Raw genomic sequence first — 97,802 nt, forward strand, 5'->3', positions numbered from 1 at the left:
GGCTGTCCTGTCCGCTTCACCGCCATCGATACCTCCAAGGCTTTGCCCTAGGGAATCACAACTGGCGGATTACGCAACAGGCCCCTTGTGGGAGAAGGTGGCGCGAAGCGCCGGATGAGGGGTCTCTCTCCTCTCGAGACCTTGGAGAGAGACCCCTCACCCAAGCGAGCCTGTGTCTACTGGCGTCGCTGCCCTCTCCCACAAGGGGCGAGGGCACATCAATGTGCGTCTCGCTCGTCGCGAATGCGAAGCAAGTGTCGTAGGGTGGGCAAAGGCGCACTTGCGCCGTGCCCACCATCCATCCAGCACTGCGACAGAAGTCGTGGGCACGCTTCGCTTTGCCCACCCTACGATACTGTTGGATATGGAGAGACCTTCACCCACCTGACGGGGTGCTCCGCCGCTACCGCCGCCCGTCCTTCTTCATCTTCGTGAACCGCACGCTCTGGCCGTCCGGCATCCGCACCGCCTTGAACCCGGCAGCAAGACAGGCTTCGCGTTGCGGCATCTGGATGTCGGGGCTGCGCAGGCTGTCCCACCATGAGGCACGATTGGCGGCGCGCGGCAGGGCCGCGCCGATGATCTCTTCGATCTGTTCGAAGCTCAGGACGAATTCGGCCTGCTTCTGCCGCAGCAGATAGTCGCGCAACGAGTCGTAGTCGTTCACATCCGTCCTCTTGTCCGAAACCGGGTCTGCTCGCAGGAGATCTGCCCAAAACCGTGAGCGGCGTAAACCGATTCTTAACTCACTACGGCAGCGCTGTTCCACCTTAAACACTACTCAAGATTTCGGGCGCATCCACTAGGGGATCGGGAGCAAACGATGCTGTCTGGATGGCGCGAAGTCATGGCCCGCCGGCCGTGGCAGATTTCGGCGAAGCTGCTGATCATCTCGTCCGTGGTGACGGTGATCGGCTTTTCCGCCATTTGCGTCAACGTCATGCTCGACATGCGCCGGGGCGAGGAGGCGCTCGCCCGCCAGACGCTGGAGAACCTCGCGACCACCATCCAGTCCGACGTCAGCCGCAACGTCGAGATCTACGACCTGTCGCTGAAGGCGGTCGCCAGCAACATGCTGCTGCCCGAGCTCGCGACCGTGTCGAAGCCGATCCGTCACCTGATCCTGTTCGATCATGCGACGACGGCGAGGCATTTCGGCGCCATCCAGGTGTTCGACGCCGAGGGCAGGCTTGCCATCGACGCCTCCACCCTCGATCCCCTCCCCGAGAACCGGAGCGAGGAGGAGTATTTCAGGGTTCATCGCGACAATCCCGAGGCCGGGCTCTTCATCAGCCGCCCGATGCTATTCCGCGGCGCCTACGCGATCGTGCTGAGCCGTCGCATCAGCGATACCGATGGCGGGTTCCTCGGCGTCGTCGCCGGCTCGATCCGCTTCAGCTATTTCCACGAATTGTTCGAGCGGCTCAACCTCGATCCCGAAGACACCATCACCGTGCTCAGGCGCGACCGCACCATCATGATGCGTCGGCCGTTCGATCTCGACATCATCGGTACGAACCTGAACGACCGGCGGGCCTGGAAGCCCGACAATCTCCCGATCGGCGCCTCCTATTCGGGAAAGGGCCCGGTCGATCCGACGCCGCGGCTCTATGTCCGCAGCGCCGACAACGGGCCGCTGTTCGTGGTGGCGGGCAAGCCGCTGGCCGCGGTCTTCGCGCTCTGGCAGAAGGAGGCGTATCGCATCGGCGCCGTGGTGCTGGCGCTCGCGCTGTTCGTGCTGGGATCGACGCTGGTGCTCGCGCGCGAGATCGGCCGCCGTGCCGAGGCCGAGCGCAAGCTTGAAGAGATGGCGACGACGGACGCGCTCACCGGCCTGAAGAACCGCCGCAAGTTCGATACCGTCATCGACGTCGAATGGCGGCGCGCGATGCGGCAGAAGGCGCCGGTCGCTCTCTTGATGATCGATGCCGATCACTTCAAGGCCTACAACGACACGTTCGGCCATCAGGCCGGCGACCAGGTGCTGGTCGGCATCGCCATCTGCATTTCCGATTCGGTGAGCCGCGCGGGCGACTGCCCCGCGCGCTATGGCGGCGAGGAGTTCGCGGTGCTGCTGCCGAATACTTCAGCCATCGACGCCTTCAAGGTCGCCGAGGCGATCCGCACCAAGGTGCAGGGCTGGTCCGACGAGCAGGTGACCTTGACGGTGTCCTGCGGCGTCGCCAGCCTCGTTCCCACCGCCGGGATGGACTGGCCGGTCCTGGTCGCCGCCGCCGACAAGGCGCTCTATGCGGCGAAGGCGGGCGGACGCAATCAGTCGGTGGTTGCGAGCTTGCCGAAGCTGTCGCTGGTGGCGTGAGGGGTTCGCTCGTCGTCATTGCGAGCGAAGCAATCCACCACACCATTGGTGTCGTCCCTGCGAACGCAGGGACCCATAACCACAGGAAGTTGTTTGGCGAAGACTCGTCGTTCGGTACTGCTACCGAACACGACCGATGGATCACGCGGTATGGGTCCCCGCGTTCGCGGGGACGACGGCGGAGCTTGTGGCGACTACTGCCCCAGATACTTCTTCATCTCCGCGATCAGCCCGTCACGCAGCTCCGGGCGCTTCAGGCCGTAGGCGATGTTGGCGCGGAGGAAGCCGGGCTTGGAGCCGCAATCATGGCGCTCGCCCTCGAACTCGACGCCGTAGAATTTCTGCGATTTGGCGAGCCCGATCATGGCGTCGGTGAGCTGGATCTCGCCGCCGGCGCCGCGCTCCTGCGTCTCGAGGATCTTGAAGATCTCAGGCTGCAGGATGTAGCGGCCGGTGATCGAGAGATTGGAGGGCGCGGTGCCCTTGGCCGGCTTCTCGACCATGCCGTCGACCTCGAACATCTTGCCGCTGCGCTTGCCGACGCCGCAGATGCCGTATTGATGGGTGAGATGGTCGGGCACCGCCTCGACCGCGACCAGGTTGGATTTCTCGCCGAGCGTGGACGCCGTCTCGATCATCTGCTTGAGGCAACCGGGCGAGTTGAGCACGAGCTCGTCGGGCAGCACGACGGCGAACGGCTCGTTGCCGACGATGTCGCGCGCGCACCAGACCGCGTGGCCGAGGCCGAGCGGCGCCTGCTGGCGGGTGAAGCTGACGGCGCCGGCTTCGGGCTGGTTCTGCGCCAAAATCTCCTGCTCGGCCTTCTTGCCGCGCTGGCTGAGCGTCGCGTCGAGCTCGAACATCCGGTCGAAGTGATCTTCGATGACGTTCTTGTTGCGGCCGGTGACGAAGATGAAGTGCTCGATGCCGGCCTCCCTCGCCTCGTCATAGACGTACTGGATCAGCGGCTTGTCGACGATGGTCAGCATTTCCTTCGGCATCGCCTTGGTGGCGGGCAGGACACGGGTGCCGAGGCCGGCGACGGGGAATACGGCTTTGCGAATTTTCATGTGATTGTTCGAATACCTGGGGGCACATGGGAACGAGGCTGGGAACGGAGCAATGGCATCTTGCTAGCCTGTTTGCAGCCGCCAACAAAGGCGGATGTGGGGCCTCATCCGCGCAGAGTTAAGAAAAAGGCCGTCACCAAAATTTCACCTTTGTTAAGCTATTGGCAACCGTAACCGGGCCTCCTGATGGCAGATTCTTGGAAGGCCGATGGGTGGGACATGACGCGATTGGTGGCTAGGCAGGCAAGACGGGCGGGATCCGTGACCGGCGCGGCGATGATCGCGGCCGTCCTGCTGCTGCCCGTCAGCGCACACGCCCAGGCGCAGAACGGCCTGTCCAACCTGTTCGGCGGCATCTTCTCCGGCCCCAATGCTGCGCCCTCGCAAGCCCCGCCGGGACCCGGCGGCGCCTTGCCCTGGAGCGGCGAGGACGGGGCTTCCGGCCATCCGCTGATGACGGCCGCGGCGATCCGCGAGGCCGCCGGCAATTTCAGCAATTGCGTTGCCGCGATGTGGCCCGATGCCGCACGGCGCAACATCACCCAGGAAAACTTCCAGCGCTTCACGGCCGGGCTCTCACCCGATCTGCGCATCATGGACCTGATGGACTCGCAGCCGGAGTTCACAAAATCAATCTGGGACTATCTCGATATCCTGGTGAACGACAACCGCCTCGCCAAGGGCCGCGAGATCCTCGCCAAATACAAGGCGCAGTTCGACGCCACCGAAAAGGCCACTGGCGTCGACCGCTACATCATCGCCTCGATCTGGGGCATCGAGTCCAATTACTCGACGCAGATGGGCGACCGCAGCGTGCTGCAATCGACCGCGACGCTCGCCTGCATCGGCCGGCGCCAGGCCTATTTCAAGGACGAGTTCCTCTCCGCGCTGGAGATCCTCAACCGCGGCGACCTCAGGCCGGAGCAGATGCGCGGCTCCTGGGCCGGCGCGTTCGGCCCGACCCAGTTCATGCCGACTGCGTTCAAGCGCTTTGCCGTCGACGGCGATGGCGACGGACGGCGCGACGTCGTCGACAATCCGACCGACCTGATTGCATCGACCGCCAACAACCTCAAGAAAGACGGCTGGCAGGCCGGCCAGACCTGGGGCTTCGAGGTCGTGGTGCCGCAAGGGTTCAACTACATGCTGGCCGACCGCGCCAAGGCGATGACGATCGCGCAATGGGAGAAGCTCGGGCTGAAGCGGGCGACGGGCCAGCCGTTCCCGCATCCGGCGGAGAAAGCCTATCTGCTGGCGCCGGCCGGCGCGCAGGGGCCCGGCTTCCTGATGCTGCAGAATTACCGCGTCATCATGAAATACAACCCGGCCGAGGCCTATGCGCTGGCGATCGGCCATTTCGCCGACCGCCTGCGCGGGGGGCAGCCCTTCGTGCAGCCCTGGCCGCGGCAGGAACGGGAGCTGTCGCGCACCGAGCGACTGGAGCTGCAGCAGCTGCTGGCGCAGCGCGGCTTCTACAAGGGCACCCCGGACGGCCAGTTCGGCGGCCAGACCCGGGAAGCCCTGCGCAATTTCCAGGCCTCGATCGGGGTGCCCGCGGACGGATTTGCCTCCTCGGACGCACTGGAACGGCTGCGCGGGCGGTGAAATCGCGCCGAAAGTAACCCTGAACAGGGATTTTGGCAGGCAGCCTTGACGGAGGCGGCTGTTCCCCGGTGTATGGGCGCAAGAATCTGCAACGGAATTTGCCCGTTTGGCGCCTGATTCCGTTATTATATTGAGCTACCTCCGATCCCCATTGCGCTGGCCCGAGATCGCATGTCGAAGCCGAAGTCCCTGTTCAAGGCGCTGACCGAGACCGGCCCGTTGATCGCGCTGGGGACGGCGCTTGCGATTCTGGTCTCGGTCGCAGGGCCTGCCTCGGCGCAGTTCTTCAACTTCCCCGGCTTCGGCGGCCCGCCGCAGCGTTCGGCTCCGCCACCACAACGGGGCGGTGGCGGAGGCGGCGGCTGGTTCGGCGGCGACTTCTTCGCGCCGTTCCAGCAGCAACAGCCGCAGGCGCCGCGCCAGGATTTTTCGCGCGCGCCGGCGCCAGCCAAGCGCGACACCATCCCTGAGAAGAACGTGCTGGTGGTCGGCGACGCCATGGCCGACTGGCTCGCCTATGGCCTGGAAGACGCCTACACCGAGCAGCCCGACATGGGCGTGATCCGCAAGCACAAGACCACGTCCGGCCTGATCAAGTACCAGCCGCGCGGCGAGCCCGCGGATTGGACGACTGCTGCAAGGGGCATCCTCGAGACCGAGAAGCCCGACGTGATCGTCGTCATGCTGGGCCTCAACGACCGCAGCGCGATCCGCGAGCCCGTCGCCGAAAAGACGGACAAGGCCGCCGCAGACAAGGACAAGAAGAACGACAAGGGCGCGCGCGCCAAACAGCCAGCGAAGCCGGGGGACGCCAAGCCCGGCAACGACACCGCCGCCAAGCCCGACGACAAGCCTGCCGATGCCGATCTGCCGCAGGACGACGCCGACAACGCCGACGCGCCGGCGGCGGCGCCCGAAAGGACGGCCCGCAATCCGAACGGCCTCTACGAATTCCGTGACGACCGCTGGGTCGAGCTCTACGGCAAGAAGATCGAGGAGCTCGCCAGCGTCCTCAAGGCCAAGGGTGTGCCGGTGCTGTGGGTCGGCCTTCCCGCCATCCGCGGGCAGAAAGGCACGGCGGACATGCTGTTCCTGGATTCGCTCTATCGCGAAGGCGCGGCCAAGGCCGGCATTACCTATGTCGACGTCTGGGACGGGTTTGTCGACGAGGCCGGCCGCTTCCTCCAGAAGGGTCCTGACTTCGAAGGCCAGATCCGTCAGCTCCGCAGCTCTGACGGCGTCTTCTTCACAAAGCCCGGCGCGCGCAAGCTCGCGCATTATGTCGAGCGCGAAATCACGCGTCTGCTGGCAGGACGCTCCGGCCCGATCGCACTGCCGAGCGAGCCGGCGACGCCCGACACCAGCGCCGAGCCCGGCAAGCCCGCACCGCGGCCGCTGGCGGGGCCGATCGTGCCGCTGGTTGCAGCCTCGATCTCGACCGATCAGTTGCTGGGCGGCCCGGGCTCGCGTCCCGCCGCCGTCGATGCGCTGGCTGCGAAGACAATGGTGAAGGGCGAGCCGCTGGCGGCTCCGGCCGGCCGCGCCGACGATTATGCCTGGCCGCGCCGCGAAGTCGGCCGCGAGCAGGCCAAGGGCGATACGCCGATGGCCGCAACGACGCCCGACGGCGGCGTCGCCAATCCCGCCGCGCCGGGAGCCGCCGCCGCGATCGCCCCGCCGAAACTTGCGCCGAAGAAGCCGCCGGTCCCACCGCAGCAACCGGCACAGGCTACGCCCTCATTCCGCGATTTCTTCGGCTTCGGCTCTCCGCAGCCACCGCCGCCGCGTCAACTGGCGCCGGCGCCCGGGCCGCGGAATCCGAATCCCAATCCCGGGATCCCGCGTCCGCCGGGTAACGTCGGCCGCTCGGCCGAGATGTTCCGGTAAGGTAAGGTCTCGTGTCGCGGATGCGACGCGGCGCCTCTTGGTGAGGAGGCGCAGAGCCGGGACCCAATTCGTGCGGCATTCACAAAAGATGGGCCCCGGCTTAGCGATGCAGCGTTTCCGGACGATGCTACGCATCGCCTAGGCTGCATCGCGTCCGGGGCACGAGTGATAGGCGTTCGGCGACTAGCCTTAATAGCGCCAGCGCGACGGCGGCGGACGGCGTGCGGGACGCGACATCAGAAGCGCGAGCGCGAAACCGATGCCGCCGGCGACCAGCAGCGCGCCGAGCGGATTGTCCTGCACCTTCTTCGACAATGCTTGCGTGCCATCGCGAAGAGTTTCGCCGCTGTTGTCGTAGGCGTCCTTGGCGTAGTCGGCCGCCGTCTCGCCGGCCTCGCGTACGGCATCCTTGGCCTGGCCGTAGAGATTCTGCACCGTGCCCGCGGCTTCCCGCGCCTTGCCCGACGCCTGCGTCTTCGCATCGCCTGCCATGTCTCCGATCGCGCCTTCCGCGCGTCCGGCATATTCCTTGGCCGATCCAACAATCCGATCCGTGTCCATGATGATCCTCCTCGGTGGTCAGCCGAAGTAACCGATCAGGCGCGGCCCAGTTCCAAGTGTTTGCGAAAGTGTAGCTCCTACGAAAGTGTGTAGCCCGGATCGAGCGCAGCGTAATCCGGGCTACGGGGCAGCTAAAGGATGAGCCCGCCATCGACGACCAGCGTCTGTCCGACGATATAGGACGACAGCGGCGAAGCCAGGAACAGAGCCGCGCCCGCCATGTCGGCCGGCGTGCCCAGGCGCCGCAGCGGAATGCGTGACAATGCACCTTCGAGCCGCTTGGGATTGTCGGTCGTCACCTTCGTCATCTTGGTGTCGACGAGCCCCGGCGCGATACCGTTGACGCGGATGCCGTCCTCGGCCCAGGCCTCGCCCAGTGTCCGCGTCAATCCGACCGCACCGGTCTTCGAGGCGTTATAGGCGGGATTGCCCATGGTGGAATGATAGGCCGCGGTCGAGGACACCATGATCAGCGACCCCTTCGAATCCCGCAACATGGAATGAAATCGCGTCGCACAGGCCATCAGGCTCATCAAATTGACCTCGACCACCTTGCGGAAACCGCTCATCTCGAACTCGCCGCGGCGATAGAGCACCGCGCCTTGCGCCAGCACGAGCACGTCGAGCCGATCGAAGGACGGCTTGAACGCTTCGATCGCAGTGGGGTTGCTGACGTCGAGCTGCGCGTAAGACAGGCCCGTGAGATCAGAACCTTCCTCGATCGAATAATCCTTTGGCTGCGCACGCGTGCCGCAGACCGCGACATGCGCGCCCCTCGTGCGAAACGCTTGCGCGATGCCGTTGCCGATACCGCTGGAACCGCCGACCACCAGCACCTGCCTGCCTGAGAAATCGAGCTCGTTCGCCATCGCGGCCTCCCCTTTTGTCTTGCTTGTTTGACCTGTCTGCGGATCGATGCCAGCCTTGTCAATCATAACAAGAACAAGCAGGGCGCGAGGAAACAGCATGTCCGAGTTCAAACGGCTCAGCCGGTCCGTGAAGGGCCTGACCGTTCTCGTCACCGGCGCGGCCAGCGGCATGGGACGCGCCACCGCGCAATTGTTCGCCGCGGAGGGCGCGAACGTTGCCGTCACCGACTATGACGAGCAAGGCGCGCTCGCCGTCGCGGAGCAGATCGCGGCGAACGGCGGTTCGGCAAAAGCCTGGAAGCTCGACGTTGCCGATGGCACCGAGATCAGGCGCGTGGTGAATGATGTCGCGGCACATTTCGGCGGGCTCGATATCGTCGTCAACAATGCCGGCATCTCCGTACGCGTCGCGATCGACGACGAGGCCTATGAGGACGCCTGGGCAAAGGGCATCGCCGTGATGCTGACGGCGCATCCGCGCATCATCCGCGCCGCACTGCCTTACCTGCGCAAATCGAAGAGCCCGCGCATCGTCAACATCGCCTCGACCGAGGCGCTCGGCGCCACCGCATTGCACAGCCCCTATTCGGCGGCGAAGGGCGGCGTGGCGAGCCTCACCCGCTCGCTCGCCGTCGAGCTCGGCCGCGAGGGCATCACCGTCAATTGCATCTGCCCGGGTCCGATCCGCACTGGGATCACCGACCGGATCTCGGAGGAGCACAAGACGATCTATGCCAAGCGTCGCACCGCGCTTGGCCGTTACGGCGATCCGGAAGAGGTCGCGCATATGACGCTGAGCCTGTGCCTGCCGGCGGCATCCTTCCTCACCGGCGCGGTGATCCCGGTCGACGGCGGGTTGATGGCACGGAATGCGTGAGAGCCATGCGCGCCGAGCGTTGACAACGGCGAGTGCGGGAGTAGCTTTTTCGCCGACAGAGCGGGACCAACCGCTCGCACATGCGGGAGAGAACGCCATGACGATCGCCATCCGGCAGCTTCAGAAGCACTTTGCCGGCGAGGTTTCCGGCCTCGATTTGCGAAAGCCCCTCACCGAGGTCGAGGCGCGCGAGGTCGAGGCCGCCATGGACAAATACGCCGTGCTGGTTTTCCACGACCAGGACATCACCGACGAGCAACAGATGGCTTTTGCGCTGAACTTTGGTCAGCGTGAGGATGCGCGTGGTGGCAACATTACCAAGGCCAGCGAACACCGCCTCAACTCGGGCTTGAACGATGTTTCGAATCTCGGCAAGGACGGCAAGCCGCTGCCGAAGGACAGCCGCGCCAATCTGTTCAACCTCGGCAATTGCCTGTGGCACTCCGACAGCTCGTTCCGGCCTATCCCTGCAAAATTCTCGCTGTTGTCGGCGCGCGTGGTGAACCCCAAGGGCGGCAACACCGAATTCGCCGACATGCGCGCCGCCTATGATGCGCTCGACGACGACACCAAGGCGGAGATCGACGATCTCGTCTGCGAGCACTCGCTGATGTATTCGCGGGGATCGCTCGGCTTCACCGAATACACCGAGGATGAGAAGGAGATGTTCAAGCCGGTGCTGCAAAGGCTGGTGCGGACGCATCCCGTGCATCGCCGCAAGTCGCTGTATCTGTCATCCCATGCCGGCAAGATCGTCGGCATGAGCGTGCCGGAGGGACGCCTCCTGCTGCGCGATCTCAACGAGCACGCCACGCAGCCTGAATTCGTCTACGTCCACAAATGGAAGCTGCATGACCTCGTGATGTGGGACAACCGCCAGACCATGCACCGCGTCCGCCGCTACGACCAGTCGCAGCCTCGCGACATGCGCCGCGCAACGGTGGCGGGGACGGAGCCGACGGTGCAGCAGCAGGCGGCGGAGTAGCGCGGCAATCTCCGCTGTCGTCCCGGACGAGCGAAGCGAAGATCCGGGACCCATAACCACAAAACGTGGTTTGAAGACTCGGAGTGACCGGCCTGCCTTAAACATCACCCTGGGAGTATGGGTCCCGGATCTACGCGCGCTTGAGGCGCGCTTGTCCGGGACGACAGCGGAGGATGACGCACCACCGCGGAGTATGTCGCGGTAGCGACTAAAGCACCTACGCGTGTCCCGCCTCGTTCGAGAGCATGCCGGGATCGATGCCGATCTTGCGCAAAGCGCGTCCATATTTGTCGTCGACGTCGTCACCGAAGATCAGATCCGCATCCGCATCGCAATGCAGCCAGCCGTTGCTCTGGATCTCGGTCTCGAGCTGGCCGGGTGCCCAGCCGGCATAGCCGAGCGCGAGAATGGCGTGCTTGGGGCCGGAACCGTTGGCGATCGCGCGCAGGATGTCGACGGTCGCGGTGAGGCAGACGCCCTCGTCGATCCGCAGCGTCGCGTTCTCGATGTAGAAGTCGCTGGAATGCAGCACGAAGCCTCGCCCGGTATCGACCGGACCGCCGCGCAGCACCTTCATGCTTTCGGCATTCTCGGGCAGCTTGATGTGCTCGCCCTTCTTGATGATGCCGAGCTGCTCCAAGAGCTCGGGGAAATCGATGCTGCCGGCCGGGTGGTTTACGATGATGCCCATCGCTCCCTCCGCCGAATGGGCGCAGAGATAGATCACTGAGCGTTCGAAGCGGGAATCGCCCATCACGGGCATCGCGATCAAGAGCCGGCCGTCGAGATAACCGGCCGAATTAGGGAGCACGGGTCCCGCGCTGCGGGTGCTTTCGCCCGTCCTCTTGCCTGTGGGAGCCATCGGTTAAGCACTCCGGTTTCAATTCCTATCCTGATGTCGGGCCGGGCTGCTGTCAAATCAAGGCTTGCAGAGACGCGATTCAGGTGCATCCATCACAAGCAATTCAATGGTTTGCCTCAGGGCGACCCTGTAAAGACGTGCTATGCTCACAAGAGTTCCCCTGCGCGCGGCGATTGGCGTCGCGACAACCCTTTTTGCGTCGTCGCTGGCCATCGTAGCCCGTGCCGACGACGCTTCGCCGTGGCAGCGCGACGGACATTCCGCGGTGCGGCTACTGGCGGGATCGCGCAGCGGCGCCGTCCTGCTCGGCGGTATCGCCATCCAGCTCCAGCAGGGGTGGAAGACCTATTGGCGCTCTCCCGGCGATTCCGGCGTCCCGCCGCGGTTCGATTTTTCCAAATCCGACAATGTCGAGGCGGTGACGGTGATGTGGCCTGCGCCGCTGAAATTCGACGACGGCGCCGGCGGCCATTCGATCGGCTATCACAACCAGATCGTGCTCCCCCTGCGCATCGTCGCCAAGGCGGCCGACAAACCCGTGACCCTGCGCGCGGAGATCAATTACGCGGTGTGCGAAAAACTCTGCATTCCGGTCGAGGCCAGTGCCGAGCTCGGCTTCAACAGCGTGGCCTCGACCGAGGATGCCAATCTGCGTGCGGCACTCGATACCGTGCCCAAGCCCGCCAATATCGGCGATCCCAATCCCCTCACCATCCGCGACGTCAAGCGCGACGGACCCAAGAATGTGGTGGTCGACGTGGTGACGCCGGACCCGCGCAACGTCAATCTGTTCGTGGAAGGTCCGACGCCCGACTGGGCGCTGCCAATTCCGGCGCCGGTCAAGGACAGCCCGGCTGGCGTGAAGCGTTTTTCGTTCGAGCTCGACGGCTTGCCGCCGGGCGCCAAGCCCGATGGCGCAGCGCTGAAATTCACGCTGGTCGGCCCGGAGAAGTCGTACGAGTTCAATACGAATTTGGAGTGAGTGCCGGTTAGCTCGTCCGGGACGACACCGAGTATGGAACGCCACCCAACCGAATCTTAACGAATGGTTGCTAAGCCCCAGGGCCACCGCAGCAAGCCTGCGGCATGCGGAAGACCGGGGACTTTTCGTGGCCGTGATGGATGCAGAACCCGCAACGACCGGACCGGCCGGGCTGATCGCGCGGCTGCGGGCCAGGCTGACGGGCGGCTCGAGCGAGGCATCGCTGACGCGGCGGCTGGCCGGCACCATCTTCATCATCCGCGTCATCAGTGCAGGCCTTGCCTATGTCTCACAGGTGCTGCTCGCACGTTGGATGGGAACGTCCGACTACGGCATCTACGTCTATGTCTGGACCTGGGTGCTGCTGCTCGGCAGCATGATGGATTTCGGCATCTCGGCCTCGGCGCAGAAGATCATTCCAGAGTATCGCGCCAGCGGCGAGCAGGCGTTGCTGCGCGGCTTTCTCTCCGGCAGCCGCTGGCTGACCTTTGCGGTGTCCGCGCTGGTCTCGCTCGCCCTCGCCGGCGTCGTCAGGCTGCTGTCGCCCTGGATCGACCCGGCCGAGGAGCTGCCGCTCTATATCGGCTGCATGACGCTGCCCGCTTTCGTCGTCGCCAACACCCAGGACGGCATCGCGCGCTCGCATGACTGGATGCAGCTCGGCCTGATGCCGCAATTCATCATCCGCCAGGGGCTGATCATCGGAATTACGGCTATCGCCTTTCTGCTCGGCTATCATCTCGGCGCCGTCGCCGCGATGGTTGCGAGCGCCGGTGCAGTGTGGATCGCGATGACCGGGCAGATGGTGTTGCTGAACCGCAAGCTCGCCGGCCATGTCGCGCCCGGCCCCAAGACCTATGACATCGGCGGCTGGCTCGCCGTCTCGCTGCCGATCCTGCTGGTCGAAAGCTTCTACCTGCTCTTGTCCTATACCGACGTGCTGGTGCTGCAGCAATTTCGCCCCTCCGACGAGGTCGGCGTCTACTTCGCGGTGGTGAAGACGCTGGCGCTGGTCTCGTTCATCCACTACGCGATGTCGGCGACGACGGCGCACCGCTTCGCCGAATACAACGCAAGCGGCGACAAGGCACGCCTGTCGGCCTATGTGACACATGCGATCAACTGGACGTTCTGGCCGTCGCTGGCGGCGACCATCGTGCTGCTCGCGCTCGGCAAGCCGCTACTCTGGCTGTTCGGGCCGCAATTCGTGGTCGGCTACGACATCATGTTCGTCGCGGCGATCGGGCTCGTGGTGCGCTCTGCGATCGGACCGGTCGAGCGGCTGCTCAACATGCTCGGCCAGCAGAAGATCTGTGCGCTCGCTTATGCATCGGCCTTCGTGATGAACCTCATGCTCTGCGTTGCACTGGTGCCGCGCTACGGCGGCCACGGCGCCGCGGCCGCGACCTCGATCTCGCTTACCTTCGAGACGGTGCTGCTGTTCTGGATCGTGCGGCAGCGGCTGGGGCTGCACGTGCTGGCGTTTGGTAAATAGGTACTACAGAGCGCCGCCATTGCTCGCTCCCCTTGGGGAACGAGTGTTTCGCGGCGCGCCTGGGAACAACCGGAAATACCTCTCCATTTCCGACGCGCAGTACAATTTTTCTTATTCTGCCCAAGCGGTTGCGCCCCAGGGAAAGTTTATTCTACGTCGTATTGCCCAACCGACGAGATCAACCTAAGATTCTCCAGACATGATCGATCCACTCTACGTCGCCTCCGGTTTCGGCGTCGGCCTGCTCGTCGGGATGACCGGCGTGGGCGGCGGTTCCTTGATGACGCCGCTGCTGATCCTGCTGTTCGGTGTTCATCCCTCCACCGCGGTCGGCACCGATCTGCTCTATGCCGCCGCCACCAAGGCCGGCGGCAGCGTGGTGCATGGCTGGTCGCGCAGCGTGCACTGGCCCGCGGTGCTGCGGCTCGCCTGCGGCAGCATTCCGGCGAGCGCAGTGACGCTGCTGGTGCTGTGGAAGCTCGACCTCAGAAGCGATTCCGAGCGCAGCCTGGTCAATCTGGTGCTGTGCTTCGCGCTGCTGCTCACCGCGACCTCGCTGATCTTCCGCAAATCCATCATGGAGCGTTATCGCGGCCGGCTCGAGCAGGTCGACGAGCGCACCACCGCGATTGCCACCGTTGTCACCGGCATCGTGCTCGGCGTGCTGGTGTCGATTTCGTCGGTGGGCGCCGGTGCGGTCGGCGTGACCGTGCTGCTGCTGCTCTACCCTCGCCTGCCCATGGCAACCATCGTCGGCTCCGACATCGCCCATGCGGTGCCGCTGACGCTGGTCGCCGGCATCGGGCACTGGGCGCTCGGCGACGTGGATTGGGCGCTGATGGGCGTGCTGCTGATGGGCTCGCTGCCCGGCATCATCGTCGGCAGTTACAGCGCGACGCGGGTGCCCGAGACGGTGCTGCGGCTGACGCTTGCCAGCGTGCTTTTCGTGGTCGCCGGCAAGATCATGTTTGCGGAATTGAACCTGTCGTCGGCGTTCGTGACGGCGCTGGCCTGGACGCATTGAGCGGGACGCGGCCGCCTGGTTCTCAGTCTCGTAGGGTGGGCAAAGGCGCAGTTGCGCCGTGCCCACCATTCAGAGGTGGTGGGCACGCTTTCGCTTTGCCCACCCTACGGCTTCTACGGCTCCTCGTTCCGAAGACCCCTACTCCGCCGTCCAGCCGCCGTCGATCGAGAGATTGGTGCCGGTGATCTGGGCGGCATCATCGCCGCACAGGAACAGCGCCAATGCCGCGACCTGCTCGGACGTCACGAACTCCTTGGTCGGCTGCGCATCGAGCAGGACGTCGTTGATGACCTGCTCACGCGTGAGATTGCGTGCCTTCATCGTGTCGGGGATCTGCCGCTCCACCAGCGGGGTCCAGACGTAGCCGGGGCTGATGCAGTTGCAGGTGATCTTGTGGGTCGCGACCTCCAGCGCCACGGTCTTGGTGAGACCGGCGATGCCGTGCTTGGCCGAGACGTAGGCCGACTTGAAGGGCGAGGCGACCAGGGAATGCGCGGAGGCCGTGTTGATGATGCGGCCCCAGCCCTTCTTCTTCATGCCTGGCACCGCTGCGCGGATGGCATGAAATGCCGAGGACAGGTTGATGGCGATGATCTGGTCCCACTTCTCGAGCGGGAACTCCTCGATCGGCGAGACAAACTGGATGCCGGCATTGTTGACGAGGATGTCGACCGAACCAAAAGTCTTCTCGCCGAGCGCGATCATGCCGGCGATCTCGGCCGGCTTGGTCATGTCGGCGGGCGAATAGATCGCCTTCACCTTGAAGTCCTGTTCGATCTTGGCGCGCTCCTTCTCGATATCCTCCGGGGAGCCGAAGCCGTTGATGACGACATTGGCGCCGGCGGCGGCGAAGGCACGTGCGTAGGCGAGCCCGATGCCGCTGGTGGATCCGGTCACGACGGCATTCTTGCCTGACAGACTACCCATAATCATTCGCTCCTTTTTGGCGGGGGTGCGGTGACGTCCCCCGTGAGATCGTAGGTCACCATGGTCTCGCCGGACTGCGGCCGCTCGAGCCAGTCCTTGTGGCGCATCGACAGATGCACGTCGCGCACGCCGCCTTCCCAATGCTCGACCATGGCGACGTGCGAGAAGTCGTAATCCTTGGACGAGGATTCGTAGTTCTTGCTGCGGTAGATCAGATGCACCACCGTGACCGTGCTCTCGCGCGACACCTTCGCCAGGAATTCGACGGACGGGTCGTTCTTCAGATAATCCGGCAATTTTCCGATCAGGTCGCGCACCGCCCTGCGGGCGTTGTGGATCTGCTTGTTCTTGTCGGTGTTCATCCGCGTGCGGCTGGAATAGCGGATGTCCTTCTCGCGCTCGGCGGCCTCCAGCAGCGAGGTCGGCAGATCGCCGCGCGCGGAAAACAGGTCGACCTGGAAGATCAGCATGTCGCGATCGACCTCGGCATCGAGCACGTAGTCGAGCGGCGTGTTGGAGGCGATACCGCCGTCCCAATAATGCTCGCCCTCGATCATCACGGAGGGAAAGCCGGGCGGCAGCGCACCGGAGGCCATGATGTGCTCGGGGCCGATGGTCTTGCCGAGCTTCCTGAACTGGTAATTGTCGAAATATTTGAAGTTGCCGGAGGTGACGCCGACCGCGCCGACCGACAGGCGCGTCTTCAAATCGTTGATGCGGTCGAAATCGACCAGACGCTCCAGCGTCTTCTTCAGCGGCGCGGTGTCGTAATAGCTCTCGGCCTGCGGGCTGCCGGGCGGCCAGAGCGGCGCCGGTGGAATCCGCGGCGTGAAGAAGCCGGGCACGCCGAAGGTCGCAATCAGCGCGGCACTGGTCGAATTGAACAGCTCGCGGCTGTGGTCGCTCTTGCCGATCGGTTTCCACGGCACCGGCGCGGAGACCATCTCCCAGAATTCCTTAAGGCGCTTGACGCGCGTCGGGCCCTCGTTGCCGGCGATGATGGCGGCGTTGACCGCACCGATCGAGATGCCGGCGACCCATTCCGGCTCGAAACCGTGGCCGCACAGCGCCTGATAGGCGCCGGCCTGATAGGAGCCAAGCGCGCCGCCGCCCTGAAGGACAAGGACGCGCTGCGCATTCGCGGGGATGCTGGCGGATTCCGGTCTATGATCGGTCATGGATGAACAATAGCAAAAGGCGAGCCACCGTGGCGCCCCTCCGCCGCGGCGTCAATGCATCCCGGATCAAGTCTGGCTTATCGGGGCTCGGTCGAGGCCAGGATCATGGTCCAGAACACCTTGTACTTGGTGCCCGGAGCATAGCTCGCCGCGATGCCCAGTTTTGTGACACCGCCCTTGAGCATGTTGGCGCGGTGGGGTGGCGAGTCGCGCCAGCCGGAAAACGCTTCCGCCAGCGTATGATAGCCGGCCGAGACGTTCTCGACGGCAACGGTGGCGGGATAGCCGCCGGTGGCCAGGCGCTTGGCCAGCGGCGCACGGACGTCGTGATCCATCTTGTTGGCGGCGGCCATGGCCTGGGACTGGGATTCGGCGAGCCGCATCAGATCGGGATCGATGACAACGGTGCCGAGGGCGTTGTTCTGGCGGTATTGCGAGATCATGATCGCGGCCGCCTGCGCATCGAGCTTGGAGCCCGGGACCGCCATATCGGCGTACATCGACGGCTGCTGGACCGGTGCCTCGTTGCCGGCACAGCCGGCAAGCAGCAAAGTGATGAGAATTGCGGCCGCAGCGCGCATGTAGGAGCCCCCGAATGAGGGGCCGTTGTTGCATACCAACCGTGGCTGAAAGGTGAATTTTGAAGAAAATCTGCTCGGTGTCATTCCGGGGCAGTGCGCGGCACTAAACTATGGTGCGCAATTGCGCACCTGAGGTCTGGTCCTTCGGACCATCCCGGAATGACGGGAATTTCTACCCCGCAAATATCCGGTAACGGCGCGGCTCGAGGCCGATGGTGTCCCCGGCGCGCAGTTCCTTGTCGCGGGGGGCGTCGATCTCGATGGTTTCGCCGCCTGACAATGCGACCTCGGCGCGCTGCACCGGACCGAAATTGCGGACGTGCTGAACCGCGCCCTCGAAGGCGCCGCTGCCGGGGGGCCCGACCAGCATGTCGTGTCGCCGCACGAACAGTTTTGACGCGCCAGGCGCAAGCCCGTCCGCCGCGAGCCGAAGCGGCCGGTCGCCGAGCCGGATCACCCCAGCTTCGACCTGGACCGGCAGCTCGATGGATTCACCGATGAAGCCGTGGACGAACGCGCTTGCCGGGCTTTCATAGACGTCATCGGGCGAACCGATCTGCTCGATCCTGCCCTTGTCCATGACGACGACGCGGTTGGCGACTTCGAGCGCTTCCTCCTGGTCGTGGGTGACGAAGATCGAGGTGACGTTGATCTCATGATGCAGCGAGCGCAGCCATCGGCGCAGCTCTTTCCGCACCTTGGCGTCTAGCGCGCCGAAGGGCTCGTCGAGCAGCAGGATTCGCGGCTCGATCGCGAGCGCGCGGGCGAGCGCAATGCGCTGGCGCTGGCCGCCGGAAAGCTGGCTCGGATAACGATCGGCGAGCCAGTCGAGCTGCACGAGATCGAGCAGCTCTTTCACCCGGGCACGGATCGCGGCCTCGTCCTTGCGGACCGCACGCGGCTGCACGCGCAGGCCGAAGGCGACGTTCTCGAACACGGTCATGTGGCGGAACAGCGCGTAGTGCTGGAATACGAAACCGACATGCCGCTCGCGCGCGCCCTGCGCCAGCGCGTCCTCGCCATTGAAGGTGACCTCGCCGGAATCAGGCCAGTCGAGGCCTGCGATGATCCGGAGCAAGGTGGTCTTGCCGGAGCCTGATGGACCGAGCAGCGCCAGCAATTCTCCATTGTCGACCTTGAGGTCGACGCCGTCGAGGGCGGCAAAACTGCCGAACTTCTTGACGAGATTTTTGACTTCAATGGTCACTGGCGTCGTGTCCTTCGTCGAGGTGACGTTCGAGAACCGTCTTTGCGATCAGCGTGATCAGCGCCAGCATCGCCAGCAGCGAGGCAATCGCGAAAGCGGCGACGAACTGGTATTCGTTGTAGAGGATCTCGACCAGCAGCGGCATCGTGTTGGTCTCGCCGCGGATATGGCCGGAGACGACGGAGACCGCGCCGAACTCACCCATCGCGCGCGCATTGCAGAGCAGGACGCCGTAGAGCACGCCCCATTTGATGTTGGGCAACGTGACGCGGAAGAAGGTCTGCAAGCCGGAGGCGCCGAGCGAAACCGCAGCCTCCTCCTCCTGCGTGCCCTGCTCCTGCATCAGGGGGATCAGCGCGCGCGCGACGAACGGGAAGGTCACGAAGGTGGTGGCGAGCGCGATGCCGGGCACGGCGAACAGGATCTGGATGTCGTGATCCCTAAGCCAGCTGCCGAAATAGCCCTGTGCGCCGAACAGCAGCACGAAGACAAGGCCGGAGATCACCGGGCTCACCGAGAACGGCAAATCGATCAGCGTGACCAGGAAGGTCTTGCCCGGGAAATCGAATTTTGCAATCGCCCAGGCGGCGACGAGACCGAAGACAAGGTTGAGGCCGACCGAGATCGCCGCGACGATCAACGTCAGCTTGATCGCAGCCAGCGCCTCCGGCTCGGCGAGCGCGGAGAGATAGGCGAGGATTCCCTTCGAGAACGCCTGCACGAACACCACCACCAGCGGCAGCACGACGAAGACGGAAAGAAAGATGATCGCCAGCGCGATGATGGTGATGCGCACCGCGCGCGGCTCGGTGCGGAGATTGTCTTGCGCCGCCGCCGCATGTGCCCGTGCCCTCGCACGTGCCTTGGCGTCGGGAGCCGAGAGCGACACGGAGTCTGCGATCTGCATCGTCATCGCATCCTCCTCAGCGCGCCGGAATCCGGCTCCGCGCCCAGCGCTGGAGCCGGTTGACGGCGAAAATGATGACGAAGGAGACGACGAGCATGACCACCGCGATGGCGGTCGCGTCGGCGTAGCGGAATTCGGACAGCCGGATCACGATCAAGAGCGGCGCGATCTCGGAGACATTCGGCAGATTGCCGGCAATGAAGATCACCGAGCCGTATTCACCGACCGCGCGGGCAAAGGCGAGCGCGAGTCCGGTGAGCAGCGCCGGCGCCAGCGAAGGCAGGATCACGCGGATGATGGTCTGCCAGCGGCTGGCGCCCAGGCTTCCCGCGGCTTCCTCGATCTCGGGGTCGAGATCCTGCAGCACCGGCTGCACCGTGCGCACCACGAAGGGAATGCCGATGAAGATCATGGCGACGAAGATGCCGACCGGCGTGAAGGCCACCTTGATGCCGAGCGCCGCGAGCGGTGCCCCGAGCCAGCCCTTCTCGGCGAACAGCGCAGTCAGCGCGACGCCGGCGACCGCCGTCGGCAGCGCGAAGGGCACGTCGACGATGGCGTCGAACAGCCGCCGGCCGGGGAAGCGGTAGCGCACCAGCGCCCAGACGATGATGCTGCCCATGACGAGGTTGACGCAGGCCGCCGCGAACGCAAGGCCGAAGGAAACCCTGAGGGCATTCAGGGTGCGGCGGCTGGAGAGGATGCTCCAGAATTGCTCGGGGCTGAGCTCGAGCGATTTCAGGAACAGCCCGGCGAGCGGAATCAGGATGATGATCGACAGCCAGGAAAGCGTCAGTCCCATGGTGAGACCGAAGCCCGGCAATGTCCGGCGTCGTGCTGCGAGTGCGCTCACCAGGCCCCCTGCTAAAGCCCATTAAGACAGCGCCAGATCAGTTCTTATAGATCTGGTCAAAGATGCCGCCGTCGGCAAAATGTTCCTTCTGCGCCTTGGTCCAACCACCGAAAACGTCGTCGATCGTGAATAGTTCGACCTTTGCGAAGGCATTTTCGTATTTTTTGGCAATGTCGGCATCGCGCGGGCGGTAGAAGTTGCGCGCGGCGATCTCCTGCCCCTCCCTGGTGTACCAGTACTGGAGGTAGGCATCGGCGGCGTTGCGGGTGCCTTTTTTATCGGCAACCTTGTCGACGATCGCGACCGGCGGCTCGGCGAGGATGGATTGCGGCGGCGCCACGATCTCGAATTTCTCCCGGCCGAATTCCTTCAGGGCGAGAAACGCCTCGTTCTCCCAGGCCAGCAGCACGTCGCCGACGCCGCGCTCGACGAAGGTCACGGTGGCGCCGCGCGCGCCGGTATCGAGCACCGGCACCTGCTGGTAGAGCTTCCCGATGAAGTCCTTGGCCTTGTCGGCGGAGCCGGATTTCTTCTGCGCAAAGCCCCAGGCCGCCAGATAATTCCAGCGCGCGCCGCCCGACGTCTTCGGGTTCGGCGTGATCACGGCAACGCCCGGCTTGATCAGATCGTCCCAATCCTTGATCGCCTTGGGATTACCCTTGCGCACCAGGAACACGATGGTGGAGGTGTAGGGTGACGCATTCTGCGGCAACCGCTTCTGCCAGTCCGTCGCCGTGAGGCCCTTGCCGGCGATCGCGTCGATGTCGTAGGCGAGCGCGAGCGTCACCACATCGGCCTGCAATCCGTCGATCACCGCGCGCGCCTGCGAACCGCTACCACCATGCGACTGCTTGACCTCGACGCTCTTGCCGGTTTCCTTCTGATAGGCGTTCGCGAACGCCTTGTTGAATTCGGCATAAAGCTCGCGCGTCGGATCATACGACACGTTGAGCAGATTGATGTCGGCAGCGAGAGCCGCGCTTGCCACAAAAACCGTCGCGAGAAGTCCTGCAGCGAGCGGAACGATACGGCGCATCATGTCCATCTCCATTCACTTCGACGACATCGGTGTCAGCGAAGGCAGGCGAAACTCGCGGCGAAACGCGCTTAAGTCAACGAAACCGGATTTTCTTGTTCGCAGCGTGGCAGCGTGGCTGTGCTACGAAGTCTTCATCGTGTGGATGCCGCATTCTGTCTTGGCCCGGCCGCGCCAGCGACCAGCACGTTCATCCTCACCCTCGGCCGTTCTGCTCGTGCAAGGCATACACCCAACCGACAGGAAACCGGAGGCGGCGAGTGGATGACGCGGCAATTTGGCGCGGACGAAGATGGCCTCCAGTTCCTCGCGCGAGACGTTGGCGAAGGGGTTGAACTTCAACCGCTCGCCATCGTCTTCAACCACCGGAATGTCGGCGCGCGCATTGCCCTGGAAGCGCTTGCGGCCGTTGAGCCAGGCCGAGAACGGCTTCAATGCCCGCGCCAGCGGCTCGACTTTACGAATGCGGCAGCAGGCGTCGGGATCGGAGAACCAGAGATCGCGATCGGGATCGTCACGCGACAATGTTTCTTCGGCCGGCTTGATCGAGCGGACGTCCTTCAGGCCAAGCGTCGCGATCAGCGTATCGCGATAGGCCAGCGTCTCCTCGAACAGCCAGCCGGTATCGAGGAAGACCACGGGAATCGCGGGGTCGACGTCCGCCATGACCTTCAGCAGCGTCGCCGATTCCGTGCCGAACGACGACACCAGCGCGAGCTTTTCGCGCCCGACCGTCTTCAGCGCCGCGGCGACGATCTCCGCGGGCGAGGCATCGCGCAACGCGCGATCGAGTTCGTCCGCAGACGGCAGCGCAGAGGCGGACGTCGGCGAAACCTGAGGCGCGATCGCGTTCACGTGCCGACGCCCTCGGAATGGCGCAGCTGCATGCGCCGGTGCAAGGCCGTGATGCGGCCATCGCCGGTCGGCTGGTAGAACACCGAATAGCGCTTGGCGGTCTGCATGAAGGCTTCCGCGTCGGCCTGCTTCTTGACGTCGAAGGAATCGAAGCCGGCCCGCAGCATGAACACGAACTGGTCGCGCAGCACCTGGCCGGTGGCGCGCAATTCGCCGCGGTAATTGTAGCGCTCGCGCAGCAGGCGGGCCTGGCTGTAGGCGCGGCCGTCGCGGAAGGTCGGGAACACCAGCGCGACGACGGCGATCTTGCCGAGATAGGGGACCAGTTCGGCGATGTCGCGGTTGTTCGGCCAGATCACGCCGACCTTGCCGGCGCGTTTGAGCAGCGCGTCGGCCTCGCCGATGAAGCGCTCGGCCGGCACCAGGATGTCGCCGCCCTCGGGCAGCGGCGTGTCGACGGCCAGCTTGACGAAACTGTCGCCCGTGATCTTTCCGCCGTTAACGAGTGGCATAAACGCGCTCCTTGAAGGGTTCGACGCCGAGGCGTTTCACGGTGTCCATGAACAGCTCTTCGGGCCGCTCGCGCAGCGCCAGATAGGCTTCCACGATGTCCTCGACGACGTCGGCGACCTCGTCGAACTTGACGCCCGGTCCGATCAGGTTCCCGAGCGCAGCGTTTTCGTCGGCACGGCCGCCAATGGTGATCTGGTAGACCTCCTCGCCGTTCTTCTCGACGCCGAGAATGCCGATATGGCCGACATGGTGATGGCCGCAGGCGTTGATGCAGCCTGAGATGTTGATGTGGAGCCGGCCGATCAGGTTGGCGAGCTCGTGGTTGGCGAAGCGCCGCGTCAGCTCCTGCGCGATCGGGATCGAGCGCGCATTCGCCAGCGAGCAATAGTCGAGACCCGGGCAGGCGATGATGTCGGTGATCAGATTGACGTTCGGCGTCGCGAGGCCAAGCTTGTCGAGCGCCTTCCATAGCGCCGGCAGGTCACGCTTGGCGACGTGCGGCAGCGCCAGGTTCTGCTCGTGGCCGACGCGGATTTCGCCGAAGGAATATCTGTCGGCGAGATCGGCCAGCGCATCCATCTGCTCCGCCGTGGCATCGCCCGGAGGCGCGCCGATCGGCTTCAGCGAAATCGTGACGATGGCATAGCCCTGGTTCTTGTGCGGAGAGACCGAGTTCTTGCGCCACGCTTCGAAGTCGGGATCGGCCGCCGCCTGCCGAAGCTCGTCCGGCATGTGCGGCAGCTTTTCGTAAGGAGGATAGGAGAAGCGCGAACGGATGTCCTCGATCACCTCGTCGTCGATCTGGAGCGAGGAGTTGCGGATGTGCTGCCACTCCTCCTCGACCTCGCGGGAGAACTTCTCGATGCCGAGCTCATGGACCAAGATCTTGATGCGCGCCTTGTAGATGTTGTCGCGACGGCCATACTGATTGTAGACGCGCAGGATCGCCTCGATATAGCTCAGGATATCGCGGCCGTGCACGAAGTGCTTGATGGTCTTGGCGATGAACGGCGTGCGGCCGAGACCGCCGCCGACCAGCACCTCGAAGCCGGTCTCGCCCTTCTCGTTCTTGATCAGGCGGAGGCCGATGTCGTGGATCTTGATCGCGGCGCGGTCGTGGTCCGACGCGGTGATCGCGATCTTGAACTTGCGCGGCAGGAACGAGAATTCGGGATGCAGCGTGGTGTGCTGGCGGATCAGCTCCGACCAGATGCGGGGATCCTCGATCTCACCCGGCGCGACGCCGGCCCACTGGTCCGAGGTGACGTTGCGCATGTTGTTGCCGGAGGTCTGCATCGCATGGATGCCGACCTTGGCGAGATCTTCCAGCGCGTCCGGCAATTCGGCGAGCTTGATCCAGTTGAACTGGATGTTCTGCCGCGTGGTGAAATGGCCATAGCCGCGGTCATATTTGCGCGCGACATGGGCGAGCGCCCGCAGCTGGTTCGTCGCCAGCGTGCCATAGGGGATCGCGACGCGGAACATATAGGCGTGCAGTTGCAGATAGACGCCGTTCTGCAGGCGCAGAATCTTGAACTCGTCCTCGGTGAGCTCGCCGGAGAGGCGCCGCTTCACCTGGTCGCGGAACTCCGAGACGCGCTCGTTGACGAGCGTGCGATCGATTTCGTCGTAAGCATACATAAGAAAGCGCCTTAAACCTGGGCCGACTGTCCGATGGTCACACCGGTGCGGCGGATCTGTTCGCGCAGATTGCCGGGTTCGATCTTGCCATCCGCGCCGACCTGCACCGGGGCGATATAGGGACCGATCGCGCCGACGTCATCGGCGACGGACTCCGCAAGCAACGCCTTGGCCTCGTCGGAGTTGCGCACGATCGCAGCTTCCGACAGGTCCGCAGACCAGCTCTTGGCGGCGGTGCGATAAACCACGATGCCGTCCCAGGTCCGGTTGGCGGTCACGATCGAGGGGCCGGCGATCTTGATCTTCTTCTGTTCAAGCGGCGAGGTCATTCGGCTGCATCCAATAGGTCAGAGATGATTTGCTTTGGGGTTTCGCGGCGAAGGGAACCGGCATGCCGGACCACCTCGCCGATGATGAGAATGGCGGGACCGCCGCTGACCCGCCGCACCAGCTCGGGAAGGTCGCGCAGCGTGCCGATCGCGCCTTGCGCATCGGGACGGCTCACGCGCGCGAACACGCCGACCGGCGTCTCCGGCGAACGGCGGGCGGCGAACAGGCCGGCGCGCACTGCGGGCGCGGCGGTCATGCCCATGTAGACCACGACGGTCATTTTGGTGTCGGTCAGCGTCGACCAGTCCACGACTTCCGCATCGCGCGCCTTGTGCGCGGTGAGGAAGGTGATGCGGGTCGCTTCATGACGATAAGTGAGCGGCACCTCGAAATCGGCGGCGCCGCCGAGCCCCGCGGTGATGCCGGGGATGATCGAATAGGCGACACCTGCCGCGCGCAGCGCTTCGACCTCTTCGCCGCCACGGCCGAACACGAAGGGATCGCCGCCCTTCAGCCGCACCACCCGCTGGCCGGCTTGCGCCGCTTCGATCATGCGCTTGTTGATGGCGTCCTGGCCGATGCCGGGCTTGCCGACGCGGCGGCCGACCGGAACGCGCGTGGTGTCGCGGCGGATGCGGTCGAGAATTTCGCCCGAGACCAGCTCGTCATGGAAGACGATGTCCGCGTCCTGCAATGCGCGCAGCGCCTTGATGGTGAGAAGATCGGGATCGCCGGGACCGGCGCCGACCAGCGCGACCGAGCCTTCCGGCTTGTCGGCACGCGCGAATTCGGAGGGATCGGCAATTGCTTTGAGCGCAGCATCCGCCTCGCTCCTACGGCCGCCGAGCACGGCGGCGCCGATCGGGCCGTCGATGACGTGCTCCCAGAACCGGCGGCGCAGCGAAAACTCGGTGATGCGCTCGTTGATGGACTTGCGAAAGCCGCCGATGAACTCGGCGAGCTCGCCGATACGCGCCGGCAGCAGCGCCTCGATCTTCTCCCGCACGCGCCGTGCCACGACGGGCGAAGTGCCGCCGGTACCGACCGCGACCACGACATCGCCGCGATCGACGATCGCGGGAAAGATGAAGCTGGAATGTTCGAGATCGTCCATGACGTTGACGGGCAGGCCGAGCGCCTTGGCGCGAACCGACATCGCCACGCCGACATCACCCGCGCCTGCGCAGACGACGGCGATGACTCCCGAGAGATCGGCAGTGAGCGGATCGCCCGACGCGATCTCGATACGCGCCGCATCCCCGGAGTTCAGGCCCAGCTCATGATTGCCGTCGATCGCATGCACGCGGACGCGCGCACCGGCGGCAGAGAGCACGCGCAGCTTGGCACGCAAAAGCTCACCCGCACCGATGAGGATCACCGGACCGGCCTTGAGATCGAGAAACACCGGCAAGAACCGCATGCGATACTCGCTTCCCCCACATCCGGGGTTGACTGGAATTATTTTCTATATATGTGTCGTTTCGAGCGCGCAAAGAGAAAATTTTTTCTTCTCTTCCGCACCGCAACTATAGAATTTTCGCCTCCAAACGCAAAGTGGCAGAGATGCATCTTCTCAAGGACGATTCCGCAGCGAGCGGACTGAGCAGCGCGGCCCCGGCCGAGCGCGCACGCACGCAAGAATTTTCTGCTGACCTTGCCCCCAGCATGGACCATCTCGACCAGCTCGAGGCGCAGAGCATCTACATCTTCCGCGAGGCGTTCGCCCGGCTGAAGAAGATCGCGCTGCTGTGGTCGCTCGGGAAGGACTCCAACGTCATGATCTGGCTGGCGCGGAAGGCGTTCTTCGGCCGCGTGCCGTTCCCGGCGCTGCATGTCGACACCGGCAAGAAGTTTCCGGAGATGTACCGCTTTCGAGATCACTACGGCAAAGAGTGGGATCTCGATCTGCGCGTCGAGCCCTGCCCGCCCATCGATGCCGTCGATCCGACGCTGCCGCCGGCCGCCCGCTCCGCGGCACGCAAGACCGAAGGCCTCAAGATGGCGCTCGGCAAATTCGGCTTTGACGGCCTGATCGCCGGCATCCGCCGCGACGAGGAGGCTACGCGCGCCAAGGAGCGTGTGTTCTCGCCGCGCGGGCTCGAAGGCAATTGGGACGTGCGCGACCAGCCGCCGGAGTTCTGGGACCATTTCAACGCCTCGCCGCCGCAGGGCGCCCATTTGCGCATCCACCCGATCCTGCATTGGACCGAGGCCGACATCTGGGCCTACACCAAGCGCGAGAACATCCCGATCATCCCGCTGTATCTCGCCAAGGACGGCAAGCGCTATCGCTCGCTGGGCGATCAGGACATCACCAATCCGGTCGCATCGACCGCGTCCAACATCGACGAGATCCTGATCGAGCTCGAGCAGACCAAGGTGCCGGAGCGCGCCGGCCGCGCGCTCGACCACGAGACCGAGGACGCCTTCGAGCGCCTGCGCGTCGCCGGCTATCTCTGATCAAGAACGCGAGCGCGATATGAACATGATCGTCACCCCGGCTTCGCCCGCCACCCCGAACGGCACCACCCGTCCGCAGGTCCGCATCGTCATCGTCGGCCATGTCGACCACGGCAAATCGACGCTGGTCGGCCGCCTCTTGCACGAGACCGGCAGCCTGCCCGACGGCAAGCTTGAGATGCTGAAGGCCGTCAGTGCGCGGCGCGGCATGCCGTTCGAATGGTCGTTTCTGCTCGATGCGCTGCAGACCGAGCGCGACCAGGGCATCACCATCGACACCACGCAGATCCGCTTCCGCACCAATTCGCGCGACATCGTTCTGATCGACGCGCCCGGCCACGCCGAATTCCTGCGCAACATGATCACCGGCGCCTCCCAGGCGGACGGCGCGGTGCTGATCATCGACGCGCTCGAAGGCGTGCGCGACCAGACACGGCGGCACGGCTATCTCCTGCATCTGCTCGGCGTGAAGCAGGTCGCGATCGTCGTCAACAAGATGGACCGCGTCGACTTCTCCGCAGAGCGTTTCAAGGAGATCAGCGACGAGATCTCCGCGCATCTGAACGGCCTCGGCGTAAAGCCCACGGCCGTGATCCCGATCTCCGCGCGCGACGGCGACGGCGTTGCGATGCGCACCGACCGTATCTCCTGGTACAGGGGCCCGACGGTTGTCGAGGCGCTCGACGCCCTCGAACCGGCGCGGCCGCTGGAAGCGCTGGCGCTGCGGCTGCCGGTGCAGGCGATCTACAAGTTCGACGACCGCCGCATCGTGGCGGGCCGTATCGAGTCCGGCAGCCTCATTGCCGGCGACGAGATCGTGATCATGCCGGCCGGCAAGATCGCGAAGATCAAGACGGTCGAGAGCTGGCCGGCGACGCCGGTTGCGGGACGGCAGGGCGCGGGCCGCTCGGTCGGCATCACGCTCGACCGCGAATTGTTCATCGAGCGCGGCGACATCGTCGCGCATGCCGGCAGCGCCCCGCGCGAGACGCGCCGGCTGCGTGCGCGTATCTTCTGGCTGCACGACAAGCCGCTCGCCAAGGGCGACCAGCTGCTGGTTCGCTGCGGGCCGAAGGAAAGCCGCGCCACCGTCGTGGCGATCGAGAAGGCGGTCGATCCCGGCGAGCTCTCGAGCAGCGAGAACAAGGCGATCGGACGCAACCATGTCGGGGAGATCGACATCTCGCTGTCGAATCCGATCGCCACCGATCCCTACACCGAGAATCCGCGCACCGGCCGTCTCGTGATCGAAGTCTCCGGGCGCATCGCCGGCGGCGGTCTCGTGCTGTCGGTCGATGCCGGCCAGCGCGCCGTGCCCGTCGACATCGTGCCGGTGGAATCCGCACTTCGTCCCGACGAGCGCTCCGCGCGCTATCAGCACAACGGCGCCGTGGTCTGGCTCACCGGCTTGCCGGCGTCGGGCAAGTCGACGCTCGCCAAGGCGCTGGAGCGGCGGCTGTTCACCAATGGCGGCTCGCCGATCCTGCTCGACGGCGACACGCTGCGCGCCGGGCTCAACAGCGATCTCGGCTTCTCCACTGCTGATCGCAGCGAGAACATCCGCCGCCTTGCCGAAGTCGCAACGCATCTCGCACGTAACGGCCATATCGCCATCGTCGCCGCGGTCTCGCCCGCGCGCGAGGACCGCGCCGCGGCGCGCCGCATCGCCGACACCGCGTTCCGCGAGATCCATGTCGCGACGCCGGCAGAGGTCTGCGAGGATCGCGATCCCAAGGGGCACTACAAGAAGGCTCGCGCCGGCGCGCTGGCGTCGTTCACCGGCATCGGTAACGACTACGAAGCGCCGCAGGCGGCCGAGCTCGTCATCGACACCTCGACCCGAACAGTCGCCGAGGCGGCAGACGAGATCGAGCAGATGCTGAAGACAACGGGCGTGCTGTTCGACGAGGCCGTGGACCTCGCCGCGAATATTTGAGGCTATCCTAGCCCCCGCTGTCGTCGCCCGGCTTGGCCGGGCGACCCAGTATTCCAGAGACAGCGATGGATGCGGAGAAGCCGCGGCGTACTGGATTCCCCGCTTTCGCGGGGAATGACAGTGGTGAGCGCCTCCCCACCTCCTCTTGACATTTTGACAAACCCTTGGGGGTCTTCTCACCGCCCTGGTTTTGGGGCTAATAGGGCCCCGAAAGCCGCCCCCCTATGGGCGCATTTTGCTGCTGTCGGGTCAAAAGCAGCCAAAAACAGCCATTTCCAACAAGAAAGCCCATCATGAAACGCGTCGACGCCCACGGATTGAAGATCGCTCCCGTCCTGTTTGATTTCATCGCCAAGGAAGCGGCCCCGAAAACGGGGATCGCGCCGGATGCGTTCTGGGCCGGGCTTGCCGCCATCATCAGGGATCTGGGGCCGAAGAACCGTGCGCTGCTGGCGGTGCGTGACACGTTGCAGGCCAAGATCGACGACTGGCACCGTGCCAACAAGGGCAAGGCGTTCGACCTCAACGCCTATACCGCCTTCCTGAAGGAGATCGGCTATCTCGTTCCGGAGCCGGCGACGCAGAAGGTCGAGACCGCCAATGTCGACGAGGAAATCGGCAAGATCTGCGGCCCGCAGCTCGTCGTGCCCCTCACCAATGCGCGCTATGCACTCAACGCGGCGAACGCACGCTGGGGCTCGCTTTATGACGCCTTCTACGGCACCGACGCGATCCCGCATGACGCTGCCGAGAGCGGCAAAGGCTACAACAAAGCGCGCGGCGACAAGGTGATCGCCAAGGCCAAGGCGTTCCTCGACGCCGCCGTGCCGCTCGCAACCGGCAGCCATACCGACGTCACCGCCTACAGCGTCGTCGCGGGCCAGCTCGCGGTGAAGCTGAAGAGCGGCAATGCCACCGCACTGAAGAACGCGGCGCAATTCGCGGGCTTTCAGGGCGATGCGGCTGCGCCCTCGGCCGTGCTGCTCGCCAACAACGGCCTGCATGTCGAGGTCAAGATCGACCGCAGCAGCGCGATCGGCAAGGACGATCCCGCCGGCGTCGCCGACATGATCATGGAGGCCGCGGTCTCCACCATTCTGGACATGGAAGACTCGGTCGCCGCGGTCGATGCCGAGGACAAGGTGCTGGTCTACCGCAACACGCTCGGCCTGATGAACGGCACGCTGTCGGCTGACTTCGAAAAGGGCGGCAAGACGCTGACGCGTTCGCTCAACGCAGACCGCGTCTACAAGACGCCGGACGGCAAGGGCGAAGTGAAGCTGCACGGCCGCAGCCTGCTGTTGATGCGCAATTGCGGTCACCACATGTTCACCGACGCGGTGCTGGACGAGAAGGGCGAGGAGATTCCGGAAGGCCTTCTGGACGCCGCCGTCTCCGGCCTGCTCGCCATCCACGACCTCAAGGGCAATTCGAAGGTCAAGAACAGCCGCACCGGATCTGCCTATATCGTCAAGCCGAAGATGCACGGCCCGGACGAGGTGTCGCTGACCTGCGAGATCTTCGATCGCGTCGAGAAGATGCTGTCGCTGCCCGAGAACACGCTCAAGGTCGGCATCATGGACGAGGAGCGCCGCACCACCGTCAATCTCAAGGCTTGCATCCAGCGCGCCTCCAAGCGCATCATGTTCATCAACACCGGCTTCCTCGACCGCACCGGCGACGAGATCCACACCTCGATGGAAGCGGGCCCGATGATCCGCAAGAACGAGATGAAGGCGCAGGCCTGGATCAAGGCCTATGAGGACTGGAACGTCGACATGGGCCTGACCTGTGGCCTGCCCGGCCATGCCCAGATCGGCAAGGGAATGTGGGCCGCCCCCGACAAGATGGCGGACATGCTGGCGCAGAAGCTTGGCCATCCGCAGGCCGGCGCCACCACCGCCTGGGTGCCCTCGCCGACTGCGGCGACGCTGCACGCGCTGCACTACCACCAGGTCAACGTGATCGCTCGCCAGGACGAGCTCACTAAAGGCGGACCGCGCGCAAAGCTTTCGGACATCCTCACCATTCCGGTGTCGAAATCGAACTGGGCGCCCGATGACGTCAAGCAGGAGATCGACAACAACTGCCAGGGCATCCTCGGCTATGTCGTGCGCTGGATCGACCAGGGCGTCGGCTGCTCCAAGGTGCCCGACATCCACGACGTCGGCCTGATGGAAGACCGCGCCACCTTGCGCATCTCCAGCCAGCATCTCGCCAACTGGCTGCACCAGGGCGTGATCACCGAGGCGCAGGTGATGGAATCGCTCAAGCGCATGGCGGTCGTGGTCGACAAGCAGAACGCTGGCGACGCCATCTACAAGCCGATGGCGCCCGCCTTCGACGGCGTCGCCTTCAAGGCCGCCTGCGACCTCATCTTCAAGGGCCGCGAGCAGCCGAACGGCTACACCGAATACATTCTTACCGCGCGCCGCCGCGAGGCCAAGGCGAACGGCTGAGCGAAAGTCACAGAAACGTCAAAAGCCCCGGCGCGAACCGGGGCTTTTTTGTTGGGCGAAACGTCGCGGCGCGGCGCGGAACAGGCTGCGCGGCGCTCGCGTTGTCGTGCCATCAACCATTGGGAGATGGTCATGGACTGGAATCGGATCGAAGGAAACTGGAAGCAGTTCAAGGGATCGGCCAAGGAGAAGTGGGGCAAGCTCACCGACGACGACCTCCAATTGATTGAGGGACGCCGCGAGCAGCTCGAGGGCCGGCTTCAGGAACGTTACGGCAAGGCCAAGGACCAGGTTCGTCAGGATGTCGACGACTGGCTCAAGTCGCTGCACTAAAGCGGCACGAACGAAGCCCCGGCGAAAGCCGGGGCTTTTTTGTCTAGGAGCGGCAGCCCGGATGTCGCTTCGCTCATCCGGGCTATGATCCCTTGCTAGAACACCGCGAGATATTTCAGCAGCGAGACGATGCCGATGATGATGACGACCACGCGCGCGATCTGCTTGGCGCGGCCGTCCATCGGCAGCATGTTGATGAGATAAAGGACGAGAATAACGACGAGAAAAGTGACGAGCACGCCCACCAGCATCGCGAGACCCCCTTCAGGCAAATTGCGACCACCATCCTAACGCCTGTCTCCCGCACCGGTTCCATCGCGGCAACCCACTGCAACTTCTAGTAAATACGTACTTCTACGATCGGACGGCCTGCCTAAAATTTTACCCTTTTGCATTCAGATCGGAGGACCGTTTGCTCTGAGCCGCAAACGGCATGCGATTGCCGATCTGCCGCGCCCCCGTTTGTCGATGTTGCCGGGCGTCTTCTTGAGTTTTGCAATGGGAATTGGGGGACTTCGATGCTGAATCGTCTGACCGTATCCGCGCTGCTGAAGGCGGTGATCGCGATCACGTCGGCCTGCGTGGTGCTCGCGCTCTCGCTCACTGCCTATGAATCCTGGGATCGCCTCAAGACCGCCAACCGCATCTCGAAGACCGCCGACGCATCCGCCGATCTGTTCAAGGCGATGCACAGCCTGCGCACCGACCGCTCGACCACGACGCGGCTCCTCAACTCGGCCGAACCGATGGATGCCGAGATCGAAAAATATCTGCGCGCGATCCGGGACACCGAGATGCCCGCAATGGCACGCGCGCTGGAGCTGCTGCCGGTCATGGACTTCCCGCAATCGGCCACGCTGGTGCCGGAGCTCGCGCGCCTCCACAAGCTGCTGACCGAAGAGCAGAAACAGTTCTGGGCGGATATGGCCAAGCCCAGGGATCAGCGTCGTGCCGGTCTGCCGAAGGAATATATGGAGACGACGGGCGGCCTGCTCGAAACGCTCGACAAGCTGTCGAACGTCCTGGCCGCCACCGTCAATCACCAGGACCCCGTGATCGACCAATTGCTGTCGATCAAGCAGAACGCCTGGCTGCTCCGCAACACCGCGGGCGAAGCGTCGCTGGTCGTCTCGACCGGTCTTGCCGCCGGCAAGATCACACCGGAAGCCCGCAACAGCTACACCCAGCATGTCGGCGGCACGTCGGCGATGTGGAAGGCGCTGGAATTGTCGACCTCGGGCATGCAGTTGCCGCCCGCGCTCGTCTCCGCCATGGCCGCGGCCAAGACCGCCTATTTCGAGCCGCAATACCTGACCCTGCGGGACCGCCTCGCTGACACGCTGGTCAAGGGCGAGAAGGCCGAGATGACCGCCAACCAATGGAGCCCGCTCACGGTCGGCCGCCTTTCCAGCGCTGTCACCGTGGCGGAAGCCGCCCTCGACGCCGCCAAGGTCCATACGCTGGAGCAGCGCGGCGCTGCGCAGCGCGCGCTGATCGTGCAGCTCGGATTGCTGGCGCTCGCCATCGGCCTTGCCGTCGGCGCTGTCATGCTCGTGAGCCGCCGCGTGATCTATCCCCTGAACACCATCCGCGACGCCATGTTGAAGGTCGCCGGCGGCGACCTTGCCGTCGACAGCGGCTATCTCGATCGCCAGGACGAGATCGGCTCACTGGCTGGCGCGCTGGAGACCTTCAAGCAGCAGGCCACCGACAAGCTCAAGATCGAAGAGCAGGAACGCGAGCGCAATACGGGCGCTGCCGCACGCCAGCGCGCCGTCGAGGCCTATGTCGGCGAGTTCGAGGGCGCAGTGCGCAAGACGCTGGGCGAATTGAGCGAAGCCTCCGGCGAGATGCGCAAGACCTCGGGCGACCTCTCTGCCGTGTCGCGCCAGACCAACGACCGCGTGCAGGTCGCCGGCAAGGCCTCCAACGACGCCTCCATGAGCGTCGACAGCGTCGCCGCCGCCGCCGAGGAGCTCTCGGCCTCAATCAACGACATCAGCCAGCAGGCCGCCCATGCCGCAGGCATCGCCAGCCGCGCCGTCACGCAGGCGCGCGAGACCGACAGCACCGTTCAGGGGCTGGCGCAATCGGCGGGGCGCATCGGCGAGGTGGTCGGCCTCATCAACACCATCGCGGCGCAGACCAATTTGCTCGCGCTCAACGCCACCATCGAAGCGGCGCGCGCCGGCGAAGCCGGCCGCGGATTTGCCGTGGTCGCCTCCGAAGTGAAGTCGCTGGCAAGCCAGACCGCCAAGGCGACCGAGGAGATCTCCGAGCAGATCGCCGACATCCAGAAGGTCGCCGGCGACGCCATCAACGCGATCCAGACCATCGGCGGCATCATCGGCGAAGTGAACGAAGTGGCGACCGCCATTGCCGCCGCCGTGCAGGAGCAGGGTGCGGCGACGCAGGAGATCACACGCAGCACGCAATTCGCGGCGCAGGGCACCAAGAACGTCTCGGACAACATCACCGGCGTCAAAGCCGATGCGGACGCTGCCGCCGCAGCCGCCGACAATGTGAAGCAGGCCTCCGAGATGCTGGAGAGCCAGAGCCGCCAGCTCGGCCATCAGGTCAGCGACTTCCTCGGCAAGATCCGCGCGGCGTAACATTGGTTAGATAGAAGCTGCCCCTACACCTCCGGTATCATCCCTGCGAACGCGGGGATCCATAACCACAGGGAGTAGTTTGGCGAAGACTCGTGGTTGCCTTCGCTTGTCCGGGATGACAGCGGAGATTGAGGCGGGAACGCGAGGCCCTACGTGAAGCCGCCGCCCTACTCCTTCGCCACCACCGGCACTTGGCGGAATTTGGCGCGCACCGATTCCGGCAGCGGCGAAAAATTCATCGCGACGCCGCGGCGGTCGTTGGCGTTGCGGCTGGCGACCACCAGGCCATCGGCGCCGGCGACGATATCGCCCTTGCGCAGGGTGGGATCGTCCTCGACCTTGACCTGCGCAAGCCCGACCGGATCCTTACCGTTGCAGGTGCAGCCCGCGACAATCTCATTGCGATAGCGGTACGCATTGGGCAATTCGGAATAAGATTTTCCCTTGTCGGTCGTGGCGTCGTCGATGTTGCCGCCATAGACGAGCGAGGTCTCCGACGCCGGGCAGAAGCTCTTGCAGGATTGCGCCTTGCTCTCGGCATCATTGCCCTGCGCCGGGAAGTAGCGGCCGTCGCAGCCGCGCACGCAATAGGCCGTGCCGCCGCCATAGGCGGCGCGTTGCCGGGGGACATCGTAGCGCGGCATGTCATCGTTCGGGAACGGCGTCCGGATCTGTGGAGGCCGCCCTCCGAACGCACCGAACAGCGCCGAGAAGAAATCCTCCGCGTGCGCCGACGGTGCGAATGCAAGACCGGCGGAGACGACGACCATGATCGCCGTACCGCCAGCCACTTTGCCAATCAGGCGTCTGCTCATTTGGCTCACTCTTACTCCTAGTTCACGGCCGACGTCGCGATGTTCAGCGCCTGCCGGCCCGACGGCATCGCCGTCACGGCTGGACGCTTACGCGCGGGGTCGCTGCCTTTGGCCATCAGCGGCGCGTTCTTCGGCAGCACCACGACCTTGGCGCCGACATTGACGCGGCTGAACAGGTCGGTGACGTCCTCGTTGGTCATGCGGATGCAGCCGGAGGAGACGAACTTGCCGATCGTAGAGGGATCGTTGGTGCCGTGGATGCGGTATTCGCTGGAGCCGAGATACATCGCACGCGCCCCGAGCGGGTTGCCGGGACCGCCGGCGACGAAGCGCGGCAGATAGGGCTGGCGCGCAATCATCTCGGCCGGCGGATGCCAGTCCGGCCATTCCGCCTTGCGACTGACACTCTGCACGCCGGACCAGGTGAAGCCTTCGCGGCCGACGCCGACGCCGTAACGGATCGCACGACCATTGCCGAGCACGTAGTAGAGATAGGTGTTGTTGGTATCGATGACGATGGTGCCGGCCGGCTCGCTGCGGTCGAAGCCGACGATCTGCTTGCGCAGACGATCGGGCAGCTGGGCATCCTCGTCCGCCGCCTGCGGCTGCGGCGCTTCATTCACGTAGCCCTGCGCATAACCCTGGTCCTGCGGATATGCCTGCGGCTGCATCGGAGCATAGCCGAATGTCTGCGCGCTCGCGCCATCGAAAGGCACCGTCAGCAGAGCGGTTGCGAAGGCGAAGGCGGTGACGGCGCGCGGCGAGAAGCTGCGACGGACTGCAGAGAACTTTGTCATGTGCTGCCCCGTTGGATGCGTGCATCAGGGTGATGCGCTTGCGAACAAACGCCGCGGGAGCGATACAGGTTCCGGCCCTTCGCGCGGCATCCTTGTCACAGTCAAGCGAGCGCGCGTTCACGAAGCCGCGATGGAACCGCCGCTCGGCTCGCGCATTATCGGCAAATCAATGGGCGCGCGGTGCGAGGCTTCCGTGCGGGAGAAAGATTGTGCGCGTCCTTCCCAGTGAAAGTCTGATTTCCGGCAACAGCGAAGGCAGCCCGCTTCCCGACAGCCATATCGAGCTGCCGCCAGTCATCCGCCGCACAGAATTCGTCGCCTTCGCGCTTGCCGGCTTGTTACTGATTGCGGTCGTTACCGTGCTCTACGTTGGAAGAGCTTTCTTCCTGCCGGTCGTGATGGCCTTCGTCACCGGCACCATGCTGTCGCCGGCGGCGGGCTTTCTGGAGCGGTACAAGGTGCCGCGCAGCGTAGGTGCCGTTCTGATTGTGGTCGCGGGGACCGCCGTGGTCGCCTTCGTGGTGGCGCTGATCGCCTCTCCGGTGATGGAGTGGAGCACGCGCCTGCCGGAGCTCGGCGCGCAACTGAAGGACAAGTTGCACGTGTTCGACCGGCCGCTGGCGCTGTGGCGCGAGCTGCAGACCATGGTCGGCGGATCGGAAGGGCTGCCGAACTTCCAGATGCCGAAAGTCGAGTGGGTGCAGCCGACCCTCGAATTCCTGTCACCGACCTTTACCGAATTCCTGCTATTCTTCGTCACCCTCATCCTGTTCATCGCCAGCTGGCGCGACCTGCGGCGGGCCATGATCATGACCTTTAGCGATCGTGACGCGCGGCTCCGCACGCTCCGGATTCTCAACGAGATCGAGGTACATCTCGGCAACTATCTCCTGACGGTGACCCTCATCAATGTCGGCGTCGGTGTCGGCACCGGTCTCATCTGCGCGCTCACTAAAATGCCCAATCCGGCCGGGCTCGGCGCGCTCGCGGCAACGCTCAACTTCATCCCCATCATCGGGCCGGTCGCGATGTTCGCGGTGCTGGTTGTGGTCGGGTTGGTCGCCTTTCCGACCATCAGCGGCGGTCTGATGGCGGCACTCGCTTTCGGCGGTCTTACCTTTCTGGAAGGACACTTCATCACCCCCACGATCATTGGCAGGCGGCTGGCGCTGAATGCACTAGCAGTCCTGCTCGCGTTGGCCTTCTGGACCTGGATGTGGGGCCCAATGGGCGCATTCCTGTCGTCGCCGCTCCTGATCGTCGCGCTGATCCTGAAGGAGCATCTGTTACCGGCGGATGCGCCGCAGCTTCCGCAGGACTGACCGGTTTCCGCGAACGGAACTTCCCCGACGACGAAACGTTTTCCGGCTATCTCAGCCGTCAACAGTTTGGAGCTCCCGATGTCCACGACCGATGCCGAAGCCGGGATGAAAGACTGGACCGACAAAGCCACCAGAGAACGCCTCGAGAAGGATGTAGCAGCCGTGAAAAGCGATATCGCCGCCCTCACCGACCAGATCACCGACGCGCTCAACACATTTGCCAATTCCACCAGCAAGCAGGCCCGCCGCGGCTATCGTCAGGCGCGCGAGAACATGGATACCGCGCTCGACGACGTGTCAGAGCGCGGCAGTGCAATGATGGGCGCGGCCCAGGAAGCCTACGGCTCGATCGAGGAGACGCTCGAAGACGCGATCACACAGCGGCCGCTTGCGACCGTCGGACTCGCGCTCGGCATCGGCTTTCTGATCGGTGCCGCCTGGCGCCGGTAAGATTTGCGGGACGCGAGTTGAGGCGTCGGCACCGGCGCATTGCCGGTGTCGGCCCTTGATGGTTTGGCTTGCGGGGAACTGAGGAGCGAGGGCCATGTTTCAGCGCATCATCGACGGGATCAGTGCATCCACCGGCACGACGGTGCGGCTGACCTCGCTTGCCGCGGGCGCGGCCTTCGCGCTGTTCGTGACGACGTGCTTCCTTTGCGCGGCCGCCTTCATCTCGGTGCTCGATAAATATGGCCCGGTGCAGGCCTGTCTGGCCGGCGCCGGCATCTTCTTCCTGCTGACGCTGGCAGCGGCAGGTTCTTATTGGGGCTACAAGCGCGAGGTGCAGAAGCGTGCCCGGATCGCGGCCGAGCGCGCCGCCAAGTCGGCAGCGCAGAGCATGCTCGCGGACCCCATGCTGCTCGCCACCGGGCTGCAGATCGTTCGTGCCATCGGGGTCAAGCGACTGCTGCCGATCCTGGCGATCGGAGGCGTCGCCCTCGGCATCATGGCGAGTCGCGCCGGCGTTCCTGACGAGACGTCGGCCGAGCCCGCCGAATAGCGGTAAGAACAGGTTAGAAAATTTCGTTGTAAGTCCTCCGAGCGCATCAATCAGAACGTCCATAAGACACCGCGCAATTTCGCGCCATAACGGCGGATGCCCCCAGCCATCACGCAAACGCTACTCGGATGGGCAGGCAGTTGCCGTTAAAAGTATCACCCTGATTCCCAAAGCTATTTTAATCAATGAAACCGTCCGTTAAGGCGAACCTCGCCGCATTCCATCACGACGCCAGGCTGTATCTGACGCTCGGTATCGCCAACTGGTCGGTGTTCGTCGACCATATCCCGAACAACGTCGTCAATCTGCTGACGCTGCGCAATTTCGGCTTCAGCGGCGCGGCTGACCTGTTCGTGTTCGTCGTGGGCTATGGCGTCGCCATCATCCACGGCCGGATGGAGCTTGAACGGGGTTACCTCGTGGCGGCGACGCGCATCTTCCGCCGCGTCTGGCGACTCTACGCCGCCTATGTCGTGCTGTTCGTGATCTATATCGACACCATCGCCTACGTCGCCTCGCAATCGATGGCGCCGGAGATCATCCACGAATACAACATCTCGGGCATCCTCGAGCACCCGCTGAGGATCCTGGTCCGCGGCCTCGTGCTCCAGGAGGAGCCGCTGAACCTCGACCTCCTGCAGCTGATGATCCCGCTGATGGCCTTCTTTCCGTTCGCGCTGTGGGGCCTGTTGCGGTGGCCGAACCTGACCCTGGCGGCATCGGTCGCGCTGTACCTTGCCGCACGCTGGTTCGACTGGAATTTCCGGGTCTATCCGGACCAGGAATGGACCTTCAATCCGCTCTGCTGGCAGATGCTGATGGTGCTCGGGGGCTGGTTCGCCGTGACAGGCGCGCCCGGACGCGCGCTACGCGACATGCCCTGGCTGCGGATTCTCGCCGGCACCTATCTCGTATTCGCGATGGCCATCACCTTGCTGCGCCATTCGCCGGCAATGTCGGCTTACCTGCCGGACATCCTCCTCGACAGCATCGCGCCGACCGACAAGGAAAACCTTGCGCCCTATCGCGTGCTTCACTTCCTCGCACTCGCCTTTCTGGCGACCCATCTCATTCCGGCCGATCATCCCGGCCTGCAATTGAAGCCGCTGCAGGCGGTCATCAGATGCGGCGAGGAATGGCTCGCCGTGTTCTGCGTCGGGGTATTCCTTTCGTTTGCCGGCCATCTCATCCTGATCACCAGCGCCAATCTGGTGGTGATGCAGATCGTGGTGAGCCTCGCCGGCTTCGCCGCGATGACCGCGGTGGCCTACTACGTCGCCTGGTCGAAGTGGCAGGATCTGCCGAAGGTCTTGCGGCAGCAGACCTAATGCGCGATGCGATGAGGAGGAATCGTCATCGCGCTTTAGGTTCCACGCGAGCCGGGATCCACTTCGCTCGAAAACACTCTGGCCAGAGAATCGTGCGATTCTGCTAGGCCGAAAGCAGCGGCTGCGCTATGCGGAGAAGCTCTGCGTGAGGAGACCGGGCGTGGCGATGGTGAAAAGCGGGGGTGGGGAGACCGAGAGCACGCCCCGGCGCGGCCGGCCTCGGTCGATCGAGACCAGCAACGCGATTCTCGAAAGCGCCTATGCGCTGATGGCTTCGACCGGCCTTGCCGCTACCACCATCGACGCGGTCGCCCGCCACTCCAGCGTCTCCAAGATGACGATCTACAAATGGTGGCCGTCCCGCGAGGCGCTCCTGATCGACGCCTTTCTTCAACATGCCGCGCAGATGCTGCCGCTGCCCCCGGAGGGCTCCGGCAACCCCGCGGCACGCGCCCGCCGCCATGCCGCAGCCTACGCCGAGGCGCTCCAGGGTGAGTTCGGCAAGGTCCAGCTCGCGGTGATCTCCGAATGCATTTCCAAAACCGGCTCGGCCGAGCTGTTCTATGCCCGCTATCTGCAATTCCGTCGTGACGCGCTGGTCGAGATGATCGCGGCAGGCCAGAACGACGGCAGCATCCTGGCCGAAGGGCAGGCTGAGGATCTTTACGACGCGATCTATGGCAGCCTGTTCTATCGCTACGTCTTCGGCATCGCGCCCATCACGCCCGCCTACGCCCGCAATCTGGTCGACCTGGTGTTGCGGCCCAAGGGTTAAGCCCCAAGGGTTAGGCCGAGGCTTAAGCCGGCGGCTTCTATCGCGCGGGCCTCACCGGCGCGGAGATCTTGTCCGTGCGGTCGCGCTCGGTCATGTCGATCACCGTCTCCATCGGCGCGGTCAGCTCGTAGACATAGGAGGCATCGGTAAAATAGCGCTTGGCAGTGCCGCCGAGCGCCTCGGGGGCGACACGGTCGAGCAGGATCAGGCCGAAATCGGAATCGGGGCGGCGGGTCGCCTCGCTGGTGTTGAGCTCCTCCCAGCGGAAATGGAAGACCTCGTCGGCCCCCTCGCCCGTCACCGTCCAACTGGCGGTGATGTGCGGATGTTTTCCAACCAGCGACAGGCCCTCGTCGGAATGTGAGGCGAGTTCGAAGAACAGCAGCGAGAGGCTCTGCGCCGCGCGCGCGCTGACCGCGATATCAGGCCCCGTGACGGCGATGCGGTCGGCATGGGGAATGGCGCGCGCCTCGAACAGGCCCTTCAGCTTGACGCCCTGCCACTGGCTCTCGCTGAGCAGCGAGACCACGTTGGACATGGCATGGATGCGCCCGATCAGAAGCTCGCGGGCGACGTCGATGTCCGAGCCGTGACGCAAGGTGCGCGTCACGATCGACTGGATCACTGCAAGGATATTCTTGACCCGGTGGTTGAGCTCGTCGATCACCGCGGTCAGCCGGCGCTCGAAGCCGATTCTGACCTGGATTTCCCGGCTGAGCCGCAGATTGTTGTAGGCGACATAGCCGAACAGGCCGCACACCATCGCAGTGATCGCAAAGCCGATCGCCGCCACGATGATCGCGGTCTGCTCGGCGCGACGCGCCGAGTTGGTCTTGGCGTAATAACCCAGCTGCCAGTCACGGCCGCCGAAGCTCACCGTGCGCGTCGCCGATGGCGTCGGCCCGTCCGTCGTCGTCATGCGCGTGGAGACGATGCCCTGGTCGTTGGCAACGAGCTCGCCACCTTCCTTGCGCGGGTCCCTGAGCGCGACCGAGAACAACGACATATCGTCATTGGTCAGCATCAGCGAGGCGAGTTCGTAGGAAAACGTGACGAACCCGGCTGGCTCGGTCGCACCCTCGGGAATGACGGGAGCTGCCACAATGATCCCGACCGGCCCGTTGCCGCGCAACAGCGGAATTGGGTCCGAAGCCACCGACCGCTTCTCGAGCCGGGCCCGTGTCAACATAGCGCTGCGAACCTGATCCTGGTCGTAACTACGGCCAGGCAGAGCCTTGGTCTCGTCGCTGCGCGGCTCGAGATCCAACAGCACATCGATCGGCTGGGTGATCTCGGCCGGATTGATCGGCTTGTCGTCAAAGGTGCGGATCTTCGGATTGGGGAAGCCGGCGCCTCCAATGGCGGCCTGCGCCGCCGTAAGCTCGTTCGGCTTCAGCCGGGCGATCCAGCCGGCCACCACGAAATCGGTCTTGAAGGCGTAGATGGCCGAGCGCAGCGGCTCCAGCATGTTCGGCTTGATCACGGATGGTGTGCGGAACAGGCCCGAGGCGACGCGTGCGAGCAGCTCGCGCTCGGTAAGCCGGTCCTGGACCAGACTGGCATGAACGTCGATCGCGCGCGCAAGCGCGATCCGGTCCAGCGCGAGCTCCTGGTCGTGGACGCGATAAGCCGCAAGCCCGGAGAGCAAGGCTCCGAGCAGAGCGATGAAACCGATGATGAAACCCAGCCGGACCACGCGACTACTCAGGCGAAAGCAGGAGGTCGGCAATAAACAAGGAGCATATGAACGCCGCTCGAACGGCCATGTGCCGAAACAGGGTGAACCCCGGTGGCAGAGATAATGAAGGAGGAGGCATCGGTACGCAACTTGGGTCGCCTGGAAAGCTTAATCCGCCCGGCCGATGGTCTGGCCGGGATGAATTGACCGGGCACCGGAGGTAATTAATCGCCGTGTCCGAAATTTGTTCCGTGGCTGCGGCCCGGCCCCAAGGTTAACGGCGAAAAAAGCATGCGCCAAGTCGTCGCGCTGTCAGCCCGTCCGTTTCAGGCCGCCTTTGGCCTCGATGAAGCCGACAATGCGGTCAAGGCCCTCGCTCTTCTTCAGATTGGTCATGACGAAGGGACGCTCGCCGCGCATGCGCCTGGCGTCGGTGTCCATCTTCTCCAGGGAGGCGCCGACATGAGGGGCGAGGTCGATCTTGTTGATGACCAGCAGGTCGGACCGGGTGATGCCGGGGCCGCCCTTGGACGGGATCTTGTCGCCGGCGGCCACGTCGATGACGTAGATGGTCAGGTCGGCCAGCTCCGGGGAAAAAGTGGCAGCGAGATTGTCGCCGCCGGACTCGATCAGCACGAGATCGAGCCCCGGAAACTTGGCGCGCATGTCCGCCACCGCGGCGAGATTCATCGAGGCATCCTCGCGGATCGCGGTGTGCGGGCAGCCGCCGGTCTCGACGCCGGCAATGCGGTCCGGCGTCAGCGAGCCCGAACGCACCAGAAACTCGGCATCCCATTTGGTGTAGATGTCGTTGGTGATCGCGGCGATGTCATAGCGCTCGCGCATGGTCTTGCAGAGCAGGTCCATCAGCGCGGTCTTGCCCGATCCGACCGGACCGCCGACGCCGACACGCAAGGGGCCGTGAGATTTAGACATGTGATTTGCTCGCTCTCGATGGTGAGGGCTGCGCCGCTCTCACGAGCGGAACAGCCGTGTATATTGTGTCTCGTGCCGCAGGCTGGCGAGGTCGGCGCGGAAGGTCGCGCTGCCGAGATCGTCCAATGTCGCACTCAGCGCACGATTCGCAGTCGAGGCCACCGCGGCTTCCAGCCTCACCAGCACGCGCTGGCTGTCGGTCTGGCCGAGCGGAATGAGGCGGCTGGCCGCGGAAATCCAGTTCGAGACGACAGCATGCAGGAAGGCGTGCAGCGTCGGCGCCAGCGGCACGCCGTGCATTGCGGCAACCACACCGACCGCGACCGGATAAACCGGTGGCGCGCGGCATGCCGCAACCATGGCATCCAGCCCATCGGCATCCCACGCGGCGCGGGCAATGTCGATGAAGGCGCGGCCCTGCGAGCTCGTCTCCAATTGCCGCTCGCGCGAGGGCACCATTGCTGCGGCGAGCTCGGCGATATCGCGCAAGGTCGCATCTTCGCCCTTCTCAGCAGCACGATAGGCATGCACCAGAAACGTCGCGTCGCAAAAGCCGGAGCCGTCGCCGAGCATTGCGTCGAGCCAGTCGGCCAGCGTGGCCGTATCGACGATGTCGCCCGCCTCGACCGCCCATTCGATGCCGCTGGAATAGGAGAAGCCGCCGACCGGGAATGCCGGCGACAGCCAGGTCATCAGCCGGTACAGCGCCGCCGCCTCGCCCTCGGCGAGGCCGCCGGCGCTGACCGGCTCATTTGTGGTCATGAGCATGCTTGTGGCCGTGGTGATGGTCGGGATGGTCGCAATGCTCGTCGTGGTGATGGTGATGATCGTGCCCATGATCATGCGCGGCATGATCATGGTGTTGGTGGTCATGAGCGTGATGATCATGGCCGTGGTGATCGTGACCATGGTCATGATGATGCCCGTGATCATGATGCGCATGATCGTCATGGCCATGCGCGTGGCCGGCATCCGCATAGGCGCCGCCTTCGGGATCAAACGGCGCGTCGATCTCGATCACGCGCGCGCCGAGGCCCTTCACCATCGCCTCGATGACGTGATCGCGGCGAATGCGCAGGGCCTTGGCCATGATCTGCGTCGGCAGATGACGGTTGCCGAGGTGCCAGCCGACGCGGATGAGGTGATGCGGATCGCGGCCGCGGATTTCCAGCAACGGCTCGGGCGCCGCGACCACTTCGACCAGCCGGCCGTCCTCCAGCACCAGCGCATCGCCGCCGCGCAGTGCGACGGCCTGCTCCAGGTCGAGCAGGAATTCGAGACCTCGCGTTCCCGTCATCGCCATGCGGCGGCGGTGACGGTCGTCGAAATCGAGCACCACCGTATCCGCCGGCGCTTCCGTGAAGCGGTGCTGTCCCCTGACCTGCGTCGCCCGGATCATGCGCTTTTACCCCGTTACCTTGTCTCGACCTTCTCGGGCGTGATCACCTCGATCTTCGGCGGTGCCGTGAAGCACTTGACCGCCACGCGACCGAACGTCTTCATGTGCTCCATGCCACGATGCGGCACCAGCGCTTCGGCGTTCTCCCACTGCTCGACGAACACCATCTTGGCAGGATCGGTGACGCTTTCATGCAGATCATAGGCGATATTGCCGGGCTCCTTCCGCGTCTCCTTGATGCAGGCGGTGGCGGCTGCAATGAATTCGGCGCGCGTCTCGGGCTTGATGGTCAGGGTGGCAACGACATAGATCACGAGAAATCCTCCCGGCTTTTCTTCTGGGTTACGATACCGGGCGGGACATTAGACCAGGCGGGATCGAACGCAAAACCGTAAAAGCCGCCCCCGGACGCTTGCCGGGGACATGCGTCGAGGCGCTATTTCAGTACATGAAATATCGCTGCGCCATCGGCAGCACCTCGGCGGGTGCGCAAGTGAGCAATTCGCCGTCGGCGCGGACCTCATAGGTCTCCGGATCGACCTCGATATTGGGCGTGGCGTCGTTGTGGATCATGCTCTTCTTCGAGATCTTGCCGCGGGTATTCTGGACCGCATAGAGCTTCTTCTCGATGCCGAGCTTTCGCGCGAGACCGCCGGTGATCGCGGCCTTCGAGGTGAACACCACGGACGATGCCGTGCGCGCCTTGCCGAAGGCGCCGAACATCGGCTGGTAATGCACCGGCTGCGGCGTCGGGATCGAGGCGTTGGGATCGCCCATCGGAGCTGCGACGATGGTGCCGCCCTTGACGATGCAATCCGGCTTGACGCCGAAGAAGGCCGGCGACCACAGCACGAGATCGGCGAGCTTGCCCTTCTCGACCGAGCCGATCAGCTTCGACACGCCGTGCGCGATCGCGGGATTGATGGTGTATTTGGCGATGTAGCGCTTGACGCGGAAATTGTCGTTGTCCTTGCCCTTGTCCTGCGGCAGTGACCCGCGCTGCTTCTTCATCTTGTCCGCGGTCTGCCAGGCCCGGATGATGACCTCGCCGAGCCGGCCCATCGCCTGCGAGTCCGACGACATCATCGAGAGCGCGCCGAGATCGTGCAAAATGTCTTCCGCAGCGATGGTCTCCTTGCGGATACGACTCTCGGCGAATGCCAGATCCTCCGCGATCGAGGGATCGAGGTGGTGGCACACCATCAGCATGTCCAGATGCTCGTCGATGGTGTTGCGCGTGAAGGGCCGGGTCGGGTTGGTCGAGGACGGCAGCACGTTCTTGAGCCCTGCGACCTTGATGATATCTGGGGCGTGACCACCGCCGGCGCCCTCGGTGTGGAAGGCATGGATGGTGCGGCCCTTGAAGGCCTTGATCGTATCCTCGACGAAGCCGGATTCGTTCAGCGTGTCGGTGTGGATCATCACCTGGATGTCGTGAGCATCGGCGACCGAGAGGCAGTTGTCGATCGCGGCCGGCGTCGTGCCCCAGTCCTCGTGCAGCTTCAGCGCGCAGGCGCCGGCCTTGATCATCTCGACCAGGGCGGCGGGCCGCGAGGCGTTGCCCTTGCCGGAGATGCCGAGATTGACCGGGAAGGCATCGAACGACTGGATCATCCGCCCCATGTGCCACGGTCCCGGCGTACAGGTGGTCGCGAAGGTGCCATGCGACGGGCCGGTGCCACCGCCCAGCATCGAGGTGACGCCAGACATCAGCGCGTGCTCGATCTGCTGCGGGCAGATGAAATGGATGTGGCTGTCGAAGCCGCCGGCGGTGAGGATCTTGCCCTCACCCGCGATCACGTCGGTGCCGGGACCGATGATGATGGTGACGCCCGGCTGGATGTCGGGATTGCCGGCCTTGCCGATCGCCGAAATCATGCCGTCCTTGATCGCGACGTCGGCCTTGACGATGCCCCAGTGATCGACGATCAGCGCATTGGTGATGACGGTGTCGGCCGCGCCCTGCTTGTTGGTGACCTGCGACTGCCCCATGCCGTCGCGGATCACCTTGCCGCCGCCAAACTTCACCTCCTCGCCATAAATGGTGAAATCCTTCTCGACCTCGATGATGAGGTCGGTGTCGGCCAGCCGCACCCTGTCGCCGGTGGTCGGGCCGAACATGTCGGCATAGACGGAACGCTTTATTTTGACGGACATCACAAGCCCCGTTTGCGTTTGATTGTTTGGTGACTCACAGCAAGGCCTTCGCTGCTTTCACGGCATCATCGAATTTCGTATCGAGCCACGCATTGCCGCCGCGGCAGCCGGCCACCACCTGCTCGGCCCAATCGCTGTAGTCGGCGAGGTCGTCACGCTCTTCGGTGGTCGGATCCGTATGAATGCGCGCGCCGATGTTGCTGATCTTGTCGGCGATCTTGATCAGCTTGGCGCCCGGCGATTTGTGCGGAGCGTCCTCGATTTGCTTCTGCCGCCGCTCGGCCTTCGGCAGGCTCATGTCATCTGTACACTCCGCGACCAGCGAGGCAACGCCCTCGGAAAGTCGCTGCGCCAGCTCCTTGCGCGTGGTGTCGGTATCCTCGATCGAATCATGCAGCCAGCCGGCCGCGACCAGCTCGGCATCGGCGCCGTCAGTCGCGGTCGCGAGCAGGTTGGCGACCTCGGCGAGATGATTGATGTAGGGCTCATTGCCGCGTCCCTTGCGCACCATGCCGTTATGGCGGCGCGCGGCGAGCTCGGCGGCTTCAGAGATGAGGCGGATGGGTGAGAGCATGGGAAATACCTCCGTTTCCGCCTCAACCGTGCCGCGCCGCGCTCGTTCCTGCTAAGATCACAGCTTCCCCATGACGTCGCCGCGGAAGCCGTAGATCGTCTTCTTCCCCGCCATGGCGACGAGCTGCACGTCACGGGTCTGGCCGGGTTCGAAGCGGACGGCAGTGCCGGCGGCGATGTCGAGGCGCATGCCGCGGGCCTTCTTGCGGTCGAATTTCAGCGCGGGGTTGGTCTCGAAGAAATGGTAGTGCGAGCCGACCTGGATCGGACGGTCGCCGGTGTTGGCGACCGTCAGCGTCACGGTCTTGCGGCCGGCATTGAGCTCGATCTCGCCGTCCTGGATGAAGAGTTCGCCGGGGATCATTCTATCCTCCTCGTCGTTCCGGGGCTCGCGCAGCGAGAAGGCCGGGATCTCGATCAACAATCTCTGGATTCCGGGTTCGCCCTGCGGGCGCCCCGGAATGACGAATTCGAATTACCTGATCGGCTCGTGCACGGTGACGAGCTTGGTGCCGTCCGGAAATGTCGCCTCGACCTGGATGTCGTGGATCATCTCGGGAATGCCCGGCATCACCTGGTCGCGGGTGAGGACCTGCGCGCCGGATTGCATCAGCTCGGCGACGGTGCGGCCGTCGCGTGCGCCTTCGAGGATGAAATCGGAGATGATGGCGATCGCCTCGGGATGGTTGAGCTTGACGCCGCGGTCCAGCCGACGGCGGGCCACGATGGCCGCCATCGAGATCAGAAGCTTGTCCTTTTCGCGGGGAGACAGGTTCATGAAGAATCTCTTCCGTTCAACACGTCAATTCAGCCGGTCAGTTCAGCCAGAGTCGCGGCAGGGCCGTTCCAGTGCGCGCCAGCACGGCCATCATGTCGGCCCGCAACCGCGCCGCATCTTGGGCACAGAACCGGGCCATTGCAAAGCCATTCCACGCGGAGATTCCGACCTCGCCGGAGAATGAGTCCGAGGCCTCGCGAATGCGCTCGACCAAAGCCTCGTCACCGGGCACGATCAGCGCCGTGCCGATCGCGGCACCGCCTTTGGCGACGGCTGATCGCCCAAGTTTTGCGCCGATATTGCCGTCGAGCCTGATGGTCTCGGCAAACACCAGCCTGCCGCCACGCCGCAGCCGCCAGCGGTCGACAAACTCGCCCTGCTCCATCCGCTCGCCCATGGCAGTGCGGCCGAACACGACGATCTCGCAGAGCAGCAGCGAGGCGGCATCATCAAGCTCGATATCGAAGCGGCGATGAACCCGGGCGCGATCGAACAGGATGGTCTCCTGGGGCAGCCAGGACAGATGCGCGCCCGCGTCGGCCTTCAAGGAAATATTGAGCCGCGCTGCCGCTCCCGGCGCGCGATAGACCTTTTCGGCGGCCGCGGTCGTCAGCGTCAGCCGCGAGCCCTGGCCCGCCGCGATGTCGATCTCAAAACTGTCCCCGCCGGCGACGCCGCCGGCAGTGTTGACGAACACGCCGGAGAGCCCCTCGCCTTCAGGTGAGGGAAAGCGCACGCGCAGCGAGCCGGATTCATGCAAGACGCCGCGCCGCGTCACGCCGTCACGTGCGTGCACGTCGAAGCGCACCGCGCCGCGGGCACGGTTTGCCTCGAAAACTCCTGACGTGACCGAAACGTCGCTGCGCATCCGCCTCCCCCAGCCGGTCGCGGCAGAACGGCTTACAGCGCCATCTGGCGGCTGATCTCGCTCGCGTCCAAATTGGCGCGATCGCAGGTGAATTTCACCGCGCCGCGATCCATCACGGCAAAACTGTCGCCGAGTTCGCAAGCAAAGTCGAGGTATTGTTCGACCAGCACGATGGCGATGTTGCCGAGGTTGCGCAAATAGGAGATGGCGCGGCCGATGTCCTTGATGATCGAGGGCTGGATGCCCTCGGTCGGCTCGTCGAGCAGCAGCAATTTCGGCCGCATCACCAGCGCGCGACCGATCGCGAGCTGTTGCTGCTGGCCACCGGAGAGATCGCCGCCGCGCCGGCCGAGCATGGATTGCAGCACGGGGAAGAGCGAGAACACGTCGTCGGGAATGTGCTTGTCCTCGCGCTTGAGCGGACCGAAGCCGGTCTTGAGGTTTTCCTCGACCGTCAGCAGCGGGAAGATCTCGCGGCCCTGCGGCACGAAGCCGATGCCCTTGCGCGCCCGCTCATAGGGCTTGAGGCCGGTGATGTCGCTGCCGTCGAGCACGATCGCGCCCGACGAGATCGGGTACTGCCCGACCATCGCGCGCAAGAGCGAGGTCTTGCCGACGCCGTTGCGCCCGAGCACGCAGGTCACCTTGCCCGGCTCGGCCGAGATCGAGACGCCGCGCAGCGCCTGCGCCGCGCCGTAGAACAGATTGATATCCTTGACTTCAAGCATCGCTCAGCGTCCCAGATAGACTTCGATGACCCGCTCGTTGGATGAAACCTGGTCGATGGTTCCTTCGGCGAGCACGGTGCCTTCGTGCAGACAGGTGACCTTGACGCCGAGCTCGCGCACAAAGGTCATGTCGTGCTCGACCACCATCACGGTGTGGGTCTTGTTGATCTCCTTCAGCAGCTCGGCCGTGAGATGCGTCTCGACGTCGGTCATCCCTGCAACGGGCTCGTCGACGAGGAGCAGTTTCGGGTCCTGCGCCAGCAGCATGCCGATCTCCAGCCACTGCTTCTGACCGTGGCTGAGGCTGCCGGCAAGGCGATTACGGGCTTCGGTGAGACGGATCGTCTCCAGCACCTTGTCGATGCGCTCGGACTCGACCTTGCTGCCGCGCCAGAACAGCGTGCCCTTGACGCTATGGTCGACATTGAGCGCGAGCAGGAGGTTGTCCTGCACGGTCTGGCTCTCGAACACGGTCGGTTTCTGGAACTTGCGGCCGATGCCGAGCTCGGCGATGCGGGTCTCGTCGAGCCGCGTCAGATCCGTGACGCCGTCGAACAGAACCGTGCCCTCGTCGGGTTTGGTCTTGCCGGTGATGATGTCCATCATCGTGGTCTTGCCGGCGCCGTTCGGGCCGATGATGGCGCGCATCTCGCCGGGCTCGAGCGTCAGCGACAGATTGTTGATGGCGTGGAAGCCGTCGAACGAGACGTGCACGCCGTCGAGATAGAGCATTGCGGAGGTTGCGCGGTTGTCCATGACGTTCATTTGCGCCTACTCCGCCATCTTGGGTTCGGTGACGCCGTCCTCGGCCGCAGCGCTCGCGGCGTTGCGTTTATCTTTCGACGAGTCCCACCAGGCGTTGAAGGTGCCGACGATGCCCTTGGGCAGCAGCAACGTCACCAGGATGAACAGCGCACCCAGCATGAACAGCCAGTACGGCGCGAGCATGCCCGAGGTGAAAAACGTCTTGGCGTAGTTGACGACGACGGCGCCAAGCGCGGCACCGACCAGCGTGCCGCGGCCGCCGACCGCGACCCAGATCACCGCCTCGATCGAATTGCCGGGCGCGAATTCGCTTGGGTTGATGATGCCGACCTGCGGCACGTAGAGCGCGCCGGCGACCCCGGCCATGCAGGCCGACACCGTGAACACGAACAGCTTGTAGGATTCGACGCGGTAGCCGAGGAAGCGCGTGCGCGATTCCGCGTCACGCACCGCGATCAGCACCTTGCCGAGCTTGGAGGAGACGATGGCGCGGCAGATCAGAAAGCCTGCGATCAGCGCCAGACAGCTCAGCGCGAACAACGCCGCGCGGGTGCCTTCCGCCTGGACGTTGAAGCCCAGGATGTCCTTGAAGTCGGTCAAGCCGTTATTGCCGCCGAAGCCGAAGTCGTTGCGGAAGAAGGCGAGCAGCAGCGCATAGGTCATCGCCTGCGTGATGATCGACAGATACACGCCGGTGACGCGGGAGCGAAAGGCAAGCCAGCCGAAGCAGAAGGCGAGCAGGCCGGGCACGACCAGCACCATCAGCGCTGCGAACCAGAACATGTCGAAGCCGTACCAGTACCAGGGCAGCTTCTGCCAGTTCAGGAACACCATGAAGTCGGGCAGGATCGGATTGCCGTAGACGCCGCGGGCGCCGATCTGCCGCATCAGGTACATCCCCATCGCGTAGCCGCCAAGCGCAAAGAACGCGCCGTGGCCGAGCGAGAGGATGCCGCAATAGCCCCAGATCAGATCGATCGCGAGCGCCAGGATCGCGTAGCAGACATATTTGCCCCAGAGCGCGACGAGATAGGTCGGCACCTGCAGGAACGAGCCCGCGGGCAGCAGCAGGTTGGAGAGCGGGATCAGGATGCCGCAAGCTGCGACGACGGCAAGGAAGATCGTCGCGCCGCGGTCCAGCGATCGCGTCAGCATGTGAGGGGTCATGCTTCCACCGCACGGCCCTTGAGCGCGAACAGTCCGCGCGGGCGCTTTTGAATGAACAGGATGATGAGAACCAGGATAGCGATCTTGCCGAGCACGGCGCCGGCGACCGGCTCCAGGAACTTGTTGGCGATGCCGAGCGTGAAGGCGCCGACCAGCGTGCCCCAGAGATTGCCGACGCCGCCGAACACCACGACCATGAAGCTGTCGATGATGTAGCTCTGGCCGAGATTGGGACTGACATTGTCGATCTGCGACAGCGCCACGCCGGCGATGCCGGCAATGCCGGAGCCGAGCCCGAAGGTCAGCGCGTCGACGCGCGAGGTGGCGATGCCCATCGAGGCCGCCATGCGGCGGTTCTGCGTCACCGCGCGCATCTCGAGGCCGAGCGCGGTGTAGCGCAGCATCGCGAGCAGGATCGCGAACACGGCCAGCGTGAACACGAGGATCCAGAGCCGGTTATAGGTGATGGTGATCTGGCCGAGCTCGAAAGCGCCGCTCATCCAGGAGGGATTGCCGACCTCGCGGTTGGTCGGACCGAACATGGTGCGCACCGCCTGCTGCAGCACCAGCGACAGACCCCAGGTCGCGAGTAGCGTCTCCAGCGGACGCCCGTAGAGGAAACGGATGATGCTGCGCTCGATCAGCACGCCGATCGCGCCGGCGACGACAAATGCCAGCGGCACCGCGATCAGCAGCGAATAATCGAACAGGCCGGGATAGCGGGTGCGGATCACCTCCTGCACCACGAAGGTGGTGTAGGCGCCGATCATTACCATCTCGCCATGCGCCATGTTGATCACGCCCATCACGCCAAAGGTGATGGCGAGCCCGATCGCGGCGAGCAGCAGCACCGAGCCGAGCGAGAGGCCGTACCAGGCATTCTGCACCATGGACCAGATCGCGAGCGAATTCTGGATCGAGCCGATCGCGCTCGTAGCGGCCTTGGTCACCGACGCCGGCTGGTCGCCCATGCCTGTGAGCAGGGCCAGCGCCTCCTGGTCGCCGCGCCCCTTGAGGGTGGCCACCGCCTCCAGCTTCTCGACCTCGCTGGCGTCCGACTTGAACAGCAGGATGGCCGCGCGGGCGTCGCCGAGCGCAGCCTTGACGGACCTGTTGGTTTCCTTGGCGAGCGCGGCATCGACCGGCTCGAGCGCGGTCTCCTCATGCGACTTGAAGACGGATTGCGCGGCCTGCAGCCGTGTTCCGACGTCCGGCGACTGGAGCGTCAGGCTGCCGAGAGCTGCGTCGACGCTGCGGCGCAGGCGGTTGTTGAGGCGGACTGCGCTCGCGCTGTCGGGAACGCTCGCCACCGCCTGGCCGGTCGCGGCGTCGATCGACTTACCGTCGGTACCGGTGACGTAAACCTTCTTGCTGTCAGGGTCGGCCATCAGGCGGCCGTCCTGAAGCGCACTGATGATGGGGAAAGCCAGCGGATTGCCGCTGCTTGCGACCACGCCGATCGCCTCGTCCGTATCGGAATAATCATCGTTGGCGAATTTGGCGACCGCATCCTCGAACGGACCGGCGAAGGCCGGCAACGCGAACGCGATCAGGAACAACGAGAGCGCAAGCGAGCAGAGGCGCGCGGACAAATGGGCTGGCACTGTGAATGACCCCGGCAGAAATGAGTGGAGAAGGCGGCGGGATCGCCGCCTTCTCCGGGCGTGTATGGCGTGTCAGATCCGGGTCAGGAGCCCGAACCGAGGCACTTGTTGGTCTTGGTGTTGAAGTTGCCGCACTTCTTGCCGACCCAGTCGCCGACCAGGTCCTTCGAGCCGTCGAGCTCCTTCGACCAGGCATCGCCCGCGACGAGACCCGGGGTCTTCCAGACCACGTCGAACTGGCCGTTGCCCTTGATCTCGCCGATGAACACCGGCTTGGTGATGTGGTGGTTCGGCAGCATCTTCGACACGCCGCCGGTCAGGTTCTTGGCTTCGATGCCCGGGAGAGCGTCGATCACCTTGTCCGGATCGGTCGACTTCACCTTCTCGACCGCCTTGACCCACATGTCGAAGCCGATCACGTGCGCTTCCATCGGATCGTTGGTCACGCGCTTCGGATTCTTGGTGTAGGCCTGCCATGCCTTGATGAACTTCTCGTTCTCCGGCGACTTGATCGACTGGAAGTAGTTCCAGGCCGCGAGATGGCCGACCAGCGGCTTGGTGTCGATGCCGGCGAGCTCTTCTTCGCCCACCGAGAACGCGACGACCGGGATGTCCTTTGCCTTGATGCCCTGGTTGCCGAGCTCCTTGTAGAAGGGAACGTTGGCGTCGCCGTTGATGGTCGAGACCACGGCGGTCTTCTTGCCGGCCGAGCCGAACTTCTTGATGTCGGCCACGATCGTCTGCCAGTCGGAGTGACCGAACGGCGTGTAGTTGATCATGATGTCTTCCTGGGCGACACCCTTCGACTTCAGATAGGCTTCCAGGATCTTGTTGGTGGTACGCGGATAAACGTAGTCGGTGCCCGCGAGCACCCAGCGCTTCACCTTCTCGTCCTTCATCAGGTAGTCGACGGCGGGGATTGCCTGCTGGTTCGGCGCCGCACCCGTGTAGAACACGTTGCGCTCGCTCTCCTCACCCTCGTACTGCACGGGGTAGAACAGGATGTTGTTCAGCTCCTTGAAGACGGGGAGCACCGACTTGCGCGACACCGAGGTCCAGCAGCCGAACACGACCGAGACCTTGTCCTTGGTGATCAGCTCGCGCGCCTTTTCGGCGAACAGCGGCCAGTTCGACGCGGGGTCGACGACGACGGCCTCGAGCTTCTTGCCGAGAACGCCGCCCTTCTTGTTCTGCTCGTCGATCAGGAAAAGGATGGTGTCCTTCAGCGTGGTTTCGCTGATGGCCATGGTGCCGGAAAGGGAGTGCAGCACGCCGACCTTGATGGTGTCATCCGCGGCCTTGGCGCCAGTCAATGAAGCCAGACCGAGCACCAGTCCGGCGGTCGCGGCGAGTACACCGCGGCGGCTAAATGACGCCGCTATATCGTGAGTGGATTTGCTAAACATGAGTGTCTCATCTCCCTGACGCAGACGTGAAAAACGCTGCGAAACGGCCCCACGGCCGCCTGCGATTAACGGATTCGCAAGAACCATGCCATGGACTGAGCACCCACCAACCAGTTGGTTCTGCTGACAAAATTTGCCGAAATCAAAGTGTCCCGACCTCGAACCAGCCCAAAACATGAGCAATCCAAATGTATGCCAAAGCGGCAGGCTGGTCATTCTCTGAGCAAAATGCCCTTTCTGGCTAAATTTCCGGCATAACTATTTCTGCACCGCAACCGGCCTTTTTGGACGAGCTGCCTTGAAAGCGCCCCCTCGATGTTCCATATGAGCGGCCGAGACCTCTTGCGAATCAAGCGGTCGTCGCGAGCCGCGTGTTCTTAAGCCCTTACGGGCCTCTGGCTTGCCCCATATCTCCCAAGCCATCCGACACCCCAAACACGCAGGTGTCTTCTCGACACCCTTTTGCGTGCGCCGCGCTGAATGCGCCGGGCGTTGCGCTTTTGACATGGAAAGAACCCCTCTTTTGACTTCGTTTCAGGACTTCGGCCTCGCCGAACCCATCGCGCGCGCTCTTCAAGAAGAGAACTACGTCACCCCCACCCCCATCCAGGCCCAGACCATCCCCACGGCGCTGACCGGCCGCGACGTCGTCGGTATCGCCCAGACCGGTACCGGTAAGACCGCGTCCTTCGCGCTGCCGATCCTGCACCGCCTGCTCGAGCACCGTATCAAGCCGCAGCCCAAGACGACCCGCGTCCTGGTGTTGTCGCCGACCCGCGAGCTGTCCGGCCAGATCCTCGACAGCTTCAACGCCTATGGCCGCCACATCCGCCTGTCCTCGACGCTCGCCATCGGCGGCGTTCCGATGGGCCGCCAAGTCCGCTCGCTGATGCAGGGCGTCGAAGTGCTGGTCGCCACCCCCGGCCGCCTGCTCGACCTCGTGCAGAGCAACGGGCTGAAGCTGTCGAGCGTCGAATTCCTCGTGCTCGATGAAGCCGACCGCATGCTCGACATGGGCTTCATCAACGACATCCGCAAAATCGTCGCCAAGCTGCCGATCAAGCGGCAGACGCTGTTCTTCTCGGCCACCATGCCCAAGGACATTGCCGAGCTGGCGAACGCGATGCTGCGGGACCCCGCCCGCGTCGCGGTGACCCCGGTCTCCTCGACCGCCGAGCGCATCAATCAACGCATCGTCCAGGTCGATTTCTCCGCCAAGCCAGCCTTCCTGACCAAGCTGCTGAAGGACGAGCCGGTCAACCGCGCCCTGGTCTTCACCCGCACCAAGCACGGCGCGGACAAGGTGGTGAAGTCGCTCGAGAAGGCCGGCATCCCCGCCAGCGCCATCCACGGCAACAAGTCGCAGAACCATCGCGAACGGACGCTGGCCCAGTTCCGCTCGGGCGAGATCCGCACCCTGGTCGCCACCGACATCGCCGCCCGCGGCATTGACGTCGACGGCATCAGCCACGTCATCAATTTCGACCTGCCCAACGTGCCGGAAACCTACGTCCACCGCATCGGCCGCACCGCGCGTGCCGGCGCCGACGGCACCGCGATCTCGCTGGTCGCAGGCGGCGAGGAACTCAGCTATCTCCGCGACATCGAACGGCTGATCAAGGTGGCACTGCCGCGCGAAGATCTCCGCACCGACGCCGGCCGCCGCGATGCGGGTCCTCCCGCGCCGCAGCAACGACAGGGTCGCGGAGGCCGCCCGGGCCAGCGTCCGCAAGGTGCAAGGCATGGCGAGGGACGCCATGGTGACGGACGTCGCAGCGACGAACGACATGCCGACGGACGCCACCATAGCGCCGGCAAGCACGGCGATGGACGCCCCGGTGAGGGCCGACATGGCGGCGAAGCGCGACATGCTGACGGGCGGCCCGGCAATGGCCCGAAGGCCTCAAAGGGGTCTCGTCGTCCACACTCTGGCGGGAAGACGCATTCTTCTGCAGGCAGTCGTCCAGAACAGCGTTCCGCGCATAGCGCCGGGGCACCTGATGGGATACAAGGCGTTGCCTTTTTGCGCCGTGAGAGTCGGCCGAACGGCCAACCGAACCGCAAACCCTATTCGCACTAGCCGTCCACGACCTGGAGAAATTCATGGCTAAGGAAGAGCTGATCCAGTTCGAAGGACTGGTCACCGAAATCCTCCCCGACGCACGCTACCGCGTGCAGCTCGACGCCGGACACGAGATCGTCGCCTATACCGCCGGCAAGATGAAGAAGAACCGCATCAAGACGCTGGCAGGCGATCGCGTGACGGTGGAGATGTCGCCCTATGACCTCGAGAAGGGCCGGCTGATTTTCCGCCACAAGGACGAGCGTCCCAGCGGCGTGGGCGGACCGCCTCGCCCGGGCCAGCGCGGCGGCCAGTTCCGCCGTCGCTAGGCGCCTGAGCGCGGAAGTAAGATTCCGACCTTTATGTGGATCCGCCGCGGCCATCGCGGCGGATCAAAAAATCGTGCATGTCCGGATTGTTTTGAGACCCCAATTCCGATAAAATTAATTTATCGATTTTCGGCCGGACGACATTAGCATCCACCGGTACAGCCGGTTCAGACACGCTGACGACCCTTCCAAAAATTCGATCTAACCGGCCTGCGCAAGCGGGCTCTCACATTGTGTTATCTGAGAAGGGACTACCCCCGTGAGCATGGGAACCGTGAAGTGGTTTAACGCGACCAAAGGCTTCGGCTTCATTCAGCCCGACGATGGCGGCCAGGACGTGTTCGTCCACATCAGCGCTGTGGAGCGTGCGGGCCTCGGCACGCTGCGTGAAGGTCAGAAGATCTCCTACGAGATCGTGGCCGACCGTCGTTCCGGCAAGTCGGCAGCGGACAACCTCCGCTCCGAAGGCTGAGCCTCCGGGCGTTGGGCCGATCGGCTCGCGCAAGCCAAAGAAAGCAAGAAGGCCGTGCGCAACGCACGGCCTTTTTCATTTTAGCGCCTGCTCGCGGATATCAGCACGTCGACGGCACGCCGTTGTAGGGAACGCAGGTGACCTGGCGCGGCCGCGTGTAGGACAGATCGCTCAAGGGCAGGCTCGACTTCAACACGTAGCCTACGGACGGCGTGTAAGTGTAGCTCGCCTCGCTGAGGATGAGGTAGGTCGACGGAATCAACAGCGTCGAGGGAATCATGGTGGTGACCTTGTCGCCGGCCTTGCGAGCCGAGGTCGCCAGCGTCGCTTGCGTCGCGCCGCTCGCAATGGTGCCGGCCTTGCTCCACTGGACCGTAGCAATGCTGTTGGCATCGATATAGATCTGGGAGACCGTGCCCTTCACCAGACTGGCGTCGTAGGGCATGATGACCGAGATGCTCGCCGTGAACGTATCCTTCATGTCGGCATCGGCGAGCGTCGTCGACTGCGACGTCAAATCGGACAGCGCCCGCGCGATCAATGTAACCTTGCGATCGATCGCCACGGCCGACGAGAATTCGACGGTGCCGAAGAACATCACCAGCATCAGCGGGACGATGACCGCGAATTCGGTCGCCGCGAGCGCGCGCTTGTCGGCGACGAAGTCGCGCGCGGAACTACATGCATTCCGCCAGATATTCGCAATCGCCTGCATCGGTCCGCTCGGATCCATCTGTCTCAGAAGGGTTCGTTCTTGAAGGCCGTGGTCGCCACCATCAGCCGTTTGTTGCTGCACCCGATATTGTAACCGAGGCCGGTGACGATGAGCGGCCATTGATAGAACAGCCGCACCACGACCACCTGGCCGGAGGTCCCGGCACTGTACTGCATGCCGGTCGGGTTGAAATTGCAGGAATCGCCGTAGTTCGTCAGGCTTAGCGACCCGAAGGAGCTGGTGCTCACGACGTCGACGTAGAGCTTGCTGCAATCAAACAGCGCCGGGATCTGCGTGCACACATAGGCCTTGAACGTCGTCTGGTCGCACGCCATGACCACGCCGGGCGTGGTCTGACAGGCCGCTACCGAACCGCCCTGCGCTTGCGCCTGGCCGGTCAGAATCGCGCGCGCGGAATTTTGCGTGATGGTCTCGAGCACCTGGCTCGCGAGGAACATGAGCGCCGTTTCGATGATGGCGAACAGCAGCGCGAAGAACATCGGTGCGACCAGGGCGAACTCGACGGCCGCGGAACCGCGGCGGTTGCCGCAAAACCGGCCCAGCGCTTTCCGGAGTGTGAATCTCGAAGGTGCAGGCAATGGCATCGCGTCAAATTCCCCAGCAACGGGCGATCAACTGTCCCGTTCAATAGCGGAAACTGATTGTTTAAGTGTTTCAGGCGATCCGCAGCCCGCGGACCGCGCCATTAAGAACGTGTTAACCAGCCGCGATCCCAAGCTCGCGGAAAGCACGGCGCGCGCCGAGACCTCTGCTTCGCATCTGCAAAGCGGTCTGGCGGGCTCCTGTCCGGGCAAACCCGCCGATCGGTCCTGCTAGTTGGACTTGGGCGGACCGCCGCCACCACCACCGCTGGCGCTGGCGCTCAGCGAGCCGGCCTGGCTCATCGTGTTGTTGAAATAGGTGTCGCTGTCGCCGAGCGTCACGCGACGCTGGCAAAGCGGCACGCAGCTGTAGGACTCGCGCTCGATCCCGCGATAGACAGTGACGAGCCGGTCGCTCGGACCTTCGACCTGGATCTGGCGATCGACCAGAATCTCGCCGGCCCGGTCGAGTGCGATGAAATTGGTGGCACCATAGCCCTTGCCGGTCACGACGATCATGCCGCCGGGCTGGAGCGTGACGTCGGCGATCAGGGGATTGCCGACCACGATGGTCGCCACCTTGCCGGGCAGCCGCACCAGCTTGGCCTGGTCGACATTGACGGCGATGGTGTCGGCGGTGGGCTCGGCAAGGCCGGCAGCCGGCGATGCCAGCACCGCAGCCGCAACCAGAAGACAGACGCGCGCCCGACGGCGCAGCAATTCCTTACGCATACTCTTACCCCCGGGACGTCACAAACCAGCGGAAGCGACTCGATACAACGAAGCCAGTGCCCGACCCGGCTAACCTGCCCTTAATTCGTGAACGTTCCGCAAACTCGCCGACTATTGTTTGAACAGACTGGCGTTTTAGCGCCTTGGAGGCTAGCTGCGGAACGGATAGGCGAACTGGCCCGCGATCTCCTTCGGCATCGTCGCTTCGTCCTTGCCGTAATCCTGCGGCAGTTCACCCTCGGGCATACGGAAGGTGCCGAACAGAACATCCCAGATCGGGAACGTGCCGGCAAAATTGGTGTCGCCGCCCTCCTCGAGCGAGGTGTGGTGCCAGCGGTGGAACACCGGCGTCGCCAGCAAATATTTGAACGGCCCGAAGCTCCAATTCAGGTTGGCGTGCACGAAGGCCGAATGGAAGGTCGTGAACGGGGAGAGCCAGACCATCGCGTTCGGGGAGATGCCGGCCATCAGCAGCACGACGTCGACGCCGATCGAGCCGAGCACGAGATTGACGGGATGGAAGCGGGCCGCCGAAATCCAGCTGATCTCCTCCGAGGAGTGATGGATGGCGTGGTACTTCCAGAACCCGCCGCCGTGGAACAGCCGGTGCAGCCAATACAGCATGAAGTCGGACAGGACCAGGAACAACCCGGCCTGGACCCAGAGCGGCATTAACGACAGCGGGCCGTGGCCATTGTCATAGAAGGCGATGAGCTCGTCGGCGTCGTGGATGTTGAAGACGAGGCTCGCGCCGACGACCAGAAGTCCGATCCGCATGGTGCGGGCGAACACCGGAACGAAGAACCAGTAGCAGATGTCGGTGACGATCTCGCGCTTGCGCCACCACGGCGCGCCGGCATTGCAGGCCCAGAAATGTTCGAGCACGGTGAAGACGGCCGCGAGCGCGAAGGTGATGGGGATCACCTTGACGATGGTCTCGCCGAGCATCAGGGCGACTTGCATGGGCAGGCTCGACATTGTCGCCTCTCTTGCGAATTCCAGCTCTGTTACGCCTACGCCGCTAAATTTAAGGGAGCGTGAAGCCGGCGCCGCGCCGACGGTACATCCGGAACCGGAACGAATTACAGGAGCCGCCTTAAGACGAAATTCACTCTGGGCCAAAGCATCGCGCCGCAGGCGGGTTTGCCTGATCGAATTAACTCTACCGAAAGAGCTCGGCTCTCATGGTCATCGGGTCAATGACGGCGCCGAACGAGGCGATCCCCACCCCAGATGGAGTTATGTTCATGAAGAACTTGATTGCACGTTTCGCGAAGGATGAATCCGGCGCCACCGCCATCGAATACGGTCTGATCGCCGCCGGCATCGCGCTGGCCATCATCACCGTCGTCAACAACCTCGGCACCACGTTGAACGCCAAGTTCACTTCGATCAGCAGCTCGCTGAAGTAAGCAACCGACGAACGACGGCAAAAGCCCCGGATCTCCGGGGCCTTTGTTTTTCCGAAGACGGCGAGTTCCAGTGGCGTTGCGTAAGTACAGAACCGATGCCGCGATCGCGGCGGATGAGACAGCGGCGGCACAGGCCGGCTCGCCGGCCTATTGGGTCTGCCTTGCGCTGCTGCTTGCGACGGCCGTGCTCGCCGCGCGCATTGCCAGCCTCTGGTGACGACGCGTTCCGCGACTTCAGCCGCGTGGGCTGCTTGCTGCCGTTGTCGGTTTGTTTAGCACTGCCGGCTAGCATCGCCCGACGCCAGTTCCCGCGGCAAACCCAGGCCTCAAGACGCAGCCCATGATCCTCGACCTTGCGCGCCTTCTGCTCTTCCCGGCCCTGATGGCGTTCGCTGCCGCGAGCGATCTCTTCACGATGACGATCTCGAACCGCGTGTCGCTGGCGCTGGTCGTCGGCTTCTTCGCGCTTGCCCTCGCCGGTGGCATGGCACCTTACGAGATGCTCAGTCATGTCGGCGCCGGCGCGCTTCTTTTGGTCATCGCCTTCACCTGCTTTGCGATGGGCTGGGTCGGCGGCGGTGACGCCAAGGTGGCGGCCTCCGTCGCGCTCTGGTTCGGCTTCGCACAGTTGATGAACTTCCTGCTCTACGCCTCGCTGTTCGGCGGGGCGCTGACGCTGCTCCTGCTCCAGTTCCGGCAATGGCCGCTGCCCTACGGACTGGCGGGTCAGGCCTGGCTCGCCCGGCTGCATGCCAAGGAGAGCGGCATCCCCTACGGCATCGCGCTCGCACTGAGTGCGCTGATGGTCTACCCGGAGACCGAATGGGTGAAGGCGATTGATCTCGCTCACCTCGCGCTGCGCTGAACGCACCGGGTAAACCCGGCGTTAAGGCGATTTAGATACGCCTCATTAACCATGCTTTGACGAATAGCTGGTCAACTGCCGATTACGGCGGCGGCAGCGTCGCGGCGTTTTGTTGGAAAGTGAAGCGTATGAATAGGGCACGCATTGTCGTCCTGACGGTCGCCATCTGCGCCGGCGGTGTCGCCGCGTACCTGGCGAGCGGCTCGGACAATTCTGCGCCGCCTCCGGCCCCGGTCGCGCAGCTTCCGACCGTCGACGTCCTCGTGGCCAAGAACGACATCGGCCTCGGCCAGACCGTGAAGCCGGAAGATCTGCAATGGCAGACCTGGCCGGCCGCGACCGCCAGCGCCACCTTCATTCGCCGCAACGAGCGTCCCGAGGGCGTGACCCAGGTGACCGGTTCGATCGCGCGCGCCCCCTTCATTCAGGGTGAGCCGATCCGCGACCAGAAGCTGGTCAAGGCCGAGGGCTCCGGATTCATGGCGGCCATCCTGCCCAGCGGCATGCGGGCCATCTCGACCGAAATCTCGCCGGAGACCGGCGCAGGCGGCTTCATCCTGCCCAATGACCGCGTCGATGTCCTGCTGACACGCCGCCTCAAGAACCCGGACCAGACCGCCGGGGGCCAGGACGTCGTCACGTCCGAGATCATCCTGGTCAACGTGCGCGTCCTCGCCATCGACCAGGCTCCGAAGGAAAAGGACGGCCAGAACACCGTGGTCGGCAAGACCGTGACCCTGGAACTCACTTCCGCACAGACCCAGGCGCTTTCTTCGGCCCGTCAGGCCGGAACGCTCTCGCTGGCGCTGCGCAGCATTGCCGACGTCAAGATGAGCGAGATCACGCTCGACGAATCCGCCCAGAAGCGCGACGGCGTCTCGATCATTCGCTACGGCATCCCGAGCTCGACGGCGAAAGCACGATGAGGACAGGCGACATGAAATGCAGGGCAGATTCAGCGACGATGCGAACCGCCATGGTCCGCGCCCTGTCGTTTTCGGCCGCCTTCGCGCTGGCATTCAACCCGGTGCTGACCCCCGTTGTCGCCGCCGACTATCGCCCGGGCGCGGCGGTCGCCGCCGACGGTCAGATGAACGCCCGCTTCCTTTCGCTCGGCATCGGCAAGTCCGTGGTGATCGACCTTCCGCGCGACATCAAGGACGTGCTGGTCGCTGACCCCAAGATCGCCAATGCGGTGGTCCGCTCGGCGCAGCGCGCCTACATCATCGGCGCCGCGCTCGGCCAGACCAACATCGTGTTCTTCGATTCTGCAGGCCAGCAGATCGCGGCCTATGACATCGCGGTCAAGCGCGACCTCAACGGTGTGCGGGCGGCGCTGAAGCAGGTCCTGCCGAATTCAGACATCCAGATCGACGGGCTCGGCGACGGCATCGTCCTGACCGGCACGGCGGCGAACCCGATGGAAGCGCAGCAGGCCAATGACCTCGCCGCGCGCCTGGCCGGCGGCGCCGACAAGGTCGTGAACTCGATCGTGGTCCGCGGCCGTGACCAGGTCATGCTCAAGGTGACGGTGGCGGAAGTCCAGCGCAACATCGTCAAGCAGCTCGGCATCGACCTGACCGCGAACCTCAACTACGGCACGTCGGTGGTGAGCTTCTCCAACTCGAATCCGTTCACCGCTCTCGGCCACAACCTCGTGGACGGCAACAATCTGACCACGAAGTTCGGCGCGGCGCCGTCGGTGCAGGCCACCCTGCGCGCGATGGAAACCGCTGGCGTGATCCGCACGCTGGCCGAACCGAACCTGACCGCGATCTCCGGTGAATCGGCAACGTTCATCGCCGGCGGCGAATTCCCCGTGCCAGCGGGCTATGCTTGCGATCCCACCACGCATGTCTGTACCACCCAGATCAGCTTCAAGAAGTTCGGCATCTCGCTCAACTTCACCCCCGTGGTGCTGAGCGAAGGCAAGATCAGCCTGCGGGTGATGACCGAGGTCTCGGAGCTGTCGAACGAGAATGCGATCACGCTGTCGCAGGCCGTGACCTCGACCTCGGTGAACTCGGTGACGGTGCCCTCGATCAGGACCCGCCGTGCCGAGACCTCGCTGGAAATTCCCTCCGGCGGCGCGATGGCGATGGCCGGCCTGATCCAGCAGCAGACCAAGCAGGCCATCAGTGGATTGCCGGGACTGATGCAGCTCCCGGTCCTCGGCACGCTGTTCCGCAGCCGCGACTTCGTCAACAACGCGACCGAGCTGGTCGTGATCGTGACGCCTTATGTCGTTCGCGCGGTGGCGCCAAAGGACCTGTCGCGGCCGGATGACGGCTTCGCCCCGCCTGCGGATCCACAGGCCCAGCTGCTCGGCAACATCAACCGCCTTTACGGCGTGCCCGGCCGGACCGAACCGGCCAAGAACTACCGCGGCACCTACGGCTTCATCACCGACTGAGGCGAAACGGGGACTTCACGATGATCACAAGACCACCCCAGCTTCGCAAACGCGCCATCCGTCTCGGTGGCGCGCTCGTTGGCATGGCGCTCGCGCTCGGCGGGTGCCAGCATGACGAAGCCGTCACGGCCTCCATTCCCGACGACTACAAGCAGCGCCATCCGATCGCGATCGAGGAACAAAATCGTTCGATCGTCGTCTTCGTCGGCCATGCCCGTGGCGGATTGACGGCCGACCAGCGTGCGGACGTGATGGGTGTCGCATCGGCATGGTTGCACGAAGGCACGGGCGCCATCCGTATCGACGTGCCGTCCGGTACGCCCAATGCGCGTCCGGTCGCGGACACGATGCGTGAAATCCAGGCGATGCTGGCGGGAGCAGGCGTTCCGCCGCGCGGCGTCAACGTTCGCCCCTACCAGCCGGAAGACAGGCGCTTCCTGCCGCCGATCCGGCTCACTTATTCCAAGATCGCCGCGGTCGCGGGTCCCTGCGGCCTGTGGCCCGAGGACGTCGGCCCTTCGATCAAGAACAAGAGATGGTTCGAGAACAAGGACTATTACAATTACGGCTGCGCCTATCAGCGCAACCTCGCAGCGATGGTCGACAATCCGTCGGACCTCGAGCAGCCGCGGCCTGAAACTCCGTCCTACACGGCGCGGCGTATCACCGCTCTCGAGAAATATCGCAAGGGTCTCACGACGGCGACCACCTATCCCGAGGCCGACAAGGCCAAGCTCAGCGACACCGGCAAATGATCAGCTACGCTCGCCAGACACACGAAGAGCAGCCGGACGCAGCTCCTCCGCCGGTCGAGGAGCATATTGCGCCCGCGCCGCGCGTCTCGGTCCAGGCTTTCTGCGAGACCGTGGAAACCGCCGCCGCGGTCCAGTCGGCCGGCGAAGACCGCCGCCTCGGCAAGGCCCATCTGAAAATCCAGATGGGCGGCATGGCCGCTGCAACCGAGGCCTACCGCTCGGCCCCGACGCCGAACGTCATCGTGCTCGAAAGCGACGGACGCAACGACCTGCTGGGCGGGCTCGACCAGCTCGCCACCGTCTGCGACGCCGGCACCCGCGTGGTCGTGATCGGCCGGATCAACGACGTCACACTCTACCGTGAGCTGGTGCGCCGCGGTGTCAGCGACTACGTGCTCGCGCCGGTCGGCGCGATCGATGTCGTGCGCTCGATCTGCAACCTGTTCTCCGCCCCGGAAGCCAAGGCGGTCGGCCGCATCATCGCCGTGGTCGGCGCCAAGGGCGGCGTCGGGGCTTCCACCATCTCCCATAATGTCGCCTGGGCGATCGCGCGCGACCTCGCCATGGACGCCGTCGTCGCCGATCTCGACCTCGCCTTCGGCACCGCCGGGCTGGACTACAACCAGGACCCGCCGCAGGGCATAGCCGACGCCGTGTTCTCGCCCGATCGCGTCGACACCGCCTTCATCGACCGCCTGCTGTCGAAATGCACCGACCATCTCAGCCTGCTGGCGGCGCCGGCGACGCTCGACCGGGTCTATGATTTCGGCACCGACGCCTTCGACGCCGTGTTCGACACCCTGCGCTCCACCATGCCCTGCATCGTGCTCGACATTCCGCACCAATGGTCGGGCTGGACCAAGCGCGCCCTGATCGGGGCGGACGACATCCTGATCGTGGCCGCGCCCGACCTCGCCAATTTGCGCAATACCAAGAACCTGTTCGATCTGTTGAAGGCCGCGCGCCCCAACGACCGGCCACCGCTCTACTGCCTGAACCAGGTCGGCGTGCCGAAGCGCCCCGAAATCGCCGCCGCGGAGTTCGCCAAGGCGATCGAGAGCCAGCCGATCGTCTCGATCCCGTTCGAGCCGCAGATCTTCGGCTCGGCCGCCAACAACGGCCAGATGATCGCGGAGATCTCCGCCAACCACAAGTCGATCGAGATGTTTCTTCAGATCGCCCAGCGCCTGACCGGTCGCAGCGAAACCAAGAAACAAAAGTCGTCCCTGCTTTCACCCCTGATTGACAAGTTGCGGGGAAAATAAGCCGCCGCATGGAGTTGTTAAGTGTTCGGTAAGCGTAGCGGAACAGACACCGACCTTCGGGCGCCCAAGCCCGGCGCCGTGTCGCCCGAGCCTGCCCAGGCTCCGGCGCCGACGGTGTCGCGCGCCCCGCCGCCGCCGGCTGTCGCCTCGCCGCCGCTTGCGCCTGCCAAGGCGCCGCCGCCTCCGGCCATGGAGAGCCGGCGGTCGGACAATTATTACGAGGTCAAGGCGACCATCTTCGGCGCGCTGATCGAGGCGATCGACCTCGCTCAGCTCGCCAAGCTCGATTCGGAGTCCGCGCGAGAGGAAATCCGCGACATCGTCAACGAGATCATCGCGATCAAGAACATCGTGATGTCGATCGCCGAGCAGGAGGAACTGCTCGACGACATCTGCAACGACGTTCTCGGATACGGTCCGCTCGAGCCGCTGCTGTCGCGCGACGACATCGCCGACATCATGGTCAACGGCGCCAACACCGTCTACATCGAAGTCGCCGGCAAGATCCAGCGCACGGGAATTCGCTTCCGCGACAACCAGCAGCTCCTCAACATCTGCCAGCGCATCGTCAGCCAGGTCGGCCGGCGCGTCGACGAATCCTCGCCGATCTGCGACGCGCGCCTCGCCGACGGCTCCCGCGTCAACGCCATCGTGCCGCCCCTGTCGATCGACGGCCCCACGCTCACCATCCGCAAATTCAAGAAGGACAAGCTGACGCTCGATCAGCTGGTCAAGTTCGGTGCGATCTCGCCGGAAGGCGCCGAAATCCTCCAGATCATCGGTCGCGTCCGCTGCAACGTGCTGATCTCCGGCGGCACCGGCTCCGGCAAGACCACGCTGCTCAACTGCCTGACCAACTATATCGAGCATGACGAGCGCATCATCACCTGCGAGGACGCCGCCGAGCTCCAGCTCCAGCAGCCTCACGTGGTGCGGCTGGAAACCCGACCGCCCAACATCGAGGGCGAGGGCCAGATCACCATGCGCGAGCTGGTGCGCAACTGCCTGCGTATGCGCCCCGAGCGCATCATCGTCGGCGAGGTTCGCGGACCCGAGGCGTTCGACCTGCTCCAGGCCATGAACACCGGCCATGACGGATCGATGGGCACGCTGCACGCCAACAACCCGCGCGAAGCCCTGTCGCGCTGCGAATCCATGATCACGATGGGAGGCTTCTCGCTTCCCTCACGCACCATCCGCGAGATGATCTGCGCCTCCATCGACGTGATCGTCCAGGCTGCGCGCCTGCGCGACGGCTCGCGCCGCATCACCCACATCACCGAGGTGATGGGCATGGAAGGCGACACCATCATCACCCAGGATATCTTCCTCTACGACATGGTCGGCGAGGACGCCAACGGCAAGATCATCGGCCGGCACCGCTCGACCGGGATCGGCCGTCCGAAATTCTGGGAACGCGCCCGCTATTACGGCGACGAGAAGCGCCTTGCCGCTGCGCTGGACGCGGCGGAAGTCGCGCCGAAGACGTGAGCCGTTCAGCATGAACATGCAGGTCCTCGCCCTCGCATTCCTTGCCACCGCGGCGGTCGGCGGCATCGCCTGGGTCTTCCTCTATCCGCTGCTGTCCGGGGAACGAAAGGCCGAAAGCCGCCGCGCTTCGATCTCGCGCGCCGAGGCGCCCACGGCCCGCCAGGCCGAGAAGACCCAGCGCTCGCGCCGCGAGCAGGTCGAGACCACGCTGAAGGATCTCGAGGCGCGACGCCTGCAGGAGAAGAGCGCTCCGCTCCCCGTCCGCCTGTCGCAGGCGGGGCTCGATTGGACGCCGCAGAAATTCTGGATCGTCTCCGCCGTCGTGGCGGGCGCGTTCTTCGCAGCCGCTCTGTTTGCCGGCGGCGGCCTGATCGGTGCTGCCGGCCTCGCCTTTGCCGGCGGTTTCGGCCTGCCGCGCTGGGCGCTGGGCTTCCTGAAAAAGCGCCGCGAGGCCAAGTTCCTGGCGGCACTGCCCGATGCGGTCGACGTGATCGTCCGCGGCATCAAGGCGGGCCTGCCCTTGTTCGAATCGATCAAGGTCGTCGCGGCCGACGCGCCCGAGCCGCTGCGCAGCGAGTTTCTGGCGATCATCGAGACCCAGGCGATCGGCATGCCGCTCGGCGAGGCCTGCTCGCGGCTCTATGATCGCATGCCGTTGCCGGAGGCCAACTTCTTCGGCATCGTCATCTCGATCCAGCAGAAATCCGGCGGCAACCTCTCCGAAGCGCTCGGCAACCTTTCCAAGGTGCTGCGCGACCGCAAGAAGATGAGGGAAAAGATCCAGGCCATGTCGATGGAAGCCAAGGCCTCGGCCGGCATCATCGGCTCGCTGCCGCCGATCGTGATGTTCCTCGTCTATCTCACGACGCCACATTACATCTCGGTGCTGTGGACCCATCCCACCGGTCAGCTCATGCTGGTCGGCTGCGTCGTCTGGATGGCGGTCGGCATCATGGTGATGAAGAAGATGATCAATTTCGATTTCTGACGGTGCAGTATGGTCCAGTTTCTCGTCGCGAAACTACATGACGTCCACTTCATGACCATGATGCTGGCGGCCATTGCCGCCAGCGCCACCGTCTATACGCTGGTGATGCCGCTGTTCGCCGGCGAAGGCCTCTCCAAACGCATGAAGGCGGTGGCGAGCGAGCGCGAGCGCATCCGGCAGCGGGAGCGTGAGCGCCTTCACAAGAATGAAAAGGTCACGCTGCGCCAGACGCCGAAGCAGCTCGTCTCCAAGGTCGTCGAGGACTTCAACCTCACCAAATGGCTCGCGCAGGAAGCCGCGCGCGACAAGCTGATCATGGCGGGTTACCGCGGTCAGGCGCCCTACATCACATTCCTGTTTGCCCGCATGGTCACGCCGATGGTGCTCTTTATCGGCTCGGTCATCTACGTTTTCCTGATCGCGCATCTTCAGCAGGGCATGCCGATCAAGATCGGCATCTGCATCGGCGCCGCCTATCTGGGCCTCCAGGCGCCGATGCTGTTCCTCAGGAATGCGATCTCCAAGCGCCAGCTCTCGATCAAGCGCGCCTTTCCCGATGCGCTCGACCTGCTTCTGATCTGCATCGAATCCGGCATGTCCGTCGAGATGGCGTTCCGGAAAGTCGCCACCGAGATCGTGGGACAGTCGATCGCACTGTCGGAGGAGTTCACGCTGACCACGGCCGAATTATCCTATCTGCAGGATCGCAAGGTCGCTTACGAGAATTTGGCGCGACGCACCGGACTCGAGGGCGTCAAGTCGGTGTGTCTCGCGCTTCAGCAGGCGGAGCGTTACGGCACCCCGCTCGGACATTCCTTGCGCGTCATGGCGCAGGAAAATCGCGACATGCGCATGAACGAGGCCGAAAAGAAGGCTGCCGCCCTGCCGCCGAAGCTGACCGTGCCGATGATCCTGTTCTTCCTGCCCGTGCTGTTCGTCGTCATTCTCGGACCGACAGGCATCAAGATCTCCGAGATGCAATGACGCAAGACGCGGGCCGCGCACGCGGCTCGCGGGCCGCTTTCAGCATAAGACGATAGAAGAGACTATCAGCTCGGATCAATCGGGCTGGCTGAGCGAGGCGACCGGCGTCCGCTTCGGTGCGCCACGGGGAGCGTCGCTGCGGCTGAGCATCTCCTTGAGATAGGCGACGTTGGCCGCGGCCTGATCCGGTGGCAGATCCGCCTTCACGATGGTCTCGGCTTCGGCGAAGCGACCCTGCAGACCGACGACAAGACCGAGATTCTGCCGCACCCGGATGCTCGCACGCGGCGAGGCGTAGGCCTGCCGTAGCGCCTCTTCGGCCTTCGGAAGGTCTCTCGACAACATGTAGGACAGGCCGAGATTAGAGAGCACACCGGGATCACCCGGTGCGATCTTGAGCGCGCTCGCGTAGTAGGAGCGCGCTTCCTCGTGACGGCCCATCTGGTCCAGCGCGGTGCCCTGCACCGAAAGCAGGCGCCAATCCGGATTGTCAGGCGAATGCGCTTTCGACAGCACGTCGTAGGCTTGCTGGAAATTACCGTTGTCGGCGAGCGCGCGGCCGTATTGGGCGAGCAGCGCCTTGTTGCCGGGATTGGCGATGGTCGCCTGCTCGAGCACGGCGGCGGCCTGGGCGCGCTGACCGTTGGCGCGCAACGCCTGACCGTAGGCGAGCGCGGCATCGGCATCCTTGGGATTGGCGCGGTAGCGCTCGCCATAGACCTCGACGGCGCGCGCCGGATCGGTGGGAGCCGCCTCTGCCCGTGGTCCGCCGATCGAGCCCGTCACGTCGGAGAGCTTCGACATGCCCGTGCAGCCGCCGAGACCCATGGCCACCGCCGCGACCAGCGAGGTGGACGCAAGAAGCCGAGGAAGACTGAACCGTAGACGCATGACGCTTTGACTCTCGAGCCGATTGATCGAGCCGAACGCGTCAGCAATAGACTGTTAACCCTAACGGCCGGTTAACACCCGCTCCCCGGGGCCGTGCTCTCGTCCCGCTCGCAAGCGTCGTCAGGCTTGCGCGTTGGGAATCCAGCAGCAGCAGGTCGAAGCCCGCTCGCGCGAACGGCAGCTCTCAACACGCGATACGAGATCCGTGCGACGACGGTTTTCGTCTCGCCCGATCAATATTCGATGGCAAGCCGTTTGCGGATTTCGTCGACGCGTCTGTCGAGCGCATCGAACCGCGCGTGGACCGAGCGGTCGTGGAGATAGAAGACGTAGCCGCCGGCGAGGAACGCGAAGATCCAATGGTGGTGCTCGACATAGCCGAAAATCGCCTCGATGGCCTCGCCAATGAACGTGACCACGCTCCACACAAATTCCATTGCATTTCCTCCCGGCGCGCCTTGTCGTCGGTCGCCTGATCTCCAACTCTGGCGACCGTTGCCGGAACCTAGCATGGCCCACTCGCCGCGAGTAGCGGCTCGCTGCACGGTGACAGCAAAGCCGATTGCAGCGGCGGCGAAACTCTGCGAAGTCTCATCCGTTCGCATAACCCGTTCGATCTGACGATCCGGACCCGCCAATGCCCTCTGTCTTCGAGACGTCTTCCGCCGCCATCCCGATCACCTTCGTCACCAAATCGAGCTGGGATCAGGTCGCCGAGGCGTTGCCGCCGCCGCAACGCGCGTTCGCCACGGCATGCGCCTTTGCCGCCAAGCCGGGCGCCTATCTGGCACTGCCTGCGCCCGATGGCGCAATCGCGCAGGTGCTGTTCGGCCTCGAGGACGAGGGGGCAAGATCGCGCGACCTGTTCCGGCCCGGCGCCCTGCCCGGCCTGCTGCCGCCGGGTATCTATCGCTTTGCCAATGCACCCCACGATGCACGGCTGGCGGCGCTCGCTTTTGCGATGGGGCGCTACCGGTTCGCGCGCTACCGCAAGGCTGACAGGCCCGACGTCCGGCTGGTGCCGCCTGATGGCGTCGATGCGGCCGAGATCGAGCGGATCGCTGACGCGGCGATGCTCGCGCGCGACCTCATCAACACGCCGTCCAACGACATGGGGCCGGCGGAGCTGGCCGCCGCCGCGCAAGACCTCGCCGCGGAGTTCGGCGCAAGCTTCGCCTGCACCGTCGGCGATGACCTGGAGAAGAACTTCCCGCTGATCCACGCCGTCGGCATGGCCTCCAGCCGCGCGCCGCGGCTGATCGACATCGGCTGGGGCGATCCTGATCATCCCAAGGTGACGCTTGTCGGCAAGGGCGTCTGCTTCGACACCGGCGGGCTCGACTTGAAGCCGTCGAGCGGCATGCTGATCATGAAGAAGGACATGGGCGGCGCCGCCAACGTGCTGGCGCTGGCGCGCATGGTGATGGATGCGAAGCTGAAGGTGCGGCTGCGCGTACTGATTCCGGCGGTGGAGAATGCGGTCGCCGGCAACGCCTTCCGCCCGCTCGACATCTTCACCTCTCGCAAGGGCATCACGGTGGAAATCGGCAATACCGACGCCGAAGGCCGGCTGGTGCTCGCCGACGCGCTGGCACTGGCCGATGAGGAAAAGCCCGATCTGCTGGTCGACCTCGGCACGCTGACCGGCGCCGCGCGTGTCGCGCTGGGACCGGATTTACCGCCCTTTTACACCAATGATGAGAGCCTTGCCGCCGATGTCGCGCGCTGTGCGGTGCAGGAGAACGATCCGTTGTGGCGCATGCCGCTGTGGCCGGCTTACGATGCGTGGCTGGACTCCAAGACGGCCACCATCACCAACGCACCATCCGGCGGCTTTGCCGGCTCGATCACCTGCGCGCTGTTCCTGCAACGCTTCGTCGATCAGGCGAAGAGCTGGCTGCATGTCGACATCTACGGCTGGACACCGTCGGCAAAGCCGGCCCGCCCCGAAGGCGGCGAGTGCCAGGCCGCGCGCGCCATCTATACCTTGCTGAGCGAGCGCTATGCATGATCCGCGACTAACACCGGCGCGGGGCGACCTCGCCGCGAAATATCTCGAAGGCAAGGTCGAGGCGGATCGCTTCGTCGCCGGCGAAGAATTCGAGGTGGTTGATCCGGTCGCGCCGGTGCGCGAGCAGCCGTCTTCGGGCGCGATGCTGATGACGGAGGCATTGCGCGGCGAACGCGTCACGGTCTACGACCGCAACAGCGAGGGCTGGGCGTGGGGCCAGCTCAATGGCGACGGCTATGTCGGCTGGCTGCCGGATGCAGCGCTCATGAAATCCTCGGCGACGCCGACCCATGTGGTCAGCGCGCTGCGGACGTTCGCCTTCCCCGGCCCCTCGATCAAGCTGCCGCCGGCCGATACGCTCGTGATGGGATCCAGGCTGGCTGTGGCGCGCGAGGACGGCAGCTTCGCCGTCACGCGCGACGGCAGTTACCTGCCGAAGGCGCATCTCGCCCCGCTCGATCATCGCGAGCCGGACTTCGTTGCGGTCGCCGACCGCTTCGTCGGCACGCCCTATCTCTGGGGCGGCAAGAGCAGTTTCGGCATCGATTGCTCCGGCCTCGTCCAGGTCTCGCTGACATCGGCGGGAATCGGCTGCCCACGCGACAGCGACATGCAACTGGCCGGTCTCGGCCGCGCACTGGAGCCGCATGAGGGAAGCAGCTTGCTGCGCGGCGATCTGATCTTCTGGAAGGGCCACGTTGCCATCGTGCGCGATGGCAGCACCATGGTTCACGCCAACGCGTATCACATGGCGACCGTGATCGAACCGATCGAGCCGGCAATTGCGCGGATCAGGCAGGCCGGCAGCGAGGTCGTTGCGATCAAGCGGCTCTAGGGCCGTGGATCGAGACGATCGTACTCGATCTTTTTTCTCGGCATCCGAACAGGTTTCGGACGCGGTTGCTGACGGAACGGGCGCATTAGCACCGGCAGAATGGTTTACCTTGCGGCGCAGCTACGGAACAACGTTACATCTGAGGTGATTTGCGGAACGAAACGCGGCGTCAGTCTTTCTCTGGCTTTGGGAGGTGCCCCATGAGTTCTCAGGCCAGAGAAGGCGCGTGTGCGTTCGCTTGGCGAAACTACTTGCTGCTCCATAGCGGCATCAGCGAGAACGACGACAGGCGTTCCGCCCTCTACAGCTACATCTCCAATCTTCGCGACACCTGCGAGGACGATTTCGATCTCTTGCAGATAGCCGCGGTCGCCTATTTGAAAAAGCTGGATGAACTGCATGACGACCAATGCGCGCGCCGCGCGGCAGATCAACTTCTGGCCGAACGCTTGGAAGCAAGCAGTTCACAACAGGACAGATAGCTTAGGTCATACCACCAGAGCGAAGGAGCGAGCAGCATGGCAGACGACACCAATGCAAACCGTTTCGTGCGCGACCCTCAACGGCGCATCGCCGCAGCGACAGCAATTGGCATGAATGCCTTGAAGCCGATGATGCACTTCCAGGTCTCAATGCTGAGGATGTGGGCCGATAGTATCGAGAGGCTCGAGGCCAATTACGACAAGAACCTGGAAGACACTGCGACCAGGGTCGAGGAAGCGTCAGACAAGGAACGCGCGGCGTAACATCAAGGCGGGCTGCCCGCGCAGCCTGCTCCGGCGAAACGCTCCGGGCGCCGCGATGTCGCTCGCCTGGGATGACGGGCTACGTCGCCACCGATCCGTTGCCCGCTGTCTCCAGCCGGAACGCCGCCGCGAACAGCGCGCGTGTGTAATCGGTCTTCGGATTCTTGAATAGCTCGGCGGCCTGTCCCTCTTCGACGACCTTGCCGCCGCGCATCACGATCAGGTGGCTCGCAAGCGAGGCGACGACGCGCAGATCGTGCGAGATGAACATGTAGGTGAGTTCGCGCTTGCGCTGGAGCTCACGCAACAGATCGACCATCTGTGCCTGGAACAGCATGTCGAGCGCGCTGGTCGGCTCGTCGAGCACGACGAAGTCCGGCTCCAGCACCACCGCCCGCGCGATGCTGATGCGCTGGCGCTGGCCGCCGGAGAATTCGTGGGGATAGCGGTAGCGGGTATCGGGCTTCAGCCCGACGTCTTCCAGCGCCTTGACGACGCGCGCCTCGCGTTCCTCGCGCGACAGCCCCGGCTGATGCACGGAGAGACCTTCGGCGATGATGTCGGCGACCGACATGCGCGGGCTGAGCGAGCCGAACGGGTCCTGGAACACGATCTGCATGTCGCGCCGGAACGGCCGCATCTCCTTGAAGCGCAGGCCCTGGATGTCCTTGCCCAGGAACACGATGCGTCCGTTCGAGGAGATCAGCCGCAGCAATGCCAGCCCCAGCGTGGTCTTGCCCGAGCCTGACTCGCCGACCACACCGAGCGTCTCGCCCTTGCGCACGGCGATGCTGACGCCGTCGACCGCCTTGATGTGACCGACGGTCTTGCGCATCAGGCCGCGCTTGATCGGAAACCAGACCTTCAACTCGTTGGCGGACATCACCACCGGGGCACCCGGCTGCGGCGGCGCCGGATCGGGCTTCGGTTCCGCCGCGAGCAGGTCGCGCGTGTAGGGATGTTTCGGGCTCTTGAAGACCTGCTCGACCGGCCCCTGCTCGACGATCTCGCCGCTCTTCATGACACAGACGGTGTCGGCGATGCGGCGCACGATGCCGAGATCGTGGGTGATGAAGAGCAGGCTCATGCCGAGCCGCGAGCGGATCTCGGCCAGCAGCGCCAGGATTTGCGCCTGCACGGTGACGTCGAGTGCGGTCGTCGGCTCGTCCGCGATCAACAGATCCGGCTCGTTGGCGAGCGCCATCGCGATCATCACACGCTGGCGCTGACCGCCGGAGAGCTGATGCGGATAGCTCTTCAGTCGCGTCTCCGGCTCGGGAATACCGACCTGCGTCAGCAATTCCAGCGTCCGCCGGCGCGCCTCCGCATTGCTGGTCGGATTGTGCAGCTGGATGATCTCGCCGATCTGCGCCTCGATCGTGTGCAGCGGATTGAGCGAGGTCATCGGCTCCTGGAAAATGATGGAGATGTCGCTGCCGCGAATCTCCCGCATCTCCTGCTCGGATCGGTCGATCAGCTCCTGCCCCTTGAAGCGGATGCTGCCCGAGGGGTGCGAGGCGTTCGGATAGGGCAACAGCTTGAGAATCGAGAGCGCGCTGACGGACTTGCCGGAGCCGGATTCGCCGACCAACGCCAGGCATTCGCCGCGCTTGATCTGGAAGGAGACCTTGTCGACCGCGAGCGTGGTGGTGCCGCCCTGGTGGAAAGCCACCGACAGGTCGCGCACGCTGAGCAGGGGCTGGTTGATCGCATCCATGGCCTTACCTGAACGTCTTGCGCGGATCGAAGGCGTCGCGCACCGCTTCGCCGATGAAGATCAGGAGCGACAGCATGCTCGCGACCGAGAAGAAGCCGGAGAAGCCGAGCCAGGGGGCCTGCACATTGGCCTTGGCCTGCGACAGCAATTCGCCGAGCGAAGGCGATCCCGGCGGCAGGCCGAAGCCGAGGAAGTCCAGCGCCGTCAGCGTCATCACCGAGCTCGACACGATGAAGGGCAGAAACGTCATGGTCGCGACCATCGCGTTCGGCAGCAGGTGGCGGAACATGATGACGGGATTGGAGACGCCGAGCGCCCGCGCCGCCTGGATGTATTCGAAGTTGCGCCCGCGCAGGAACTCGGCCCGCACCAGACCCACCAGCGAGACCCAGGAGAATAGCAGGAGGATGCCAAGCAGCACGAAGAAGCCGGGCACGAGCACCGACGACAGGATCAGCAGAAGATAGAGCGAGGGAATCGCCGTCCAGATCTCGATAAAGCGCTGGAAGATGAGATCGACCCGGCCGCCGAAATATCCCTGCACCGCACCCGCCGCGATGCCGATAACGGACGAGACGATCGTGAGGCAAAGGCCGAACAGCACCGAGATGCGGAAGCCATAGATCAGCCGCGCGACCACGTCGCGCCCCTGATCGTCCGTCCCGAGCCAGTTATATTCGAGGTCGCGGCAACTCTTCAGCCCCTTCTTCTCCACCACCGGCTTGCATTGCGCTTCCGTCAGCATCCATGTCGGCGGTGACGGCGCAGGCGTCGGCAGGTCCAGATTGTGGGTGTCGTAAGAATAACGGATCAGGGGCCAGACGATGCTGCCGCCCTTGTCCTTGATCAGCTTCTGCAAATAGGGATCGCGATAGTCGGCCGCGGTTTCGAAGTCGCCGCCGAAGGTGGTTTCCGAATAGGTCACGAACGCGGGCCAATAGAGCCGGCCGTCGAACTTGATCAGGAAAGGCCGATCGTTGGCGATCAACTCCGCGAACAGCGAGACCACGAACAGGGCGATGAATATCCAGAAGGACCAGTAGCCGCGGCGGTTCGCCTTGAAGTTCTGCCACCGCCGCCTGTTGAGCGGCGAAGGCGCGAAGGGCTTGCGCGTGATCGGAACGACCTCGCCCAGCGGAGACTGGGTCGTGGTCTCGATCGGCGTCGGCGCGGTAACCGTCATCAGACCTCCCGCGCCTCGAAATCGATCCGTGGGTCGATCCACATATAGGTGAGGTCGGAGATCAAATTGATCACGAGGCCGACCAGCGAAAAGATGTAGAGCGTGCCGAACACCACGGGATAGTCGCGATTGAGCACGCTCTCGAAGCTGAGCAGCCCCAGCCCGTCGAGCGAGAAGATGGTCTCGATCAGAAGCGAGCCCGAAAAGAACGCGTGGATGAAGGTCCCGGGGAAGCCCGCGATCACGATCAGCATCGCATTGCGGAAGACGTGGCCGTAAAGCACCCGGCCCTCGCCGCAGCCCTTGGCGCGCGCAGTCATGACGTATTGCTTGCGGATTTCGTCCAGGAACGAATTCTTCGTCAGGAACGTCATGGTGGTGAAGGCACCGAGCCCCATGGCGATCAACGGCAGCGTCAGATGCCAGAAATAATCGATAATCTTCCAGTACCAGGGAAACTGCGACCAGCCGTCGGAGGTCAGTCCGCGCAGCGGAAACCAATTGAAGAAGGAACCGCCGGCAAACAGGATGATGAGGAGGATTGCGAACAGAAAGCCGGGAATGGCATAGCCCAGCACGAGAACGGTCGATGTCCAGGTGTCGAAGCGCGTGCCGTCCTTCACCGCCTTGCGGATGCCGAGCGGGATCGAGATCAGATAGGTGATCAGCGTCAGCCACAGGCCGAGCGAGATCGAAACCGGCAGCTTCTCCTTGATGAGTTGCAGAACGCTGACGTCGCGGAAATAGCTCTTGCCGAAATCGAAGCGGGCGAAATTCCAGACCATCAGGGCGAAGCGTTCCGGTGCCGGCTTGTCGAAGCCGAACTGCACCTCGAGCTTCTTGATGAAGTCAGGATCAAGGCCCTGCGCGCCGCGATATTTCGAGTTGATGGCGTCGCCACCGGCCCCGACTTGCCCGGGCGCGCGCTGCGCAAAGTCGCTGCCGCCCGAAATCCGCGAAGTGCCGCCGGTGTCAGCCCCGGAGAGCTGCGCGATCACGCGTTCGACCGGGCCGCCCGGCGCGAACTGCACGACAACGAAGGACACGAAGAGGATTCCGAGCAGCGTCGGAATCATCAGGAGGATGCGGCGGGCGATATAGGCGCTCATGGTTACTTCGCCTGCTCGAGCTTGGCGGCCTTGGCAGGTTCATGCCACCAGATGTCGGGCGCGCCGACGCCATTGGCATAGCGCGGCAGCTTTTGCGGGTGACCGAACTGATCCCAATAAGCCAGCCGGTGCGTCTTGTTGTACCATTGCGGCACCCAATAGCGGCCAGTGCGGAACAGGCGATCGAAGGCGCGGCAGGCGATGGTCAATTCCTCGCGGCTGTCGGCCGCCATGATCTTCTCGATCATGGCGTCGATGGCCGGACTGGCGACGCCCGCGAGATTGTACGAGCCCTTGGTGTTCGCGACCTGCGACGAGAAGAACGCGCGCATGGCATCGCCCGGCGTCGCCGACATGCTGAAACGCTGGATCGTCATGTCAAAGTCGAAATCCTCCACGCGCGAGCGATATTGCACGGCATCAACGAGGCGGAGGCTCGCCTCGATGCCGAGCGTCCCCAAGTTCTTGATATACGGCGCGTGATGCGGCTGGAGCGAGGGCTCCTCCGCCAGGAATTCAATCTTGAACACCTCTCCGCTCGGCAGCATTCGCTTGCCGTCTTTGATCGGAAAGCCGGCTTCGTTGAGCAGCTGCTGCGACTTGCGCAAGAGAGCCCGATCCTGCCCCGATCCGTCGGAAACCGGCGGCGCGAAGGACGCAGCGAACACCTCGTCGGGAACCTGACCGCGGAATGGCTCGAGCAGCTTCAGCTCTTCCGGCGACGGAGGGCCATTGCTAGCCATGAGATCGGAGTTCTGGAACGGTGACACCGTACGGGCATAGGCGCCGTACATGATGGTCTTGTTGGTCCATTCGAAGTCGAAAGCGTCGATCAGGGCCTCACGTACGCGGGGATCCCTGAATTTCTCGCGCCGGGTGTTGATGAACCAGCCCTGCGCGCCGGACGGCGTGTCGTCGGGCACGATCTCGAGCTTGACGCGGCCATCCTTCACCGCCGCGAAGTCGTATCGCGTCGCCCAGATGCGTGAGGTGAACTCTTCGCGGTAGAGATAGTTCTTGCCGGTAAACCCTTCGAAAGCGACGTCGCGGTCGCGATAGAACTCATAGCGCACGACATCGAAATTATAGGCACCGCGGCAGGGCGGCAGATCGGAAGCCCACCAGTCCTTCACCCGCTCATACTCGATATAGCGATTGACCTCGAACTTGCCGACCTTGTACGGACCGGAGCCCAGCGGGGTCTCCAGCGACGATTCATCGAACGGGCGAGACGCGTAGTAGGCCTTCGAGAAGATCGGCAGGCTCGCGGCATAGAGCGGCACGTCGCGCGCCCGGCCCTTGGCAAAGGTGACGACGAGCGTTGCATCGTCGACCGCCTCTGCGCTGACCATGTCGCGCAGCTGCACGAGGATCAGGGGATGTCCCTTGGTCTTCAGCGTCATCAGCGAAAATGCCGCATCATGCGCGGTGAGCTTCGTGCCGTCGTGGAATTTCGCCTCCGGCCGCATCGTGAAGCGGTAGACCAGCTTGTCCGGCGATATCTGCACGGATTTGGCGGCAAGCCCGTACATCGCATCAGGCTCGTCGTTCGCACGCACCATCAGCGGCGCGAAGGTCATGTCCATGCCTTGCGCGCCGTCGCCCTTCAGGATGAAGGCGTTGAGCGAGTTGAAGGTCTGGTAGGATTGGTTGTAGGCGCGCACCGACGGAATGAGCGAGAACGTCCCGCCCTTCGGCGCATCGACGTTGACGTAGTCGAAATGGTGGAAGTCGGCGGGATATTTGAGATCGCCGAACGCCGAGATACCGTGAGCCTCGATCCCCGCTTCCGATGCATGCGCTCCGCGCCACGGCTGCGCGCCCAGCGACATCCCGAGGGTGCCGCCGACACCGAGGGCCAGCACGTGGCGGCGTGACATCTGCGTCATGCGGGGAATGTCCTTCACGACTTCTTTGCGATCCGCGCCGCCTTCTCTGCGTCGTACCACCAGATGAACGGGAAGCCGGATTGGCCGTATTTGGGCATTTCCGTCGGCCGGCCGAAGCGATCCCAGCGTGCCGTACGCACCTTGTTATAAGTCCATTGCGGCACGACGTAATGATTCCACAGCAGCACGCGGTCGAGTGCCTTGGTGGCCGCGACGAGATCGTCGCGATCGGTAGCGTAGATGACCCGCTCGATCAGCTTGTCGATTGCGGGATTCTTGATGCCCGCAATGTTGCGCGAGCCGGCGATGTCAGCCGTCTTGGTCGACCAGAACTCGCGCTGCTCGTTGCCTGGCGACTGCGACTCGCCCCACGAGTTTGTGACGATGTCGAAATCCCACTCGCGCGTCCTGTTCTCGTACTGGGTCGGGTCGACCGTCCGCACGTTGACGGCAATGCCGAGCCGCTCCAGGGACGGCTTGTAGAACAGCGTGATCCGCTCGAAGCTCGGATCCGAATTCAGCAGTTCGAGCGTGAACTGCGCGCCGGTCTTGACGTCGGTCAGCTTGCGGTCGCGCACCTCGTAGCCGGCCTCCTTGAACAGGCGCAGCGCCTCGCGCAGATTGTCGCGCACGGCTTCCGGACTGCCGCCGACCGGATTGGTGTAGGCCGTGGTGAAGACTTCGGGCGGCACCTGGGTGCGGACGGTCTCGAGGATCTCGAGCTCCTTGCCCTGCGGCAAGCCGGTTGCCATGAGCTCGTCGATGCCGTCGAAATAGCTGCTGATGCGCTTGTACTGGCCGTAGAAGATCTGCTTGTTCATCTCCTCGAAGTCGAACGCGTAGTTAAGTGCACGCCGCACGCGGGGATCGCTGAACTTGCCGCGGCGCAGGTTCGGCACGAAAGCCTGCATCACACCTGAGCTGCGATTGGCGAATTCCTCGAGGATCACGCGCTTCTCACTCACGGCCGGGAAGTCGTAGGCGGTCGCCCAGTTCTTCGCACTGTTCTCGGTACGCCAGTCGACCTGGTCGGCCTTGAAGGCCTCGATCGCGACGGTAGCATCGCGGAAATATTCGTAGCGCAGCTCGTCGAAATTGTTGCGGCCGACATTGGCTGGCAAATCGCGGCCCCAATAATCCTTGACGCGCTCCATAGCGATCGACCGTCCGGCGACGAAATCCTTGATCTTGTAGGGACCGGAGCCGAGCGGCACCTCGAGCGTGGTGGCGGACACGTCCCGCTTGCGCCCCTGCGCGTCAGTCCCCTCCCACCAATGCTTCGGCAGGACGATGAGCTGCCCGACGATCTGCGGCAGCTCGCGATTTCCCGGCGCGTCGAACACGAACTTCACCTCGCGCTCGCTGACCTTCTCGGCCTTCACCACATGGCTGTAATAGGCCGAGTACATCGGATGGTGCTTCTTGAAGGACTCGAGCGAGAAGATCACGTCATCGGCGGTGACCGGCTTGCCGTCGTGCCATTTGGCCTGGGGCCGCAAGCGGTAGGTGACGAAGGAGAAATCGTCGGGGTGGCTGACGGCTTCGGCCAGCGCACCGTACTCGGTCGAGACCTCGTCGAGCGACTGCGTGAGGAGTGATTCATAGATGAAAGCGACGGCGCCGGCGACCTGGCCCTTCACACCCGATACCACGATGTTGAGGTTGTCAAAGGTGCCGACGGCGATCTGGCGCGCGACGCCGCCCTTGGGCGCTTCCGGATTGACGTAGTCGAAGCGCTTGAAATCTGCGGGGTACTTGACCTTTCCGAACAGCGACAAGGCATGGCGCCAAGGAAGCTCATTCGCCGATTGCGCCTCGGCACTGCCGACGACGGAAAGGCCCGCTACGGAACCGAGGGCGGGGAGCGCTGCGGCCGCAGTGCCGGTGAGCAGGAGATCACGTCGGGTTATGGCCAAATCAACATTCCTGTCTTGAAGGAGGCTACTCCTTTAAGTTCCCAATATAGGCGAGGTTTCGACCGAATATGTTGCTTTTTCCTCATCTTGGAAGGCCGGACGGCCCGTCGGATGCGGCCAAACGCCCCGATAAACTCACCGCGAGGCCCGGATAAGGAAACGGCCAGGCTTTTCAGCCTGGCCGCATGTTCCAAGATCGGGTTCTTGAGGCTTACTTCGACGCGGTCGGCAGTGGCTGAGGATGCTCTGACAGCGAATTCAGATAGGCAATGACGTCGGCGCGCTCGGAATCCTTGGCGATACCGGCGAAGCCCATCGCAGTGCCCGGGATGAAGCCCTTCGGATTGGCGATGAACTTGTTCAGGTCGTCGAATGTCCAGGTACCGCCCTTGCCCTTCATGGCAGCGGAGAAATTGAAGCCGCCGCGGCCCTCACCCCTCTTCTCGCCGACGACGCCATAGAGGTTCGGACCGACGCGATTCGGGCCACCCTTCTCGAAAGTGTGGCAGGCACCGCACTTCTTGGCGGCCGCCGCGCCCTTTTCGACGGAGGCGGTCTGGAGCAACTTTTCGATCGGCTCGGAGGCCGCGGCGGCAGCGCCGCCTTCCTTGCCGTGGCCGGCGTCTTCCTTCACGGCGATCTCGAAGCCGGGCTTTTCCGGCATCTTGGGCGAGAAAAGAGCCTGGGCGGTAAAGCTGGTCACCAAGAGAAAGAGACAGGTACCAAGCACGGCACCCATGATTTTATTGAGTTCGAAAGAGTCCATTTCCGGCCAGGCCCCACACCGCAAGAAGGATCGAGCGGCCGGGCGGCCGCCAGGACGAGCCTCGGGAGAATCAAACGTTCCTTATCGTTTCCCCGAGTTTTGCCATTGAGATATCGGTTTGCCCGGGGTCTGGCAACCCGTATAAGCGACCCGGCTTTCGGCCGTCCCCGCTCCATTTCTCGGCGCGGAAAACGCCCCGTTTTCAGGCTCTTGACCTCAGATCTCTAGACCCAATGATCGATCCTCGCATCCTGGTGCTGATCCCGGCCCGCATGGCCGCCACCCGCCTGCCCGGCAAGCCACTCGCCGACATCGCGGGATTGCCGATGATCGTGCACGTGCTGCGCCGCGCCGAGGCCGCAGGTATAGGCCGGGTCGCGGTCGCGACCGATACGCCCGAGATCGCTGCGGTCGTGACGGCCCATGGCGGCGAGGCCGTGATGACCAGCCCCACACACCCCTCCGGCTCCGACCGCATCCACGAGGCCATGCAGAAGCTCGATCCGGACGGCAAGGCGGAGATCGTGGTCAATCTGCAGGGGGATTTCCCGACGATCACGATCGGCAACATCCGCGAGGTGCTGCCGCCCCTGCAAGACCCGGCCGTGGACATCGCGACACTGGCCTCGCAGATCCACACCGAGGAGGAGGACCTCGCCCCGAGCGTCGTGAAGGCGATCGGAACCTCGCTCGGCGGCAGGCGCATGCGTGCACTTTATTTCACTCGCGCGACCGCGCCGACCGGCGACGGACCGCGTTACCACCATATCGGCCTCTACGCCTATCGCCGCGCGGCGCTGGAGCGTTACGTTTCGCTGCCACCCTCGCCGCTGGAATTGCAGGAGAAGCTCGAACAGCTCCGGGCGCTCGAGGCGGGAATGCGCATCGACTTCACCATCGTCGACACCGTACCCCGCGGGGTCGACACGCCTGCGGACCTGGAAACCGCCCGCAGCATCCTTTCCAAATCCTGAGCCGCTGTTACAAGGCCGACCCAGGAGCATTTTTAAGACATGAGCAAGATGAAGATCGCATTCCAGGGCGAGCCCGGGGCCAATTCCCACATCGCCATCGTCGAGGCCTATCCCGACGCCGAGCCGATGCCCTGCGCCACCTTCGAAGACGCGCTGTCGGCGATCTCCTCCGGCGAGGCCGATCTCGGCATGATCCCGATCGAGAACTCGGTCGCCGGCCGCGTCGCCGACATCCATCATCTCTTGCCGGCCTCCGGCCTCTTCATCGTCGGTGAATGGTTTTTGCCCGTCCGGCATCAGTTGATGGCGGTGAAGGGCACCAAGCTCGACGACATCAAGAGCGTCGAGAGCCATGTGCATGCGCTCGGCCAGTGCCGGCGCATCATCCGCAAGCTCGGCATCAAGCCCATCGTGCATGCCGACACCGCCGGCAGTGCTCGTGACATCTCCGAGCGCAAGGACAAGACGGTGGCCGCGATCGCCTCCCGCCTCGCCGCCAAGATCTACGGCCTCGACATCCTCGCCGAGGACATCGAGGACGAGGCGCACAACACCACGCGTTTCGTGGTGCTGGCGCGCGAGCCGAAATGGGCCGCGCAAGGCTCCGGCCCGCTGGTCACGACTTTTGTGTTCCGGGTGCGCAATTTGCCGGCCGCGCTCTACAAGGCGCTCGGCGGCTTTGCCACCAACGGCGTCAACATGACCAAGCTCGAGAGCTACATGGTCGACGGCAATTTCTTCGCCACGCAGTTCTACGCCGACGTCGACGGCCACCCCGATGACAAGGGCCTCGCCTTCGCGATCGAGGAGCTGAAATTCTTCTCGCGCGAATTCCGCATCGTCGGTGTGTATCCCGGCCACCCCTTCCGCGCCACGTTCAACGAGGCGCAGCAGGATTGATCTCGTGTCCCGGACGCGCAATGCGCGGGCCGGGACCCAGCCACGCGACCCGGGGCTGCGATGGGCCCCGGCTCTGCAGCGCATCGCTGAAAAGAGCGTTGCGCTGCGTCCGGGGCACACGGCAGCTCCTATACGGCCGCCGGCTTCACCAACCCGAACGCCTCCGCGAGCAGCGAATACGACTTCTTCCGCGCCTCGTGATCGTACACCGCCGTGATCACCATCAACTCGTCCGGCTTGCTCGCGTCGATCAGCGGCTGCAGTTTCTTCTGCACCGTCGCGGGGCTGCCGACGAACAGGCGGGAGCGATTGCGGAGGATCGAGGTGCGCTCGGAGTCGGAGTAAGGATAGGCCACCGCCTCCTCGACGCTCGGCAGCGGCAGATATTGACCACGGTCGCGGCGCAGCCGGTTGAGGTCGAACGAGCTGGCGAGCCGTTCGGCCTCCTCGTCGGTATCGGCGGCGATGACGGCGATCGCGAGGATCGCGTGGGGCGTCGCACGCCAGGCCGAGGGCTGGAAGCGGTTGCGATAATGCACCATCGCATCGACCGCATCGTGGGACGCAAAATGATGCGCGAAGGCGAAGCCCATGCCGACCTGTGCGGCGAGCTCCGAGGAATAATCGCTGGAGCCGAGCAGCCAGACCGGCGGCAGTTTGGTGTCGTCGGGCATGGCGACGACGTTGTTGTAGGGATGCCCTGCGGGAAATTCGCGGGTCTCCCACAGAATCAGTTCGTGCAGCCGCTCCAGGAAATCGTCGCCCTCGCGGCGATCAAGTCGGCTGCGGAGCGCATAAGCGGTCGCTCCGTCGGTGCCGGGCGCCCGGCCGAGGCCGAGGTCGATGCGGCCGGGAAACAGCGCCTCCAGCATCTTGAAGCGCTCGGCCACCACCAGCGGCGCGTGATTGGGCAGCATCACCCCGCCGGAGCCGACGCGGATATGCTTCGTCACCGCCGCGATCTGGCCGATCATGACGTCGGGGGCTGGGCTCGCGACCGAGGCGAGGTTGTGGTGCTCGGCGAGCCAGTACCGGACATAGCCGAGGCCATCGACATGGCGCGCCAGGTCGATGCTGTTGCGCAGCGCCGCGGCGGGCTTGGTGCCTGTGGTGACGACGGAGAGATCGAGGACGGAGAGCGGGATCATGGCGCGCTAACCTAGTGGAGGGCCGCGCGGCGACAATGGGGCGGCTGCGCAGATCTGACGTGTGCAGGCCGCGAGCCCGCGCACCGGACCGAACCGAGATGGTGGGCTAAAGGTAACCCTAGCAACATTGATTCCATTCTGCCCACCTACGCTGCCTGCCTCAGACAACCATCAAAACCTCTATAACTCTTTGAAATAAGCAAATTATTATGAGGATACCGGCATCCCACTCAAACCGGTGGACGTTCAATAATTCAGCCATTGCTGGCAGAAGTGGGCCATTTCCCATCATTGATGGGCTGTCGATCAAACCGCCTTTGCCCTATCATAAGCTTTCCCAAGCTAGACCTGACCGTCGGCCGCCAGGATCTGGCGGCACATCTGGAGCGAGTGGTGCCATGACCGATCTGACGATTCCTGCCCGAGCCGACGGGCAAGACGGGCACCTGAAGCGGCCAGCGATCTCCTTCGAGTTCTTTCCGCCCAAGACGGAAGATATGGAGCGCAATCTCTGGGAGACCATCAACCGGCTCGCCCCGCTCGACCCGAAATTCGTCTCGGTGACCTATGGCGCCGGCGGCTCGACCCGCGAGCGCACCCATTCGACCATCGCCCGCATCCTGAAGGAGACCGCGCTGCTGCCGGCGGCGCATCTGACCTGCGTCGGCGCCTCGCGCGGCGAGATCGACGAGATCGTCGATCGCTATCACGAGGTCGGTGTCCGCCACATCGTCGCCTTGCGCGGTGATCCCGCCGGCGGCATCGGCACGCCCTATGCCAGTCATCCCGACGGCTATCAGAGCTCCCCCGAGCTCATCGCCGGCATCAAGAAGCGGCACGGCGACATCGAAGTGTCGGTCTCGGCCTATCCCGAGAAGCATCCTGAAGCGCGCGACTTCAATGACGACATCGACACGCTGCAGGCCAAGGTTGACGCCGGCGCGACGCGTGCGATCACCCAAGTATTCTTCGACAACGACCTCTACTTCCGCTATCTCGACCGCGTGCGGGCGCGCGGCATCGACATCCCGATCGTGCCGGGCATCATGCCCATGCACAATTTCAAGCAGGCGAGAGCCTTCGTCACCCGCGCCGGCACCACCGTGCCGGACTGGTTCGCCGCGAAATTCGAAGGCCTCGATGACGACGCCGAGACTCGCAAGCTGGTGGCCGCAACCGTCGCGGCCGGCCAGGTCCAGAAGCTCGCCAAGCACGGCGTCGACACCTTCCATTTCTACACCATGAACCGCGCCGATCTCGTGTTCGCGATCAGCCATTTGCTCGGCATCCGTGCCAAGAGCGCTCAGAAGGCTGCGTAAGAGAAAATGACCGTACCCGTTTCCGCCAAGCGAACTGCCCTGCTCAACGCCGCGCGCGAGCGAATTCTGGTGCTCGATGGCGCCATGGGCACGATGATTCAGAACCTGCAGTTCGACGAGACCGCCTTCCGCGGCGAGCGCTTCAAGGACTTCCATCGCGACCTGCGCGGCAACAACGATTTGTTGATCCTGACCCAGCCGCAGGCGATCGAGGACATTCACGCGGCGTATTTGCGCGCGGGAGCCGACATCGTCGCGACCAATACCTTCTCCACGACCTCGATCGCGCAGGCCGATTATGACCTCATCGACATCGTCTACGAGATGGCGCGCGAAGGCGCCCGCCTCGCCGGCAATGCCGCGCGGCGCGTCGAGGCGGAGGACGGCAAGCCGCGTTTCGTCGCGGGCGCCATCGGCCCGACCAACCGCACCGCCTCGATCTCTCCCGACGTGTCCAATCCCGGCTACCGCGCCGTCACCTTCGACGATCTGCGCAAATCCTATGGCGAGCAGATCCGTGGCATGCTCGACGGCGGCGTCGACCTGCTGCTGGTCGAGACCATCTTCGACACGCTGAACGCCAAGGCGGCGCTCTATGCGATCGCCGAGATCACCGAAGAACGCGGCATCGACATGCCCGTGATGGTGTCGGGCACCATCACCGACAAATCCGGCCGCCTGCTCTCGGGCCAGATGCCGGAAGCGTTCTGGCATTCGGTGCGGCACGCAAAACCCGTCACCATCGGCTTCAACTGCGCGCTCGGCGCAGAAGATCTGCGCGCGCATATCGCCGATATCGGTCGTGTCGCCGACACGCTGTTGTGTGCCTATCCAAACGCCGGCCTGCCCAACGAGTTCGGCCAGTATGACGAGACGCCGGAATACATGGCGCGCCTCGTCGGCGAGTTCGCGCGCGACGGCCTCGTCAACATCGTCGGCGGCTGCTGCGGCACCACGCCGGACCATATCGCGGCGATCGCCGCTGCGGTCGCCCCGCACAAGCCGCGCATCGTGCCGGAGATCGCATCGCGCCTGCGGCTCTCCGGCCTCGAGCCCTTCATCCTGACCGACGCAATCCCGTTCGTGAACGTCGGCGAGCGCACCAACGTCACGGGCTCCGCCCGTTTCCGCAAGCTGATCACCGCCGGCGACTACACGGCGGCACTGCAGGTCGCGCGCGACCAGGTCGAGAACGGCGCAGTAGTTATCGACGTCAACATGGACGAGGGCCTGCTCGACTCTGAAGCCGCGATGGTGACGTTCCTCAACCTCGTCGCCGCCGAGCCCGACATCGCCCGCATCCCCGTGATGGTAGACTCCTCCAAGTTCTCGGTGATCGAGGCCGGCCTGAAGTGCGTGCAGGGCAAGCCGGTCGTCAACTCGATCTCGATGAAGGAAGGCGAGGAGAAGTTCATTCACGAGGCCAAGATCGCCCGCCGTCATGGCGCGGCTGTCGTCGTGATGGCGTTCGACGAGGTCGGCCAGGCCGATACGTTCGCGCGCAAGACCGAGATCTGCAAGCGCGCCTACGACATCCTGGTGAACAAGGTCGGCTTCCCGCCTGAAGACATCATCTTCGATCCCAACGTCTTCGCGATCGCGACCGGCATCGAGGAGCACAACAATTACGGCGTCGACTTCATCGAGGCGACGCGCTGGATCCGCCGGAACCTGCCTGGCGCGCACATCTCGGGCGGCGTCTCCAATCTGTCGTTCTCGTTCCGCGGCAACGAGCCGGTGCGCGAGGCCATGCACTCGGTGTTCCTGTATCACGCCATCAAGGCGGGCATGGACATGGGCATCGTCAATGCCGGCCAGATGATCGTCTATGACGACATCGATCCTGAGCTGCGGCAGGTGTGCGAGGACGTCGTCCTCAACCGCGATCCGGGCGCGTCCGAGCGCCTGCTGGCGCTGGCCGAGAAATTCCGCGGCAACAAGACCCAGGCCAAGGAGGCCGATCTCGCCTGGCGCGAATGGCCGGTGGAAAAGCGGCTGTCGCATTCGCTGGTGCATGGAATCACCGAGTTCATCGAGCAGGACACCGAAGAGGCGCGCAAGCAGTCCTCGCGTCCGCTCGACGTGATCGAGGGCCCGCTGATGGCCGGCATGAACGTGGTCGGCGACCTCTTCGGCGACGGCAAGATGTTCCTGCCGCAGGTGGTGAAATCTGCCCGCGTGATGAAGCAGGCGGTGGCCTGGCTGATGCCGTTCATGGAAGAAGAGAAGGCGCGCAACCTCGCCAACGGCGTCGGCACGGAGGGCTCCTCGTCCGCCGGCAAGATCGTGCTCGCGACCGTGAAGGGCGACGTCCACGACATCGGCAAGAACATCGTCGGCATCGTGCTCCAGTGCAACAATTTCGAGGTCATCGACCTCGGCGTGATGGTGCCCGCCGCCAAGATCGTCGAGACCGTGAAGGCGGAGAAGGCCGACATCGTCGGTCTCTCCGGCCTGATCACGCCCTCACTCGATGAGATGGCGTTCTTCGCCGGCGAATTGCAGCGCGAGGGCCTCAAGCTGCCGCTGCTGATCGGCGGCGCCACCACGAGCCGCGTGCATACCGCCGTCAAGATTGACCCGAGCTATCGCGCCGGCCCCGTCGTGCATGTCAACGACGCCAGCCGCGCCGTCGGCGTTGCGTCCTCGCTGCTCTCGCCCGAGAAGCGCGACGCCTATGCCGCCGAGGTACGCGCCGAATACGCCAAGATCTCGGACGCGCATCTGCGCGCGCAGGCCGACAAGAAGCGGCTGAAGCTGGAAGCCGCCCGCGCCAATCGCGTGCCGGTGGACTTTGCCAAGAACAAGCCGGTGAAGCCGACCTTCCTCGGCATCCGCAGCTTCGACGACTACGACCTCGCCGAGCTGGTCGATTGCATCGACTGGACGCCGTTCTTCCAGACCTGGGAGCTCGCGGGGCGCTTCCCCGCCATCCTCGACGACGCCAAGGTCGGCGAGGTCGCGCGCTCGCTCTACGATGACGCGCGCAAGATGCTCGACACCATCGTCAAGGAAAAATGGTTCCGGGCGCGCGCGACGATCGGCTTCTGGCCGGCGAACGCCGAAGGCGACGACATCGCGGTCTATGCCGATGAGAGCCGCACGAAGAAGATCGCGACGCTGCACACGCTGCGCCAACAGCTCGAGAAGCGCGCGGGCCGCTTCAACGCGGCGCTCGCCGACTTCGTCGCGCCCGCGGGCGTGCCCGATTATGTCGGCGGCTTCGTCGTCACCGCCGGCATCGGCGAGGACGCGGTCGCCGATCGCTTCAAGATGGCCAATGACGACTACTCCTCGATCCTGTGCAAGGCGCTGGCCGATCGGCTCGCCGAAGCCTTCGCCGAGCGCATGCATGCGCGCGTGCGCCGCGAGTTCTGGGCTTACGCGCCCGACGAGGCGCTCTCCAACGACGAGCTCATCCTCGAGAAGTATCAGGGCATCCGCCCCGCGCCGGGCTATCCTGCGCAGCCCGACCACACCGAGAAGGCGACGCTGTTCGAGCTGCTCGATGCGGAAGCGACCTGCGGCGTGAAGCTGACCGAGAGCTTTGCGATGTGGCCAGGCTCCAGCGTGTCCGGGCTCTATTTCGCCAGCCCCGAGAGCTATTATTTCGGCGTCGGCAAGATCGAGCGCGACCAGGTCGAGGACTACGCCGCGCGCAAGGGCATGAGCGTCGCGGAAGCCGAGCGCTGGCTCGCGCCGGTGCTGAACTACATCCCGTCGCGAGAGGACAGTGACAAGGCCTTTGCGGCAACGGCGGCGAACGACGAGACGTCGAAGGATCTCGCCTCGCATCCGCCGGGCTGCACCTGCGCGGTGCATCTGGTCTGGCAGAAGAAGCGCGCGGGCGCGGGATAGGCCCCGCTCTGGCTACAAAACCAAAAATCTGAAAAACAACCCCATGCACAGTAGCGATGGGGTTGAAAAGATTGAGCGATTTCGGGCCCCCGAGGCCGCATTTGCAGCGTCGGGCAAAACACCTGTAATATTCCATCATCGCCCGCCGCGTCAGCACTCCGTCAGATGCCACATGCTCCGATCTCGTGTACCGGATGGGATACGACAAACATCCGGCCGGCGCGCGGGAGGGCGGCATTCGTAATCATCTGAAAATCCTGGGCTCCTGCCTCGTGATGATTGGCGGGATCTTCGTCTTGCATCATGCCGTCCCGCTCGATGCGGCGGTGGCCGAGGTTGCGCAGCAACCGTCCAAGTCAAATGATGCCAGCGGAACCATGCAAACCGTCACAAAGCTCCTCGCCCAACCCCGCTCGCCGTCGCGCGATGACCAGCTCTATTTGGCCGCGGTAGCCCTGTTCAAGGCGATCGAGGCAGGCAAGGCGCCGGTCGAGAGTCGCGACACGCTGGCAAGGGCGCTGCATGAGGTCGCGCTCGGCGGGCACGCCAACGCCTGGGTCGACTATGGCCGCTGCCTCTGGAACGGCTGGGGCGTGCCGCGCGATCGCGACGCGGCGATCGCTGCCTACAAACGCGCGGCCGAACTCGGCTCGGATTACGGCGCCTATCTCACCGCCTATAATCTCTATTGGACGTTCAGGAAATATGACGACGCCTATGCTTACGCGCAGAAAGCGCTTGCAGGCGACGACCCCGATGGCGCCGTGCGCTACCTGCTGGGGCTGATGGCCTACAACGGTCGCGGCCAACCGAAGGACGTGGCCAAGAGCCTTGCATTGCATCTCGAAGCGGCGAAGCGCGGCAACGCCGATGCCTATTTCGAGCTGTTCGTCTATGCGATGCAAGGCATCGGGGACCGCGACAAGGCAGTGTTCTACCTGAAGCAGGCCGGACAACGCGACCAGCCGCGCGCCTCCGCCAATCTCGGCGCGCTCCATGCCACCGGGCAATTGCCCGGCATCGAGAAGGATCTCGGTGAGTCCATCCGCTGGTACAAGCGCGCCGCCGATCTCGGCGTCGGCCGCGCCGCCGCAGCGCTCGGCGTGATGGCGACGCGCGGCGAAGGGATGGCGAAGGACCCGGATGCCGCGGAGGCGTACTTCCATCGTGCCGAGGATCTGGGGTTTGAACTGGACGAGTATCTGCGGACGAACGGCGTGACGCGGAGGAAGTAGTCGCCCCCGTCATTCCGAGGGGCGCCAAAGCGCGAACTCTGGATGACGGACTAAAGCGCGATGAATCGTCGTCTCACTTTGGCTTGCTGCTTAAGTGTGATCTTTTCGAAAGACCGCTTCGCACTTTTCCGGCTCATGGTCTAGGAAACCCAAGCCCCAGCCGCGATCCCCATCCTCCCCTGGAGGGAGAGGATCGGTGCGCACGCAGCGTAGCGGAATGCGGACCGAGGTGGGGTGACGGTCCCTCCGCATTCAACAGCGCCCGTGTTGAGAGATCACCCCACCCCGCTCGCGCTTCGCGCGATCGACCCTCCCCCTCCAGGGGAGGGTAAGTGCGCATCACCCCTTCGGCGGGGACAGCGGCTGCACGATCTCCCTGAACGGCGCGAGAGCTTCGCAGCGCTCGGCATGCGCAGCCAGCGCCGGGTAACGCGACGTGTCGAACAGCTGCGGATGCGCCTCGCGGGTGAAGCGGACGACGCAGGCCACCGCGATGTCGGCGTGGCCGATGCGGCCGCCCAGCCAGTACGGCGTCGTCACCTTGGCGCGCTCGGCCTCCAGCACTTTCAGCACGTCGCCAATCTGCGCCTGGCAACGCTCGACCCACAGCGCGAGCTGCTCCTTCCGCAGCACGCGCTCATAGAGCAGGCTCACCGCCTTGTCGCCGAGACCGGAAGCGAGCGCGCAGATGCGCAAATGCTTCCGCCGCTCAGTGCCGCTGCGCGGCAGCATCGCCTTCTCTGGCCCGACAAGTTCGTCGAGATAATCCAAAATCACCGTGCTCTCGATCAGCGCCTCGCCGTCGTCGAGCACCAGCGTCGGCACCCGCCGCAGCGGATTATAGGGCGCGATCTGGTCGGCATCGCCGAAGGTCGACCACGGCTTGTGGTCGAGGGCGAGCCCATAAAGCCGCAGCGCAATCGCGACGCGGCGGACGAAGGGGGAATCATATTGGCCGATCAGGAACATGGTTCTTGCTCTTCCAAGCGGTTGGACACGGCGGGGCCGTCCAGTCTCCACGACCTGATCGGCGCGGCGCAAGAAATATCTCGGTAATGGAGCATTGCACCGGCTGCAACGTCGCCCGCGATGGCGCTGCGCGCTCAGAGGCCGTCCTGGATCGAGCGCTTGATGGCGGCAATCGCGGTCTCGTTGCGCTTGTACATCGTCCACTGCTTGATGCGCTTGGCGCGCACCAGCTTGGCGGCGGTCAGCACCCGCATGTGCTCGCTCACCGTCGGCGCGCTGACGCCGAGCTTTTCGGCGATCAGCAATCCGCAGACGCCGTCCTCGACCAGGTCGCCATCGGCCTGCTCGCGAAAATGCTTCCGCGGATCCCGCAGCCATTCCAGGATCTGCAGGCGACGTTCGTTGGCGAGCGCGCGCAGGGCGACGGCAAACTTCATTTAGTTATTTTGCTAATTACCTAATTGATGTCAACTCTCCGATGCGCTATTCTGGACGGCATCATGACAGCGACAATGGACATCACACGGGAGCGGATCGCGGCGACCGAAGCGGTCATCCGTCCGCATATCAGGCGCACGCCCCTTCTTCGGGCCGATCTCGCCGATTTCGGCCTGCCCGCGGCGCCCCTCACGTTCAAGCTCGAAATGCTGCAGCATTCGGGATCGTTCAAGGCGCGCGGCGCCTTCGCCAATCTGTTGCTGCGGCAGGTGCCGCAGGCCGGTGTCGTCGCCGCATCCGGCGGCAACCACGGCGCGGCCGTCGCCTATGCGGCGCAGCGGCTCGGCATCCCCGCCACGATCTTCGTGCCTGACATCACCTCACCTGCCAAGGCCGAGCGGATCAGGGGTTATGGCGCCAAGCTCGTGATCGCGGGCAACCGCTACGCCGATGCGCTCGCCGCGAGCGAGACGCATGTCGCGCAGACCGGCGCGCTTGCCGTCCATGCCTACGACCAGGCCGAAACCCTGCTTGGCCAGGGCAGCGTCGGACTGGAGCTGGAGCAGGACGCGCCCGACATCGACACACTGCTGGTAGCGGTCGGCGGCGGCGGGCTGATCGGCGGCATTGCGGCGTGGTTCGCGGGAAGGACGCGCATCGTCGCGGTCGAGCCGGAGCAATCGCCGACCCTGCACACGGCGTTTGAAGCGGGTGCTCCGGTCGATGCGCCTGCCGGCGGTCTCGCCGCCGACAGCCTTGCGCCGCGGCGCGTCGGCGAATTGATGTTTCCGATCGCGCGCGCTCATGTGGAGCGCGTCGTCCTCGTCAGCGACGCTGCGATCCGGCAGGCCCAGGCCGCCCTGTGGTCGCGCTTGTGCCTCGTCGCCGAGCCCGGCGGCGCGGCCGCCTTTGCCGCGGTGCTCTCCGGCCGCTATCGTCCCGCGACCGGTGAACGCGTCGCGGTTCTGGTCTGCGGCGCCAACACCAATGCGGTGAATTTCGATAGCTGAGTGGGAGTGACATGACGGCGCCACGCGGACTGATCCTGATATCGATCCTGCTGCCGATGATCGGGGCCGCCCACGCCCAGGATCGCCCGATCGGCTTTCTGACACCGTCGAAGAACATCGTCTGCCAGTTCTTCACCGATAACGAACAGGGTGTGCTCCGCTGCGACATCATGAACATGGAGAGCCGCCCGCGCCGTCCGGCCGATTGCGAGCTCGACTGGGGCCGTGCCTTCGAGATGAGCGCGAAGGGAGCCGCGGGGCGCATCTGCGCCGGTGACACCGTGATGGACGCCTCGCTGCCGGTGCTGGCCTATGGCGAGGTGTGGCAGCGCGGAGGATTCACGTGCCGGTCGGAGCAGACGGGGTTGACATGTTTCAACGCGATGCAGCGGGGGTTTTCGCTGGCGCGGGCAGAACAGAGGTTGTTTTGAGGAGTAGCTGCATGGAGTGCAGCGGAATACGGGGACCCCGTCCCGGATTGCGCTGCGCTCCATCCGGGCTACAAGTGCTGCCACAAGTTCAGCCGTCATCCTGAGGCGCGAGCCTTGCGATGCGCGAGCAGCGCGAGGGGAGCCTCGAAGGATGGGCCACGGGCGCTTGCGGCCCATCCTTGCGCGCAAGAGCGCGCACCTCAGGATGACGACGAAGCGTGTGGCAGCGGACGATCTTAGCCGACATGAGCAAAGCGAGATGCGGTGAGGCTCGCCTGATTGCGTTCGCCTCCGACCGGCAGCGGGCCAGCCGCTCATCTGGGTTACGCTCGCTCGCGCATTACTCAATGATCGGCACATGCTTCGCCGCCGTCCGCGGCGCCGTGCCGTCGAGGCGTGGATCGTCGGCGATTTCGATCTGGCGGCGGAAGGGGCGGAAGCCGGAGCGCTGGTAAAACGCGACGGCGGATGGATGATCGAGCGTGCAGGTGTGCACCCAGACGCGGCGGACGTCCCGCGACCAGGCGCGCTCCAGCGCGCGGTTCATCAGGAAGCGCGCGGCGCCAGTGCCGATCAGGGGTGCGGTGACGCCGAAATAGACCAGCTCGCATTGGCCGGACTCGCGGAAGTCGAGCTCGAGCAGGCCTTCATCGCGGCCGTGCGCGACCAGTGCGTAGACCTCGATATCAGGCGCGAGGATGGTTGCGGCGAGCTCGGTGTCGGTCATGCGGGCGCGCGAGAACCACAGCCAGTCCTCGCCGACGCGGCGGAAGAGATCGCGGTACCAAGGAAGCGTGGGGGTATCGACCTTGCGCAGGGTCCAGACGCCGGGGGGATCGTCGCGGCGCGCGGGCGGCGCGGTCATCTCCAGATGGGTGACGACGGCGGCGATCTTGCCAGCAGGCACATCGGAATAGCCGTCGGGGAGGATCATTCTTTGTTACCTGGCTTCAAAGCGCGAGACTGCAGAGCTTACGCTGAACACTTCATCGTCGTCCCGGACAAGCGCGCCTTAAGTGCGCGCTGATCCGGGACCTCCGCGCGAGCGCTTGCGCTCGTCGCGATAACCACAGGAAGTGGTTTGGCGACGATCGATCGTTCGGGATTGGCTCCGCCTGCCATCGACAGACCTCGCGGTATGGGTCCCTGCGCCCGTGCGCAATTGCGCACTAGGCAGGGACGACAATTTGGATGGTGGCGTATCAGCCCTCCCCCTCATCGCTCGCCAGCACGCCCTTCACCGCCCTCGCCCAGCCCGCGAGCTTCCGCTCACGCGTCGCCTGGCTCATGTTCGGCTTGAAGCGGTGCTCGAGGCGCCAGTTGTCGGCGAATTTGGTCGGCTCGGGATAGACGCCGGCCTGGAGGCCGGCGAGGTAGGCGGCGCCCAGCGCTGTCGTCTCCTGGATCACGGGGCGATCGACCGGCGCGTCCAGCAAATCCGCGAGGCGCTGCATGGTCCAGTCGGAGGCGGTCATGCCGCCGTCGACGCGGAGCACGACGCTGGCGGTTTCCGAGCTTGGCCAGTCGGCGCGCATCGCGGCCCAGAGGTCAAAAGTCTGGTAGCAGACGCTTTCGAGCGCGGCATGGGCAAGCTCCGCGGGGCCGGTGTTGCGGGTGAGGCCGAACAGGGCGCCGCGAACGCGCGGATTCCAATAGGGCGCGCCCATGCCGACGAAGGCCGGAACGAGATAGACGCTCTGCATGGAGTCGGACTGATCCGCGAGAGGTCCGGTCTCGGCGGCATGCTTGATGATGCCGAGGCCGTCGCGCAGCCATTGCACCGCTGAGCCGGCGACGAAGATCGAGCCTTCGAGCGCGTAAGTGCGTTTGCCATCGAGCTGGTAGGCGACGGTGGTGAGCAGCTTGTTCTTGGAGACGACCGGCGTGGTGCCGGTGTTGAGCAGCGCGAAGCAACCCGTGCCGTAGGTCGACTTCATCATGCCCGGGCGGAAGCAGGCCTGGCCGATGGTGGCGGCCTGCTGGTCGCCGGCAATGCCCGAGATGGCAATGGCACCGCCGAACAGATCGGGCGTGCTCTCGCCGAAGCGGGCGGAAGAATCCTTCACCTCGGGCAGCATCGAGCGCGGCACGCCGATGATCTCCAGCAGTTCGTCGTCCCATTGGCCGGTGTGGATGTTGAACAGCAGCGTGCGCGAGGCGTTGGTGGCGTCGGTGGCGTGCACCTTGCCGCCGGTGAGCCGCCAGAGCAGATAGCAATCGACGGTGCCAAACATCAATTCGCCGCGCGCGGCGCGGGCGCGGGCGCCGGGGACGTGGTCGAGGATCCAGGCGACCTTGGTGCCGGAGAAATAGGGATCGATGATCAGCCCGGTCTTCTGCGAGATCACGGGCTCGCGGCCGTCGGCCTTGAGTTTGGCACAGATGTCGGCGGTGCGGCGGTCCTGCCAGACGATGGCGCGATGCACGGCCTGCCCGGTGGCGCGGTCCCACACCACAGTGGTCTCGCGTTGATTGGTGATGCCGATCGCCGCGATGTCCTTCGCGGTGATGCCGGCCTGCTCGATCGCCTCGCGGCAGACCATCACCGTCGAGGTCCAGATGTCCTCGGGCTCGTGCTCGACCCAGCCCGAGGCCGGAAAATGTTGCGGAAACTCCTGCTGCGCCTTCGCCGCGATGGATATGTCGCCGCGAAACACGATGGCGCGCGAAGAGGTGGTGCCCTGGTCGATGGCGAGGACGAAAGACATGGCGGCTTACCCTGGCGTTTAGCTTGGCGTTTCCCTGGAGGGAGTGATTGTGTCGCGCCAAAGGGAGCGGATTGGAGGCGGAAGGTCAAGGTTGGTCTCGCTTACCCTCCCCTTGTGGGCAGGGGAATCGCATATGGGTTTTGTCTAGCTATTGCATTGGAAGGCAAGACGGATTCTGAAGACGACTCCCGGAAGACGGAGGG

The 97,802-nt window shown here is 64.4% G+C and carries 95 protein-coding genes; 43 read left to right on the forward strand and 52 right to left on the reverse strand.

What is annotated here, in order from left to right:
• Positions 1–403: 403 nt before the first annotated feature.
• Positions 404–667, reverse strand: coding sequence for a hypothetical protein (locus tag GGD62_RS35405; protein WP_183713031.1), 264 nt, complete (start codon positions 665–667; stop codon positions 404–406).
• Positions 668–823: 156 nt separating this feature from the next.
• On the opposite strand from GGD62_RS35405, the gene GGD62_RS35410 reads away from it, so the two are divergent.
• Entirely contained in the window at positions 824–2,320 is a 1,497-nt protein-coding gene (locus GGD62_RS35410) for a diguanylate cyclase (RefSeq protein ID WP_183713034.1), read from the forward strand.
• A gap of 194 nt (positions 2,321–2,514) precedes the next feature.
• Here GGD62_RS35410 and galU read toward each other — a convergent pair whose 3' ends face one another.
• Positions 2,515–3,390 carry a UTP--glucose-1-phosphate uridylyltransferase GalU gene (galU, locus tag GGD62_RS35415; protein ID WP_018318726.1) on the reverse strand — a complete coding sequence of 292 codons (876 nt, stop codon included), beginning with the start codon at positions 3,388–3,390 and terminating at the stop codon, positions 2,515–2,517.
• A gap of 219 nt (positions 3,391–3,609) precedes the next feature.
• Here galU and GGD62_RS35420 point away from each other — a divergent pair, with 219 nt between their 5' ends.
• Both GGD62_RS35420 and GGD62_RS35425 read left to right on the forward strand, forming a co-directional pair.
• Positions 3,610–4,995: a lytic murein transglycosylase gene (locus GGD62_RS35420; RefSeq protein ID WP_183238246.1), complete on the forward strand. Its 1,386-nt coding sequence runs from the start codon at positions 3,610–3,612 to the stop codon at positions 4,993–4,995.
• A 171-nt stretch (positions 4,996–5,166) separates the two neighbouring features.
• Positions 5,167–6,882 (forward strand): SGNH family hydrolase, encoded by a 1,716-nt coding sequence (locus GGD62_RS35425; protein WP_183713037.1) that lies wholly within the window; start codon positions 5,167–5,169, stop codon positions 6,880–6,882.
• A gap of 189 nt (positions 6,883–7,071) precedes the next feature.
• On the opposite strand, the gene GGD62_RS35430 is transcribed toward GGD62_RS35425, so the two are convergent.
• Together GGD62_RS35430 and GGD62_RS35435 are read right to left on the reverse strand one after the other, a co-directional pair.
• Entirely contained in the window at positions 7,072–7,443 is a 372-nt protein-coding gene (locus tag GGD62_RS35430; RefSeq protein WP_018318729.1) for a CsbD family protein, read from the reverse strand.
• A gap of 131 nt (positions 7,444–7,574) precedes the next feature.
• Positions 7,575–8,312: an SDR family NAD(P)-dependent oxidoreductase gene (locus GGD62_RS35435; RefSeq protein ID WP_026202063.1), complete on the reverse strand. Its 738-nt coding sequence runs from the start codon at positions 8,310–8,312 to the stop codon at positions 7,575–7,577.
• A 97-nt stretch (positions 8,313–8,409) separates the two neighbouring features.
• Between GGD62_RS35435 and GGD62_RS35440 the strand changes: the two genes are divergently transcribed.
• Positions 8,410–9,189, forward strand: a complete 780-nt coding sequence (locus tag GGD62_RS35440; protein ID WP_183713040.1) for an SDR family NAD(P)-dependent oxidoreductase — start codon at positions 8,410–8,412, stop codon at positions 9,187–9,189.
• A gap of 97 nt (positions 9,190–9,286) precedes the next feature.
• Positions 9,287–10,174, forward strand: coding sequence for a TauD/TfdA family dioxygenase (locus tag GGD62_RS35445; protein WP_183713043.1), 888 nt, complete (start codon positions 9,287–9,289; stop codon positions 10,172–10,174).
• Positions 10,175–10,391: 217 nt separating this feature from the next.
• Here GGD62_RS35445 and GGD62_RS35450 read toward each other — a convergent pair whose 3' ends face one another.
• A complete protein-coding gene (locus GGD62_RS35450) occupies positions 10,392–11,036 on the reverse strand; it encodes a YqgE/AlgH family protein (RefSeq protein ID WP_092254450.1) in 645 nt (214 codons plus the stop codon).
• Between the two features lie 142 nt (positions 11,037–11,178).
• Between GGD62_RS35450 and GGD62_RS35455 the strand changes: the two genes are divergently transcribed.
• The 3 genes from GGD62_RS35455 (at position 11,179) to GGD62_RS35465 (ending at position 14,537) form a co-directional block, all read left to right on the forward strand.
• A complete protein-coding gene (locus GGD62_RS35455) occupies positions 11,179–12,018 on the forward strand; it encodes a protein-disulfide reductase DsbD domain-containing protein (RefSeq protein WP_092254447.1) in 840 nt (279 codons plus the stop codon).
• Between the two features lie 127 nt (positions 12,019–12,145).
• Positions 12,146–13,513 (forward strand): flippase, encoded by a 1,368-nt coding sequence (locus GGD62_RS35460; protein WP_409333980.1) that lies wholly within the window; start codon positions 12,146–12,148, stop codon positions 13,511–13,513.
• Between the two features lie 199 nt (positions 13,514–13,712).
• Positions 13,713–14,537 carry a sulfite exporter TauE/SafE family protein gene (locus tag GGD62_RS35465; RefSeq protein WP_018318736.1) on the forward strand — a complete coding sequence of 275 codons (825 nt, stop codon included), beginning with the start codon at positions 13,713–13,715 and terminating at the stop codon, positions 14,535–14,537.
• A 138-nt stretch (positions 14,538–14,675) separates the two neighbouring features.
• Here the strand turns inward: GGD62_RS35465 and GGD62_RS35470 are convergent, their stop codons facing one another.
• The 12 genes from GGD62_RS35470 to cysG all read right to left on the reverse strand — a co-directional run bounded on the left by GGD62_RS35470 (position 14,676) and on the right by cysG (position 25,985).
• Positions 14,676–15,464, reverse strand: coding sequence for a 3-hydroxybutyrate dehydrogenase (locus GGD62_RS35470; protein ID WP_018318737.1), 789 nt, complete (start codon positions 15,462–15,464; stop codon positions 14,676–14,678).
• Positions 15,465–15,466: 2 nt separating this feature from the next.
• Complete coding sequence (locus GGD62_RS35475) at positions 15,467–16,642, reverse strand: patatin-like phospholipase family protein (protein WP_183713047.1); 1,176 nt, start codon at positions 16,640–16,642, stop codon at positions 15,467–15,469.
• A gap of 77 nt (positions 16,643–16,719) precedes the next feature.
• On the reverse strand, positions 16,720–17,223 hold the full coding sequence (locus GGD62_RS35480; protein ID WP_018318739.1) for a CAP domain-containing protein: 504 nt from the start codon (positions 17,221–17,223) through the stop codon (positions 16,720–16,722).
• Positions 17,224–17,395: 172 nt separating this feature from the next.
• Positions 17,396–18,430: a sulfate/molybdate ABC transporter ATP-binding protein gene (locus tag GGD62_RS35485; protein WP_179738107.1), complete on the reverse strand. Its 1,035-nt coding sequence runs from the start codon at positions 18,428–18,430 to the stop codon at positions 17,396–17,398.
• Positions 18,420–19,343 (reverse strand): sulfate ABC transporter permease subunit CysW, encoded by a 924-nt coding sequence (cysW, locus tag GGD62_RS35490; protein WP_183713050.1) that lies wholly within the window; start codon positions 19,341–19,343, stop codon positions 18,420–18,422. The genes GGD62_RS35485 and cysW overlap by 11 nt, the downstream gene beginning before the upstream one ends.
• Before the next feature lie 10 nt (positions 19,344–19,353).
• Positions 19,354–20,139, reverse strand: a complete 786-nt coding sequence (cysT, locus tag GGD62_RS35495; RefSeq protein WP_049814902.1) for a sulfate ABC transporter permease subunit CysT — start codon at positions 20,137–20,139, stop codon at positions 19,354–19,356.
• Positions 20,140–20,227: 88 nt separating this feature from the next.
• Positions 20,228–21,229 carry a sulfate ABC transporter substrate-binding protein gene (locus GGD62_RS35500; RefSeq protein WP_183713053.1) on the reverse strand — a complete coding sequence of 334 codons (1,002 nt, stop codon included), beginning with the start codon at positions 21,227–21,229 and terminating at the stop codon, positions 20,228–20,230.
• Between the two features lie 120 nt (positions 21,230–21,349).
• Positions 21,350–22,081, reverse strand: coding sequence for a phosphoadenylyl-sulfate reductase (locus GGD62_RS35505; protein WP_018318744.1), 732 nt, complete (start codon positions 22,079–22,081; stop codon positions 21,350–21,352).
• A complete protein-coding gene (locus tag GGD62_RS35510) occupies positions 22,078–22,593 on the reverse strand; it encodes a DUF934 domain-containing protein (protein ID WP_179738099.1) in 516 nt (171 codons plus the stop codon). Before GGD62_RS35510 ends, GGD62_RS35505 begins: the two co-directional genes overlap by 4 nt.
• Positions 22,580–24,235 carry a nitrite/sulfite reductase gene (locus GGD62_RS35515; protein ID WP_183231181.1) on the reverse strand — a complete coding sequence of 552 codons (1,656 nt, stop codon included), beginning with the start codon at positions 24,233–24,235 and terminating at the stop codon, positions 22,580–22,582. Before GGD62_RS35515 ends, GGD62_RS35510 begins: the two co-directional genes overlap by 14 nt.
• Positions 24,236–24,246: 11 nt before the next feature.
• Positions 24,247–24,564, reverse strand: coding sequence for a DUF2849 domain-containing protein (locus GGD62_RS35520; RefSeq protein WP_018318747.1), 318 nt, complete (start codon positions 24,562–24,564; stop codon positions 24,247–24,249).
• On the reverse strand, positions 24,561–25,985 hold the full coding sequence (gene cysG / locus GGD62_RS35525) for a siroheme synthase CysG (protein WP_183713056.1): 1,425 nt from the start codon (positions 25,983–25,985) through the stop codon (positions 24,561–24,563). The genes GGD62_RS35520 and cysG overlap by 4 nt, the downstream gene beginning before the upstream one ends.
• Before the next feature lie 245 nt (positions 25,986–26,230).
• Here cysG and cysD point away from each other — a divergent pair, with 245 nt between their 5' ends.
• The 4 genes from cysD (at position 26,231) to GGD62_RS35545 (ending at position 31,753) form a co-directional block, all read left to right on the forward strand.
• Positions 26,231–27,025: a sulfate adenylyltransferase subunit CysD gene (gene cysD / locus GGD62_RS35530; protein WP_026202064.1), complete on the forward strand. Its 795-nt coding sequence runs from the start codon at positions 26,231–26,233 to the stop codon at positions 27,023–27,025.
• A 19-nt stretch (positions 27,026–27,044) separates the two neighbouring features.
• On the forward strand, positions 27,045–28,961 hold the full coding sequence (cysC, locus tag GGD62_RS35535; RefSeq protein WP_183713059.1) for an adenylyl-sulfate kinase: 1,917 nt from the start codon (positions 27,045–27,047) through the stop codon (positions 28,959–28,961).
• A gap of 293 nt (positions 28,962–29,254) precedes the next feature.
• Complete coding sequence (locus GGD62_RS35540) at positions 29,255–31,420, forward strand: malate synthase G (protein WP_183713062.1); 2,166 nt, start codon at positions 29,255–29,257, stop codon at positions 31,418–31,420.
• Positions 31,421–31,552: 132 nt separating this feature from the next.
• Positions 31,553–31,753: a CsbD family protein gene (locus tag GGD62_RS35545; protein WP_008546815.1), complete on the forward strand. Its 201-nt coding sequence runs from the start codon at positions 31,553–31,555 to the stop codon at positions 31,751–31,753.
• Positions 31,754–31,848: 95 nt separating this feature from the next.
• Here GGD62_RS35545 and GGD62_RS35550 read toward each other — a convergent pair whose 3' ends face one another.
• The gene (locus GGD62_RS35550; RefSeq protein ID WP_007599832.1) at positions 31,849–32,004 is read right to left on the reverse strand and encodes a Thivi_2564 family membrane protein; all 156 of its coding nucleotides are present in this window, start codon (positions 32,002–32,004) and stop codon (positions 31,849–31,851) included.
• Positions 32,005–32,271: 267 nt separating this feature from the next.
• On the opposite strand from GGD62_RS35550, the gene GGD62_RS35555 reads away from it, so the two are divergent.
• Positions 32,272–34,365 (forward strand): methyl-accepting chemotaxis protein, encoded by a 2,094-nt coding sequence (locus tag GGD62_RS35555; protein WP_183713065.1) that lies wholly within the window; start codon positions 32,272–32,274, stop codon positions 34,363–34,365.
• Positions 34,366–34,532: 167 nt separating this feature from the next.
• Here GGD62_RS35555 and GGD62_RS35560 read toward each other — a convergent pair whose 3' ends face one another.
• Both GGD62_RS35560 and GGD62_RS35565 read right to left on the reverse strand, forming a co-directional pair.
• The gene (locus GGD62_RS35560; RefSeq protein ID WP_183238230.1) at positions 34,533–35,180 is read right to left on the reverse strand and encodes a DUF2865 domain-containing protein; all 648 of its coding nucleotides are present in this window, start codon (positions 35,178–35,180) and stop codon (positions 34,533–34,535) included.
• A gap of 17 nt (positions 35,181–35,197) precedes the next feature.
• Complete coding sequence (locus GGD62_RS35565; protein WP_018318755.1) at positions 35,198–35,977, reverse strand: L,D-transpeptidase; 780 nt, start codon at positions 35,975–35,977, stop codon at positions 35,198–35,200.
• A gap of 209 nt (positions 35,978–36,186) precedes the next feature.
• On the opposite strand from GGD62_RS35565, the gene GGD62_RS35570 reads away from it, so the two are divergent.
• From GGD62_RS35570 to GGD62_RS35590, 5 genes are all read left to right on the forward strand, one after another.
• The gene (locus tag GGD62_RS35570; RefSeq protein ID WP_183713068.1) at positions 36,187–37,299 is read left to right on the forward strand and encodes an AI-2E family transporter; all 1,113 of its coding nucleotides are present in this window, start codon (positions 36,187–36,189) and stop codon (positions 37,297–37,299) included.
• Positions 37,300–37,377: 78 nt separating this feature from the next.
• Positions 37,378–37,749, forward strand: a complete 372-nt coding sequence (locus GGD62_RS35575) for a YqjD family protein (protein WP_026202065.1) — start codon at positions 37,378–37,380, stop codon at positions 37,747–37,749.
• A 94-nt stretch (positions 37,750–37,843) separates the two neighbouring features.
• Entirely contained in the window at positions 37,844–38,299 is a 456-nt protein-coding gene (locus GGD62_RS35580) for a hypothetical protein (RefSeq protein ID WP_183713071.1), read from the forward strand.
• Positions 38,300–38,484: 185 nt separating this feature from the next.
• Positions 38,485–39,627, forward strand: coding sequence for an OpgC domain-containing protein (locus GGD62_RS35585; RefSeq protein ID WP_018318758.1), 1,143 nt, complete (start codon positions 38,485–38,487; stop codon positions 39,625–39,627).
• Positions 39,628–39,793: 166 nt separating this feature from the next.
• Positions 39,794–40,402 (forward strand): TetR/AcrR family transcriptional regulator, encoded by a 609-nt coding sequence (locus tag GGD62_RS35590; RefSeq protein ID WP_179738167.1) that lies wholly within the window; start codon positions 39,794–39,796, stop codon positions 40,400–40,402.
• A 37-nt stretch (positions 40,403–40,439) separates the two neighbouring features.
• On the opposite strand, the gene GGD62_RS35595 is transcribed toward GGD62_RS35590, so the two are convergent.
• The 15 genes from GGD62_RS35595 to urtA all read right to left on the reverse strand — a co-directional run bounded on the left by GGD62_RS35595 (position 40,440) and on the right by urtA (position 54,461).
• A complete protein-coding gene (locus GGD62_RS35595) occupies positions 40,440–42,098 on the reverse strand; it encodes an HWE histidine kinase domain-containing protein (RefSeq protein WP_179738084.1) in 1,659 nt (552 codons plus the stop codon).
• Between the two features lie 294 nt (positions 42,099–42,392).
• Complete coding sequence (ureG, locus tag GGD62_RS35600; protein ID WP_018318761.1) at positions 42,393–43,016, reverse strand: urease accessory protein UreG; 624 nt, start codon at positions 43,014–43,016, stop codon at positions 42,393–42,395.
• A gap of 39 nt (positions 43,017–43,055) precedes the next feature.
• Positions 43,056–43,784: an urease accessory protein UreF gene (locus tag GGD62_RS35605; protein ID WP_092254394.1), complete on the reverse strand. Its 729-nt coding sequence runs from the start codon at positions 43,782–43,784 to the stop codon at positions 43,056–43,058.
• Complete coding sequence (locus tag GGD62_RS35610; protein ID WP_183713074.1) at positions 43,765–44,415, reverse strand: urease accessory protein UreE; 651 nt, start codon at positions 44,413–44,415, stop codon at positions 43,765–43,767. Before GGD62_RS35610 ends, GGD62_RS35605 begins: the two co-directional genes overlap by 20 nt.
• A gap of 14 nt (positions 44,416–44,429) precedes the next feature.
• Positions 44,430–44,729 carry a putative quinol monooxygenase gene (locus tag GGD62_RS35615; RefSeq protein WP_018318764.1) on the reverse strand — a complete coding sequence of 100 codons (300 nt, stop codon included), beginning with the start codon at positions 44,727–44,729 and terminating at the stop codon, positions 44,430–44,432.
• Positions 44,730–44,856: 127 nt separating this feature from the next.
• The gene (ureC, locus tag GGD62_RS35620; RefSeq protein ID WP_183713077.1) at positions 44,857–46,572 is read right to left on the reverse strand and encodes an urease subunit alpha; all 1,716 of its coding nucleotides are present in this window, start codon (positions 46,570–46,572) and stop codon (positions 44,857–44,859) included.
• Positions 46,573–46,606: 34 nt separating this feature from the next.
• Positions 46,607–47,146 carry an HD domain-containing protein gene (locus tag GGD62_RS35625; protein ID WP_183713079.1) on the reverse strand — a complete coding sequence of 180 codons (540 nt, stop codon included), beginning with the start codon at positions 47,144–47,146 and terminating at the stop codon, positions 46,607–46,609.
• Between the two features lie 57 nt (positions 47,147–47,203).
• Positions 47,204–47,509 carry an urease subunit beta gene (locus tag GGD62_RS35630; protein ID WP_026202067.1) on the reverse strand — a complete coding sequence of 102 codons (306 nt, stop codon included), beginning with the start codon at positions 47,507–47,509 and terminating at the stop codon, positions 47,204–47,206.
• 111 nt (positions 47,510–47,620) lie between these two features.
• On the reverse strand, positions 47,621–47,923 hold the full coding sequence (locus GGD62_RS35635; protein ID WP_007605424.1) for an urease subunit gamma: 303 nt from the start codon (positions 47,921–47,923) through the stop codon (positions 47,621–47,623).
• Positions 47,924–47,960: 37 nt separating this feature from the next.
• Positions 47,961–48,791, reverse strand: coding sequence for an urease accessory protein UreD (locus GGD62_RS35640; protein WP_183713082.1), 831 nt, complete (start codon positions 48,789–48,791; stop codon positions 47,961–47,963).
• 32 nt (positions 48,792–48,823) lie between these two features.
• On the reverse strand, positions 48,824–49,519 hold the full coding sequence (gene urtE / locus GGD62_RS35645) for an urea ABC transporter ATP-binding subunit UrtE (RefSeq protein ID WP_018318770.1): 696 nt from the start codon (positions 49,517–49,519) through the stop codon (positions 48,824–48,826).
• A 3-nt stretch (positions 49,520–49,522) separates the two neighbouring features.
• Positions 49,523–50,284, reverse strand: coding sequence for an urea ABC transporter ATP-binding protein UrtD (urtD, locus tag GGD62_RS35650; RefSeq protein WP_183713085.1), 762 nt, complete (start codon positions 50,282–50,284; stop codon positions 49,523–49,525).
• A gap of 6 nt (positions 50,285–50,290) precedes the next feature.
• Positions 50,291–51,451, reverse strand: coding sequence for an urea ABC transporter permease subunit UrtC (gene urtC, locus GGD62_RS35655; RefSeq protein WP_018318772.1), 1,161 nt, complete (start codon positions 51,449–51,451; stop codon positions 50,291–50,293).
• A complete protein-coding gene (gene urtB / locus GGD62_RS35660) occupies positions 51,448–53,055 on the reverse strand; it encodes an urea ABC transporter permease subunit UrtB (RefSeq protein ID WP_018318773.1) in 1,608 nt (535 codons plus the stop codon). Before urtB ends, urtC begins: the two co-directional genes overlap by 4 nt.
• A gap of 83 nt (positions 53,056–53,138) precedes the next feature.
• Positions 53,139–54,461: an urea ABC transporter substrate-binding protein gene (gene urtA / locus GGD62_RS35665; RefSeq protein ID WP_026202068.1), complete on the reverse strand. Its 1,323-nt coding sequence runs from the start codon at positions 54,459–54,461 to the stop codon at positions 53,139–53,141.
• Between the two features lie 505 nt (positions 54,462–54,966).
• Between urtA and GGD62_RS35670 the strand changes: the two genes are divergently transcribed.
• The 3 genes from GGD62_RS35670 to GGD62_RS35680 all read left to right on the forward strand — a co-directional run bounded on the left by GGD62_RS35670 (position 54,967) and on the right by GGD62_RS35680 (position 57,324).
• The gene (locus GGD62_RS35670; protein WP_183713089.1) at positions 54,967–56,541 is read left to right on the forward strand and encodes a DEAD/DEAH box helicase; all 1,575 of its coding nucleotides are present in this window, start codon (positions 54,967–54,969) and stop codon (positions 56,539–56,541) included.
• Positions 56,542–56,564: 23 nt separating this feature from the next.
• A complete protein-coding gene (infA, locus tag GGD62_RS35675; protein WP_008131890.1) occupies positions 56,565–56,852 on the forward strand; it encodes a translation initiation factor IF-1 in 288 nt (95 codons plus the stop codon).
• A 259-nt stretch (positions 56,853–57,111) separates the two neighbouring features.
• Positions 57,112–57,324: a cold-shock protein gene (locus GGD62_RS35680; protein WP_018318776.1), complete on the forward strand. Its 213-nt coding sequence runs from the start codon at positions 57,112–57,114 to the stop codon at positions 57,322–57,324.
• Positions 57,325–57,424: 100 nt separating this feature from the next.
• On the opposite strand, the gene GGD62_RS35685 is transcribed toward GGD62_RS35680, so the two are convergent.
• Together GGD62_RS35685 and GGD62_RS35690 are read right to left on the reverse strand one after the other, a co-directional pair.
• Positions 57,425–58,039 (reverse strand): TadE/TadG family type IV pilus assembly protein, encoded by a 615-nt coding sequence (locus tag GGD62_RS35685; RefSeq protein WP_183713092.1) that lies wholly within the window; start codon positions 58,037–58,039, stop codon positions 57,425–57,427.
• Positions 58,040–58,062: 23 nt separating this feature from the next.
• A complete protein-coding gene (locus tag GGD62_RS35690) occupies positions 58,063–58,602 on the reverse strand; it encodes a TadE/TadG family type IV pilus assembly protein (protein WP_246800419.1) in 540 nt (179 codons plus the stop codon).
• Here GGD62_RS35690 and GGD62_RS41175 point away from each other — a divergent pair.
• Positions 58,496–58,876: a hypothetical protein gene (locus tag GGD62_RS41175; RefSeq protein ID WP_246800420.1), complete on the forward strand. Its 381-nt coding sequence runs from the start codon at positions 58,496–58,498 to the stop codon at positions 58,874–58,876. The two genes, GGD62_RS35690 and GGD62_RS41175, sit on opposite strands and share 107 nt — an antisense overlap.
• Here the strand turns inward: GGD62_RS41175 and GGD62_RS35695 are convergent.
• Entirely contained in the window at positions 58,873–59,373 is a 501-nt protein-coding gene (locus GGD62_RS35695; RefSeq protein WP_092254378.1) for a pilus assembly protein N-terminal domain-containing protein, read from the reverse strand. The two genes, GGD62_RS41175 and GGD62_RS35695, sit on opposite strands and share 4 nt — an antisense overlap.
• Positions 59,374–59,523: 150 nt before the next feature.
• Positions 59,524–60,351, reverse strand: a complete 828-nt coding sequence (locus GGD62_RS35700) for a sterol desaturase family protein (RefSeq protein WP_183713098.1) — start codon at positions 60,349–60,351, stop codon at positions 59,524–59,526.
• 269 nt (positions 60,352–60,620) lie between these two features.
• Here GGD62_RS35700 and GGD62_RS35705 point away from each other — a divergent pair, with 269 nt between their 5' ends.
• The 10 genes from GGD62_RS35705 (at position 60,621) to GGD62_RS35750 (ending at position 69,546) form a co-directional block, all read left to right on the forward strand.
• Positions 60,621–60,785, forward strand: coding sequence for a Flp family type IVb pilin (locus tag GGD62_RS35705; RefSeq protein ID WP_007599783.1), 165 nt, complete (start codon positions 60,621–60,623; stop codon positions 60,783–60,785).
• 76 nt (positions 60,786–60,861) lie between these two features.
• The gene (locus tag GGD62_RS35710) at positions 60,862–61,002 is read left to right on the forward strand and encodes a hypothetical protein (RefSeq protein WP_183713122.1); all 141 of its coding nucleotides are present in this window, start codon (positions 60,862–60,864) and stop codon (positions 61,000–61,002) included.
• 123 nt (positions 61,003–61,125) lie between these two features.
• The gene (locus GGD62_RS35715) at positions 61,126–61,650 is read left to right on the forward strand and encodes a prepilin peptidase (protein WP_183713101.1); all 525 of its coding nucleotides are present in this window, start codon (positions 61,126–61,128) and stop codon (positions 61,648–61,650) included.
• Between the two features lie 128 nt (positions 61,651–61,778).
• A complete protein-coding gene (gene cpaB / locus GGD62_RS35720; protein WP_026202070.1) occupies positions 61,779–62,576 on the forward strand; it encodes a Flp pilus assembly protein CpaB in 798 nt (265 codons plus the stop codon).
• 11 nt (positions 62,577–62,587) lie between these two features.
• Complete coding sequence (locus GGD62_RS35725; protein ID WP_179738062.1) at positions 62,588–64,063, forward strand: type II and III secretion system protein family protein; 1,476 nt, start codon at positions 62,588–62,590, stop codon at positions 64,061–64,063.
• Between the two features lie 20 nt (positions 64,064–64,083).
• On the forward strand, positions 64,084–64,818 hold the full coding sequence (locus tag GGD62_RS35730; protein ID WP_183713104.1) for a CpaD family pilus assembly protein: 735 nt from the start codon (positions 64,084–64,086) through the stop codon (positions 64,816–64,818).
• Positions 64,815–66,083: an AAA family ATPase gene (locus tag GGD62_RS35735; RefSeq protein ID WP_018318787.1), complete on the forward strand. Its 1,269-nt coding sequence runs from the start codon at positions 64,815–64,817 to the stop codon at positions 66,081–66,083. The genes GGD62_RS35730 and GGD62_RS35735 overlap by 4 nt, the downstream gene beginning before the upstream one ends.
• A 21-nt stretch (positions 66,084–66,104) precedes the next feature.
• Positions 66,105–67,574, forward strand: a complete 1,470-nt coding sequence (locus tag GGD62_RS35740) for a CpaF family protein (RefSeq protein WP_018318788.1) — start codon at positions 66,105–66,107, stop codon at positions 67,572–67,574.
• 10 nt (positions 67,575–67,584) lie between these two features.
• Positions 67,585–68,562: a type II secretion system F family protein gene (locus GGD62_RS35745; protein WP_018318789.1), complete on the forward strand. Its 978-nt coding sequence runs from the start codon at positions 67,585–67,587 to the stop codon at positions 68,560–68,562.
• Between the two features lie 9 nt (positions 68,563–68,571).
• On the forward strand, positions 68,572–69,546 hold the full coding sequence (locus GGD62_RS35750; RefSeq protein WP_018318790.1) for a type II secretion system F family protein: 975 nt from the start codon (positions 68,572–68,574) through the stop codon (positions 69,544–69,546).
• Positions 69,547–69,621: 75 nt separating this feature from the next.
• Here GGD62_RS35750 and GGD62_RS35755 read toward each other — a convergent pair whose 3' ends face one another.
• A complete protein-coding gene (locus GGD62_RS35755; protein ID WP_179738058.1) occupies positions 69,622–70,437 on the reverse strand; it encodes a tetratricopeptide repeat protein in 816 nt (271 codons plus the stop codon).
• A 233-nt stretch (positions 70,438–70,670) separates the two neighbouring features.
• A complete protein-coding gene (locus GGD62_RS35760; protein ID WP_018318792.1) occupies positions 70,671–70,874 on the reverse strand; it encodes a hypothetical protein in 204 nt (67 codons plus the stop codon).
• A 200-nt stretch (positions 70,875–71,074) separates the two neighbouring features.
• Here GGD62_RS35760 and GGD62_RS35765 point away from each other — a divergent pair, with 200 nt between their 5' ends.
• The 4 genes from GGD62_RS35765 (at position 71,075) to GGD62_RS35780 (ending at position 74,029) form a co-directional block, all read left to right on the forward strand.
• The gene (locus tag GGD62_RS35765) at positions 71,075–72,448 is read left to right on the forward strand and encodes a M17 family metallopeptidase (RefSeq protein WP_183238222.1); all 1,374 of its coding nucleotides are present in this window, start codon (positions 71,075–71,077) and stop codon (positions 72,446–72,448) included.
• Entirely contained in the window at positions 72,441–73,283 is an 843-nt protein-coding gene (locus GGD62_RS35770; protein ID WP_183713107.1) for a C40 family peptidase, read from the forward strand. The genes GGD62_RS35765 and GGD62_RS35770 overlap by 8 nt, the downstream gene beginning before the upstream one ends.
• Before the next feature lie 200 nt (positions 73,284–73,483).
• Positions 73,484–73,765 (forward strand): hypothetical protein, encoded by a 282-nt coding sequence (locus GGD62_RS35775; RefSeq protein WP_092254365.1) that lies wholly within the window; start codon positions 73,484–73,486, stop codon positions 73,763–73,765.
• A 36-nt stretch (positions 73,766–73,801) separates the two neighbouring features.
• Positions 73,802–74,029 carry a hypothetical protein gene (locus GGD62_RS35780; RefSeq protein ID WP_092254363.1) on the forward strand — a complete coding sequence of 76 codons (228 nt, stop codon included), beginning with the start codon at positions 73,802–73,804 and terminating at the stop codon, positions 74,027–74,029.
• Positions 74,030–74,108: 79 nt separating this feature from the next.
• On the opposite strand, the gene GGD62_RS35785 is transcribed toward GGD62_RS35780, so the two are convergent.
• From GGD62_RS35785 to GGD62_RS35810, 6 genes are all read right to left on the reverse strand, one after another.
• Positions 74,109–75,746, reverse strand: a complete 1,638-nt coding sequence (locus GGD62_RS35785) for an ABC transporter ATP-binding protein (protein WP_018318797.1) — start codon at positions 75,744–75,746, stop codon at positions 74,109–74,111.
• A 4-nt stretch (positions 75,747–75,750) separates the two neighbouring features.
• Positions 75,751–76,929: an ABC transporter permease gene (locus GGD62_RS35790; RefSeq protein WP_026202073.1), complete on the reverse strand. Its 1,179-nt coding sequence runs from the start codon at positions 76,927–76,929 to the stop codon at positions 75,751–75,753.
• Positions 76,929–78,038 (reverse strand): microcin C ABC transporter permease YejB, encoded by a 1,110-nt coding sequence (locus GGD62_RS35795; RefSeq protein WP_092254361.1) that lies wholly within the window; start codon positions 78,036–78,038, stop codon positions 76,929–76,931. Before GGD62_RS35795 ends, GGD62_RS35790 begins: the two co-directional genes overlap by 1 nt.
• 2 nt (positions 78,039–78,040) lie before the next feature.
• Entirely contained in the window at positions 78,041–79,927 is a 1,887-nt protein-coding gene (locus tag GGD62_RS35800; protein WP_183238219.1) for an extracellular solute-binding protein, read from the reverse strand.
• Between the two features lie 14 nt (positions 79,928–79,941).
• The gene (locus GGD62_RS35805) at positions 79,942–81,843 is read right to left on the reverse strand and encodes an extracellular solute-binding protein (RefSeq protein WP_092254357.1); all 1,902 of its coding nucleotides are present in this window, start codon (positions 81,841–81,843) and stop codon (positions 79,942–79,944) included.
• Between the two features lie 211 nt (positions 81,844–82,054).
• Entirely contained in the window at positions 82,055–82,609 is a 555-nt protein-coding gene (locus GGD62_RS35810) for a cytochrome c family protein (protein ID WP_092254355.1), read from the reverse strand.
• A gap of 233 nt (positions 82,610–82,842) precedes the next feature.
• On the opposite strand from GGD62_RS35810, the gene GGD62_RS35815 reads away from it, so the two are divergent.
• Together GGD62_RS35815 and GGD62_RS35820 are read left to right on the forward strand one after the other, a co-directional pair.
• The gene (locus GGD62_RS35815; RefSeq protein WP_018318802.1) at positions 82,843–83,583 is read left to right on the forward strand and encodes a 3-deoxy-manno-octulosonate cytidylyltransferase; all 741 of its coding nucleotides are present in this window, start codon (positions 82,843–82,845) and stop codon (positions 83,581–83,583) included.
• 39 nt (positions 83,584–83,622) lie between these two features.
• Positions 83,623–84,483 carry a prephenate dehydratase gene (locus tag GGD62_RS35820; RefSeq protein WP_018318803.1) on the forward strand — a complete coding sequence of 287 codons (861 nt, stop codon included), beginning with the start codon at positions 83,623–83,625 and terminating at the stop codon, positions 84,481–84,483.
• Between the two features lie 128 nt (positions 84,484–84,611).
• On the opposite strand, the gene GGD62_RS35825 is transcribed toward GGD62_RS35820, so the two are convergent.
• Positions 84,612–85,631 carry an LLM class flavin-dependent oxidoreductase gene (locus GGD62_RS35825; RefSeq protein ID WP_018318804.1) on the reverse strand — a complete coding sequence of 340 codons (1,020 nt, stop codon included), beginning with the start codon at positions 85,629–85,631 and terminating at the stop codon, positions 84,612–84,614.
• A gap of 398 nt (positions 85,632–86,029) precedes the next feature.
• On the opposite strand from GGD62_RS35825, the gene metF reads away from it, so the two are divergent.
• From metF to GGD62_RS35840, 3 genes are all read left to right on the forward strand, one after another.
• Entirely contained in the window at positions 86,030–86,950 is a 921-nt protein-coding gene (gene metF, locus GGD62_RS35830) for a methylenetetrahydrofolate reductase [NAD(P)H] (protein ID WP_183713110.1), read from the forward strand.
• A 6-nt stretch (positions 86,951–86,956) separates the two neighbouring features.
• Positions 86,957–90,808 (forward strand): methionine synthase, encoded by a 3,852-nt coding sequence (gene metH, locus GGD62_RS35835; protein WP_183713113.1) that lies wholly within the window; start codon positions 86,957–86,959, stop codon positions 90,806–90,808.
• Positions 90,809–91,002: 194 nt separating this feature from the next.
• Positions 91,003–92,043, forward strand: coding sequence for a tetratricopeptide repeat protein (locus tag GGD62_RS35840; protein ID WP_183238215.1), 1,041 nt, complete (start codon positions 91,003–91,005; stop codon positions 92,041–92,043).
• Positions 92,044–92,382: 339 nt separating this feature from the next.
• On the opposite strand, the gene GGD62_RS35845 is transcribed toward GGD62_RS35840, so the two are convergent.
• Both GGD62_RS35845 and GGD62_RS35850 read right to left on the reverse strand, forming a co-directional pair.
• Positions 92,383–93,012, reverse strand: a complete 630-nt coding sequence (locus tag GGD62_RS35845; RefSeq protein WP_183713116.1) for a glutathione S-transferase family protein — start codon at positions 93,010–93,012, stop codon at positions 92,383–92,385.
• A 134-nt stretch (positions 93,013–93,146) separates the two neighbouring features.
• Positions 93,147–93,449, reverse strand: coding sequence for a helix-turn-helix transcriptional regulator (locus GGD62_RS35850; RefSeq protein WP_018318809.1), 303 nt, complete (start codon positions 93,447–93,449; stop codon positions 93,147–93,149).
• Positions 93,450–93,476: 27 nt separating this feature from the next.
• On the opposite strand from GGD62_RS35850, the gene GGD62_RS35855 reads away from it, so the two are divergent.
• Positions 93,477–94,460: a threonine/serine dehydratase gene (locus GGD62_RS35855; protein WP_183231193.1), complete on the forward strand. Its 984-nt coding sequence runs from the start codon at positions 93,477–93,479 to the stop codon at positions 94,458–94,460.
• Positions 94,461–94,471: 11 nt separating this feature from the next.
• The gene (locus GGD62_RS35860) at positions 94,472–94,891 is read left to right on the forward strand and encodes a DUF6636 domain-containing protein (RefSeq protein WP_092254343.1); all 420 of its coding nucleotides are present in this window, start codon (positions 94,472–94,474) and stop codon (positions 94,889–94,891) included.
• A gap of 340 nt (positions 94,892–95,231) precedes the next feature.
• On the opposite strand, the gene GGD62_RS35865 is transcribed toward GGD62_RS35860, so the two are convergent.
• On the reverse strand, positions 95,232–95,825 hold the full coding sequence (locus GGD62_RS35865; protein ID WP_183713119.1) for an N-acetyltransferase: 594 nt from the start codon (positions 95,823–95,825) through the stop codon (positions 95,232–95,234).
• Positions 95,826–96,093: 268 nt separating this feature from the next.
• Positions 96,094–97,599, reverse strand: coding sequence for a glycerol kinase GlpK (gene glpK / locus GGD62_RS35870; protein WP_092254339.1), 1,506 nt, complete (start codon positions 97,597–97,599; stop codon positions 96,094–96,096).
• Positions 97,600–97,802 lie beyond the last annotated feature (203 nt).

The sequence above is a fragment of the Bradyrhizobium sp. ERR14 genome (assembly GCF_014198235.1).
In the GTDB taxonomy this organism is placed as follows: Bacteria; Pseudomonadota; Alphaproteobacteria; order Rhizobiales; family Xanthobacteraceae; genus Bradyrhizobium.

Bases quoted from the DNA above. Each gene is read 5' to 3' on its own strand.
- GGD62_RS35550 (WP_007599832.1), bottom strand. From the start codon at position 32,004: ATGCTGGTGGGCGTGCTCGTCACTTTTCTCGTCGTTATTCTCGTCCTT.
- GGD62_RS35735 (WP_018318787.1), top strand. From the start codon at position 64,815: ATGATCAGCTACGCTCGCCAGACACACGAAGAGCAGCCGGACGCAGCT.
- cysT (WP_049814902.1), bottom strand. From the start codon at position 20,139: ATGGGACTGACGCTTTCCTGGCTGTCGATCATCATCCTGATTCCGCTC.
- cysW (WP_183713050.1), bottom strand. From the start codon at position 19,343: ATGACGATGCAGATCGCAGACTCCGTGTCGCTCTCGGCTCCCGACGCC.
- GGD62_RS35725 (WP_179738062.1), top strand. From the start codon at position 62,588: ATGAAATGCAGGGCAGATTCAGCGACGATGCGAACCGCCATGGTCCGC.
- GGD62_RS35775 (WP_092254365.1), top strand. From the start codon at position 73,484: ATGAGTTCTCAGGCCAGAGAAGGCGCGTGTGCGTTCGCTTGGCGAAAC.
- GGD62_RS35750 (WP_018318790.1), top strand. From the start codon at position 68,572: ATGGTCCAGTTTCTCGTCGCGAAACTACATGACGTCCACTTCATGACC.
- urtE (WP_018318770.1), bottom strand. From the start codon at position 49,519: ATGCTTGAAGTCAAGGATATCAATCTGTTCTACGGCGCGGCGCAGGCG.
- GGD62_RS35760 (WP_018318792.1), bottom strand. From the start codon at position 70,874: ATGGAATTTGTGTGGAGCGTGGTCACGTTCATTGGCGAGGCCATCGAG.
- urtA (WP_026202068.1), bottom strand. From the start codon at position 54,461: ATGTTTAGCAAATCCACTCACGATATAGCGGCGTCATTTAGCCGCCGC.
- GGD62_RS35815 (WP_018318802.1), top strand. From the start codon at position 82,843: ATGATCGATCCTCGCATCCTGGTGCTGATCCCGGCCCGCATGGCCGCC.
- GGD62_RS35585 (WP_018318758.1), top strand. From the start codon at position 38,485: ATGAAACCGTCCGTTAAGGCGAACCTCGCCGCATTCCATCACGACGCC.
- GGD62_RS35640 (WP_183713082.1), bottom strand. From the start codon at position 48,791: ATGCGCAGCGACGTTTCGGTCACGTCAGGAGTTTTCGAGGCAAACCGT.
- GGD62_RS35510 (WP_179738099.1), bottom strand. From the start codon at position 22,593: ATGCCACTCGTTAACGGCGGAAAGATCACGGGCGACAGTTTCGTCAAG.
- infA (WP_008131890.1), top strand. From the start codon at position 56,565: ATGGCTAAGGAAGAGCTGATCCAGTTCGAAGGACTGGTCACCGAAATC.
- GGD62_RS35480 (WP_018318739.1), bottom strand. From the start codon at position 17,223: ATGCGCGCTGCGGCCGCAATTCTCATCACTTTGCTGCTTGCCGGCTGT.
- GGD62_RS35785 (WP_018318797.1), bottom strand. From the start codon at position 75,746: ATGGATGCGATCAACCAGCCCCTGCTCAGCGTGCGCGACCTGTCGGTG.
- GGD62_RS35580 (WP_183713071.1), top strand. From the start codon at position 37,844: ATGTTTCAGCGCATCATCGACGGGATCAGTGCATCCACCGGCACGACG.
- GGD62_RS35605 (WP_092254394.1), bottom strand. From the start codon at position 43,784: ATGCTCATGACCACAAATGAGCCGGTCAGCGCCGGCGGCCTCGCCGAG.
- GGD62_RS35715 (WP_183713101.1), top strand. From the start codon at position 61,126: ATGATCCTCGACCTTGCGCGCCTTCTGCTCTTCCCGGCCCTGATGGCG.
- GGD62_RS35520 (WP_018318747.1), bottom strand. From the start codon at position 24,564: ATGACCTCGCCGCTTGAACAGAAGAAGATCAAGATCGCCGGCCCCTCG.
- GGD62_RS35780 (WP_092254363.1), top strand. From the start codon at position 73,802: ATGGCAGACGACACCAATGCAAACCGTTTCGTGCGCGACCCTCAACGG.
- GGD62_RS35420 (WP_183238246.1), top strand. From the start codon at position 3,610: ATGACGCGATTGGTGGCTAGGCAGGCAAGACGGGCGGGATCCGTGACC.
- GGD62_RS41175 (WP_246800420.1), top strand. From the start codon at position 58,496: ATGAGCGCCGTTTCGATGATGGCGAACAGCAGCGCGAAGAACATCGGT.
- GGD62_RS35855 (WP_183231193.1), top strand. From the start codon at position 93,477: ATGTCAACTCTCCGATGCGCTATTCTGGACGGCATCATGACAGCGACA.
- GGD62_RS35540 (WP_183713062.1), top strand. From the start codon at position 29,255: ATGAAACGCGTCGACGCCCACGGATTGAAGATCGCTCCCGTCCTGTTT.
- GGD62_RS35590 (WP_179738167.1), top strand. From the start codon at position 39,794: ATGGTGAAAAGCGGGGGTGGGGAGACCGAGAGCACGCCCCGGCGCGGC.
- GGD62_RS35625 (WP_183713079.1), bottom strand. From the start codon at position 47,146: ATGCTCTCACCCATCCGCCTCATCTCTGAAGCCGCCGAGCTCGCCGCG.
- GGD62_RS35850 (WP_018318809.1), bottom strand. From the start codon at position 93,449: ATGAAGTTTGCCGTCGCCCTGCGCGCGCTCGCCAACGAACGTCGCCTG.
- GGD62_RS35755 (WP_179738058.1), bottom strand. From the start codon at position 70,437: ATGCGTCTACGGTTCAGTCTTCCTCGGCTTCTTGCGTCCACCTCGCTG.
- galU (WP_018318726.1), bottom strand. From the start codon at position 3,390: ATGAAAATTCGCAAAGCCGTATTCCCCGTCGCCGGCCTCGGCACCCGT.
- GGD62_RS35470 (WP_018318737.1), bottom strand. From the start codon at position 15,464: ATGGGTAGTCTGTCAGGCAAGAATGCCGTCGTGACCGGATCCACCAGC.
- GGD62_RS35450 (WP_092254450.1), bottom strand. From the start codon at position 11,036: ATGGCTCCCACAGGCAAGAGGACGGGCGAAAGCACCCGCAGCGCGGGA.
- GGD62_RS35770 (WP_183713107.1), top strand. From the start codon at position 72,441: ATGCATGATCCGCGACTAACACCGGCGCGGGGCGACCTCGCCGCGAAA.
- GGD62_RS35635 (WP_007605424.1), bottom strand. From the start codon at position 47,923: ATGAACCTGTCTCCCCGCGAAAAGGACAAGCTTCTGATCTCGATGGCG.
- glpK (WP_092254339.1), bottom strand. From the start codon at position 97,599: ATGTCTTTCGTCCTCGCCATCGACCAGGGCACCACCTCTTCGCGCGCC.
- GGD62_RS35795 (WP_092254361.1), bottom strand. From the start codon at position 78,038: ATGAGCGCCTATATCGCCCGCCGCATCCTCCTGATGATTCCGACGCTG.
- GGD62_RS35730 (WP_183713104.1), top strand. From the start codon at position 64,084: ATGATCACAAGACCACCCCAGCTTCGCAAACGCGCCATCCGTCTCGGT.
- GGD62_RS35425 (WP_183713037.1), top strand. From the start codon at position 5,167: ATGTCGAAGCCGAAGTCCCTGTTCAAGGCGCTGACCGAGACCGGCCCG.
- GGD62_RS35670 (WP_183713089.1), top strand. From the start codon at position 54,967: ATGGAAAGAACCCCTCTTTTGACTTCGTTTCAGGACTTCGGCCTCGCC.
- GGD62_RS35500 (WP_183713053.1), bottom strand. From the start codon at position 21,229: ATGATGCGCCGTATCGTTCCGCTCGCTGCAGGACTTCTCGCGACGGTT.
- GGD62_RS35685 (WP_183713092.1), bottom strand. From the start codon at position 58,039: ATGCAGGCGATTGCGAATATCTGGCGGAATGCATGTAGTTCCGCGCGC.
- cysG (WP_183713056.1), bottom strand. From the start codon at position 25,985: ATGCGGTTCTTGCCGGTGTTTCTCGATCTCAAGGCCGGTCCGGTGATC.
- ureC (WP_183713077.1), bottom strand. From the start codon at position 46,572: ATGTCCGTCAAAATAAAGCGTTCCGTCTATGCCGACATGTTCGGCCCG.
- urtC (WP_018318772.1), bottom strand. From the start codon at position 51,451: ATGACCCCTCACATGCTGACGCGATCGCTGGACCGCGGCGCGACGATC.
- cpaB (WP_026202070.1), top strand. From the start codon at position 61,779: ATGAATAGGGCACGCATTGTCGTCCTGACGGTCGCCATCTGCGCCGGC.
- GGD62_RS35465 (WP_018318736.1), top strand. From the start codon at position 13,713: ATGATCGATCCACTCTACGTCGCCTCCGGTTTCGGCGTCGGCCTGCTC.
- GGD62_RS35445 (WP_183713043.1), top strand. From the start codon at position 9,287: ATGACGATCGCCATCCGGCAGCTTCAGAAGCACTTTGCCGGCGAGGTT.
- cysC (WP_183713059.1), top strand. From the start codon at position 27,045: ATGAACATGATCGTCACCCCGGCTTCGCCCGCCACCCCGAACGGCACC.
- metH (WP_183713113.1), top strand. From the start codon at position 86,957: ATGACCGTACCCGTTTCCGCCAAGCGAACTGCCCTGCTCAACGCCGCG.
- GGD62_RS35575 (WP_026202065.1), top strand. From the start codon at position 37,378: ATGTCCACGACCGATGCCGAAGCCGGGATGAAAGACTGGACCGACAAA.
- ureG (WP_018318761.1), bottom strand. From the start codon at position 43,016: ATGTCTAAATCTCACGGCCCCTTGCGTGTCGGCGTCGGCGGTCCGGTC.
- GGD62_RS35810 (WP_092254355.1), bottom strand. From the start codon at position 82,609: ATGGACTCTTTCGAACTCAATAAAATCATGGGTGCCGTGCTTGGTACC.
- GGD62_RS35630 (WP_026202067.1), bottom strand. From the start codon at position 47,509: ATGATCCCCGGCGAACTCTTCATCCAGGACGGCGAGATCGAGCTCAAT.
- cysD (WP_026202064.1), top strand. From the start codon at position 26,231: ATGGACCATCTCGACCAGCTCGAGGCGCAGAGCATCTACATCTTCCGC.
- GGD62_RS35440 (WP_183713040.1), top strand. From the start codon at position 8,410: ATGTCCGAGTTCAAACGGCTCAGCCGGTCCGTGAAGGGCCTGACCGTT.
- GGD62_RS35745 (WP_018318789.1), top strand. From the start codon at position 67,585: ATGAACATGCAGGTCCTCGCCCTCGCATTCCTTGCCACCGCGGCGGTC.
- GGD62_RS35860 (WP_092254343.1), top strand. From the start codon at position 94,472: ATGACGGCGCCACGCGGACTGATCCTGATATCGATCCTGCTGCCGATG.
- GGD62_RS35430 (WP_018318729.1), bottom strand. From the start codon at position 7,443: ATGGACACGGATCGGATTGTTGGATCGGCCAAGGAATATGCCGGACGC.
- GGD62_RS35695 (WP_092254378.1), bottom strand. From the start codon at position 59,373: ATGCGTAAGGAATTGCTGCGCCGTCGGGCGCGCGTCTGTCTTCTGGTT.
- GGD62_RS35560 (WP_183238230.1), bottom strand. From the start codon at position 35,180: ATGAGCAGACGCCTGATTGGCAAAGTGGCTGGCGGTACGGCGATCATG.
- GGD62_RS35610 (WP_183713074.1), bottom strand. From the start codon at position 44,415: ATGATCCGGGCGACGCAGGTCAGGGGACAGCACCGCTTCACGGAAGCG.
- GGD62_RS35820 (WP_018318803.1), top strand. From the start codon at position 83,623: ATGAGCAAGATGAAGATCGCATTCCAGGGCGAGCCCGGGGCCAATTCC.
- GGD62_RS35455 (WP_092254447.1), top strand. From the start codon at position 11,179: ATGCTCACAAGAGTTCCCCTGCGCGCGGCGATTGGCGTCGCGACAACC.
- GGD62_RS35845 (WP_183713116.1), bottom strand. From the start codon at position 93,012: ATGTTCCTGATCGGCCAATATGATTCCCCCTTCGTCCGCCGCGTCGCG.
- GGD62_RS35475 (WP_183713047.1), bottom strand. From the start codon at position 16,642: ATGACCGATCATAGACCGGAATCCGCCAGCATCCCCGCGAATGCGCAG.
- GGD62_RS35410 (WP_183713034.1), top strand. From the start codon at position 824: ATGCTGTCTGGATGGCGCGAAGTCATGGCCCGCCGGCCGTGGCAGATT.
- GGD62_RS35545 (WP_008546815.1), top strand. From the start codon at position 31,553: ATGGACTGGAATCGGATCGAAGGAAACTGGAAGCAGTTCAAGGGATCG.
- GGD62_RS35515 (WP_183231181.1), bottom strand. From the start codon at position 24,235: ATGTATGCTTACGACGAAATCGATCGCACGCTCGTCAACGAGCGCGTC.
- GGD62_RS35555 (WP_183713065.1), top strand. From the start codon at position 32,272: ATGCTGAATCGTCTGACCGTATCCGCGCTGCTGAAGGCGGTGATCGCG.
- urtD (WP_183713085.1), bottom strand. From the start codon at position 50,284: ATGAACGTCATGGACAACCGCGCAACCTCCGCAATGCTCTATCTCGAC.
- GGD62_RS35790 (WP_026202073.1), bottom strand. From the start codon at position 76,929: ATGACGGTTACCGCGCCGACGCCGATCGAGACCACGACCCAGTCTCCG.
- metF (WP_183713110.1), top strand. From the start codon at position 86,030: ATGACCGATCTGACGATTCCTGCCCGAGCCGACGGGCAAGACGGGCAC.
- GGD62_RS35825 (WP_018318804.1), bottom strand. From the start codon at position 85,631: ATGATCCCGCTCTCCGTCCTCGATCTCTCCGTCGTCACCACAGGCACC.
- GGD62_RS35765 (WP_183238222.1), top strand. From the start codon at position 71,075: ATGCCCTCTGTCTTCGAGACGTCTTCCGCCGCCATCCCGATCACCTTC.
- GGD62_RS35435 (WP_026202063.1), bottom strand. From the start codon at position 8,312: ATGGCGAACGAGCTCGATTTCTCAGGCAGGCAGGTGCTGGTGGTCGGC.
- GGD62_RS35700 (WP_183713098.1), bottom strand. From the start codon at position 60,351: ATGTCGAGCCTGCCCATGCAAGTCGCCCTGATGCTCGGCGAGACCATC.
- GGD62_RS35565 (WP_018318755.1), bottom strand. From the start codon at position 35,977: ATGACAAAGTTCTCTGCAGTCCGTCGCAGCTTCTCGCCGCGCGCCGTC.
- GGD62_RS35800 (WP_183238219.1), bottom strand. From the start codon at position 79,927: ATGACGCAGATGTCACGCCGCCACGTGCTGGCCCTCGGTGTCGGCGGC.
- GGD62_RS35865 (WP_183713119.1), bottom strand. From the start codon at position 95,825: ATGATCCTCCCCGACGGCTATTCCGATGTGCCTGCTGGCAAGATCGCC.
- GGD62_RS35705 (WP_007599783.1), top strand. From the start codon at position 60,621: ATGAAGAACTTGATTGCACGTTTCGCGAAGGATGAATCCGGCGCCACC.
- GGD62_RS35840 (WP_183238215.1), top strand. From the start codon at position 91,003: ATGGGATACGACAAACATCCGGCCGGCGCGCGGGAGGGCGGCATTCGT.